Raw genomic sequence first — 101,490 nt, 5'->3', positions numbered from 1 at the left:
CCGGGGGGGGGGGGGGCGCCCGGCGGGGGGGCCCGCCCGCGCGCCCCCCCCCGCCGGCGCGGGGGGTCAGGAGGCCGAGCCGCCGCTGCGGCGGCGCAGGCCGAGGACGCCGACGGCGGTGCCGATCACGCCGACCACGATGCCCACCACGCCGAGGGTACGGGCGGTGGAGTCGCTGCTGTTGTGGTCGGCGTCGGCGGCCTCGGCCTTGTCGGCGCTGTCGCCGTGGTTGTGGCCGTCGGCGGCCGGGGCGGCGGTGGCGGTGGCGCCGCCGTGGCTGTCGCCGTGGCCGTCACCGGCGGCGGCCTTGGTGAGCTTCAGGACGGGCGCGGGCTTGGCCGGCTCGGGCTGGCCCTCCTTGGACTCGTCGATCCAGCGGACCACGTCGCCGTTGTCGTAGCTCTGCAGGGCCTTGAAGACCAGGCTGTCGGTGTCGGTCGGCAGCGGGCCGAGCGAGACCCGGAACTCCTGGAACTGGCCGGGGGCGATCTTGGTGCCGGCGTCGGCGGTCCAGGTGATCTTGGAGACGGCCTCGTTGACGTCGTTGCCGTGCACCTTGATCGGCTTGTCGAGCTTCGCCTTCTCGACGGTGGCGGTCCAGCCCGGCATCGGCAGGGTGCGGACGGAGGCCAGCGGGTGGTCCAGCGGGAGGTTGACCTCCAGCTTCACGGTGCTCGCGGTGTCGCTCTCGTTCGGCACCCGGAAGTCGACGGCCGTGTAGCCGCCCTGCGAGGCCGCGCCCGGGTTCACGGTGACGTGCGCGAACGCGGGACCGGCCAGCACCACCACGGAGGTGGCGGCGGCGAGAGCGGCGGCGGCGATGCGGCGGGTGGGAAGGGAACGCATGATGCGGGGTCTCCGTTCGGAGCTCGGCGGACCGGCCCGCTCCCGGGCGACGGGGAGAACCGTGCCTCGGTGGGGCCGCGCGTGGGGCGTGTGTGGGCCACGTCCGTGGGGACGCGTGCGGGACGCGTCCGTGGGGATGTGTGTGGGGCGGAACCAGGGGCCGCCGGCGCCTCGGAGAGCGCGGGCACGGCCCGGACGCCGCGCACGACCCGCGACCCGGCACGAACGACGGCACCAGGTGGGGATCAGTACGCGAAGGCCCCGCGCGGCGGCCCGCGCCGCACCACGCTGTGCCGCAGCGCGGCCCCCACCGGCAGCGGGCACTCCCCGCTCCGGACGCCGAACCGGCGGGCCGGACCGGCCGCGCCGAACAGGCCGCGCAGCAGCGCGGCCGCCAGGGCGAACGCCGACCGCAGCGGCGCCGCCCAGTGCTCCCGGGCCGCCGACGCGGCCACCCGCACCAGCCGCCACAGCGCGGCCTCGCCGCGCCGCAGCCACCAGCCCGCCACCAGCGCGGCCACCAGGTGGCCCGCCAGCATCGACGGCGTCATCCCGAACAGGCCGCCCTGCCACCACGGCGCGACGGCGTACGCCCGCGGGTCCAGGCCCGCCGAGGAGACCAGCTGCTCGGCGGACGGACCGCCGGACAGCCCGGTCAGGCTGCCGGGGTGGGCTTCGTTGCAGATCAGCCGGCCGGCCACCTGCGACAGGGTCAGCGGACCGGAGCCGCCGTGGCCCGTCCCGGTCATCCCGGGCATGCCGGCCATCCCCGCCGGGTGCCCGGCGAAGGAGTGGAACAGGCAGTGCAGCCCCAGCTGGCCCGCGGCCAGCGCCCCGGCGATGGCCGTCAGCGAACGTTCCCGTCCGCCGCACGCCGCCGCGAGCACCAGCACCGCCGTGAAGCCCGCCGCCAGCGCGTACGGTCCGACGTCCCCGCCACCGGCCAGGGCGTGCCCGGCGGCCGCGATCAGGGTGCAGACCAGCGCGAACGGGACGGCCCGGGCAAGCCGGAGATCCCAGGCGGCGACCCCCACCGGCCGGGCCGGGGCGGGGGCGCCCGGGAACGGGGCGGCGGGGAGGGCAGTCATGGCCGGGACATCATCTCACCGCCTACCACGGCGACACGGGCAGGGTCGGAAATCCCTACGAATGCCCCGTTCGGCCGCGGCGTGCACGCCCCCCTGTGCGCCGCTTGGCACAGTCCACGGCCCCAGTCCATCCGCCGAACGGGCGGTAGCCGCCCCCGGGCACGGTTCACCGCCGGATCGCCCGGAGATACCTAGTTGTATGTGGAGCCGCAGCCAGGAGGGACCTCCCGTGGACATCTGGTGGACTCTGCACCTCAAGCGCGACCCGGCCAGCGTGCCGCTGGCCCGGCGCATCCTGCTCGGTGCCATGGCGACGGCCGGCGTCGACCCGCAGATCGCCCACGACCTCGGCGTCGCCCTCAGCGAGGCCTGCGCCAACGCGGTCGAACACGGCGCCGCCGGCCGGCCCGAGGACGGCTTCCAGGTCAGCGCCTCGATCAGCGGCGACCGGCTGCGGATCGAGGTCACCGACTCCGGCCCCGGCCTGCCCGCCCCGGCGCCCCCGCGGGCCGACCGCCGCCGACCCGCCGCCCCGCCGACGCACACCGTCCCGCACCGCCGCCCCCGCCGCGGCCGCGCCACCGTCCCGGCCCGCGTCCTCGCCGCCCACCGCCCCCGCCGCGACGGCCACCCCTACGACACCCACGTGCTGCCCGGCCGCCCCCCGGCCCCCACCCTCCGCCCGGTCGACCTCGACACCCTCCCCGACCTCACCGCCGAATCCGGCCGCGGCCTCTTCCTCATCCACGCCCTCACCGACCACGTCCAGCTCCGCAACCACCCCCTCCGGGGCGCCATCGTGAGCTTCGACAAGATCCTCAAGTGGCAGGACGGCGCACTGTTGCGGGCGGCCTCCTGACCCCGCGGCGGGTACATGCGGACGGGCCCGCTCCACAGAGGTGGAGCGGGCCCGTCGTGCGTCGATCAGCGGGTCAGCTGTGCGAGCCCGCCTTGCGGCGGCGCAGCACGAGCAGGGTGCCGGCACCGGCGGCCAGCACCGCGGCACCGCCGAGGGCGATCGGCAGGGTGTTGGAGCTGGCACCGGTCTCGGCCAGGTGCGGGCCCGCCGACGGGGAGGCGGAGGCGGCGGGGGTGACGGCGCCCGCGGTGGTGGCCGGGGTGCTCGCGGTGGTGGCGGCGCCGGCCTCGGCGACCTGGAACTCGCCCTCGTAGTTGCCGTAGAACTGGGTGCAGCCGTGCGCCTTGGTGTTGGCCGGGGTGGGCACCTTGTCGTTGTCGAAGACGTCCGAGCCGATGTCGACGATGTTGCCGTGGTACTTCCCGGCGGGGGCCTTGGCGGTGGCGGCGATCCGGACGTGCAGGGTGGTCTTCTCGCCCTTGGCGAGCTTGAGGTCGTCGAGCACGATGACGCGCTCCTTGCCCTGCACGGTCTTCCAGCCGGAGCCGCTGTTCACCTGGATGCTGAAGTTCTCGGGGTTCCACGCGGCCCCGGTGGGGTTCTCCATCTCGGTGACGTAGACGGAGTCGTGGAGCGCGGGCAGGTCGATGCCGCTGTTGTTCTCCAGGGCCACGGTGATCTCGGCGGCGGGGCCGCCCTTGACCAGGGTGGTGCCGTACAGGCCGCTGGCGGTGACCTTGAGCAGCGAGCTCTGGTAGACGCCGTCGCTGCACCGGCCGGGGGCCGGCGGCGTGGCCGTCGGCAGCGGCGTGAAGGTGGGGGTGGGGTGCGGCGGCCGCTCGGTGGGCGCCGTCGCGGTGGCGCTCGGAGTGGCGGTGGCCGTCGTGGTGGCCGTCGCGGTCGCGGTCGCGGTGGGGGTCGGGGTGACCCCGACGGCGCCGGCGGTGGCGGCGCCGACCGTGACGCCGAGCGAGAGCGCTACCAGCGTGGACGCGGCCAGAAGGCGGGAAGAGCGCACGATCAATGCTCCAGCTCTGGTGGGAATCGGGTCTGCCTGTGGGCGACTTGGGGCTTCGGCGGGGGCGCCGGCGGCCGTCGCGCCCGCGCACCCTATCGAGCCGTGGTGGCCGGCCCTCGGCCGGGGTGGTCGCTGGTTCGACCCTCGTCGTCACAGCGCCGTGGCCGGGCTTCCGACCTGCGGGTTTGCCCCGGTTGCCGGGGGCGGGCGGCGGTCGGACGATGGGGGGATGATGCACCAGATGCGAGCCGAGTACGGTGCCGAGGGCGCGTCCGCCGGGGTCCGGCTGTGGCACATGGTCCGGGGCGCGGAGAACGTCGCGATGTGCGGGCGGGAGCTCGCCCCGGATGCGGCGGTCCGGGAGCCGGTGGACTGGGGGAAGACCCCCGAACTGTGCTGCCACACCTGCGGGGCGTACTACCTGCGCGAGACGCCGTACCTGGCGGCCGAGCACCCGTGAGCGGCAGTCCGTACGGACTACCGTGATCGGCATGGAGGAACCCCTGGTCCGGCCGCGGTCCCTGACCCGTGAGGCCGCCGAGTTGAGGTCCGGCGTGCCGGTCCTGTCCGAGCACGTCGACCGGTTCTGCGCCCGGCTCGACCGGGTGGACCCGCTGCTCCACGCGTTCGTCCCCGAGCCCGGGCGGCACGACCGGCTGCACGCCGAGGCCCGGGCGCTGGCCGCCCGCCACCCGGAGCCGGCCGGGCGGCCGCCGCTGTACGGGGTGGCGGTCGGGATCAAGGACATCGTGCACGTGGACGGGCTGCCCACGCACGGCGGTTCGGCGCTGCCGCCGGGGGTGTTGGCGGGGCCGCAGGCCGTGGTGGTGGACCGGCTGCGGGCCGCGGGGGCGCTGGTCGCGGGCAAGACGGCGACCGCCGAGTTCGCGGCGAGCGCCCCCGGCCCGACCCGCAACCCGCACCACCCGGGGCACACCCCGGGCGGGTCCAGCAGCGGTTCGGCGGCGGCGGTCGCGGCGGGGCTGGTGCCGCTGGCGGTCGGCACCCAGACGGTGGGCTCGGTGATCCGGCCCGCCGCGTACTGCGGGGTGGTGGGTTTCCGGCCGACGTACGGGCGGATCCCGATGGCCGGGGTGATCCCGAACGCGCCGAGCTTCGACACCCTGGGCGTGTTCGCCGCCGACCTGGCCGGGGCGGCGCTGGCGGCGGCGCTGCTGTGCGACGACTGGCGGGGCAGCGAGCCGGCGGGCGCTCCGGTGCTCGGGGTGCCGGACGGCCCCTACCTGGAGCGGGCCGAGCCGGCCGCGCTGCGGGCCTTCGAGGAGCAGCTGGACCGCCTGGCGGAGGCCGGGTTGACGGTCCGTCGGGTCGCGCTGTTCCCGGACTTCGAGGAGGTCGTCCGCCAGTTGCAGACCGTCAACCGCTTCGAGCTGGCCCGCAGTCACGCCGACTGGTTCGCCCGGTTCGGCGGCCTGTACCGGCCTGAGACGGTGGCGAGCATCCGGGCCGGCCAGGGCGTCGCGGCCGAGGACCGGGTGGCCGCGCTGGCGGCCCGGGAGCGGCTGCGCGAGCGGGTGGCCGGGGTGACGGCCGGGCACGGGGTGGACCTGTGGCTGGCGCCGTCCGCGCCGGGCGGCGCCCCGGAGGGGCTGCACAGCACCGGTGACGCGGTGATGTCGCTGCCGTGGAGCTACCTCGGTCGGCCCGCCGTCAGCCTGCCCGCCGGGCGGACGGCGGACGGGCTGCCGCTGGGCCTCCAGGTGGTCGGCGCGCCGGGCGGCGACGAACGCCTGCTGGCCCAGGCCGCCCGGCTGGAACGGGTGTTGAGCGGGGCTTAGGACTTGTCGGCAGCCAGCGCCGGGTCGCCCGGGTCGGTGGCCTCGGCGCGCAGCAGGCGCAGCAGCAGGCGGCCGGCCCGCTCGTACGGGGCGGTCTCGTCGTGCAGGACGGCCTGCGCGTTGGCGGTCTCCAGGACGGCGACGAGGGCGAAGGCCAGGTCGGCGAGGTCGGTGTCGGCGCGCAGGGCACCGGCGTCGCGGGCCTGGGTGAGCGCTTCGGTGAGCACCTGGTGCCACTCCCGGGCGGTGGCGGCGAGGGCGTCCCGGACGGCGCCGGGGCGGGCGTCGAACTCGGCGGTGACCTCGTAGAAGAAGCAGCCGCCGGGGAAGACCCGGGCCCGTGAGTAGGCGAGCCAGTTCTCGCCGAGCGCGCGCGCCCGGGCGAGGCCGGGCAGGGCGTCGGCGGCGGGGGCGACGACGGCGTCGGCGAAGATCCGGCGGGCCGCGCGGACGGTGGCGAGCTGCAGTTCCTCCTTGGAGCCGAAGCCGGCGAACACGCCGCTCTTGCTGAGCCCGAGGTCGGTGGCGAGCCGGCCGATGGAGAGCGCGTCGAGGCCTTCGACGGAGGCGATCTCGACCGAGCGGCGCAGGACGGCCCGGCGGGTCTCCTCGCCGCGCAGGACCCGTCCGTCCGTGGTCGACCCGGCCACCGTTCACCTCGGTTCTCGTCGCAGTGCAGTGTCGCCAGGGTAGTGCGTGTGCCACGGCGGGCCCAGAGAACTGACGGGAAAACTGTACGAACGGTCGTGCTAATATCGCCCACCTGGCACGCACGAGCACCGCACCGAGCACGGCCCCACCCCAGGAACCCCGTCGACAGGGAGACCCGATGGACCCGGCCCAGGCACTGATCCGCACCACCCTCAACCCCGCCGCGCGGCTCTCCCCCGGCCTGGCCGGTCGGGCCGCGTTCGAGCTGTTCCAGCGGCCGCTGCGCCGCAGCCGGGTGCGCCCGGCGGAACAGGAGGTCCACCGGCAGGCCGCCGTCGAGCGGCTGGCCGTGAACGGCAAGCCCGTCGTCGGCTACCGCTGGGGCAGCGGCGAGCGGCCCGTCCTGCTGCTGCACGGCTGGCGCTCCCGGGCCTCCCGGTTCGCGCCGTACGTGCCCCGGCTGCGGGAGCTCGGCCTGAGTGCCGTCGCCTTTGACGCACCGGGCCACGGCGACTCCGGCGGGCGGGCCACCAGCGTGCTGGAGTTCCGCCACCTCGCGCTCCAACTCCAGGACCGCTACGGCCCGTTCGAGGCCGTCGTCGCCCACTCGATGGGCGTCTGCGCCGCCTTCGGCGCGCTGGCCGACGGGCTGCGGGCCGACCGGCTGGCGGCGGTCTCCGGGGTGTCCGAGGTCGACTTCTTCCCGGCCGCCTTCTGTGCCGTGCTGGGGCTGGACGCCACCGTCGAACGCGCGCTGCGCCGGCGCATCGAGCACGGCCTGTTCGGCGGCGACGCCGGGGCCTGGGAGCGGTACGACGCCGCCCGTCGGCCTGTGGCGGTCGACCTGCCGGTCCTGGTGCTGCACGACGAGGGCGACGACGTCGTCCCGCTGAGCCAGGCGCACCGGCTGAAGGAGGCCTACGGGGACCGGCTCGACCTGGTGGTCACCCAGGGGCTCGGCCACCGCCGGATCATCGCGGAACCGGCCGTCGTTGATCAGGTGATCGGATTCCTGTCCGCCGACCTGGAGGTCGCCGCCGCATGAGGCTCATCGAACTGCACGCGCAATCACTGGAGTTGGCCGCCGAGGTGGTGGACGCCGTCCGCCCGGAGCAGCTGGACCTGCCCACCCCCTGCGCGGGCTGGACGCTGCGCCGGCTGCTGGAGCACGTGGTCGGCCAGCACCAGGGCTTCGCCGCGGCCGCCCGCGGCGCCGGGCCCGACCTCGCGCTCTTCGCGGACGCCCCGGTCGGCGAGGACCCGGCCGGCGCCTTCCGCCGGACGGGCGCGGAGCTGACCGCGGCCTTCCACGAGGCCGCGGCGGCCGGCCGCGGGCTCTGGCTCCCCGAGATCCAGGGCGCCGAGCCCTTCCCGCTGCCCCGGGCCGTCGGCTTCCACCTGCTCGACACCCTGGTGCACGGCTGGGACGTCGCGGCCGCGCTCGGCGACGCCGCGGGCCTGGTCGCGGCCGTCGACGGCGACGATGAGCTCGCCGCCGCGCTGCTGGCGGTCACCGAGGCCGTCCCGGCGGCCCCGGAGAACCGGGTGCCGGGCAAGGCCTTCCGCCCGCCGCTCGACCCGGGTGCGGACGGCGGCCGGTTCGACCGGGCGCTGGCCCTGCTGGGCCGCGACCCGGCCTGGAAGGCCTAGGCGCGCGTCCTGGGCACGCGTCCTAGGCGCTCGTCCGGGCACTCGTCCCGGACTCGTCGCCGGGCTGCTCGTCCGGGAACCGGGGGCCGCCGATCAGGAAGAGCAGCGCGGCGGTCGGAAAGCCGAGCGAGGCGGCGCACAGCACGATGAACTGCCAGAACATGTCCTGCTCCTCGTCAGTCCCGGGCTGCCCGGACACCCGAAGGTGATCCCAAACCTGACAGGCCCTGATTGGCCGAATTGTCCAGTCGTTATCCGACGGTATGGCCGGATTGCCCCGGCTGCCACCCGGCGGCGGGCACCGGCCCGCGCCACACCGGCGCACGGGTCTGGGCGCGGGCCGGGGGCGGCGGCCACACTGTCGGGATGCAGCTACAGCTCGCAGGGGAAGCACGGCGGCCGGGCCGCGAGAGCGAGGACTTCGCGGCGGCCTCGCCGGAGGCGCTGGTACTGCTGGACGGTGCGAGTTCGCCGACCGGCCTGGAGTCCGGGTGCCGGCACGGGACCGCCTGGTACGTCCGCCGGCTGGGCGTGCACCTGCTCGCCCGGCTCACCGACCGGGCGGACCGCTCGATCGCCGAGTGCCTGTCCGACGCCATCGTGGAGACGGCCGCGCTGCACGGCGGCCGCTGCGACCTCGCCCATCCGAACACGCCCGCCGCGATGGTGGTCGCGGCCCGGCGGCACGGCGAGTCGCTGGAGTACCTGGTGCTCGGCGACTCGCTGCTGGTGCTGGAGTACAAGGACGGCCCGCCGAAGGTGATCGGGGACAACCAGCGCTTCCCCGGCGGGGAGGGGCTGCGCCGGCAGATCTGGGCGACCGTCCCCGGCTCGGCCGAGCGGGCCGCCCTGCACCTGGAGTACGCGCTGGCCGTCCGGGCCGCCCGCAACCGGGGCAACGGCCCGTGGATCGCCGCCGCCAGTCCGAGGGCCGCCGGGCACGCCGAGACCGGCTTCGTCCGGCTGGAGCGGCTGCACGCCCTGGCCGCCCTCACCGACGGCGCCTCGCGCTACACCGAGCGCTTCGGGCTGGGCAGTTGGGCGGACGTGCTGCGGCTGCTCGCCGAGTCCGGGCCGGGTGAACTGATCGCCCAGGTCCGCGAGGTCGAACGGGCGGACGCCGCCTGCGAGCGCTGGCCGCGCGGCAAGCGGCACGACGACGCCTCGGCCGTCTACGCGCTGCTGTAGGGCAGCGGCGGGACGGCCGAGGCGTCGCCGGGTGGTGCGGGTCAGTCGATCGGGTGGCCGAACCTGCCGGACTGGAAGTCCCGCATGGCCTGCTCCAGTTCGCGGTGGCTGTTCATCACGAACGGCCCGTACCAGGCGACCGGCTCACGGATCGGCTGCCCGCCGAGCAGGATGACGTCCAGGTTGGGGTGCCGGGAGTCCTGCTTGGTGTCGGCGGAGACGGTGATGGTGTCGCCCTCGCCGAACACCGCCGCCTGCCCGGTGTGGATCGGCCGGCCCTCGGCGCCGATGGTGCCGTCGCCGTTGAGGACGTAGGCGAGCGCGTTGAAGTCGGGCCGCCACGGGAGGGTGACCTGCGCGCCCGGGGTGATGCTGGCGTGCAGCAGGGTGATCGGGGTGTGGGTGACGCCCGGGCCCTGGTGGCCGTCCAGCTCGCCCGCGATCAGCCGCAGGACCGCGCCGCCGTCCGGGGTGGAGAGCAGCTTGACGTGGCCGCCGTGGATGTCCTGGTAGCGCGGGGTGGTCATCTTGTCCGAGGCCGGGAGGTTGACCCAGAGCTGGATGCCGTGGAACAGGCCGCCGGTCATGACCAGCGACTCCGGCGGGGTCTCGATGTGCAGGATGCCCGAGCCGGCCGTCATCCACTGGGTGTCGCCGCCGCCGAGGTGGCCGCCGCCGCCGTGCGAGTCCTTGTGGATGAACTCGCCGTCGATCAGGTAGGTGACCGTCTCGAAGCCGCGGTGCGGGTGCCAGGGCGTGCCCTTGGGCTCGCCGGCGGCGTACTCCACCTCGCCCATCTGGTCCATCATGATGAACGGGTCGAGGTACTTGGTGTTGATCTTGGCGAAGGCGCGGCGGACGGGGAAGCCCTCGCCCTCGAAGCCCTCGGGCGCGGTGACCACGGTGAGGACCGGGCGGGCGCTCGTGACGGCGGGGTCCGGGGTGGCGACGCGGGGCAGGGTCAGCGGGTTTTCGACGGTCACGGCGGGCATGTCGGCCTCCTTCGGGGGTTCCTCTGGCCTACGTCCACGAGATTAGTTCAATCCTCAACAAGAAGCAAGTTGAAAATTGAACTATGTCGTGACGGAGGAACCAGGGCTCCTCTCCAGGGTGGGCTAGCCGTCTGCGAAGCAATGGCTGGCGGCCGCGAAGCGGTCGCTAGCCATACATCCGGCGCATGGTGAAGTCGACCATCTGCTCGACCGCCTTGGCGTCGAACACCATCCGGTGCTCGCCCTCCATGTCGAGCGCGAAGCCGTAGCCGGTCGGCAGCAGGTCCAGGACCTCGGCGCCGGTGACGGTGAAGTGCTTGGAGTCCTTGCCGGCGTAGCGGCGCAGTTCCTTCAGCGAGCTGAACATCGGGATCACCGGCGTCGGCGTGTTGTGCAGCGCCAGGAAGCCCGGGCGGTCGCCGCGCGGGCAGTGCACCTTCGAGGTGATGAAGATGGCCTGGAAGTCCTCGACCGCCATCGAGCCGGTGGTGAAGGCCCGGACGGCGTCCGCGAGGGACGGCGGGGAGGGCTCGGGGTAGAGGGACTGCTGGTTCGCCTGCGACTGCGCGCCGTAGGCGTCGGCGCCGGGCATGCCGTTCATGCCCGGCTGCGGACCCGCCTGCTGCTGGTAGGGGTCACCCGGGTATGCGTTCTGGTCATATCCGTACACACGGACAGGCTAGCGGGAGCGCAGCCGCCCGCGCTGGCGCCGATCCTGACAAGGAGTGGTCGTCCCGGCTTGTGGGACGTGACCACGTTCATAGCGGATTCACCGCCAGGGGCTTGCCCAAGTTACCGCTGGGTAGCATCATGATGCCTACTGGTGGGTACGGGACGCCCGAACGCGGCGGTCTCCCGGAAGCGACGAACCGGAGAAAACGGCCATGGGTCACTACAAGTCCAACCTGCGGGACGTGGAGTTCAACCTCTTCGAGGTGTTCGGCCGCGAGCAGGTCTACGGCACCGGACCGTTCGCGGACATGGACGTCGAGACCGCGAAGAACATCCTGAGCGAGATCGCGCGCCTCGCCGAGAACGACCTCGCCGCCTCCTTCGCCGACACCGACCGCAACCCGCCGGTCTTCGACCCGGAGACCAACACCGCGCCGATCCCGGCCACCTTCAAGAAGAGCTACCAGACCTTCATGGACGCCGAGTGGTGGCGTCTGGGCATCCCGGAGTCCATCGGTGGCCAGGTCACCCCGAACTCCCTGATCTGGGCCTTCGCCGAGCAGATCCTCGGCTCGAACCCGGCCATCTGGATGTACTCCTCCGGCCCGGCCTTCGCCGGCGTCATCGCCGAGGAGGGCACCCCGGAGCAGCTGGAGGTCGCCAAGCGGATGACCGACCGCCTCTGGGGCTCCACCATGGTCCTGACCGAGCCGGACGCCGGTTCGGACGTGGGCGCCGGCCGCACCAAGGCGATCAAGCAGGAGGACGGCTCCTGGCACATCGAGGGTGTGAAGCGCTTCATCACCTCGGGCGAGCACGACATGTCCGAGAACATCATCCACATGGTGCTGGCCCGCCCCGAGGGCGGTAAGCCGGGCACCAAGGGCCTCGGCCTCTTCATCGTGCCGAAGTTCGACTTCGACTGGGAGACCGGCGAGCTCGGCGAGCGCAACGGCGTCTACGCCACCAACGTCGAGCACAAGATGGGCCTCAAGGCCTCCAACACCTGCGAGATGACCTTCGGCGCCAAGCACCCGGCCAAGGGCTGGCTGCTCGGCGAGACCGTCGACGGCATCCGCCAGATGTTCAAGATCATCGAGTTCGCCCGGATGATGGTCGGTACGAAGGCCATCGCCACCCTCTCCACCGGCTACCTGAACGCCCTGGAGTACGCCAAGGAGCGCGTGCAGGGTGCCGACATCTCGCAGTTCCTGGACAAGACCGCCCCGCGCGTCACCATCACCCACCACCCCGACGTGCGCCGCTCGCTGCTGACCCAGAAGGCCTACGCCGAGGGCATGCGCGCGCTGGTCCTGTTCACCGCGTCCACCCAGGACGACATGCTGGCCGCCAAGCTGCGCGGCGAGCGCGACGAGGCCGCCGAGCGCCTGAACGACCTGCTGCTGCCGATCGTCAAGGGCTACGGCTCGGAGAAGTCCTACGAGCAGCTCGCCCAGTCCCTGCAGACCTTCGGTGGCTCCGGCTACCTGCAGGAGTACCCGATCGAGCAGTACATCCGCGACGCCAAGATCGACACCCTGTACGAGGGCACCACCGCCATCCAGGGCCAGGACTTCTTCTTCCGCAAGATCGTCAAGGACGGCGGCCAGGCGCTGACCGCGCTGTCCGAGCAGATCCAGAAGTTCATCGCCTCCGCCGCCGGCGGCGACGCCCTGGCCGCCGAGCGCGAGCTGCTCGCCAAGGCCGCGGGTGACCTGGAGGCCATCATCGGCAAGCTGCTGGCCGACCTGTCCTCGGTCGAGCAGGACGTCAAGAACATGTACAAGGTGGGCCTCAACACCACCCGCCTGCTGATGGTCTCCGGCGACGTCGTGGTCGGCTGGCTGCTGCTGCGCCAGGCCGCGGTGGCCCTGGCCAAGCTGGAGGCCGGCGCCTCGGAGAAGGACGTGCCGTTCTACCAGGGCAAGGTCGCGGCGGCCCGCTTCTTCGCCAAGAACGTGCTGCCGACCGTCGCCCCGCAGCGACTGATCGCCGAGGGCATCGACAACGAGATCATGGAGCTGGCGGAGGAGGCCTTCTAGGCCCCTGCACCCCCGACTGCCTGACACCACCCTCAACCGAAGGGCCCGGCTTCCTGCCGGGCCCTTCGGCGTTCCAGTCCACGGGGCCTCAGGTGCTGCGGAGGGCCTTCAGGGGGTCGGTGCGGGCGGCGCGGAGGGCGGGGTAGAGGCCGGCCAGCAGGCCGACGACGGTGCCGATCAGCGGGGCGGGCAGGGTGGCGGCCGGCTGGAGGACGGCCGTCCAGTCGCGGGCCGCCGCCACCCCGACCACGGTGACCACGCCGAGGCCGGTGCCGATCAGGCCGCCGAGGGTGCCCAGGGCCGTCGACTCGGTCAGGAACTGGGCCGCGATGTGCCCGGTGCGGGCGCCCAGCGAGCGGCGCAGGCCGATCTCCCCGGTCCGCTCCAGGACGGCGACCAGCGTGGTGTTGGCGATGCCCACCGCGCCCACCAGCAGGCAGATCCCGGCCAGCGCCAGGAACAGGCCGGTCAGGTCGGAGGTCACCTGGTCCTGGAGGCTGTGCGGATCCGGCGGCGGGACGACGGTGAACGCGTCCGGGGCGTCCGGCCGCAGCGCGAGCGGGATCTGCGCGGCCACCACCGGGGCGGCGCCGACCCGGGTGGCGACCAGGCCCTGGGCGCCCCGCTCCGGCTCCGGGGCCGGGTTGCCGTACCGCTCCAGCGCCGTACTGGCCGGGATCAGCAGGCCGAGCAGGGCGCCCGGCTGGCGCCGGACGTCCGAGTAGATCCCGATCACCGAGTACGGGACGCCGTCGAGGAAGACGGCCGGCTGGGCGTCCAGGCGGCTCACCCCGAGGCGCTTGGCGGCGGCCTCGCTCAGCAGCACCACGGGCTGCGCGGTGCGCTGGACGAAGGCGTCCATGGTGACCCCGGCGGCCAGGGTCGGCTCCATCGCGGACACCGCGCCCGGGGTGGCGGCCAGCACCGTCAGACCGGTGCCCTCGTCGGGGCCGTTCGGGCGGCTGGAGATCACCGGGGCGGTGGGGACCGGCCACCAGACGCCGCCCGCCCGGACGCCGTCGATCGCGGCGAGCCGGCGGTCGGCGTCCGCGGGGAAGTTGCTCGGCGGGTTGGCGCCGGGGGCGACGCCGTCGGGGCGTGGACGGTCGGTCACGGTGACCGTGGTGGCCTTGGTGAGGCTGAACTGTTCGCCGATCTGGCCGGAGGCGGTCGCGGTCAGGCCGAGGACGGCGACGAACGCGCCGATGCCCAGCACGGTGCCGAGCATGGTCAGCACCGAGCGGCCGGGGCGTTGCAGGAGGCCGGAGAGGGCCTCGGAGAGCAGGTCGCGCAGGCCCAGGCGGGCGGACGGCCCGGGGAGCGCGGAACGGGCGCTGCGGACCTTGCGGGGGCTGCGGGCGGGGCGGCTCACCGGGCGGGCACCTCGGCCTCGCTGGGCAGGCCCTCGCGCTCGCTCAGCACGCCGTCGCGGATCGCCACCCGGCGCCCGGCCCGGGCGGCCACCGCGGGGTCGTGGGTGATGACGACGAGGGTGAAGCCCTGGGCGTGGAGGTCGTCGAACCGGGCGAGGACGGCGTCGGCGTTGGCCGAGTCCAGGTTGCCGGTCGGCTCGTCGCACAGCAGCAGGCTCGGCCGGTTCACCAGGGCCCGGGCGATCGCCACCCGCTGGCGCTCCCCGCCGGACAGGGTGCTCGGCAGCGCGTCGGTGCGGTGGCCGAGCCCGACCAGGCGCAGCGCCGCCAGGGCGGCCGCCCGGCGGGCCCGGGCCGGGGTGCGGTTGTAGACCTGGGCGAGGACGACGTTCTCCTCGGCGGTGCGGTGCGGCAGCAGGTGGAAGGACTGGAAGACGAAGCCGATCCGGCGCCCGCGCAGGGTCGCGCGGTCCCGGTCGCGCAGGCTCGCAGTGTCGATGCCGTCCAGCTCGTAGCGGCCGGTGGTGGGGGTGTCGAGCAGGCCGAGCAGGTGCAGCAGGGTGGACTTGCCGGAGCCGGACGGGCCGGTGACGGCCAGGTACTCGCCGCGGTGGACGGTCAGGTCGGTCGGCCGTAGCGCCACCACGGGCGGCTGTCCAGGGTGGGTGCGGCCCACTCCGTCCAGCCGGATGACCGGGGGCGTCCCGGTCGTCACGTGACTCGCGTGCCCCTCTTGCCTCTCTGGCCTCTCGTGCCTCACTTGCCTCACTTGCCGACCACCACCTGGTCGCCGGGGTGCAGTTCGGCGCCGGCGGCCGGGGCGACGGCGACCAGTCCGTCGGCGCTGACCCCGGTGGTGACCGGGACGGTGGTCCGGGTGCCGGTGGCGTCGACCTTGGTGACGGAGGTCAGGCCGGCCGCGTTGGTGGAGATCGCGGCCACCGGGACGGCGGTCACCGGGGCGCCCGCCTTGTCCTTCAGCACGGTGAGCCGGACGTTGCGGCCGTTCAGCGCGGCCGGCAGCGGGGTGCTCGGGGTGATCGCCACCGGGACGTAACCGGGGCCTCCCGCTTGGCCGTTGGGCGCTCCGGCGGCGGGCGCACCGGGCTGTCCGGGGGCCGATGCGCCGCCGCCGGCCGCGGCCGGGCCGCCGAGGGTGATCACCTTGCCGGCCGGGGGTGCGGTGGTCGGGGCGCCGACCTCGGCGACGGTGCCGGTGACGGTGGTTCCGGTGTCCTCGGCCAGGATCTCGACGGCCATGCCCGGCTTGACCCCAGCGGCCTGGCCCGGCGTCAGCTGTCCGGTGACGCTGAGGCCGCCGCTGGTCAGCGAGAGCAGCGGGCCGGTGGCGGGCGAGCCCACCGCGCCGTTGACGGCGGTGACGGTGGCCGGGAGCGTCGGCAGGAACACCGCGTGGGCGGCGGGGACCATCGGGCCGTTCACCGCCCGGGCCTTGGCCAGGGCGGCCTGGTCGGCGGCCAGCTGTTTCCTGGCGGCGGAGATCTGCTGGTCGAGGTCGGGGCCGGGGCCGGCAGCGGGCGGCGGGGCCTCGGTGGGGGCTGTGGTCGGGGCTGTGGTCGGTGCGGGGGCGGTCGGCCGGGTGGCGCCGGACTTCTGCTGGGCGAGGAGCCCGTCCAGCGACTGCCGGTCGGTGTCCACCGCCTTCTGTGCCGCGTCCACCGCCTGCTGGGTGGCCGCGCCGGTGGTCGGCACCGGGTAGCCGAGCCTGCGGTAGAACGCCGTCACCGCCTGCGCCGTCCCCGGGCCGAACACGCCCTTGTCGTCCTCCCCGACCGCGAGGCCCAATCCCCCCAGGGCGTCCTGGAGTTCGGCGACGTCCGGGCCGGTGCCGCCCGGCTTGATGTCCCGGTACGCGGGCACCGGGCCCGGCAGCGCGAACAGCGGCTGCCCGGACACCTCGGCGAGCAACTGCCCGGCGGTGACGGCGTCCCCCGGCTTGACCCCCAGTTTCGACACGAACAGCTGGGTGATGTCGGCCGCGGCCGGGGCGGGCACCACGTTGTACTGGGCCGGCGGGTACACCACCGCCCGCGCCGCCACCGACTTCGTCAGCACCTGGCTGACCACCGGCGCGGTGATCAGACTGTTCGGCGGCGGCGCCGCCTGCGCCGCCCGCTCGGCCGGCGACTTCACCAGGGTCGCCGCCCCCACCCCGCCGACCGCCACCAGCGCGGCGGCCAGCGCCACCCCCGCCAGGGCCCGTCTGCGCCGCGCCGCCCGCGACCGGGTGGCGGCGGGCGGCGGCTCGACGGCCGTTTCGTCGGTTGTGCCCGTTGTGGTCAACACGCTTTTCTCCCCGGGGACTTCACTGTGACGAGTGTTATCACCCGGCTGTCGGGCAGTGGTGTGAAACGGCGGGATTCCCGGTGCCCGTCGGCAGCGCGGCGGGACCCGCCGAGCTCGCCGGCCGGTGCCGAGCTCGCCTGACGAGGGGTCATCCGGCGGATTCACCGGACTGCGGCGCGGCGGCGGGATGACCGTCCGCGACCAGGGCGGATCTCTGGGTGTACGACGTCCGGCGGGGCGTCACTTCACGGTTGTGTCCGTGTTCTGCATCCGTTGCGACGATGCGAGTGCCCTGTCCGTGTACGGGCATATGCTCAAGGTGCGAAGCCGACTCCCCATCCGGCTTCGGCCCTCCCTCGACCCAGGAGCAGTATGTCGACCGCCGCCCGCCAGGCATTCTTCGACCGGACGCACAGCGACGATCTGATCGCGTTCCTCGGCACCTCGCCGTCCCCGTACCACGCGGTCGCGAGCGCCGCCGAGCGGCTGGAGAAGGCGGGCTTTCGGCAGGTCGCCGAGACGGACGCCTGGGACGCCGCGGCCGGGGGTCGCTACCTGATCCGCGGCGGCGCGCTGATCGCCTGGTACCTGCCGGAGGGGGCCGGGCCCGAGACGCCGTTCCGGGTGGTCGGCACGCACACCGACTCGCCGAACCTGCGGGTCAAGCCGCTGCCGGACACCGGCTCGGCGGGCTGGCGCCAGATCGCCGTGGAGATCTACGGCGGGGTGCCGCTGAACACCTGGCTCGACCGCGACCTCGGTCTCTCGGGCCGCCTGGCTCTGAAGGACGGCAGCTGGCGGCTGGTGCAGCTGGACGAGCCGCTGCTGCGGGTGCCGCAGCTGGCGATCCACCTGGACCGTCAGGTCAACGACGGCATGAAGCTCGACAAGCAGCGCCACCTCACCCCGATCTGGGGCCTCGGCCCGGTCGACGAGGGCGCACTGATCTCCTACGTCGCCCAGCGGGCCGGGCTCGACGCCGCCGACGTGGCCGGCTGGGACCTCATGACGCACGACGTCCAGCCCCCCTCCTACCTGGGCCGGGACCGCGAGCTGCTGGCCGGCCCGCGCCTGGACAACCTGCTGTCCGTCCACGCGGCCACCGCCGCGCTCGCCGCCGTCGCCACGGCCGAGGGCGCCGCCCAGCTGCCGTACATCCCGGTGCTGGCCGCCTTCGACCACGAGGAGACCGGCAGCGAGTCCGACACCGGCGCGCAGAGCCCGCTGCTCGGCAACGTCCTCGACCGGACGGTCCACGCGCGCGGCGGCACCCCGGAGGACCGCGCCCGGGCGCTCGCCGGGACGGTCTGTCTCTCCTCGGACATGGGCCACGCCGTCCACCCGAACTACACCGAGCGGCACGAGCCGGGCCACCACCCGATGCCGAACGGCGGGCCGATCCTCAAGGTCAACGTCAACAACCGCTACGCGACCGACGGCATCGGCCGGGCCGTGTTCGCCGCCGCCTGCGAGAAGGCGGGCGTGCCGTGGCAGACCTTCGTCTCCAACAACGCCATGCCCTGCGGCACCACCATCGGCCCGATCACGGCCGCCCGCCTGGGCATCAAGACGGTGGACTGCGGCATTGCGGCGCTGTCCATGCACTCGGCGCGCGAGCTGTGCGGGGCTGAGGACCCGTACCTGCTGGCCAGCGCCATCAAGGCGTTCCTGGAGGGCTGAGCCCCCACGTGCGAGGGGCCCGGCGGAGCGCACTCCGCCGGGCCCCTCGCACGTGTGCCTACTCCATCCCGGCGAGCACCAGGGGGAGGCGGCGGGCGCCGTCGGCGGTCAGCTTCACCGGCACGCCCCAGTCCTGCTGGTGGACGTGGCAGGCCGGGAACTCGATCTCCGGGTCGTCGTCGCAGGAGGCCGCCATCGCGGAGACGTGCAGCACGCCCTCGGCGACCTCGTCCGAGAGCACCAGCTCCCGGGACAGGTCGGAGTCCGCGCCCGCGCCCGAGACCAGCAGCTCCGGCGGGGTCGCGCTGACCAGCAGCCGGGTGGACGGGCCGTACCGCTCGTCCAGCTTCTGGCCGCTCGGCGCCGAGAACACCACGTCCAGCCGGAACGCGCCCGGCGCGACCTCGGTGGCCGCCCGCTGGGTGCGGTGCGCGACCGACTCGACCCGCACCGCCTCCTCGGGCAGCCGCAGCCTGGTCAGCCGGTGCCGGGCCGACTCGACCACCACGATGTCGCCGTCCACCAGCACTGCCCCGGAGGGCTCGCGCAGGTCGGTGGCCAGGGTCGAGACCTCGCCGCTCGCCGGGTCGAAGCGGCGCAGCGCGTGGTTGTAGGTGTCGCTGATCGCCACCGAGCCGTCCGGCAGCACGGTGACGCCCAGCGGGTGCTGGAGGAGGGCCTGCTCGGCCGCGCCGTCGCGGTGGCCGAAGTCGAACAGGCCGGTGCCGACGGCGGTGTGGACGGTCTTCGTTTCACGTGAAACCCAGCGCACGGCCGAGGTCTCGGAGTCGGCCACCCAGAGCCGCTCGCCGTCCGCGGAGACGGCCAGGCCGGACGGCTGGGCGAACCAGGCCTCGGCGGCGGGCCCGTCCACCAGGCCCTCGTTGGTGGTGCCGGCCGCGACGCCGACCGTGCCGGCCGCCGGGTCGTACGCCCACAGCTGGTGCACGCCGGCCATGGCGATCCACACCCGGCCGTCGAACCACGCGACGTCCCACGGGGAGGAGAGGTCCACCTCGCGGGCCGGACCCTCGGTCGCCGAGCCCTGCCACCACTGGCGGCCGGTGCCGGCCAGGGTGGTCACGGTGCCGTCCGACAGCCGCACCCCGCGCAGGGCGTGGTTGACGGTGTCGGCGACCACCACGTCGTAGTCCAGGCCGTGGCCCTCGGGCAGCAGCACCAGGCCCTGCGGCTCGCTGAACCGGGGGTCGGCGCCGTCCACCAGACCGCGCTGCCCGTCGCCGATCCGGCGGACCACCGTCTCGCCGTCCTCGGCCAGCTCCACCAGCGAGTGGTGGCCGGAGTCGGCGACCAGGAAGTGGCCGTTCGGGAGGCGGACCGCCTTGCCGGGGAACTTCAGGTCCCCCGCGGTCGGCTCCGGCGCCACGTACGGGCCGTCGCCGCGGCGCAGCGTGCCCTTCGCGGCGTGCTCCGCCTCCAGCTCCTCCACCAGCCGGGCGATCGCGTGCGCGTGGCCCTCGCCCGCGTGCTGCGCGACCACGTAGCCCTCCGGGTCGATCACCACCAGCGTCGGCCAGGCGCGCACCGCGTACTGCTTCCAGGTGGCCAGCGCCGGATCGTCCAGCACCGGGTGGTGCACCTCGTACCGGGCGACGGCGTCCACCACGGCCTGGTGGTCGGCCTCGTGCACGAACTTGGGGGAGTGCACGCCGACGATCACCACGGTGTCGCGGTGCTTCTCCTCCAGCTCCCGCAGCTCGTCCAGGACGTGCAGGCAGTTGATGCAGCAGAAGGTCCAGAAGTCCAGGACGGTGATCTTGCCCCGGAAGTCGGCGAGGGTGAGGTCCTTGCCGCCGGTGTTCAGCCAACCGCCTGCCCCGACCAGCTCGGGGGCGCGTACACGTGCACGAGATGCCATGCCCGTATCCAACCCCATCGGGTGGCGGGCGCATTCCGGGTGGGGTGGGGGCGGCCGCCGGGGGGTGATCACGGCGGGGGGTGTCTAGCGTGGGAGGTGAGCCGAGGATGCGGAGGCGATGACGATGTCCGTGGTGATGAGCATGCGGTGGCCCGGGATCACGCCCGAGCTGTACGAGGCTGCGCGGGCCGAGGTGGGGTGGGAGGAGCGCGCGCCGGACGGCGGGTACCTGCACGTGGCGTGGTTCGACGCGGACGGGCTGCGGGTGACCGATGTGTGGGCGTCGCCGGAGCACTTCCAGCGGTTCGGGGAAGAGCGGCTGCTGCCGGTGGTGAAGGGCAAGCTGGGCGTCACCAGTGAGCCGGTGGTGACGTTCACGCCGCTGCACCGGCGGTTCGTGGCGCCCGGGATCAGCGGGGCGGCCTCCAGCTGAGCTGCCAGCGGGTCTCGCCGTCCTGGTTCTCGGGGGTGGGGGCGAGGCCGAGGGCCCGGGCGACGGCGGCGGAGGCGTGGTGTTCGGGGTGGATGTGGGCGATCACGGTGCTGACGCCGGCGCCGGTGAGGTGGGCGAGGAGGGCTCGGGCGGCCTCGACGGCCAGGCCGCGGCCCTGCCAGGGGGTGCCGACCACCCAGGCCAGCTCGGTGGCCTCCGGGCCGACGGTGGCCTGGACGTAGCCGACCAGGCGGCCTTCGGCGCGTAGCCGCAGTGCCCAGTTGCCCCAGGCCTCGGCGGGGTCGGGGGAGCCGGCGGCGAGGCGGGCGTAGCGGGTGCGCAGTGCGTCGGCGGTGGCCGGGGCGCCGCCGGTGAAGGCGTGCAGCGCCGGGTCGGCGAGGGCGGCGGCCATCTCCTCGGCGTGTTCGGGCCCGAGCGGGAGGAGGTCCAGGCGGTCGCTGCGCAGCGGGGTGGTGGTGTCGGGTCGCATGGCGGTATTGAAGCGGGTGTGTGGCGGTGCTTCCCGGCGGGTGGGGGGATCCGGTCGAATGGGGCCGCACGTCAACGGACGTCGGGACGTCGACACGGAGGAGAACGCTGTGGTGCGGTACATGGTGCGGGAGAAGCTGTTCGCGGTCGGCGACGACTACTGGATCGAGGACGACCGGGGGGAGAAGGCCTACCTGGTCGACGGCAAGGTGCTGCGGCTGCGGCACACCTTCGAGCTGAAGGACGCGCACGGCCGGGTCGTCGCGGTGGTGCGGGAGAAGATGCTCACCGTCCGGGACGCGATGCGGATCGAGGACGCCGACGGCGAGGAGCTGGCGACCGTCCGGGAGAAGCTGTTCACCCCGTTCCGCGACAAGTACCGGGTGGAGCTGGCCTCCGGCGGCGAGCTGAAGATCACCGGGAACCTGATCGACAAGGACTACCGGATCGAGGACGAGCACGGCGACGAGCTCGCCCGGATCTCCCGCAAGTGGTTCCGGATCCGCGACACCTACGGCGTGGAGATCGCCGACGGCGCGGAGCCCGGCCTGCTGCTCGCGATCGCCGCCTGCGTCGACCACCTCGCGGAGGAGGAGGACTGAGCCGTCCCGGGTTTCCGGCTACCCGGCCCGCGGCTCACCCGGGTGGGGTATCTTTTGCCAGCCCTTGACCGGGGAGGTCGGGGATCGGCGAGCGGACCGGGAGCTGGAACCCATGAACGACATCCTGCACGGGCTCGGCGCGGCGGCGGCCTACGGCGCCGTCGGCGTGGTGCTGCTGCTCCTCGGCGTCGGTCTGGTGGACCTGCTGACGCCCGGGAAGCTGGGCCACCAGATCTGGATCGAACGCAACCGCAACGCCGCCGTCCTGCTCAGCTCCGCGCTGCTCGGCATCGGCGGCATCGTCTTCACCGCGATCATGTACACCTACGAGGACTTCGCCAAGGGCCTGGTCTCGACGGCGTGTTACGGCGTGCTCGGGCTGGTGCTGATGACCGTCGCGTTCTGGGCGGTGGACCTGCTGACGCCCGGGAAGCTGGGCGCGATCCTGGTCGAGCCGGAGCCGCACCCGGCGGTCTGGGTGTCCGCCAGCTGCAACATCGCGGTGGCGGCGGTGGTGTCGGCCGCGATCGCCTGAGGGCTCGGTGATCCCCGGCACCAGCCGGCGCAGCTCGCCGAACCGGCAGTCCGGGTGCTCGTCCAGGGCCCAGAGGATCAGCACCTTCCACTTGCCGCCGATGACGTCCATCGCGGCGTCGATCCCGCAGACGTACGCCCCCGGCCTCGGCACGGTCGCCATGCCCACCCCTCCTCGCCCCGTTCTTCCGGTTGATGGAGCGACGGCTGGAGATCGGCAGCGGCGAGGAGGACTTGACCGGGGTCGTCGACCTGCTGCGGGGGTGAGGCCCGGCCGGTAACGTACCGGCATGGCTGACCTTGAAGAACGCGCCAATGTCGTCGCGTCCGGTTCACGGCGGGCCGGGTCCGGGGTGTCCGTACGACGGCGCCGCCCCGCCGACCTCGCCGACTGTGTCCGGGTGCTCGGCGACGTCCACCGCACCGACGGCTACCCCGCCGACTGGCCCGACCGGCCCGCCGCCTGGCTGACCCCCGGCGGCCTGCTCGCCGCCTGGATCGCCTCGGCGGCCGAACCCGACGGCTCGGAGGGTGGACTGGCCGGGCACGTCGGGCTCGCGCGCAGCGCCCCCGGGGACGTCGCCCCCGGCCTGTGGAGCACCCGCACCGGCGGCCGGCCGGAGCTCACCGCCGTGATCGGCCGGCTCTACGTCGCCCCGGCGGCGCGCGGCCACCGGATCGGCGCCCGGCTGATGGCGAGCGCCGTGGCGCACGCGCGGGCGCTCGGGCTGCACCCCGTCCTCGACGTCCTGGCCGCCGACACCCCGGCAGTGGCCTTCTACCGCCGCCTCGGATGGACCTGGCTCGGCAGCGGCGACCAGCTGTGGCCCGCCGGCCGCACCGTCGTCGTGCACTCCTTCGCCGCCCCACGGGAGTAGCCGCCCCGGCAGGTCTCGAGGGCCGGGAGGAAGCGGCGGACCGGCGCCAACGTGGTTTCGAGGAGCCCGCGTCGGCGTCGGCCGCTCGGTCACCCGCGCTCCCACGGGTCGATGTCGCCGACCCGGTCCTCGTCGCCGTAGCCGTCGGAGTCGGCGCGTTCTGCCCCCTGCGCTGGAGCGCCTCGACGGGGTCTGCGGGTCAGCGGGCCGGGCGGTCGGGGGTGGGGCGGCGGCGGAGGGCGGGGGTGGTGAGGGACGGGGGCTGCCAGACGCCGTCGGGGTGGTAGACGTTGGTGCCGGGCGGGACGATCGCGTCGATGCGGTCGAGGGCGGCGTCGTCGAGGACGAGGTCGGCGCCCTTCAGGGCGGCCTCCAGCTGGTCGAGGGTGCGCGGGCCGATGATCACCGAGGTGACGGCGGGGTGGGCCAGCGGGAAGGCCAGGGCCAGTTCGGGGAGGGTGCGGCCGAGGTCATCGGCGAGGGCGGTGAACGCCTCGACCGCCTCCAGCTTGGCGGTCGTGGTGGGCAGTGCCGGGTCGAAGCGGGCCGGGTGCAGGGCGGCCCGGCCGGTGCCGAGGTCGAACGGACGGTCCTTGCGGTACCGGCCGGTGAGGAAGCCGGAGGCCAGCGGGGACCAGGTCAGCGCGCCCATGCCGAGCCGCTGGACCACCGGCAGCACATGGGCCTCCACCCCGCGCGCGAGCAGCGAGTACGGCGGCTGTTCGGTGCGCAGACGCGGCAGGGCGCGGCGCTCGGCCACGTGGTGCGCCTCGACGAGCTGATCGGCGGGGAAGGTGGAGCTGCCGAAGGCGAGGATCTTGCCGGCCCGGACGAGGTCGCCGAGGACGGCCAGGGTCTCCTCGATGTCGGTGGTGTGGTCCGGCCGGTGCACCTGGTAGAGGTCGATCCGGTCGGTGCGCAGCCGCCGCAGGCTGTCCTCGACGGCCCGGGTGATCCACCGCCGGGAGTTGCCGCTGCGGTTGCGGCCCTCGCCCATCGGGAAGTGCACCTTGGTGGCGAGCACGACGTCGTCCCGGTCGCCGCGGGCGGCCAGCGCCTTGCCGACGATCTCCTCGGACTCGCCGGCCGAGTACATGTCGGCGGTGTCCACGAAGTTGATCCCCCGGTCGAGGGCGGTGTGGATGATCCGGGCGCAGTCGTCGTGGTCGGGGTTGCCGATCGCGCCGAACATCATGGTGCCCAGGCAGTAGGCGCTCACCTCGATGCCGGTGCCGCCGAGGACGCGGTAGCGCATGGTGGGGTCTCCCTGAGGGGTGGGTGAAGGGCGGCTCCGAGGTTAGGAGTTGGAGTGCACTCCAACGCAAGGTCGGTGGGATCCCTCGGGCGGGGGAGCGGGTTCGTCTCGGAGGCGGAGGCCGGGGTCCCGCCGGGCGGGCGAGCCTGGGGCCATGGCGAACAGCGGGTCGGTGAAGAGCAGGTGGGTACGGGGTCGTTGGGCACTGGGTCGTTGGGCACAGGGTCGTTGGGTGGCGAGCGGCCGGGCGGTGGCCGGGTGGGGCGTCGGGTACGGCGGGTTCGGGCTGGGGTGCGCGCTGAGCGGGACGGCGCTGTTCGGCGCCTCCTGGCTGGGCTGGGTGGTCGCCGGCGTGGGTGTGGCGGCGGCGTCGGCCGGGGTGGCGGTGGCCCGGCGGGGACGGACACCGGCGCTGCGCCGGGTGCTGTGGGCGCTGTGCGGGCTGGCCGGGGCGGCGGCCTTCAGCCTGCTGATGGACGTGGTGCAGCTGGCGTTCGGGGGCGGGGTGGACAGCGTCCCGGACACGGCGCACCGGGCGCTGGCGGCCACCGGCGCCCTGCTGCTGGCCGCGACCGCGCGGGTCGGCCGCCGGGACACCGGGTGGTCGGTGGCGCCTTCGGCGGCCCCGGCGGTCGTCCAACTCGCGGCTTGGGCCGGGACGTTGGCCTTCCTTCCGTACATCGTGATGAAGCTGGTCTGGGCCTTCGGCGGCACCTTCGCCGAGATCGACGGGGCCGAGATGCGGGCCTCGGACGAGCGCAACGGGGCCTCCGGGCTCTGGCTGACCCTGAAGGACTGGGGGATCGACGGCACCGCGCTGCTGGCGGCGCTCGGGGTGTTCCTGCTCTGGGGGCTGGTCCGGCCGTGGGGGCAGGTCTTCCCGCGCTGGACGCTGCCGCTGCGCGGCCGCCGTGTCCCGCGCTGGCTGCCGCTGACCCCCGCGCTGCTGGGCGCGGCCACGCTGGCGCCGTACGGGGTGCTCGGGACCGGCTACCTGCTGCTCTGCACGACGGGGGTGACCACGATCCGGCAGGGCGAACTCCCCAGCCCGGAGAGTGCCTTGCAGGTGGCCTGGGTGGGGATGGGCGCGTTCTCGGTGTACGGGGTGGCGCTGGCGGTGGCCGCCCGGTCGTACTGGCGGCGGACCGGCGGGTGATCGGCTGTGCGGGTGAGCGGCTTTTGCTGAGACGGCAAGAAGGCTTGCCGGTGTGGTGGGGGTGGTCGCAGCCTGGCGACGGAGGCTATCGCCCTGACGACAAGGATGAAGACATGTCCGACCAACGGCACCGGCACGGCCACGACCATGGGCACGGCCATCAGCACGGCCAGGTTCCCGCCGCCGACTTCGACTGGGACGCCCTCGCCCACCACCTGGAACGGGAGGCCGAACTGCGCGCCCCCGCCGTGACCGAGGCCGCGCGGTGGCTGCGGTCGCTGACCGGGGACGGCGGTGCCGTCCGGCGGGTGCTCGACGTGGGCAGCGGGCCCGGGGTGATCGCCGGGCTGCTCGCGGACGCCTTCCCGGCCGCCGAGGTGGTCGCCGTCGATCAGTCGGCCGCCCTGCTGGAGCGCGCCCGGGCCCGCTCCGGTGGCCGGCTGAGCGTCCAACAGGCCGACCTGCCCGAGGACTTCGGGAAGCTCGGCGAGGCCGACCTGATCTGGTCCGGCAATGCGATCCACCACCTCGGCGACCAGCAGGCCGCGTTGACCGCACTCGCCGGCACGCTCCGGCCCGGCGGTCTGCTGGCCGTCGCCGAACGCGGGCTGCCGCTGCGGTACCTGCCGCGGGACTTCGGGCTCGGCCGGCCCGGCTTCCAGGCCCGGATCGACGCGGCGCACGAGGACGGCTTCGCCACCATGCGGGCCGAACTCCCGGGCGCCACCGAGGAGGTGGAGGACTGGCAGGCCATGCTCACCCGGGCCGGACTCACCCCCTGCGGCACCCGGACCTTCCTGGTCGACCACCCGGCCCCGCTCGCCCGCCCCGCCCGCGAGCACCTGCACGCTCAGCTCACCCGGCTGCGCGGGCAACTCGCCGACCACCTCGATGCCGGGGACCGCGCCACCCTGGACGCCCTGCTGGACGAGCACGCCACCACCGGCGTCCTGCACCGCCCGGACGCGTTCTACCTCTCGGCGATGACGGTCCACACGGCCCGGGTGGTGTGAACGCGGGGCGCGAGGGGCCGTCGGCCGAGGCGGTGAAGGCGGGCCCCGGGCGTGCGCCCGGGCGGTGGCGTCCCGACGGCCGTAGTAGAGCGGGGCCATGGCGTCGAGGTCGACGGTCCCCGCGAAGGCGGCGCGGACGGCCTCCCACGCGGCCGGGAACCACTCCTCGCCGCCGCAGCCCCGGGCGGTCGCGGCGGCCCGGTACTGCTCCTCGGTGGCGGCCGTGCCGAACGCCCGCCGGGCGGGGTGGTTCAGGCGCCGGCCGCCAGCTTGAGGGTGACCGCTCCGGCGATGATCGCGGCGAAGGAGAGCAGCTTGGGGAGGGTGAGCCGCTCCCGGTAGAAGACCGCGCCGAAGACGACCGTGCCGATCGAGCCGAGCCCGGTCCAGATGGTGTAGCCGACGCCGACGTCGAGGGTGCGCAGCGCCTGGCTGAGGCTGTAGACGCCCGCGGCGGCGACGAGCAGGGTGAAGACGGACGGCCAGAGCTTGGTGAAGCCCTTGGTGGCGTTGGTGCCGAGGGCGAAGGCGATCTCGAAGACGACGGCGATCGCGAGGTAGGTCCAGGCCATGACGGGTGCTGCTCCTGTTCTCCGGTGGGGGGCGATCAGTGCGCGGGCTGCGGGCCGGGGCGGTCGGCGAGCTTGAGGCCGAGGACGCCGCCGATGATCAGGACGAAGGCGACGACCTTGCCGGCGTTGAGCGACTCGTGGAACAGCACCGTGCCGAGGGCGACCGTGCCGACCGAGCCGATGCCGGTCCAGACGGTGTAGCCGACGCCGACGTCGAGGGTGCGCAGGGCGAGGCTGAGGAAGAAGATCCCGCCGGCGGCGGCCGCCGCCGCGAGCAGGGACGGGCCGAGGACGGTGAAGCCGTGGGTCGCGTTGGTGGCGAGGGCGAAGACGACCTCGAAGACGGAGGCGATGAGCAGGTGGATCCAGGCCATCGGAGGAGACTCCCGGGGATCGAGACGGGGATCGGAACGGGGTTCGGTCGGACATGTTGTTGCATGTATGTGCAAGCTCTTCGACTGGCAAGAGCATGCATGCACAAGTAACGTTGTGTCAATCCGTTCACAGGAGGCACCATGACCGACCCGCAGCCCGCCGACGGCGCCGCCGACGCCCGGATGTGGAGCCGGCTGAACGCCCTGCACGCCCAGGTCGAGAGCCGGCTGGCCACCGCCCTGCAACGCCGGCACGGGCTGGGCCTGTCCGAGTACCGCGCGCTCGGCTTCCTCGCCGAGGCCGCCAGGGGCGAGCTGCGGATGCAGGACCTCGCCTCCGGCCTCGGGCTCAACCAGAGCTCGGTCACCCGGCTGGTCGCCCGGCTCAACGAGGCCGGGTACACCTACCGGGACCTCTGTCCGGACGACCGGCGCGGGGTCTACACGGTGATCACCGAGGAGGGCCGGACCAGGCGGCGCGAGGCCCGTGCCACGTACGAGGAGACGCTGACCGCCGCCCTGGAGGAGGCCGCCGGGGCCACCCCGGCGCTCGGCGCGCTGATCGCCGGCGCCCGCCGCAGCCTCGGCTGACGGCCCAGCCGGCCCCACCGGCTGAGCCGCGCCTGGGGGTACCGTCGCCGTATGGCAGCAACCGAACAGCGCCTCGTCGTGGTCACCACCACCCACGAGGGCGAGGAGCAGGCCCGCGCCCTGGCGTCCGCCGCCGTGGGCGAACGGCTGGCCGCGTGCGCCCAGGTGTACCCCGTCCGTTCCGTCTACTGGTGGGACGGCGCGGTGCAGGACGCCGAGGAGTGGCGGATCGACCTCAAGACCAGGGCCGAACTCGCCGACCGGCTGGGCGCGTTCATCGTCGCCCGGCACGACTACCAGACGCCCGAGGTGATCGCCGTCCCGGTGGTGGCGGCCGGCTCCGGCTACCTGGCCTGGGTGGTCGAGGAGACCGGAGCGGCCGACGGCGCCGCCACCGAGGAGAACTAGGTCAGGGCGCGACCTCCAGGAAGGCCAGCACCGCCAGCACCCGGCGGTGGTCCTCCTCGGAGGGCGGCAGGTCGAGCTTGAGGAAGATGTTGGCGGTGTGCTTCTTGATCGCCCGCTCGGTGATCACCATCCGCTCGGCGATCGCCGCGTTGGAGCGGCCCTCGGCCATCAGCTCCAGCACCTCGCGCTCACGGGGCGTCAGGCGGTCCAGCGGCTTGGTGCGTTCGGTGTTGCTGACCAGCATGGCGATGACCTGCGGGTCCAGCGCGGTGCCGCCGGCGGCCACCCGGTGGACCGTCGCCACGAACTCGTCGGGGTCGAAGACCCGGTCCTTCAGCAGGTAGCCGATCGCCCCGCTGCCGTCGGCCAACAGCTCCTTGGCGTAGAGCTGTTCGACGTACTGGGAGAGCACCAGGACCGGCAGTCCGGGGATCTGCCGGCGGGCCTCCAGAGCCGCCTGAAGGCCCTCGTCGGTGAACGTCGGGGGCAGTCGTACGTCGACGACGGCCACGTCCGGGCGTTCGGTGAGGAGGGCCTTCAGGAGGTCCGGTCCGGTGTCCACGGCGGCGACGACCTCGAAGTCGTACGCCTCCAGCATCCGGATCAGACCATCCCTCAGGAGGAAGAGGTCCTCGGCGAGTACAACTCGCACGGCAGCTCCATCGTCAGGGTCGTGGGGCCGCCGAGCGGGCTGCGGACGGCCAGGACTCCGTCGAAGGTAGCAAGCCGGCGCTCCAGGCCGCGCAGGCCGGTGCCGCGCGAGGGGTCGGCGCCGCCGGTGCCGTCGTCCGTCACCTGGGCCTTCAGCTTGCCGTTCTCGTACCAGAGTTGCACGTCGACGTGGGTGGCGCCGGAGTGCTTGGCGGCGTTGGTCAGGGCCTCCGAGACGCCGAAGTAGAGGGCGGACTCGACGGGTGCCTCGGGGCGGCCGGGCAGGTCGGCGGTGACGGTCACGTTGAGCGGGCTGTCCATGCCCAGGGCCCGGACGGCGTCGGCGAGTCCACGGTCGGCCAGCACCGGCGGGTGGATGCCGCGGACCAGGTCGCGCAGCTCGTTGAGGGCCGAGGCGGAGGCCTGGCGGGTCTCGGCGAGCAGCTGCTTGGCGGCCTCCGGGTCGCGCTCGACCAGCCGCTCGGCGACGCCCAGGTTCATGCCCATCGCGACCAGCCGGGCCTGCGCGCCGTCGTGCAGGTCGCGCTCGATCCGGCGCAGCTCGGCGGCCTGGGTGGTGAGCGCGTCGCGCCGGGTCTCGGTGAGGTGCTGGACCTTGCGCTCGGCGGCCAGCGCCTCGGCCCGGGCGGTCGGGCCCAGCAGCGACTTGGCGAGCGCGGTGTGGGCGCGCAGCGCGCCGGGGGCCAGCGCCAGGCCGGCCAGCATGGTCGGCACGGCGAGCAGGGCGGCGGTGCGGGCGCTGTCGGCGTCGGTGACGTGGATCATCAGGTACCAGGTGTTGCCGCCGCCCGAGGCGATCGGCTCCCAGAGCCACGGCAGCAGCAGGCCGAAGACGCCCCAGGCGACCAGCGCCAGCGGGAGCACGGCCAGGGTGAAGCCGACGATCGGGTCGACGGTCAGCCAGAGCAGGTCCCGCCAGGTGGCCGGGTCGCCCAGCATCCGCTGGCAGCGCTGCCAGGCGCCCTTGAAGCCCGTCGCGGTCTCCTCCGGCAGCGGCAGGTAGGGCTCGCGGATCTCGGTGCCGGACCAGCGGGCGGCCAGCCGGCGGCGCAGGTTGGCCAGGCCGCGGACGGCCAGCAGGGTGGGCGGGACCAGCAGCACGCCGACCCCGAGACCCAGCAGGCACGCGGTGACCGTGGCCGCCGTGAGGAGCAGGAGCTGCGGCACCGCGAGCGCCGCCAGGGCCGGTCCGCGCAGGGCCGAGCGGACCGCGTGCCCGAGCCACCCGAGCGGGCCCCGGCCGCCGGTGCGGCCCCTGGTGCTGTCGATGTTCTGCACAGTGTTCACAACTCCCGTGGTGATGCTGCTGGTCATGACCGCTCGGCCCCTTCCGTGACGGCCTCGCGGCCGGTATGCCTACCCGTTGTTCTGCGACGACACCCAGACTGCCGCGCGTTCGTGCCGCGATCACTGGGCCCTGGACCCCTGTTGGTGGTACCTGGGTACACCCCCCGATCGACGCCCAAAGGCCCTGTGCCGGCCCGGGGCGTCCGGCCTACCGTTTGGAGTGTCGGGAAGCGCCCCGCCGAGGAACCGGCGGCCTTCCACAATTCCCTTGCCCCGAACGGGAGTTCACCATGAGCAACCGCACCTCCGAACGTCGTCCGCTGGTCCGTCGCCCGCTGGTCCGCCTGGTGCTGGTGCTGGCCGCGATCGGCCTCTTCCTGTACGGTCTCACGCCGGCCCGCGCCGAGGCCGCGACCGCGGGTGCGAACGCCGCTCCGGGGGCCGTCGCGGCGGCCGCCGCCACCCCGCCCGATCCACACGACCCGGGCCAGGTGCAGGAGTTGCTCGACAAGCTCGTCCCGCAGCTGCTGGCCGACCATCAGATCCCCGGCGCCGCCGTGACGGTGGTGGCCGGCGGCCGTGAGGTGTACCGCGGCGGCTACGGAGTCTCGGACGTGAAGACCCGCAAGCCGGTCGACCCGGCGAGGACCGCGTTCTTCATGGGCTCCGACGCCAAGGTCTTCACCGCGATCGCCGTCCTCCAGCAGGTCCGGGCCGGGAAGCTGGAGCTCGGGGCGGACGTCAACCGCTACCTCTCCACCTTCAAGATCCGGGACAGCTACCCCGGCCACCCGGTCACCGTGGAGAACCTGCTGACCCACACCGGCGGCTTCGACGACAGCTTCATGGGCCTCGCCGTCGCCGACCCGCAGCACGTCGAGACGCTCGGCGCCTCGCTCGCCGCCCACCAGCCCGACCGGGTGCGCGCCCCGGGCACCGCCGCCGCGTACGACAACTACGGTGTGGCGCTCGCCGGTTACCTGGTCGAGACGGTCTCCGGACAGCCCTTCGACCAGTATCTCGCCCAGCACGTCATGCAGCCGCTCGGGATGGACCGCACCAGCTTCGCCCAGCCGCACCCGGCCGCCGTCGACGCCGAACTCGCCCACGGCTACCGCCCCGACGGCAGCGGCCAGACCGAGACCAAGGGCCTCTACGGCCCGTGGACCCCGACCGGCGCCGCCGCCGTCACCACCGTCGGCGACATGGCCCGGCTGCTGCTCGCCCAGCTCCAGAACGGCAGCGTCGACGGCAAGCAGATCCTCGACCCGACCGGCACCGCGCAGCTGCTCGACCGCCACTTCGGCCCCGACCCGCGCCTGCCCGGCATGGCCTACCTGCTCGAACAGCGCAACCGCAACGGCCAGCAGCTGCTGGTCAAGGACGGCGACGTGCCCGGCTTCCACAGCAACCTGGCCCTGCTGCCGCAGCGCGGCGTCGGCCTCTACGTGACCTTCAACGGCGACGGCCTCGACGCCACCGGCGGCTGGGCCACCCAGCAGGTCCTGAACGCCTTCGTCGACCACTTCTACCCCGCCCCGGCCACCGCCGCCCCGACCGCGCCGAGCACCGCCCCGACCGCGCTCACCACCGGCCTCGGCAAGTACACCGGCGACTACCGCTCCACCCGGTTCAGCCACTCCAACCTCACCAAGGCCGCCGCGCTGATGGGCTCGGTGCACGTCACGGCGGCCGACGGCCGGCTGACCATCAGCGGCCCGGTCAGCCGCGACCCGCAGGTGACCGAGACGCACTGGACGCAGATCCAGCCCGGCCTGTTCCAGGAGGTCGGCGGGACGGCCCAGGTCGCCTTCCAGACCGACCGGGACGGCGACGTGGTCGCCCTGCTGACCGACAGCGACCCGACCATCGCCTACCAGCCGCTGGCCTGGTACCAGGCGCCCGGCCTGCACCAGAAGCTCGCCCTCGGCAGCCTGGCCGTGCTGGCGCTCACCGTGCTCGGCTGGATGATCGGCGCGGTGCTGCGGCGGCTCCGCCACAAGGGCCCGGCCGGCCACCCGGTGGTGCGGCTGCTCGGCTGGTGCACCGGCGCGCTGCTGGTCGCCGCGACCGCCTGCTTCGCGCTGCTGACCGCGGACTCCAACGCGCTCAACCAGACCCTCTTCCTCGGCGACTCGCCGCTGCTGACGGTGGTCCCGGCGCTGACCGCGGTCGCCCTGCTGCTCACCCTCGCGATGGTGGTCTGCGCGGTCCGCGCCTGGCAGAAGCGCTGGTGGGGGGTGTTCGGCCGACTGCACTACACCGGCCTGACGCTGGCCTCGCTGCTCTTCCTGGTGCTGGCCGGGGCGTACAACCTGATCGGGACGTACCACGTGACGAGCTCCCTGGACCTGATCGGCTGACGGGGGTGCGGAACGGCGGAGCGGGCGCAGGGCCCGGGGCGATCGCCCCGGGCCCTGCGGCGTGTCGGGGGAGCGGGGGTGCCGGGGCCGGGCGGCGGTGGGTGCGGGGGAGGCCTTGCGGGCAGCGGCGGGGGTGGGCGTGGTCATGCGACGACCTGCCAGGAGCGGCTGGGGGCCGCGGGCCGGCGGGAGAGGTCGTACCAGCTGACCGTGCGGCGGAGGGGCTGCGCCGGGGCCGGGGCGCCGGCTGCGGCTCTGGCCGCGGCGGCGCGGCGGAGGACCAGGACGGTCAGGGCGGCGATCTCCTCGGGGGTGAGGTCCTCCCGGTCGGTGCGGAACAGGACGGGAGCGGGTGCAGCGGCAGCGGTGGTGTCGGTCATCGGGTCCTCCCGGTGGGTGCGGGCGTGGGTGCGGGCGTGGGGTGGGGGCGGCGTGGGTGCGGCGGACGGGCCGGGCCGTGAACCCCGACGGCCCCGACGCGGGGGCGTCGGGGCCGTCGGGGTGGGGTGGTGCGGTGGTGCGGTGGCGCGGCTGTGGGTCAGGCACGCTTGACCAGCATCAGCCGGTGCATCGGGGTGTCCAGGAGGGCGACGCGCCGCAGGCCGGCGTCGGCGAGCCACTGGTCGTAGTCGTGGACGGTGAAGGCGTCGCCGCCGCCGGTGGCCAGCATGGAGGCCGCGAAGAGCCTGAAGAAACGGTTCTGCGTGGAGCCGTCGCCGCCCTCCTCGTCGACGATGTGGTCGGCGATCGCGATCACGCCGTCCTCGGTCAGCGCCTTGGCCGAGCGCAGCAACAGCTCCCGGGCCGACTCGGGGGTCTGGAGGTGGAAGATGTTGACGAAGAGCGCCAGGTCGACGCCGGTGCCCCAGTCGTCCGCCCAGAAGTCGGCGATCTCCGGGCGGAAGCGCTCGGCCACGCCGAGCCGGTCCGCCTGCGCGGTGGCGATCGGGACGATCCGCTCGGCGTCCAGGCCGCGGGCGGTCAGGCCGCTGAACTCCTGGAGCAGCAGCTGGCTGTAGATGCCGGTGCCGCAGCCGATGTCGAGCAGGGTGCGGCCGGCGCCGTCGCCCCAGCCCTGCTCGCGCAGCGCGCGGGCCAGGGTGGCGGTGATCGGCGGGGCCCAGAAGTTGATCCCGCGGACCAGCGAGGTGTAGTCCTCCTCGGAGATCTGGTTGAGCTGCTGCGAGCCCTCGGCATTCCGGTCGCCGCCGCGGACGGCGGTGCCGAGGTTGCGCCAGGCGTTCCAGGCGACGTTGCGGTCGTGCCGGATCTTCCCGACCAGGCTGTAGAGGCCTTCCGGGGCGAAGACGTCGTGCATCTCCGGCGGCAGGGTGTAGACCGCCTGGCCGTCCGCGGCGCGGCTGCGCTCGACCACGTCGTAGGCGGCGAGGCCGTCCAGCAGCACCCGGGTGGCCCGCAGGTCGGTGCCGAGCAGGGTGGACAGCTCGCCGGCGGTGGCCGGGGCGCTGATCAGCGCGGTGAAGGCGCCGAGGTCGTGGGCGGCCTCGATGACGCCGGTGGCCCAGATGCCGATCAGGTGCTCGTACATCCGGTGTGCGGCGTTGACGCCGTTGCCACGGCCGGGCAGCAGCTCGGTGTCGACCAGCGGGGTGTGGTTGTCGAAGGTGCGGACGGCAGGGATGGTCATGACGTTGTCTCCTCGTGGGTAAGGGAACTGGCGGCGCGTCTGGAACGCTGGGCGGGGCCGGCGGGGGTCACAGCACGATGCCGCCGTCGATCTGGAGGACGGAGCCGGTCAGGTAGCCGGACTGCGGGCCGGCCAGGAAGGCGACCGAGTCGGCGACCTCCTCGGCGGTGCCGAACCGGCCGAGCGGGATGTGCTTGAGCGCGTCGCCGCGCTGGTCCTCGGTCAGCACCGCGGTCATGTCGGTCTCGATCATGCCGGGGGCGACCGCGTTCACCCGGACCCCGTAGCGGCCGACCTCCTTGGCCAGCGCGCGGGTCAGCGCGATGATGCCGGCCTTGGAGGCCGCGTAGTTGCTCTGCCCCGGGTTGCCGTAGACGCCGGAGACCGAGGAGAGCGTGATGATCGAGCCGGACCTGCGCTTGACCATCGGGAAGGCCACCGCGCGGCAGAGGTTGGCGGTGCCGGTCAGGTTGGTGTCGGTGACCTGCTGCCAGTCCTGGTCGGACATCAGCAGCAGCGGCTTGTCCCGGGTGATGCCGGCGCTGGCCACCGCGACGGTGACCGGGCCGAGCTCCTGCTCGGTGCGGGTCACCCAGGCCCGGACGGCGGCGGCGTCGGTGACGTCCACGCGCTCGGCCAGCGAGGCGACACCGAGGTCGTCGAGCTCCTTGGTGAGCAGCTCGGCGGCCTGCTGGTCGGACTGGTAGCAGAAGCTCACCGGGTGGCCCTCGGCCGCCAGGCGCAGCGCCGCGGCCCGTCCGATGCCCCGCGAGCCGCCGCTGATCAGCACGACGCCGGGGGTGGTCGGGGCGCTCATCGGGCACCGCCGGTCAGTCGCAGGACGGCGCAGGCGGCGAGCCCGTGTTCGTCCAGGGAGGTGATCACGGCGAGCCGGCCGGCCGCGGACGGGTCGCCCTCGGCCAGGGCCAGGGCGGTGGTCAGCGAGAAGACCGTGGCGGCCGAGGCGGTGTCGCCGACCAGGTCGGCGGCGGTGATCCGGCTCAGTGCCTCGGCGCCGACGACGGCGGCGAGGGCTGCCCGGGCCCGCCGCCCGTCCGGTCCGGTCACCCCGCTGACGTCCGCCGCCCAGACCTCTGCGGCCTCGGCCCCGGCCTGGCCGAGGGCCTCGCGGACCACGGCGGTCAGGGTGGCCGCCGGGTCGTCCTCGACGTCCAGCCGGACGTCCAGGGCGAGCAGTTCGGCCAGCACCCGGCGGCCGGGCGGGAGGGTGCGGGCGGTCTCCAGCAGCAGGACCGCGCCGCCCTCGCCCGGGACGGTGTCCGGGGTGTCGCCGGCCAGCCAGGTGCGGGTGGGCGAGTGCTCCTCCACCGCGCCCACCAGGGCCCGTTCGGCGCGGCCGGCGGCCAGCAGGCGGCGGGCGTAGCCGAGGGCGAGCAGGCCGCCGGCCGGGCCGCCGGCCAGCGTGGTGTTGGGCCCCCGGAGGTCGAAGCGGATGGCGGTGGCCGCGGCCGGGCCGTTCATCAGCACGTTCGGCATCAGCTGGGCGGGCACGTCGTACGGCTTGTCGCCCTCGAACGAGGCCCGGCTGAACTCGGCGGCGCTGTGCGCGCTGCCGAGCGTGGTGCCGAGGACCAGCGCGGTGCCGGTGCCGGTGGGGACGGGGCACTGGTCGGCCTCGGCCTCGCCGAGCAGTTCGCGGACGGCGGTGACGGCCAGGCCGGTGGCCCGGTCGAAGGTCCGGGTGCCGGCCTTGCCGAGCACCGTGCGGACCTCGAAGTCGGGGACCAGCCGGACCGGTCGGCCGTCGGCCGGGGCCGGCCGGGCCCCGCCGGCCCCGGCCGCGAACGCGTCGCGACCGATGCCGAACGGGGAGACGGCGGACCAGGCGGTGATCAGCGGACGGTCCCGGTGGATCTCGGTACGGCTCATGCGCCGGGCTCCTTCCCGTGTGCGGGGACCCCGTGGGCCGGGGCCGGGTGGGCTTCGTGCCGCCCGAGGACGACGGAGGCGTTGTTGCCGCCGAAGGCCAGGCCGTTGTTGACCACCACGCGCAGGTCCGCCGGGACGGAGTGGTTGGGCACGCAGTCGATCTGGCACTCGGGGTCGGTGGCACGGTGGTTGACGGTGGGCGGGACGAAGCCGTGGGCCAGCGCGAGCGCGGAGGCGGCCGCGCCGAGCGCACTGGCCGCGCCCATCGAGTGGCCGAGCATCGCCTTCAGGGCGACGGTGCGCGGCGGGGTGTCGCCGAAGACCTCGCGGATCGCCCGGGTCTCGGTGATGTCGTTGGTGCGGGTGCCGGTGCCGTGCGCGGAGACCAGGTCCACCTCGTCCGCCTTGACCCCGGCGTCGGAGAGCGCCAGCTCCATGCAGCGGGTGACGCTCGCCTGGTCGGGCGCGGTCGGGTGGTGGGCGTCGCAGTTGAGCCCGTAGCCGAGCAGTTCGGCGTAGATCCGGGCGCCCCGGCGCTCGGCGGACTCCAGCGTCTCCAGGACCAGCACGCCGGCCCCCTCGGCGGTGAGCAGCCCCTCGCGCTCGCTGTCGAACGGACGGCAGCGGTCGGGGGCGACCAGCCCGAGCCGGCTGAAGCCGGCGAAGGTGCGGCGGCAGATCGCGTCCGCGCCGCCGACGACGGCGAAGTCCGCCTCGCCGGTGCGGACGGCGTCGAAGCCGTCGCCGATCGCGTAGTTGCCCGCCGCGCAGGCGGTGCCGAGCACGGCCGGGGTCACCCGGGGCAGCCGCAGCTCCCGGGCGATCGCCAGGGCCAGCTGGTGGGCCGGCAGTCGGCCGGCGACCACCCGGTCCGCCGGGTGCTCCGGCCCCCGGGCCACCGACTCGGCCATCAGACCGTCCAGTTCGCCGGCCTCGCCGTCGGTGGTGCCGACGGCGACGTGGGCGCGCAGCGCGGCGAGCTCCTGCTCGTCGAGGCCGGCGTCCCGGACGGCCATCCGGGCCGCGGCGATCGCGAACCGGGTGGCCCGGCCGAGCTCCTCGACCGGCAGCCGGTGGATCCACTGCTCCGGCTCGAAGCCGGCCACCTCGTGGCCGAAGGTCCGGGGGAAGCCGGTGGTGTCGAAGCCGGTGATCGGGCCGGCGCCGCAGCGCCCCTCGCGCAGGGCCGAGGTGAACTCCTCGACCCCGTTGCCGATGCTCGACAGGACGCCGATGCCGGTCACCACCACGCGGTGCGGCCGCGCGGCCGCCGGGTCGGGGGTGCGGGCGCTCATCGCGCGGTGGCCCGGGACAGGACGTCCAGCACGGCCTCCAGGTTGACCATGTTGGACAGCTCCTCCTGCGCGATGGTGACGCTGAACTCCTTCTCCAGCCGCGCGAGGACCTCGATGGCGTTCAGCGAGTCGGCGCCGTAGTGGTCGATGAACAGGTCGGTCAGGGTCAGCTCGTCCACTTCGAGGTCGAGGCAGTCGGCGACGATCTCGCGGACCTTGGCCTGGTCGATGGCGACGGTGCTCATGGGGTACTCCTGGTGGTCTGGGACGGTGTGTGCGGTGTTGGTGTGCGGACGGGGCCGGGCTGGTCAGGCGGCGGCGTCGATCAGGCTCTGCGGGCGCAGGTCGGTCCAGGTGCGCTCGATGTGGTCCAGCGCCTCCTGCCGGCCGCACTCGCCCTTGACGGTCCGCCAGCCCGCCGGGATCTCGGCGAAGGCGGGCCAGAGGCTGTGCTGGTTCTCGTGGTTGGCCAGGACGAGGAAGACGCCCTGCTCGTCGTCGAAGGGGTTGCTCATGTGAGTCCAAGGTCCTCTCGGAATTCCTGGGGAATTCGTCGGAATTGTTCGTGCGATGGGCGCAGGAATCCCGTGGCGGGATTTCCCGGGGTATTTCTCAGGAAGCGTCGAGGGGGTGTGCCGGGTCAGTCCAGGGCGGCCGAGAGGATCCTCCCGACGACCGCGGCCGGCTCGGGTTCGAGCATCGAGTCGTGGTCGCTGTCCACCGGGTGCCGGACGATTCGGCCGGTCACGTGGTCCTGCCAGGACTCCGCGCCGGGGGCGCCGGGGGCGGTGCCGCGGGTGGCGGTGAAGAGCAGCAGGTCGCCCTGGTAGCGGCCGGGGCGGTGCGCGTCACCCAGGGTGCTGTGGGTGCGGATCACCTGGAGCAGCCGGCCCAGCTGGGTCTCGTCCAGCTCCGCGAGCGGGTTGCCGGCCTGGGCCAGCAGCCGCCGGACGGTGGCCGGGTCGAGCGGGCCGGCGTCGGGGCCGGGGATCCCGGCCCGCTCCAGCAGCTCGGCCAGCAGGGCCTGGTCGTCCGGCTCCTGGGCCGGGGCCGGCTCGCCGGAGCCGGGGAAGCCGTCCAGGTTGGCGAGCAGTTCGACCTGCTCGCCGCGGGCCTGCAACCGGACCGCCAGCTCGTGGGCGACGAGCCCTCCGAACGACCAGCCGAGAACACGATAAGGGCCCTGCGGCTGGATTTCCAGCATTCTCCCGAGATATTTTTCGGCGATTTCCCGGACGGACTCCGGAGCCTTTTCCGGCGTGCGCACGCCACCCGCCTGAAAGGCATATACGGGAATGTCCGCGTCAATTTCCGCGGCGAGCCCCAGGAAAGGCCAGCCGAGCCCGACCCCGCCGTGCACGCAGAACAGCGGTCGGCGCTCGCCGGTGGGCCGGACGGCCAGGACGGGCGCGAAGGCGTCCGCGGGCAGCCCGGGGTCGTCCGGCCCGGCCTCGTCGGCCGCGGTCTCCACCGCCACCAGGGCGAGGCCGGCCACCGTGCGGTGCGCGAAGACGTCCGCCGGGGTGATCGCCAGCCCGGCCGCGCGGGCCCGGCTGACCAGCTGGATCGACCGGAGACTGTCGCCGCCGAGCTCGAAGAAGCCGTCCTCGGCCCCGACCCGTGCCAGGCCGAGCACCTCGGCGAAGGCCCGGGCCAGCGCCAGTTCCGTCGCCCCCTCCGGCGGCCGACCGGTCGAGGCCGTACCCGCCCGGTCGGTGTCCGCGGGCGCGGGCAGCACCTTGCGGTCCACCTTCCCGTTCGGGGTGAGCGGCAGCGCGTCCAGCGGGACGAAGGCCGCCGGGATCATGTACTCGGGCAGCGCGGCCGCCACGTGGGCGCGCAGCAGGGCCGGTTCGGGCCGCTGCGGGCCGGCGGGCACCAGGTAGGCGACCAGCCGGCGCTCGCCCGGGGCGTCCTCGCGGTCGACCACGGCGGCGCGTTCCACCAGCGGATGATCGGTCAGCACGGCCTCGATCTCGCCGAGTTCGATCCGGAAGCCGCGGATCTTCACCTGGTGGTCGACCCGGCCGAGGTAGTCGACCGAGCCGTCCGGCCGCCAGCGGGCCAGGTCCCCGGTGCGGTACATCCGGGTGCCGGGCGGCCCGTACGGGTCGGCGGTGAAGCGTTCGGCGGTCAGGCCGGGCCGGTCCAGGTAGCCCCGGGCGACCCCGGCGCCCGCCAGGTACAGCTCGCCGACCACCCCGGCCGGGACCGGGCGCAGCGCGGCGTCCAGCAGCCGTGCCTGGGTGCCGGCCAGCGGGCGGCCGATCGGCGGCGGGCCGGCCTGGCCGGGCGTGAGCTCGGCGGCCAGCGACCAGATGGTGGTCTCGGTCGGGCCGTACAGGTTGGTCACCCGGGCGGCGTGGGCGGTCAGCGCCTCGGCCAGGGCCGGGCCGATCGCCTCGCCGCCGGTCAGCACGTGCAGTCCGGCGAGCGCCTGCGGGTGCTCGGCGGCCAGTGCGTGCCACAGCGTCGGGGTGGCCTGGAGGACGGTCGCCCCACTGGCCCGGATCAGTTCGGCGAGCGCGGCCGGGTCGCGCACCGTCTCCAGCGGGGCGACGACCAGCCGGGCGCCGCTGAGCAGCGGGGCCAGCAGCTCCAGGTTGGCGATGTCGAAGCCGAAGGTGGTGACCGCGAGCAGGGTCCGGCCGGGGGCCAGGCCGAGACGGCCGGCGAGGTCGAGCAGGTGGTTGACCAGCGCGCCGCGCGGCACCACGACGCCCTTGGGGCGGCCGGTGGAGCCCGAGGTGTAGATGACGTAGGCGGCGTGCTCCGGGCGGACCGGGGCGGCCAGCTCGGCGGGGCGCAGGTCGGCGGCGTCCTGCCGGTCGACCAGCTCCCGGGTGGCCGGGTCGTCCAGCAGCAGGAGCCGGCCGGCGTCCAGGTCGGGGACGGTCGCGGCCACCCCGGCCAGGGTGACGGTCAGCACCGGCCGGGCGTCCTTGGCCATCGCGCCGATCCGGTCCGCCGGGTAGGACGGGTCGATCGGCAGGTAGGCGGCACCGGACTTGAGCACCGCGAGCGCCGCCACCACCAGGTCGACGGAGCGCGGCAGGGCGATCGCCACCACCCGGTCGGGGGCCGCGCCCTGGGCGACCAGGGCCCGGGCGAGCCGGTTGGCCCGGCCGTGCAGCTCGGCGAAGTCGAGCCGCTCGCCGGCGAATTCGAGCGCCGGGGCGTCCGGACGGGCGGCGGCCGCGGCCGCCAGCAGCCCGGCCAGACCCGGCTCGGCGGTCAGCGCCGGGGTGCCTTCGCCGGCCGCCAGCAGCTGCTCCCGCTCGCCGGGCAGCAGCACCGGGGCCTCGGTGATCGGCCGGTCGGGCTGCTCGACCAGGATGCCGAGCAGGTGCACCAGGCGGTCCGCGAGCCGCTGGGCGCCGGCCGCCGTGAACAGGTCGGCGCTGTACTCCAGCCGGCCCGCCAGACCGCCGAGTTCGGCGTCCTCGGCCAGCTCGAAGGCGAGGTCGAGCCGGGCCGTGCCCAGTTCGGCCGCGCCCGCCTCGGCGGTGACGCCCGGCAGGTCGAGCCGGGCGGCGGCGTTGTTGTGCAGCGCCAGCAGGGTCTGGAAGAGCGGGTTGCGGGCCTGGGCGCGCTCGGGGTTGAGCGCGTCGACGAGCTTCTCGAACGGCAGGTCCTGGTGGGCGAAGGCGGCCAGGTCGACGGCCTTGACCCGGTCCAGCAGCTCGCGGAAGGTCGGGGCGCCGGACAGGTCGGTGCGCAGCACCAGGGTGTTGACGAAGCAGCCGACCAGGTCGTCGAGCGCGTCGTCGGTGCGGCCGGCGACCGGGGTGCCGAGCGGGATGTCCTCGCCCGCGCCGAGCCCGCCGAGCAGGGTGGCCAGTGCGGCCTGGAGCACCATGAACAGGCTCGCGCCGCTCTCCCGGGCCAGCGCGAGCGCCGCGCGGTGCGTTCCGGCCGGGACGGCGAAGCGGACGCCGCCGCCGCGGTAGCCGGTGACGGCCCGCCGGGGGGCTTCCGTCGGCAGTTGCAGCTCCTCCGGGAGCCCGGCCAACTGCTGCTTCCAGTAGTCGAGTTGCCGGGCGGCCAGGCTCTCCGGGTCGGTCTCCGTGCCGAGCAGGCCGCGCTGCCAGAGTGCGTAGTCGGCGTACTGCACCGGCAGCGGCGCCCAGGCGGGCGTGCGGCCGGCGAGCCGGGCGGCGTACGCGGTGGAGAGGTCCCGGGCCAGCGGCCCGTTGGACCAGCCGTCCCCGGCGATGTGGTGGATCACCACGACCAGCAGGTGGTCCTCGGGCCCGGCCGCGAACAGCGTGGCGCGGATCGGCGGCCGGGCCGCGAGGTCGAAGCCGATCGCGGCGAACTCGGCGGCGACGGCGTCGAGTTCATCGATGCCGGCGGCGCGCACCGGCAGTGTGACGGCGGCCTCCGCGGTGCTCAGCACCCGCTGGTACGGGTGGCCGTCGCGGTCCGGGAAGACGGTGCGCAGGCTCTCGTGCCGGTCGACCACGTCGGTCAGCGCGGCGCTCAGCGCGGCGACGTCCAGCGGGCCGCGCAGGCGCAGCGTCCACGGCAGGTGGTAGGTCGCGGACGGGCCCTCCAGCCGGTCCAGGAACCAGAGCCGCTGCTGGGCGTAGGACAGCGGCGGCCGCTCCGGCCGCTCGCCGGCGGTCAGCGCGGGGCGGACGGCGTCCCGGGTCAGCCGCCCGGCCAGCGCGGCCGCCGTGGGGGCCTCGAAGACCGCCCGCAGCGGCAGTTCGGCGCCGAGCAGGGTGCGGACCCGGCTGACCAGCCGGGTGGCCAGCAGCGAGTGCCCGCCGAGCTGGAAGAAGTCCTCGTCGACACCGACCCGGGGCAGGCCCAGCACCTCGGCGAAGGCGGCGCAGAGCACCTCCTCCTGCGGGGTGCGCGGCGCCCGCCCGCCGGTCGAGCCGAGCTCGGCCTCGGGCAGCGCCTTGCGGTCCACCTTGCCGTTGGGGGTCAGTGGCAGGGCGTCGAGCACCACCAGGGCGGACGGCACCATGTACTCGGGCAGCAGCGCGCCGGCCGCGGCCCGCACCCGGGCCGGGTCGACCGGGCCGGTGACGTAGCCGACCAGCCGGGCGTCGCCGCCACCGCCGCGGCGGACCACCACGACGGCGTCGCCGACCTGCTCGATCGAGCGCAGCACGGCCTCGACCTCGCCGGGCTCGATCCGGTGGCCGCGGATCTTGACCTGGTGGTCGACCCGCTCCAGGAACTCCAACTGGCCGTCCGGGCGCCGGATCACCCGGTCGCCGGTGCGGTACATCCGCGCGCCCGGCAGCGGGCTGAACGGGTCCGCGGTGAACACCGCGGCGGTGCGGCCGGGCTGGTCCAGGTAGCCGCGGCCGACGCCGCGCCCGCCGACGTACAGCTCGCCGGGCACACCGTCCGGCACCGGGCGCAGCGCGCCGTCCAGGACGTACAGCCCGGTCCCGCGCACGGCCCGGCCGATCGGGGCGCGCACCGAGTCCAGCTCCTGCGGGGCGGCGATCAGCGCGTGGGTGACGTCGTCCGAGCACTCGGTCGGCCCGTAGGCGTTGACCAGCGGGATCCCCGGGAAGCGGTCGAACCAGCGGCGGGCCAGGTCGGCGGGCAGCGCCTCGCCGGTGACCACCAGGTGGCGCAGGCCGGCGAGGTCGGGCAGCGCGGCGCCGGCGTCCCAGCTGTCGAGGGCGGCCCGCAGCAGTGAGGGGACCACCTCCAGGACGGTCACGCCCTCGGGGGCGACCAGGCCGAACAGGGCCTGCGGGTCGGCGGCCAGCTCGCGGCCGGTCACCCGCAGCCGCCCGCCGACGACCAGTGCGGCGAGCATCTGCCAGACCGAGATGTCGAAGGTGACCGGGGCGTTGTGGACCAGCACGGCGTGCTGGTCCAGCGCCAGGTCGGCGACCTTCGCCAGCAGGTGGTTGACCATGCCGGCCCGGTGCACCATGGCGCCCTTGGGGCGGCCGGTGGAGCCGGAGGTGAAGATGACGTACGCCAGGTCGTCGGCGGCCCCGCGCGGGGCCGCCGGGGCAGCGTCCGAGCGGCCGTCGAGGACCAGCACCGGTACGTCCAGCCCGGCCTCGGCCAGCAGTTCGGCGGCCAGTGCCCGCTCGCCGGGCCCGGCCACCAGGGCGCTCACGCCCGCCTCGGCGGCCAGCACCGCGCCGCGCGCCAGCGGCGCGGCGACGTCCAGCGGCAGCCAGGCCGCGCCCGCGCCGAGCACGCCGAGGACGGCGGTGACGAAGCCGCAGCCGGGCGGGGCGAGCACGGCGACCCGCCCGGTGGCGGCGCCGGCCTCGGTGAGGGCCCGGCTGAGCGCCCCGGCCCGGCCGGCCAGCTCGCGGTAGTCGAGTCGCTCGACGCCGTCGGAGACCGCGATCGCCTCCGGGGTGGTGCGGGCGAACTCCTGGACCCGGGCGACCACGTCGGTCCACGGGTCGGCCTCGGCCGGTTCCCGCGCGGGGGCGGCGAGTTCGGCGCGCTCGCCGGGCAGCAGCAGGTCCAGCTGCCCGAACGGGCGGTCCGGCTCGGCCTGGGCGGTGCGCAGCACGTGCCGCAGCCGCTCGGCGATCCGGGCGGCCTCCGCGGCGGTGAACTTCGCCGTGTCGTAGCCGATCTGGAGCCGCAGCCGCTCCCCGGGCAGCGCCATCAGGCTGAGCGGGTAGTGGTTGGCGTCGCCGGCCCGCAGCCCGGTCAGCCGCAGCCCGGCGGCCTCGCCGGCCAGGGCCTCCGGGTCGAGCGGGTAGTTCTCGAAGACCAGCACGCTGTCGAAGAGTTCGCCGACGCCGGCCAGGCGCTGGATGGTGTTCAGGCCGAGGTGCTGGTGCGGCAGCAGGGCGCCCTGGCGCTCCTGGAGGGCGGTCAGCAGCTCGGTGAAGCTGCGGGCCGGGTCCAGGTCGACCCGGACCGGCAGGGTGTTGATGAAGAGGCCGACCATGGCCTCCACCCCGGGCAGCTCCGGCGGGCGGCCGGAGACGGTGCCGCCGAAGACGACGTCGCGCAGCCCGGTCAGGGTGCCCAGGACGGTCGCCCAGGCGCCCTGCACCACGGTGTTCACGGTCAGGCCGCGGCTGCGGGCCCAGCCGGTGAGCGCGGCGAACTCACGCTCGTCCAGTTCGACGGCGTGCTCGCCGGGCATCCCGCGCCCGGTCGTCTCCCGCCCGGCGGCGCCGGTCAGCCGGGCCGGCTCGGTGAAGCCGGCCAGCTCGTGCGCCCAGGCGGCCTCGGCGGCCGGGCGGTCCTGGCGGGCCAGGTGGGCCAGGTAGGCCTTGTACGGGGTGACCCGTGGCAGCTGTGCGCCGCCGTCCGCGTAGCAGGCGAAGAGCTCGCGCACCACGATCGGCATCGACCAGCCGTCGAAGAGGATCTGATGAGCCGTCAGGAGGAGGCGGGAGCGCCCGCCGGACAGCCGCAGCAGGCTGAAGCGCAGCAGCGGCGGCCGGGCCAGGTCGAAGGGGCGCAGCCGGTCGCGCCGGGCCCGCTCCTCGGTCTCCTCGTCCTGCGCCTCGGCCGACAGCGGCCGCAGGTCGATCTCCTGCCAGTCCAGCGGGACGCTGCGCGGGACGACCTGTACCGGATCGCCGTTCTTGCGGTAGCGGAACGCGGCCCGCAGGTTGGGGTGGCGGTCCAGCAGGGCGGTGACGGCCGCGCGCAGCCGTCCGGCGTCCAGGTCGCCGGCCAGGTCCAGCACCAACTGCACGGTGTAGACGTCCAGTTCCTCGCGGTGGTAGCCCGCGTGGAACATCAGCCCCTCCTGTAGCGGGGCCACCGGCAGGATGTCGCTCAGATTGGAGCGCCGCCCGGTGCGCCGCTCGGCCGTGGTCACAGCTCGTCCCCCCAGTCGTCCAGGTCGTTCATGTCGTCCATCTCGTCCGCGAAGTCGTCGATCTCGTCCTGGCTGAGTGCCACCAGGTCGAGGTCGGACGGGGTGTAGCCGCCGGCGCCCGGCGCCCTGGTGTGCTGCACCAGGGCCCGCAGTGCGCGGAACCAGCCCTCGGCCAGCTCCTCGGCGTCGGCCTGCGGCAGGGCCAGGCCCGCCCAGGTCCAGCGGGCGCTCAGCCGCGGGCCGGCCGGGCCGTCCTCGGTGACCGCGTTGACGTCCAGGACGTGCGGCAGCGGCATCCCCGGGTCGGCCCCGGCAGCGAGCGCGGCGGCCTCCTCGGTCAGTGACCAGTCCTCGCCGGTCGGCGCGGGCAGTCGGCCCAGGTAGTTGAAGCCGAGCTCCGGCCGGGCGGCGCCGGCCAGTCGTGCGGCGCCCTCCTCGTCGAGGTGGCGCAGCAGGCCCCAGCCGAGCCCGTGCCCGGGCACCATCCGCAGGTGCTCCTTGACCAGCTTGAGGCTGTGGCCGGCGGACGGACCCCCGGCCAGCGCCTCGTCCAGGTCCACCGGGCCCGGGTCCAGCCGCAGCGGGTAGGCGGTGGTGAACCAGCCGACGGTGCGGGACAGGTCCACGCCCGGCGCGAACTCCTCCCGGCCGTGGCCCTCCAGTTCGACCAGGGCGGGCTCGGCCGGTCGCCCGGTGCGCCGCCGCCAGTCGGCCACGGCCAGCGCGAGGCCGGTCAGCAGCACGTCGTTCACCTCGGCGTGGAAGGCGCTGGTGACCTCGGTGAGCAGGGCCGCGGTGGTGTCCTCGTCCAGCGTGCGGTGCAGGGTGCGGGCGGTGGCGACGGTGTCCACGGCCGGGTCGGCGGGCCGGGTGCCCAGCGGGCCGCCGGGGGCCTGCGACTCCTGCCGCCACCAGTCCAGTTGGGCCCGGACGCCGGGCGTGCCCGCCGTCCTGGCCAGCAGGCCGGACCAGTGCCGCAGCGAGGTGCCGACGGGCTCCGGCCGGACCGGCTCGCCGGCCGTGATGCCCTCGTGGGCGCGGGCCAGGTCGGGCAGCAGCACCCGCCAGGAGACGCCGTCCACCACCAGGTGGTGCAGGGTCAGCAGCAGTTCGCCGCGCCGCCCGGCGCCGCCGTCGCGCCAGACCGCCTGGACCATGACGCCCTCGCGCGGGGCCAGCCGCTCGCGGGCCTCGACGGCGGTGCGCGGCCAGTCCGCGGCCCGGTCGTCCAGGACCCGCAGCAGCGGGCCGGCCGCCACCGTGCCGGGCGGGGTGATCCGCAGCGACCAGTCCTCCTGGAGTCGCATCCGCAGGCCGTCGTGGTGGTCCAACAGCGCCTGGAGGGCCGCGGTCAGCGACTCCCGGGTGGCGCCGGCCGGGGTGCGGACCAGGACCGCCTGGTGGAAGCCGTCCACCGGGCCGCCGAGTTCGCGCAGCCAGTGCCCGATCGGCAGCTGGCCCAGCTCGCCGACGCCGTCCTCGGTGCCGACCACGGCGACCGCGGACTCCCCCTCGCCCGCCCGGGCCGCCACCGCGAGCGCGGCCGGGGTCCGGTGGGTGAAGACGTCCTGTGCGGTGACCACCAGGCCTGCCGCGCGAGCCCGGCTGACCAGCTGGATCGAGATGATGCTGTCGCCGCCGAGGTCGAAGAAGCCGTCGTCGGCGCCGACCTCGGCCAGGCCCAGCACCTCGGCGAAGATCGCGCAGAACGCGGCCTCCCGCTCGGTGGCCGGGGCCCGCCCGGTGGAGGCGGCGGCGAAGTCCGGCGCGGGCAGCGCCCGGCGGTCCAGCTTGCCGTTGCCGGTCAGCGGCAGGGTGTCCAGCGGGACGAACGCGGAGGGCACCAGGTAGTCGGGCAGTTCCGCCGCCAGGGCCGCGCGCAGCGCGCCGACCGGGAGGTCGGCCGGGGTCACGTAGGCGACCAGCCGGCGCTCGCCCGGGCGGTCCTCGCGGACCACCGCGGCGGCCTGCTCGACGCCGTCCAGGGCCAGCAGCGCGGTCTCGATCTCGCCGAGCTCGATCCGGAAGCCGCGCAGCTTGACCTGCTCGTCGGCCCGGCCGACGTAGTCCAGCTGGCCGTCGGCGGTCCACTTCACCAGGTCGCCGGTGCGGTACATGCGCCCTCCTTGCCCGCCATCGGGCAGGAGGGGCCCACGTTCGCGCCAGCCGTACGGGTCGGCGAGGAAGCGCTGCGCGGTCAGCTCCGGCCGGTGCAGGTAGCCGAGCGCCACCCCGGCGCCGGCCACGTACAGCTCGCCGACGACGCCCGGCGGGACCGGCCGCAGCGCCTCGTCCAGCACGTACACCCGGGTGCCGGCCAGCGGCAGGCCGATCGGCGGCTTGACCGCGCCGGCCAGCGGATCGCTGACGGTGGCGCAGACCGTGGTCTCGGTCGGGCCGTACGCGTTGAGCATCCGCCGGCCGCGCGACCAGCGCTCGACCAGCTCGGGCGGGCAGGCCTCGCCGGCCGTGATCAGGGTCAGCCCCTCGGGCATCGGCAGCCGGGCCGGCCAGGCGGAGAGCACCGTCGGCGGGATGCAGAGCACCTCGATCCCGGCCTCGGCGACCAGCTCGGCCAGCGGCTCGCCGGGCGCCCGGTCGGCCTCGGCGGCCAGCACCAGGACGGCGCCGCACAGCAGCGCGGTGAGCAGCTCCCAGGCGGCGGCGTCGAAGCTGAACGAGGCGAACTGAAGCACCCGGGTGCCCGGCCCGACGCCGAACCGGCCGTGCTCGGCGGCCAGCGCGGCCACCGACCGGTGCGGCACCAGCACGCCCTTGGGGCGGCCGGTGGAGCCGGAGGTGTAGATCACGTAGGCCGGGTGGCCCGGCTCCAGCGGGGCGAGGCGGTCGGCGTCGGCCGGGTCGTGGGCCGGGCAGCGGCCGATCGCGGCGGCCGTGCCGGGGTCGTCCAGCAGCAGCACCGGGCCGGCGCCGGCCGGCAGCCGGTCGGCCACCGAGCCGTGGCTGAGCACCACCAGCGGGTCGGCGTCCTCCAGCAGGTAGGCGATCCGCTCGCGCGGGTACGCCGGGTCGACCGGCAGGTAGGCCGCGCCGGACTTCAGGACCGCGAGCACCGCGACGACCGCGTCGACCGTGCGCGGCAGCGCCAGGGCGACGATCCGTCCGGGGCCCGCGCCCAGGGCGATCAGGTGGTGGGCGAGCCGGTTGGCGCGCTCGTTCAGCTCGCCGTAGCCGACGTCGAAGCGCACCTCGCCGCCCTCGAACCAGCGCAGCGCGGGTCGTTCCGGCGCCCGCCGGGCCTGCGCCTCGAACAGCGCCGGCAGCGGTTCGGTCCCGGCGGTGGTGGGGGTGCCGGCCCCGCTCCAGCTGCCGAGCAGCCGCTCGCGCTCCGCGGGCAGCAAGGCGTCCAGGCCGCTCAGCGGCCGGTCGGGCGCGGCCGCCAGCTCGCCGATCAGGTGGACCAGGCGCTCCGCGAGGCCGCGGGCGGTCCGCTCGGTGAACAGGTCGGTGCTGTACTCGAGGGTGCCGGTGATGCCGTCCGGTGCGCCCCCGGCGGTGTGCCGTTCGGCCAGCTCGAAGGCCAGGTCGAACTTGGCGGTGCCGGTGCCGACCGGGGTCACCTCGGCGCTCAGGCCGGGCAGGTCGAGCTCGGCGGCGGCGTTGTTCTGGAAGGCGAGCATCACCTGGAAGAGCGGCTGGCGGGCCAGCGAGCGACCGGTGCCGAGCCGGTCGACCAGCTTCTCGAACGGCACGTCCTGGTGGGCCAGGGCGGCCAGCACGGTCTCCCGGGCCCGGCCGACCAGGGTGCGGAAGGTCGGGTCGCCGCCGAGGTCGGTGCGCAGCACCAGGGTGTTGACGAAGAAGCCGACCAGGCCGTCCAGGGCCTGCGCGGTGCGCCCGGCCACCGGGGTGCCGAGCGGGATGTCCTGGCCGGCGCCGAGCTTGCCCAGCAGGGTGGCGAGGGCGGCCTGCACCACCATGAACAGGCTCGCGCCGCTCTCCCGGGCGAGGTCGGCGAGCACCCGGTGGGTGTCCGCGTCCAGGTGCAGCGGCACGGTCGCGCCCCGGTAGCCGGGCACGGCCGGGCGGGGGAAGTCGACCGGCAGCGCCAGCTCCTCCGGCAGGTCGGCCAACTGGCGGGTCCAGTAGTCGAGCTGGCGGGAGACCAGGCTCTCCGGGTCGCTCTCGGCGCCGAGCAGCCGGCGCTGCCAGAGCGTGTAGTCGGCGTACTGGACTGGCAGTTCGGCCCAGCCCGGGGCCCGGCGGGCCAGCCGGGCCCGGTACGCGGTCTGCAGGTCGTCGACCAGCGGGCGCACCGACCAGCCGTCGGCGGCGATGTGGTGCTGGACCAGCAGCAGCACGTGCTCCTCGACGCCGGTCTCGAACAGCACGGCGCGCAGCGGCAGTTCGGCGGCCAGGTCGAAGGGGGCGGCGGCCCGGGCGGCCAGTTCGGCGGCCAGCTCGTCGGCGGGCCGCCCGGTGAACGGCAGCACCGGCAGCTCCGGGCTGGCCTGGTCGACCGGCAGCACCCGCTGGTGCGGCCGCCCGTCCACCGCCGGGAAGACGGTGCGCAGGCTCTCGTGCCGGGCGACCACGTCGGCCAGCGCCTCGGCCAGCGCGGGCCGGTCCAGCGGGCCGGTCAGCCGGACGGCGTGCGAGAGGTGGTAGACGGCGCCGGCGCCGTCCAGCTGGGAGAGGAACCAGAGCCGCTGCTGCCCGGGGGAGAGCGGTACCGGCTCCGGCCGCGGGCCGGCGACCAGCGCCTCCCGGGCCGGCGCGGCGCCGTCCAGGGCGCGGGCCAGGGTGAGCGGGGTGGGCGCGTCGAACAGGGTGCGGATCGCCACCTCGACGCCCAGCCGGGCGCGCAGCCGGGAGATCACCCGGCCGGCCAGCAGCGAGTGCCCGCCGAGCGCGAAGAAGTCGTCGTCGATGCCGACCTCGTCGACCTCCAGCACCTCGGCGAAGACCGCGCACAGCGCCGCCTCGCGCTCGGTGCGCGGGGCCCGGCGCTCGCCGCGCAGCGCGGCGAAGTCCGGGGCGGGCAGCGCCTTGCGGTCCACCTTGCCGTTGGGGGTCAGCGGCAGCGCCGCCAGCGGGACCAGGGCGGCCGGGACCATGTAGTCGGGCAGCATCCGGGCGAGCTCGGCGCGGACCTCGGCCGGGTCGACGCCACCGGTCAGGTGGCCGACCAGCCGGGCGCCGCCGGACGGGTCCTGCGCCACCGTCACCACGGCGTCGACCACCCCGGGGACGGCGCGCAGCGCGGCCTCGACCTCGCCGGGCTCGATCCGGTGGCCGCGGATCTTGACCTGGTGGTCGACCCGCTCCAGGAACTCCAGCTGGCCGTCCGGCCGGTGCACCACCCGGTCGCCGGTGCGGTACATCCGGGCGCCGGGCTCCGCCGCGTACGGGTCGGGCAGGAAGACGGCGGCGGTGCGCCGCGGGTCGTCGAGGTAGCCGCGGCCGACGCCACGCCCGCCGACGTACAGCTCGCCGGGCCGGCCGGCCGGGACGGGCTGCAACGAGTCGCCGAGGACGTACAGCCGGGTGTCGCGGACCGGGCGGCCGATCGGGGCGCGCACCGAGTCCAGGTCGGCGGTGGAGCCGATCAGCGCGTGGGTGACGTCGTCCGAGCACTCGGTCGGGCCGAAGGCGTTGACCAGTGGGATGCCGGGCCGCAGGGCGAACCAGCGGCGGGCCAGGTCGGCGGGCAGCGCCTCGCCGGTGACCACCAGGCGCCGCAGCGCGGGCAGTTCGGGCGCCTCGGTGCCGGACTCCCAGGCGTCCAGCGCGGCGCGCAGCAGCGAGGGGACCACCTCCAGGACGGTCACGCCCTCGGCGGCGGCCAGCGCGAACAGGCCGGTCGGGTCGGTGGCCTGCTCGCGGGTGACCACGCGCAGCCGCCCGCCGGCCAGCAGCGGGCTGAGCATCTGCCAGACCGAGATGTCGAAGGTGACCGGGGCGTTGTGCACCACGGTGTCGGCCTCGGACAGCTCCAGGTCCTCGTGCTTGGCGAGCAGGTGGTTGACCATGCCGTCGCGGTGCACCATGGCGCCCTTGGGGCGGCCGGTGGAGCCCGAGGTGTAGATCACGTACGCGAGGTCGGCGGGGCCGCCGGCGGCCGGGAACGGCTCCTCGTCGCGGGCGCCGTCCAGCCGGACCACGGCCGGGACGGCCGGGAGCGCGGCCAGCAGCTCCGCGGCGTACGCCTGCTCGCCGGGGCCGGCCACCAGGACGGCCGCGTCGGCGGCCTCGACCAGGGCGGCGCCGCGGGCGGTCGGGGCGTGCACGTCCAGCGGCAGCCAGGCGGCGCCGGCGCCGAGCACCCCGAGGACGGCGGTGACGAAGCCGGCGCCGGGGGCGGCGGCGATCGCCACCAGCCGGTCGGGGCCGGCGCCGGCGTCGACCAGCCGGCGGGAGAGCGCGCTGCTGCGCGCGACCAGTTCGGCGTAGTCGAGCCGTTCGGTGTCGTCCTGGACGGCGACGGCGTCCGGCCGGGCGAGGGCCAGCGCGCGGATCCGGGGCAGCACGTCGGTGAAGGCGGCGTCCTGCTCGCCGAAGGTGTTCCACTCGACCAGGACGCGCTCGCGCTCGGCCGCCGGCAGCGCGGTGATCCGGCCGACCGGCAGCTCGGTGGAGACGGTCGCGAACTCGGCGAGGTAGCCGAGCAGCGCGTCGCGGTAGAGGTCCAGCCGCTCCTGCGGGTAGCGGTCGGCGTCGCCGTCCACGCGCAGCACGCAGCCGTCCTCGGCGCTGTCCAGGAACAGGATCTGGAGGTCCGGGACGGGGCCGGTGGACAGGTTGTGCACCCGCACCCGGCAGTCGCTGAGGCGGAACCCGGCGCCGGTCTGGAGCACGTTGACGGCCGGGCCGAAGGTGCGGCCGGCGTCGCCGGTCAGACCGAGCTCGCGGCGGATCTCCTCGTGCCGGTGGCGCTGGTGGCGCAGCGCGCCGCGCAGCCCGGCGGTGACCTGCTCCAGCAGGCCGCCGCGGCCGAGCGCGGGGTGGGCGTCGACGGGCAGCGGCAGGAAGTTGGCCCGCATGCCGGGGACGGCCTGGGCGAGCGGGGTGGTCCGGGCGGCGACCGGCAGGGTCAGCACCACCCGGTCGGTGCCGGCGAGTTGGGCCAGGCAGCCGGCGGTGGCGCCGATCAGCAGGGTCTGCCAGGTGACCCGCTCGGCCCAGGCGGCGTCCTGGAGCCGGGTGACGGTCTCGGCGGGGATCAGCCCGGTGCTGCGCCGGGTGGCGCGGGCCGGGGCGCCGAGGTGGGCGGACAGCACGGTCGGCTCGAGGCCGTCGGCCAGTCGCTCGGCCCAGTACGCGCGGTCGCGCCGGTGCGCCTCGGACTCCAGGTAGTCCTGCTCGTCGGCGAGGAGCTCGGCCAGCGCGGGACCGGCGGTGGCGGCGTCGGTGGCGTCGGCAGGGGCGGCGTCCGGCGCCTCGTACTCCTCGGCCAGCCGCTGGTACACCAGGGAGCGGCTGTAGCCGTCCATCACGATGTGGTTGGCGCGCAGGTGGAGCCAGGCGTGCTCGGGGCCGAGCTGGAGGAAGGTGGCGCTGAGCGCGTCGGGGCCGAGTGTGGAGGGGCGCTGCTCCTCCGCTGCCAGAAACGTTTCAGCAGCCGCGAGCGGGTCCGGCTCCGCGGTCAGGTCGAGGACCGGGACCGGCCGCTCGCGCGGGGGCTCCACGATCTGCACCGGCCGGCCGTCCCGCTCGGCGAAGCGGACCCGCAGGCTCTCGGTGCGCGCGAGCACCCGCTGCCAGGCGGCCAGCAGCCGGTCGCGGTCCAGCGGACCGGTCAGCTCCAGGTAGTCCGCCATGGTGAACACCGGGTTGCCCGGGTCGAGTTGCTGTGCGAACCACATCTCGCGCTGGGCGGCGGAGAGTGGCAGTTCGGAATAGTTTTCATGACGCATCGTCATCTGACCCCCGTGGCAATGGCGGTGGGCGGCGCGGGCTGGTCCAGGGCGTCGAGGGCGTCGGCGCCGTAGATGTCGCGCACCCAGGCGCTCTGGTAGATGGTGTCGAGGTAGCGGTCGCCCAGGTCGGGCGAGACGGCGGCCGCGACGACGTCCTCGCCGGGGCGGTGCCGGGCCAGCCAGGACGCGGCGCCGCTCACCACCGTCCCGGTGGAGCCGCCGAACAGGAAGCCGCCGCGGGCGAGCCGGTGGCAGGTGCGGACGGTGTCGATCTCGGCCACGTGCACGACGTCGTCCACGTAGGACTCGTCGAGCAGGGCCGGCCGGACGCCGGCGCCGAGGCCGGGGATCATCCGCGGGGCGGACTCGCCGCCGAAGGTGACGGAGCCGACGCTGTCCACCGCGACGACGAGGGTGGACGGGCGGTGCTCCTTGAAGTAGCGCGCGCAGCCCATCAGCGTCCCGGTGGTCCCGGCGCCGACGAACAGCACTTCCAGGTCCGGGAACTGACGGTGGATCGACGGCGCGGTGGTGCGGTAGTGGGCGCGCCAGTTGTCGGGGTTGGCGTGCTGGTTCAGCCAGACGTGGCGCGGGTCGGAGGCGCACAACTCGCGGACGTAGTCGAGCCGGGCGCCCAGGAAGCCGCCGCCCGGCGTCGGCTCGGTGACCATGTGAACCTGGCCGCCCAGTGTTTCGATGAGCTGCCGGGTGGAAAGATTGGTGCGTGGGTCGACCACGCAGATGAACCGGTAACCCCGGACGGACGCGATCATGCTCAGGGCCATCCCGAGGTTGCCCGAGGAGGACTCCACCAGGATCGAGTCGCGGCGCAGCCGCCCGGAGCGCTCGGCCGCGTCGACCATGCTCAGGGCCGCCTTGAGCTTGACCGAGCCGGCGAAGTTGAAGCCCTCGCACTTGAGATACAGCGGGTATCCGAACATCGTCCGCAGGTCGACGAAGAGCTCGTCCTCGTTGAACTCCTGCGGGGTGCTGATGATGGGCACAGGCCCGTCCCCCTTCGGCTTCGCGTGACGGGACGTCAGTCCCAGATGATGTCGTCGCGGTGCGCCTTGCCGTGGCCGGCGCCCTGCGCGGCGGAGAGGTCGGCACCGGCCGCGGCGACGGAGGTCGTGGGGGTGGCGGCGGTGGCGGTGGTCGACACGGTCAGGGCCAGGCCGGCGGCCACCAGGCCCAGCACGGCGGCGGTGCGGCCGGCGGCCTCCAGACCGAACGCGGCGACGGTGCGACCGGCGAAAATGTTGATGCTGCGCATGAGAAACCCCCGGGTTCCAAAGTCGCCGCGGTCCGCAATAAGGCGGCGGCGAAACGACTGAACGGATGAGTACCAGTCAGGGTTCAATGTGTGCGGAGATTGTCCGGTGAACCCCGTGCTCGAATCCTGCGGAAGGCGGCTCCCTCAGCCCCTTCCGACAACACCAGTCTGTCTCGCACAGGCGTTCCGTGCCATGGCATCGACTGTCAGGGTCCTGCGATGGCAACACCCTGCAAACCGGCCGACCCGTACGTCACTCCCCCAACAATGGCAGCCGGTCGTCGCTGAATTCGGCGGCCAGCCGCCAACCCCGCAGATCAGGGCTCTGCCGGAGACAGCGCCGGGTGATCCGCCGGGCAGCGGAATCAAACTCTCCGGATTCCATCGGGCCGAGGAAGAAGACCAGATCCGCGCCGAGCGGGTCGATCTCGACGTAGACGTGCTCCAAGCCCTCGTCCGGTTCCGCCGCCTGCCGGATCAATTCGGCGAGTTTGTCGGGCGTGACCGGATTCGGCCCGACAACCCCCCGGACCAGACGGCCGACGGTGATATACATGGCAAATCCTCTCGTGGGGAAACCGCACGCCACGCCGTAAGGCGGGCTTAACGCGATCGACAGGCACCCCTGGGCCGCATGTCGTAGCATGCCCGAGATCCGGCAAGTGACGTGTCGGCATCAGGAGTTTGGGGTTATTCGGGGGGCAGGCGGTGCTGTCAGTGTTAGGACTGGATCCCGACGCCGAGGCCGTGTACCGGACGGTGCTCATCCATCCGGAGCTCGGGATCGCGGGCGTGGCGCAGGAACTCTCATGGCCGGAACAGCGGGTCCGGGACGCCTTGGACGCCCTGGCGAGGCTCACCCTGATCCGGCACTCGGAGCTGGAACCCGGGCACCTGCTCCTGGTGAACCCGGAGGTCAGCCTGGCCATGCTGATCGGTCGGCAGGAGGCCGAACTCGCCGAACGGCAACGGCAGATCGCGTACAGCCGGCAGGAGGCGGCCAAGCTCATCGCGCAGTACGCGGAGCACCGGAAGGGCGAACGCGGGCTCGGCGTCGAGCAGTTGGAAGGGGTCGACCAGATCCGGCTCCGGCTGGAGGAGCTCTCGCACTCGTGCACCTCCGAGATCATGGGCTTCGCGACCGGGGGCGGGCAGTCCCCGGCGGCCCGGAAGGCGAGCCAGGCCGCGGACCGCGCAGTCTTCGAACGCGGCGTGCAGATGCGCAGCGTCTATCTGGAGAGCGCCGCCAACGACGGCGGGACCATCGCGCATCTGGAGTGGCTGGTGGAGATGGGCGGCCGGGTGCGGATCGCCCCGTCGCTGCCGATGCGGCTGGTGATCTTCGACCGCAAGGCCGCGGTGGTGCCCACCGACCCGGACGACAGCAGCGTGGGGGCGCTGGTGCTGAGCGGGCCCGGCCTGGTCTCGGCGCTCTGCGCGCTCTTCGAGCACGTCTGGGAGAGCGCCACCCCGTTCGGGGCGGAGACGGCGGGTGGTCGGGAGGGGCTGAACTCGCAGGCCAGAGCGGTGCTCAGCCTGCTCGCCCAGGGCCACACCGACGAGGTGGTGGCCCGCAAGCTCGGCGTCTCCGTCCGCACCTCGCGCCGGATCACCGCCGAGCTGATGTCCTGGCTCGGCGGCCGCAGTCGCTTCCAGGCCGGCGTGATCGCCGGTGAGCGCGGACTGCTGAGGGGCGGCGCGGCGGAGCCGGGCGAGGGCTGAGCGCCCGGCCCGGGCCGCACGACGCGGGGCCGGCCGGTACGGGCGGAGCGTGCCGCGCCCCGCCCGTACCGGACCGTCCCGGGCTCCATCAGCGCACCACCGCCGTGCGGTAGACGCGCAGGTTCACCGGGACCAGCACGGCGAGCAGGGCCGCCACCACCAGCACCGCGAGCAGCACCGGGTGCTGGTCGGGCAGGCTGTCGCCGGTCACCGTCGGGGCGTTGCCCCACAGCTCGCGGCAGGCGCCGGCCACCAGGCTCACCGGGTTCCACTCGGCCACCGCCCGCAGCCAGGCGGGCAGCCCGGTGAGCGGCATGAACGAGTTGGACAGGAACGACAGGACGACCAGGAACAGCGCCGAAATCCCGTTGATCGCCTCGGCGTTGCTCATCAGCATGCCGAACAGCGCGCCCAGCCAGAGCATCGCGTAGGCGAAGGCGAGGACCAGCACGAAGCCCAGCGCGGCGGACCCCAGGTCGTGGTGGATCCGCCAGCCGACGCCGAGGCCGGCCAGGGTGACCGCGAACACCGCGGTCGCGGCGGTCACCAGGTCGGCCGCGGTGTGGCTGACCAGCACGGTGGAGCGGCCCATCGGCAGCGAACGGAACCGGTCGATCAGGCCGGTCCGCAGGTCGGCGGCGACGCCCAGCGCGGCCACGCCGACACAGGTCAGACCGACCTGGGCGAACACCCCGGCCATCACGTAGTCGTGGTACTCGCCCGAGCCGGTGACGGTCACCACGCTGGCGAACAGGTAGCCGAGCACGACCACCATGGTCACCGGGGTCAGGGTGACCGCGATGATCTTCTCGGGGGTGCGCCGCAGGTGCCGCAGGTGCCGGCCGATCAGCGCGGCGGTGTCGCCGAAGGCCGTCCCGATGCCGGCGGCGGCACCGGCGTTGCTGGTGCTCACTGGTCGTCCCCCGCTCCACCGGCGGCCGCCGCGACCGGCACCCGCTCCTCGTCCCGGTCCTGCCCCGGCTGTTCCTGCGCGGCCCCGCCCTGCTCCGGGGCCCGGCCGACCTGGGCGCCACGCCCGGTCAGGTGGAAGAAGACGTCGTCCAGCGACGGGCGGCGCAGCGCGAAGTCCGTCACCGGCAGCCCGGCGCGCTCCAGGGCGACGGCCGCGGCGGCGATCGTCCCGATGCCGTCCGCGAGTTGGACCGAGATCCGCCGCCCGGCGCGGTCCACCTCGGGCTTGGCGGCGGCCACCGGGGTGAGCAGCGCGACGGCCTCGGGCAGCGCCGCCTCGGTGGCGACGCCCACTTCCAGCCACTCCTCGCCGACCTTGCGCTTGAGCTCGTCCGGGGTGCCCTCGGCGATCACCCGGCCGGTGTCGATCACCAGGATCCGGTCGGCCAGGAAGTCGGCCTCCTCCAGGTACTGGGTGGTCAGCAGCACCGTCACCCCCTGGGCGACCTGCTCGCGGACCATCTCCCAGAGCACCAGCCGGCTGGCCGGATCCAGGCCGGTGGTCGGCTCGTCCAGGAACAGCACGTCGGGCCGGCCGATCAGCGCGGCGGCCAGGTCGAGGCGGCGGCGCATCCCGCCGGAGTACGTCTGGGCGGGCTTGCCGGCGGCGTCCTCCAGCTCGAACCGGGCGAGCAGTTCGGACGCCCGCTCGCGGGCGCCCTTGCGGCCCAGGTGCAGCAGCCGGCCGAGGAGTTCGAGGTTCTCGCGGCCGGTGAGCAGGCTGTCCACGGCGGCGTACTGGCCGGCCAGGCCGATCCGGCGGCGCACCTGGCGCTGCTGGCGGACCACGTCGAAGCCGGCCACCTCGGCCCGCCCCTGGTCCGGCTCCAGCAGGGTCGCGAGCAGCCGGACGGTGGTGGTCTTGCCCGCGCCGTTCGGCCCGAGCAGGCCGAGCACGGTGCCGGCCCTCACCTCCAGGTCGACGCCTCTCAGCGCGTGGTGATCGCCGTATCTCTTGCCGAGTCCGGCCGCCCGAATGGCGATGTCCATCAGTCCCCCTTTCTGCGAAGGTCTGGTTGATCGTTCGGAGGAAACGTCAGTAGAACGCTGACGCGAAATTCAGCGGAATCACGTGATGATCGAATGTGTCGAACGCGGTCACCGGTTCGATTTCACCGGCGCCGCTCGAAGTCCATCGAATGGATCGAATGGGCGTGTGTCCCTCAACGGGAACCGACCGTAGCACCGGGGAATCGGGCCCTGTAAGGGCTGCCGGCCCGGCTCGGCTGGCAGCAGCTTGCCATCGCAGGATGCTGCACCTCCCAACGGCCCCGCGGCCCTCCAACAGGCCCTAACGTCATGGGTATTCCTCCGGTCAACCCTCATGCCGGTACGGACACATCCATCCCACTGTCGCCACCGCGGCTTGATCACTGCCGCCTATCGCAGGAGAGGTAATGGCACGTCACAGCAATTTCGCGGCCCGGCTGGGCGAATGGAGTGCCCAGCACCGCAAGACCGCCGTCTTCGGATGGCTCGTTCTGGTCGTCCTGGTCACCGTCATCGGCGGCATGGCCGGACAGAAGAACCTGACCCAGGCCGACTACGGCACCGGGGAGTCCGGACGGGCAGCCAGGATTCTCAACGACGCCGGAATCAAGGATCCGGTCAACGAGCTGGTCCTGGTCCACAGCGACACCCTGACCAGCGACTCCGCGGACTTCCGCGGCGCGGTCCAGGCCGCCGTCCAGGCGGTCAACGGGACCGGCCTCGTCGAGGACCTCCACGACCCGTACACCACCCAGGCCTTCTCGGCCGACAAGCACTCGGCGCTGATCACCTTCAGCGTCACCGGCGACCCGGACACCGTGGCCGACCGGATCGACCCGCTGATCGCCGCGGTCAAGGACACCGCCAAGGCGCACCCGCAGGTCACCCTCGGCGAGTTCGGCGGCGCGACCGCCCTCAAGGGCATCGACGACAGCCTCGGCGACGACTTCGCCCGGGCCGAACTCACCGCCCTGCCGGTCGCGTTGGGCATCCTGCTGGTGGTCTTCGGGGCCTTCGTGGCCGCCGTGCTGCCGGTCGCCCTGGCCGTCACCGCCTGCATCGGCGCGCTCGGCCTGCTCTCGCTCAGCAGCCAGCTGGTGCCGGTCGACGGCATGACCAACTCGGTGATGTTCCTGATGGGCCTCGCCGTCGGCGTCGACTACTGCCTGTTCTACCTGCGCCGCGAGCGCGAGGAGCGGGCACTCGGCCGCGACAAGGCCGACGCGCTGCGGATCGCCGCCCACACCTCGGGCCACTCGGTGCTGGTCTCCGGCCTGACCGTCATGGTGGCCATGGCCGGCATGTTCCTCTCCGGCCTGACCGTCTTCGAGGGCTTCGCGGTCGCCACCATCGAGGTCGTCGCGGTCGCCGTGGTCGGCTCGATGACCGTCCTGCCGGCCCTGATGGCGATGCTCGGCGACAAGGTCGCCGCCGGCCGCATCCCGTGGATCAGCAAGCGCCGCCAGGCCGCCGCGCTGAACAACAAGCCGGCCAACGCGCTGCTGCGCGGGGTGCTCGCCCGGCCCGGCGTCTTCGCCGCGCTGGCCGCCGCCGTCCTGCTGGTGCTGGCCGCCCCGGCGCTCGGCATGAAGACCGAGAAGCTCGGCATGGACAAGCTGCTGCCCTCGGACGACCCGCTGGTCGCGGTCTCGAAGCAGATCGACCGCGAGTTCCCCGGCTCGCCCTCGCCCGCCTTCGTGGTGGTCAAGGCCGACGACATCTCCTCGCCGCAGCTGACCAAGGGCATCGACGCCTTCAAGCAGGCCGCGCTGGCCTCCGGCAAGACCGGAAACCAGATCGACGTGCGGTACTGGAAGGACAAGAACATCGCGCAGATCAGCGTCCCGCTGGCCGGCAACGGCACCGACGCCACCTCCAAGGCGGCGCTCGCGACGCTGCGCGAGACGATCGTCCCGCAGACCCTGAAGTCGGTGCCCGGCACCACCGCGCTGGTCGCCGGCGACCTCGCCTTCTCGGTCGACTACAACGACCAGCTGGACAGCAGCATCGTGCCGGTCTTCGCCTTCGTCATGGGCGTCACCTTCCTGCTGATGCTCTTCTCCTTCCGCTCGCTGGCCATCTCGATCACCTCGATCCTGCTCAACCTGCTCTCGGTGGCGGCCGCGTACGGCGTCATGACGGCGGTGTTCCAGCACGGCTGGGGCGCCTCGCTGGTCGGCACCGAGGCGCCGGGGGCGATCGAGTCCTGGATGCCGCTGTTCGTCTTCGTGGTCCTGTTCGGCCTCTCGATGGACTACCACGTGTTCGTGGTCTCCCGGATCCGCGAGGCGCACCTGGAAGGGGCCTCCAGCCGCGAGGCGGTGGGCCAGGGCATCCGCAACACCGCCGGGGTGGTCACCAGCGCCGGCCTGATCATGGTCGCGGTCTTCGCGGTCTTCGGCACCCTCGGCATGCAGGACTTCAAGCAGCTGGGCATCGGCCTCGCGGTCGCCGTCCTGCTGGACGCCACCATCGTCCGCGCGGTGCTGCTGCCGGCCGTGATGGCCCTGCTCGGCGACCGCAACTGGTACCTGCCGCGCTGGCTGGGCGGCGGCCGCACCCAGGCCGCGCACGCCCACCGTCCGGTCCCGCAGGGCGCCTCGGCCGGTTCCTCCGGGGACCGGCACGAGACCGCCGGCACCGCGTACGCCGGCTGACCCGCTCCCGATCCGCCCACCTTCCCGCCGCCGCCCCCGCCCGGGCGGCCAGACCGGAGCCACCACCGTGTTCGAGTTCAGCGTCATCGACGGCACCACCGCCCGCGACATCATCACCGCCTCCCGGCCGCAGATCGTCCAGGCCGTCCGGGAGACCTACCTGGCGCACGGCGCCGGCCAGTCGGTGAACCCCGACAGCTACTTCCTGCGCTTCCCCGAGAAGCCCGACGCCCGGATCATCGCCCTGCCGGCCTACCTCGGCGGCGGCGTCGGGGTGGCCGGCCTCAAGTGGATCAGCAGCTTCCCGGCCAACATCGAGCGCGGCTTCCCGCGCGCCTCGGCGGCCCTGCTGCTCAACGACTACGAGACCGGATACCCCTTCGCCGTCCTGGAGGCCTCGCAGATCAGCGCCGCACGGACCGCCGCCTCCGCCGTCCTCGCCGCCGAGGTGCTCGCCGGCGGGCGGCGGGCCGGCCGGCTCGCGGTGGTCGGCGCCGGCATCATCGCCCGCAACATCCTGGAGTTCTTCGGCGCCCAGCAGTGGGAGATCGACGAGCTGGTGGTCCACGACCAGCAGCCCCGGTACGCCCGGGCGCTCGCCGACCACGCCGACGCCGAACTCGGCTACCCGGCCAAGCCGGAGGACGACCTGGCCGCCGCACTGACCGGCGCGGACGTGGTGGTGCTGGCCACCACCGCGGGCGAGCCGTACATCCTCGACCCCGACACCTTCGCCCCCGGGCAGCTGGTGCTCAACATCTCGCTGCGCGACCTCGCCCCCGAGATCATCGGCGGCGCGTACAACGTGCTCGACGACGTGGAGCACTGCCTGAAGGCCAACACCTCCCCGCACCTGGCCGAACAGCACTACGGGAACCGGGAGTTCGTCACCGGCACGCTCGCCGACGTGATCGAGGGTCGGGCCGCCGTGGGCACCGACCGCCCGGTGGTCTTCTCGCCCTTCGGCCTCGGCGTGCTCGACCTCGCGGTCGGCGCGCTGGTGCACGGCGAGGCGGTGGCCTCCGGCCGGGCGACCGGCATCCCGGGCTTCTTCGCCGAGACGACCCGCTGGTGACCGCCGGCTGGTGGCTCGGCGACTGGTGACCGCCCGCTGATCCCCCCACCGGCCGCCCGCCCCACCGGGCCGGCCACCACCGACGAGGGCCCCGACCGTTGCGACGGCCGGGGCCCTCGTGGCTTCCCGGTGCTGCGCGCGGCGCCACCCGCTGCTCACCCCGGCGCCACCGCTGCTCATGCCGGCGCTCAGGGAGCGCCGAAGTCGCCGTACCGGTCGAACTCCCCGGCCTTCACACCACGGACGAACGCCGCCCACTTGCGCGGAGTGGTCCGGACCACCACGTCCGCGCGGTCCGACTCGCGGATCTCCACCAGGCCGTCGGCGGCCCGGATCTCCACGCACTCGTTGGCCTCGCCGCTGGACGACGACTTCTGCCACCTGCTGCTCATGAGAGGTTTTCCAGTATCGCCCGGATGAAGTCCCGGGACTCGACCGGGTCGAGCGCGATCGCCTCGGTCTCGGTCTTGATCTCGCGGTACGTCTGCAAATCGACATCGGTGTGCACGAACTTCGGCCCCTGGGAGAGATCGATCTGGACGGTGTCGAGCTCCGGAACCGGCCCGCAGGCCAGATAGAGGCTCTCCCCGGACCCCGGAAAGGTGTCCACGCTGAACGGGATCGTCCGGATCTCCACGCCGGGCCGCTCGGAATCCCGGAGCAGGCTGCGCAACTGCTCGCGCAGCACCACCGGACCGCCGAACTGCATCCGCAGCGCGGATTCGTGGATGAAAGCGGTGTACGGCTTCGGGCGCTCGGTGAACAGCCGCTGGCGCTGAATCCGGAATGCCGTTCGCGCCTCCGCCTCCGGCCCCGGCAACGCCGGCCGCAGCCGGGCGAACACCGCGGAGGCGTACGCCGGGGTCTGCAACAGGCCGGGGATGAAGCTGGTGTGCAGGATCGTCAACGACTCCGCGTGGTGCTCCATCTCCGCGATGTCGATGATGCCGCTGGGCAGCCGACCGCGGTAGCCGTCCCACCAGTACTTCCGCCGGTCCTGCGTCATCGCCAGCAGCGCGTCGAGATAGGGGCCCTCGATGCGGCCGCAGGTGCGCGCCCAGACCCGCAGCCGCTCGGCGCTGATGCCGGACTTGCCGTTCTCCATCTGGGAGATCTTGGGCAGGTCGGTGCCGATGGTGGCGGCCAGGGTCTTGGGCGTCACGCCCACGTGTTCACGCATCTTGCGCAGCTCGATGCCAAGGCGCTGCTGGCGCACGGTCGGCGACAAGCGGGGTGGCATGACTCTCTTCTCCGGATCGCGGGGTCGGTCGATGCTTCCGGTGAAGTGTGCCGCCTGCACCCGGCCATGGCGACTGAAATGGGGGATACCCCACGATGGAGTGAACGTTCACTCTCTCGGTAGCAAGTCTTGCACCTCGACCCTAAGGTCGGTGCCGCGTCCGCGACTTGTCAGTCACTGACTTGTCGCCGTCAATCCACCGCAGCCGATCCACCGCAGCCGATCCACCGCAGCCGATCCACCGCAACCAATCCGCCGCGGCCAATTGGAGACAGCCATGCCGCTTCCACCGCCATTCCCCGCCACCAGGTGAACGCCCTCCTGGTCGCCGGATTGTCCGCCCTCCTGCTCGCCGTGCTATTCGTCGGCTGGCTGGTCTGGCTGGTCAACGTCCAGCCCCGCGCAGCGCGTTCGGTAAAGCGCGAGTTCGCCGCCCGCCATTCGTCCGGCGGGGAGGAGAAATAGCGCCGGCCCCTGCCCGTACACCGCCGTCCCCCGCCCCTGCACCGCCATCCCGCCCCGCCCGGGAGAAGCGACGATCCGCTGTCGTACGATCACCCGGCAACGCCGACAGATGAATCCGTACGGGGGCGAGATGGAGCCGCTGCACAGCACCGACCCGGAGTCGGTCGGGCCCTACCGGCTGTTCGCCCGCCTCGGCGCGGGCGGCACCGGGCAGGCCTACCTCGCCCGCTCCACCGACGGACGCACGGTCGCGGTCAAGGTGGTCCGGCCCGAACTGGCCCGGGACCCCGACCTCCGGGCCCGTCTGCGGGGTGAGCTCGCCGCCGCGCGGGCCGTGACCGGCGCCCAGACGGTGCCCGTCACCGACTCCGACCTCGACGCGCCCGCCCCCTGGCTCGCCACCACCCACGTGCTCGGCCTCTCCCTGGCCGACGTCGTCCGGGACCACGGCCCGTTGCCCGAGGCCTCCGTCCGCGCCCTCGGCACCCGGCTCGCCGAGGCCCTGGAGGCGATCCACCGCGCCGGACAGGTGCACCGCGACCTCAAGCCGTCCACCGTCCTGCTCACCGCCGACGGGCCGCGCCTGCTCGACGGCGGCATCGCCCGGGCCGTCGACGGCGACCCCACGGGCCGGACCGCCGGCTCGCTCGGCTACCTGCCGCCGGAACGGACCCCCGACCGCGCCCCCGGCGCCCGCGGCGACGTCTACTCGCTCGCCTGCGTGCTCGTCCACGCCGCCACCGGCCACGGCCCGTTCGACCACCGCGGCCACGGCGAGCCCGACCTCACCGGCGTCCCGGCCGCGCTGCGCGACGTCCTCGAACACTGTCTGCGCACGGACCCCGTGCTGCGGCCGGCCGCCGCCCAACTGCGCGCCTGGCTCGCCGTCGACGCCCCCACCGGCAGCGGGCTCCCCACCCCGGTGGTGGCCGCCCTCGCCCGGCACGCGGCCGCGGTGACGGACCTGAACACCCCGCTGCGCGCCGCTGCGGCCACCCCCGCGCCGCTCGCTCCCGCACCGGCGCTGCCGTACACCCCGCCGGAGCCCCGGCCCGCGCGGCCCGCCCCGGCCCCCAGCCCCGAGTACCCGGCCACGCCGGCCGCGTCCTCCGCCCCCCGCCGCAGCTCCGGCCTCTCCCGCCGCCGGCTGCTCCTGGGCGGTGGCAGCGTCGCCGCCGCGGCCGCGATCGGCGGCACCGCCTGGTCCCTCACCCGCCCCAAGCCCGCGCCCCACCCCCAGACGCCGGTCGCCCACGCCACGGCCGGCGCGACCCCGAGCGGCCGGCCCACCCCGGGCAGCGCCCCGGCCGCGGTCTGGAAGTACACCACCGACGCCAAGCTGTCCGGCCCGCACCCGGCCCTCGTCCTCGGCGACCGCGTCTACACCGACGCCACCCAGCTCACCGCCCTCGACGCGGCCACCGGCAACGTCCTCTGGAAGCGCAAGAACGAGAACACCCCGCAGTACGCGGCCGCCGCCGGTGACCTCCTCTGCGCCACCGGCACCCAGCTCCAGCGGGTCGCCCCCGCCGACGGCTCCACCGCCGCCGGCACCTCCCCGGACTACACCGGGGGCAAGAAGCTCCGCGCCGAGACCTTCGTCGCCGCCACCGACCAGGCCGTCTTCGCCAAGGTCACCATCGCCCGGGCCGACTCCAGCGGCGCCACCAGGGGCCTGATGGCCTTCCGCCGAGGCCTCACCGGCCAGCTCTGGTACCAGGAGGACGCCGACGTCGCCGACCTCAAGACCCCCGGCGCGGTCTCCGGCAGCACCCTCCTGCACCTCAACAACGCCAACGCCGTCGTCGCCCGCAACACCGCCGACGGCAAGCGGCTCTGGAAGGTCGAGACCGGCGGCAAGACCGCCGGGCCCGTCTGGTGCGACGACCAGCGCGCCTACTGCGCCGCCGACGGCGACGGCCTCCAGGCGGTCGGCCTCACCGACGGCAAGCCGGTCTGGCACCTCACCCCCTCGGCGGGCGGCCGCGTCGGCGCCGTCCTGGTCGCCGGCGGCACCCTCTACCTCAGCGACGGCTCCGCCACCGTCTCCGCCCACGACGCCGCCACCGGGAAGGTCCGCTGGACCTGCCCGCTGCCGCACACCCCCGACCCGGCGGTCGCCCCGGTCCTCGTCGGTACCACCCTCTTCGTCGCGGGCTCCGTCGCGGGCTCCGTCACCGGCTCCGTCGCCGGTCAGACCCCCGCCGTCGGCGTCCACGCCGTCGACACCACCACCGGCCGCCTCAAGTGGACCTACACCGATCCCGCCGCTCCGGCCGCCAACCCGTCCACCGACCACTGGTACCTCAGCACCAACGGCAAGCTGGCCTTCGCCTGGCTCGGAACCACCCTGCACGCCCTCCCCGCCGACTGAGCCTCCCTCATCCGGCCTGCGTCATCCGGCCTCCGCCCGCTGTCATACGATCACCCGGCAACACCGATCGACGATTTCGCCCGGGGGGCCGCGCGATGGAGCCGTTGAACAGCACCGATCCAGAGGCGGTCGGGCCCTACCGGCTGATCGCCCGCCTCGGCGCCGGCGGCATGGGCCAGGTGTACCTCGCCCGCTCGACCGGCGGGCGCACCGTCGCGGTCAAGGTGGTGCGGCCCGAACTCGCCCAGGACGCCGAGTTCCGCGCCCGGTTCCGCCGCGAGGTCGCCGCCGCCCAGGCCGTCGACGGCGCCTACACCGCGCCCGTCACCGACGCCGACCCGGACGCGCCCGCCCCCTGGCTCGCCACCGCCTACGTCCTCGGCCCCTCCCTCACCGACGCCGTCCGGGACCACGGCCCGCTGCCCGAGGCCTCCGTCCGCGCCCTCGGCACCCGGCTCGCCGAGGCCCTGGAGGCGATCCACCGCGCCGGGCTCGTCCACCGCGACCTCAAGCCCTCCAACGTCCTGCTCGCCGCCGACGGGCCGCGCGTCATCGACTTCGGCATCGCCCGGGCCATGGACGGCGACTCGATGACCCAGACCGGCGCGGTGGTCGGCTCACCCGGCTTCATGTCCCCCGAACAGGCCTCCGGCCGGCCCACCGGCGCGCCCGGCGACGTCTTCTCGCTCGCCTCCGTCCTGATCTACGCGGCCACCGGCCACGGCCCGTTCGACAGCGCCTCCGGCATCGCCGCCCAGCTCTACAAGGTCGTCCACGAGGACGCCGACCTCGGCGACGTCCCGCCCGCACTGCGCGCCGTCCTGGAACCCTGCCTCCGCAAGGACCCCGCCCTGCGGCCGACCCCCACCGAGCTGCGGGCCCGGCTCGCCACCGGCGCGGCCCTCGGCGAATGGCACCCCGGCCCGGTCGCGGCCGTCCTCGCCCGGCACGCGGCGGCGGTGATGGACCTGGAGACCCCGCTGCGCGACGGACCGCCCGCCCCGGCCGCGGTGCCGTACACCCCGACCCAGGTCGCGGGCCCGGCCTCTCCCGCCGGTCCCGCCGGCGCCTTCGGGCCTCCCCTTCCCTCCGTCCCCGCCCCTGTTACCCGCTTTACCCCCGGCCTCTCCCGCCGCCGCCTCCTCCTCAGCGGTGGCAGCCTCGCCGCCATCGCCGGCGTCACCTGGGCCCTCACCCGCCCCAAGGACGTCCCGAACGGCCCCACCCCGGGCGCCACACCCTCCGCGACCCGGACCCTGCGGCCCGCCCCGAAGCCCGTCTGGACCTACACCACCGGGGGCGTCGACCCGGCCCTCCGCCCGGCCCTCGCCCTCGGCGACCAGGTCTACACCGACGCCGACCAGCTCACCGCCCTCGACGCGGCCACCGGCAGCGTCGTCTGGCAGCGCAAGAACAGCAGCATCGACGTCTACTCCGTCGCGGCCGGTGACCTCTACTGCACCGAGGTCACCCAGATGCAGCGGATCGCCCCCGCCGACGGCTCGGTCAGCTACAGCACCGCCCCGGACTACCCCGGCGGCAACAAGCTCCACGTCGAGACCTTCGTCGCCGCCACCGACCAGGCCGTCTTCGCCAAGGTCACCATCGCCCGCAACGACTACAGCGGCGGGAACCCCGGCATGATGGCCCTCCGCCGCGGCCTCGCCGGCCAGCTCTGGTACCAGGAGGACGCCGACGTCGCCGACCTCAAGGCCCCGGGTACCGTCTCCGGCACCACCCTCCTGCACCTCAACAACGCCAACGCCGTCGTCGCCCGCAACACCGCCGACGGCAAGCGCCTCTGGAAGGTCGAAACCGGCAGCCGCGCCGACTGGCCCGTCTGGGCCGACGACCAGCGCGCCTACTGCGCCGCCGACGGCTTCGGCCTCCAGGCCGTCGCCCTCACCGACGGCAAGCCCGTCTGGCGCATCGACCCCCCTGAGGGCGGCCGCGTCGGTGCCCTCCTCGTCGCCGACGGCACCCTCTACCTCAGCGCCGGCAACGAGTCCTTCTCCGCCGTCGACGCCACCACCGGCAAGCCCCACTGGACCTGCGCCCTCGACCGCGTCCCCGACTTCCGCGAACCCCCCGTCCTCATCGCCACCACCCTCTTCGTCGCCGGCCAGACCGGCGACAACGGCACCCCCTGCGTCCACGCCATCGACACCACCACCGGCCGTCTCAAGTGGACCTTCACCGACCCCAAGTACAACGAGGCGGAACGCATCAGCGAGACCTTCCACCTCAGCACCAACGGCAAACTCGCCTACGCCTGGCTCAAGCACAATCTCTCGGCCCTACCGACGGATTGAGCCTCAGCGCTCAGTGAGACGGACAACTGAGCGCTGACCATGCCTTGTTGGGACAGGCAACGACGTAGTGCCCCGCCCAGCGGCTGTCGGAGACCCATCCTGCCCACACGACGTCGTCGCCGTTCCCCAACTGCGTTACCGCATACCCACTCCGCCTCATCGTCGGGCACCACACCTCCCCACCCGGCGTGTGCGCTTCGAATCTCCGCACCAACCACGCGACCGCCTCCGTGGCCTCTCTCCACGTCCCCTGCACCTGCGCCGCCGGCCGTAGCAGCCACCACCCGGTCATCACCGGCGGCAGCTCGGAGGCCCTGAACCCGCTCCCCTCCACCGGCCGCCGCTCCGCCTCCCGCCCCAACAGCCGCCCGTCCCCGGCCCATTCGTATCCGTGGAAGTGCATCGCGCGTCCCCTTCCCCGGCCGTCCGCAGCCACCGCTGCGGACGACCGGGAACCAATCGGCCCCTCTCGCCAGACTCAGAGGTTCCATCGCGTCGAGGAGCCGTCCGGAACTGTGTAGCCGACGGACTGGCCCTCTGGCCCGGCCTCGATGGTGAGCCACTCGCGCCGAGGACGGTTGTGGCGGAGCCAGCTGTCGTGTGCTTCCTCGATGACCCGCCACAGGTCGCGGGGCCCGCCACGGCCACGGTGGACGAACCGTCGGGGTGGTGCTGCGCGCGGGCGGCCGAGCCGCCCGCGCGGTCGTGGAGCGTGGCGCCTCGCCGATCGACCGTGGGGCCGAGATGGAGGCCGGCCCAGAAGGAGAAGCCGTAGTCGTCCAGGACGCGGGCACCGGTCTTCGTGCTGCGGCCGGTGATTGGTTCGGGTGTCTCCGGCCGCCGAACGTCGCCCCCGGAACGCAACGGCATGAAGGCGGCGGGTCGCTGGAGGAACCGGCCGACGGCACGGCCGCCCGGCAGCTTGGTGAGACGGGCCACCGCGCCCCCGTCCAGGGCGCCCTGGACGGGGGCGACGATCAGGCCACCCGGTGCGCACTGGTCGAGCCAGGCCTGCGGGATCCGGCGGACGGAGCAGGTGGCGATGATCCGGTCGAACGGCGCCCCGCCCGGATACCCGTCTGCCCCGTCGGCACGCTGGACAACCGCCTCGAACCCCGCCATGTGCAGACGGGATCGCCCTGCGGACACCAACTGCTCGGTGCAGTCGACCGTGGTGACACGAGCTGCGCCGGCCAGGTGGCAGAGCAGGGCCGCGTTGTAGCCGGTACCGGTACCGACCTCCAGGACGCGATCCCCGGGCCGGACGTCGAGGGCGTCGAGCATGTCGGCCATCAGGCTCGGGAGGGTGGAGGAGGACGTCGCCGCCCCACTCTGCCCGTCCGGCTTCGCCTCCTCCGCCTGCACGCCGTCGACCTCGGTGACCAGTACCTGGTCCGCGTACACGTGCCGCAGCCAGTCGGCGCCGTCCGGGCCGGTGGCCCGCCAGGGGCGGTGGACATCGCCGTCATGCCGGTAGAAGGCCGGTACGAAGACATGACGGGGAACGTTGAGAAAGGCCTCGACCACCCGCGAGGAGAGCAGCGTGCCGCTCCGCTCGATCGCCGAGGCCAGACCGATGCGGGCGGCCAGGAGCTGTTGTGCATCGTCGAGAACGGTGGTCATGCCCGGCCGGTCCCTTCCAAGTAGTCGCAGATGGCAGCAGTGATGGGCAGACCGGTCGCCTGCTCGATGAACCCGTACTGCCCGTTGGGATTCACCTCGAGGAACGTCCATTCCCCCGACGGCGATACGACGAAGTCGAACGCGCCGTAGGGAAGGCCGAGTTGGCCGATCATCCGACGCGCCCCCTGCGCCACGGCAACCGGCGGCTCGCACACCTGGTAGCTCAAGCTGTCGTAGTCACTCCGCCAATCAACCCGCGCTGCGTCGGAGTTCGCATGGATCTCGGCGGCGAACAGCCGCCCGCCGACTGCGGTGAGCCGGACCTCATGTGCCTTGGGGACCCATTCCTGGAACAGGTGAGCAGTGCTGGCGATCGATGGGTGGCCGATGTCGTCATGCGCCAGGAGGCTCGCGTACACCGCGACCGACCGGTGATCGAGGGCCCCCGGATCGGAGTGAAGGGCTTGTAGACCACGGAGGCCCCGATGCTGCCTGCGAACTGTCGTGCAGCCTCCGGACAGTTGGTGATCAACGTCCTCGGGACCCGCAGCCCCGACTCGGCCGCCACACGGATCTGAAGCGGCTTGTACTCGGCGTCTGCCGCCCGCCCGGGCGGGGGAAGCCAACGACAAGGCAGCGCCGAGAGCAGGCCGCCGAAGCCACGCCGGGCTTCGGCGGCAGCCACCGTACGAGCCTCGGACGACACCGACTCCGGGAACTCCGGTGGAGTCGGCCGACGGTAGTAGACGGCGCGCACAGCCGAGAGGTCCAGCACCCGCCGCTCGGTGGCAAGGGTCCCGCACCAACTGGCCGCCCCGTCGAGGCTGGCGGCCAGCGCCAGCCTCGACGGGAACCAGGCCGTATCGGCGCGGAAGACTGCGGTCCCGCGCCGGTTGAGTTCCTCGATCACGAGATCGGCGGTCGGATCGAAGGTCCCCGTGAGCACGAGGACGGCATCAGCGCCCGCCATCTCAGTCGTTACTGCTTCCGGGGTCGTCCGGCGCGTCCATCTGCCCGGTCGGTTCGGTCGGCCCGTACGTCTTCGGCGGGCTGCTCGTCATGTAGACCCCGGGCGGGAGGCCCTGGTACGTGCAGGTCTGGGTGTCCTCGTCGTAGCCGATGTCGGCCGGGATGATCCCCCCGGCACCGGTGACCGGCACGAGGAACCGGAACGCGAACGGACTCCCCGGCTCGCCCTCCCCGTCCAACACGGGCAGGGTCGTCACCCGGCGGTGCTCAACGGCAGCCGAGCCTCGGGCCGGTCGAAGACCGAGACACCCCGCGGTCGTTTCCCAACGATGGTGGACATGTGTACCTCCTGTTGTCTGTCGTTGGCAGGCAGGCCGTGCGCTACCCGCGTGCGGCCTGCCAGTCGAAGAACCCACCCGGAGCGTCATCCGGCGGCACCAGCTCGCCGAGCCGAACGACCCGCTCGCGCCCACCCCTCAACGGCCGCACATAGACGCCCTCTTGCCCGACATCCATCACTTCGACGGCCGCCCCGGACTTGCGCTCGTACACCCGCTGCCCGGCCTGCGGCTTCCACACCTCGCGGTACACGCTCACCCCCACAACCCGATGCGCGTGGTGAGCTGATCAGCCGGCACCCACCAGGTCGCCCCATTCGGCTCGAACAACAGCCGTACCAAAGCCCCGCCGCCATCGGCCTCCACGATCTCCACGAGGCGCCCGGTCGAAAGGTCCTTCCGAACCGGATTCCTCTCAACCCGATCCAGCAACTCCCGCAACGTCCGCCGCCGTCGCGGCGGCATGTCGGCGTTCGTTGGTACAGGCCCCGTGACTGCCATGCTCTGCTCCCCGTGCACTCGGCTCCGTTGGGCGGGACACCAAATTAGGGCCGGTATTCCCCGAGTCGCTAGCGGCTTTCCTGTTCGCGCAAGAATTCGTCGCGGATTCCTTCTGCAACGATGCGCATATCATGGCCGTAGACGGCCGCCGAGGAAAATCGGTCGAATGTTTCTACGTATGTCCTGATGTCTCTCGGGTCTCGAGTGGTGATCTCCGAGTGGAAGGTCTCCACGATCACCAAGCGATCGTCATGGAGGCTGAAGCAGGTCATCGGGAAGTCCGGCATCCGGGTGTTTTGTGAAAGGATGCCAATTGTCACATTCGGGAGTCGCGATGCTGAGGCAAGCCGGTCCAGTTGCATTGCCATGATGCTGGGATCGCAGATTCTCCATCGGAGAACGTGTTCGCAAACAAGAAAGTGGAATGACCTGCTGCGGTCATGGAGCGCTTGTTGTCGTGCTAGTCGTGCCGCAATGCCTCTGGCCCGACTCTCCTCGGAGAGTCCGGGAATGAGTTCGAAGATGGCGGCCACATATTCCGGCGTCTGTAGAAGTCCGGGGATGAGTTGCCCCTGAAACAGTCTCAGTCGCTCGGTGTGCTCTTCGATGGCCTGGATTGCTTGTTGATGCTTCCAGAGGCCAGTGCGGTGTATGAGCCTCCAGGCGGTTTCCTCGGTGGCCGCGGCTCGGGCTTGTTCGAGGAACTGGGCCTTCACTGCCTCCGAGACGCCGAGTGCCGTGAGAATCAGGTCGGTATCCACGACGCTGGGAAGCACCTTGCCGTGCTCGATCTTGCTGAGTTTTCCTGGAGACATGGAGGCCCTACGGGCTACTGTCTCCCCGGTAAGGCCCGAGGCACCACGCAGTGCCCGCAGGGCCTTGCCGAGATCTCCAGAAACTTCACTCAACGGTTGAGCCGCTCCCAGTATTCTGCGAAGGGCACGGCGTGAATCGTCGCCACCTCTTGGTATCGGCGGTATTGAGGCGTCATATTCGGGGGGAGCTTCTCGGCCCCTGTGAATCTTCCATCCGGCGTGTAATGCATTCGGTAGACGTCGATGTCATCGAAGAGCCAGAAGTCGTGATTCGGCAGTCCGAATACATTCTGCTGGGCAAGGTCGATGATCCCGATGGACTCGCCCGCAGTGATGTTTCCGGGGTAGGCGGACAGCTCGTAGCGAAGGTAGTCCGTCAACGGTGACTTCAGCACATGGACGCGTGATACCGACTTTCCAAGGCGGGTCATCGACCGGACCCATGGATTGTCGCTCCACTCCGGTGGCATGGGCTTGCCTTCGAGGAATGCCTCGAACTCTTCTCGCTCGTCCTCGATGTCATACAGGTCGAGCGTCTCCAGTCGGAATGCCGTTCGCTCGAATGTTTCGAACAGTCGACCGAATTCAGTTCCGTTGAGCACGGAAGTAGTCCTCCAGAACGTTTGCGGGGACTCGAACGACGGTTTCTCCCGGAGGGAGTCCGATCTGAGCAAGCTGGTCAGGGTCGGTGACCACGAACCCCTGCACCAGGTAGGTCGTTTCGTCTTCGGTGCTCCACAGCGTCGGGCACGTGCCGTTCTTGCAGTCCGAGTCGCCGGACAGTTTGCGCAGTGCCACTGGTCCTCCTCGTTCCGTAGTCGCCTACGTTGATGGTCGCTGCCTCGTCCGGGCCAGGTCAACTGCGTCAGCTTTCCACAACAGGAAAGCTTGGTAGGACTGTTGGGCGCGTTCCTAGCCGGCGGCCCCTTGCGAGGAGCAAGGGGCCGCCGGAACGACTACGTGGCGTCGGCGACGAAGTGGTCGAACTCGCCGGCCTGGACGCCGAGGAGGAAGGCTTCCCACTTCTTGGGGGTGGTGCGGACGATGACCTCGTCGCTGTCGGACTCGCGGATCTCGACCATGCCGTTGATGGTCCGGACTTCCAGGCACTCGTTGGACTCGCCGCTCATGGACGGCCGCTGCCATTCGCTCATCGGGGCTCCTCGGGTCGGCTGGCTAGGGATGCTGTCAGACGGTGAACTCCCCGTTGGCGATGCCGGCGAGGAGGTCCTTCCACTCCTGGTGGGTGAAGCGGACGGTTTGCGCGTCGGGGGTGAGGCGGCTTCGGACGAAGACCGAGTCTGCTGTGATCGCCACCTCGGGGCAGTTGTTGCCCGCGCCGAAGCTGCTCGGCGTGTGCCAGTCGAGATCTTCCATGGTGCCCCTGCCTGGCTACGCGTCGCCGAAGTGGTCGAACTCGCCGCGCTTGACGCCTTCGATCCAGAGGGCGAACTTGAGGGGGGTGGTGACGATGGTCGAGTCCGGACTGGCGGACTCGCGGACCTCGATCAGCCCCTGGTCATTGACGGACACCTCCACCGAGTTGCCGCCGTCTTGGGAGCTGCTGGTCGACTTCTGCCACTGTGGGGACATGGCTACCTCTCCAATTCCAGTCCGTGCTTGATGTGTTGGATGACGCCCCAGGAGTCCCGCGCCGAATAGGGATCGGATGATGTCGCCGCGCTTCCGGGGTTCAGCGCGAGTCGGCTGAGGTCGTCGAATCGGTCCCTGAACTTCTGTACGGTTTCGGGCAGGTCGTGGAAGGCCGGTTCACCAGGGCTGTCGATGACGACGGTCGACAGCTCGGCCGATGCCGGCTCGGTGATGAGAAAGGGACCGCTGTAGGGCGGCGTCGCCCTGGCGCTGAACGGGAAGACCTGGATGGTCACATTCGGTTTCTCCGCCGCGGAGAGCAAATGGGCGAGCTGGCGGCGCATGACATTGCTGCCTGCGAAGGACATCAGCAGGGCTGCTTCGTGGATGACGAAGTGGAACTCGCCTGGCCCGTGGAGAATTTGCTGCCGGTCGAGGCGGAAGCGCAGCGTGTCGTCGAGCTGTCGGGCGGAGAGTGTCGCCTCGCTGGTCCCGAAGAGCTGGCGCATGTACTCCTCGGTCTGGAGCATCCCGGGGATGAGGAACGTCTCGTAGTTGAGGTAGGCCCGGCTCGACCAGTGCTCGAGTTCGGCGAGGTCCAGGGCGAAGTCCGGCACGCGTCGCTTGTGGGCGTTCCACCAGCCCTTGCCGTCGCTGGCCCCGAGGGCGGCGAGTGTGGCCAGGTACTCCTCATCCGTGCAGCCGTAGAGGGCTGCCAGGGCGCGCATCCTGGTCTCGTCGAGGCCGGTGCGTGCGGCCTCGATGTGGTTGAGCTGGGGGCCGCGCATGCCGACGTGGGCTGCGGCGGCCTGCACTGCGACGTCGGCGTTCAGGCGGAGCCGGCGCACTTCGGCGCCGTATCGCCGCTGGCGTTCGCTGATGTGCGCTCGCAGAGCCAAAGTCCCGTCCCTTCGCGTGGCACCGGAAGTGTCGCGCGTGAGTGTCACACAGCGCCACCCGCCCAGGGACTCACCGTAGCGTCACCCGTGTGAGTGGTTGCATGAATGAGGGGGTTGGTTCTACCTTGAGTATCCGATCGACTACTGATGGTTGATCAGAGCCCAAAGTGCACCCCGGGTTCGGGGCAGGCCACGGGTGACGTTCTCTCGTGTGGGTACATTCCTCTCAACTCAGGGCTGGAGACAGTCATGTGCCTTCCATCGTTCCGCCCCTCGCAGGCCGCCCTCATCTCCGACTTCCGGCTCGACCTCGTGCCGCCCGCCCTCCCGGGCATGGTCGGGCCGATCCGCCGACTCCTGCGGGACATCCTCGACGCCATCGGGCTCGACCCCGACTCGGCGTGCCTGATCCTCTCGGAACTCGTCACCAACGCGCTGATCCACGGGGAGGGGCGGCCCGCGATCCTCCTCGAACTCCGGGACGGCAGGCTGCACATGACCGTCTCCGACGCCTCCCGCACCCCCGTTCAGCGACAGGCCCCGGACGACTCGCGGGCGAGCGGCCGGGGCCTGGACATCGTCGACGCGCTCGCCGAAGCGTGGGGCGTCGAACCAACTGGCCCGCACGGCAAGGCGGTCTGGGCCGTGACGAAGGTGGGGCACACGTGATCGGATTGGTCTCGTTGCTGATCGCGCTCGTCTTTGCCGGATGGGTGGCGTGGCGGGCGAGCAATCAGCCGCGCGAAGGACGCTCCACCAAAAGGGACTTGACCTCGGGCCGCTCCTCCGCCGGCAGCGAGAAGTAGACGCAGTCCCGACACGTCCGTGGCGGGCGGGCTGTCATCCGGCCGCCAGCCGCTCGACCAGCCGAGCCTTCGCGGCCGGCCACTCCTCCGCCAGCATCGAGAAGTACGCCGTGTCCCGCCAGACCCCGTTGTCGCGCCGCTTCTCCCGCCGGTGGACCCCCTCGAACTGCGCGCCGAGCCGCAGGATCGCGTTGCGCGAGCGCTCGTTGAGGGCGTCGGTCTTCCAGAACACCCTCCCCATGCCCAGCTCCTCGAAGGCGTACGTGAGCAGCATCAGCTTGGACTCGGTGTTGAGCCCCGTCCGCCACGCCGACCGGGCGTTCCAGGTGCCGCCGATCTCGACCAGCTCGTCGGCGGCGCTGAAGCCGTAGAACCCGGTGATGCCGACGGCCTTCCCGCTCGCGAGGTCGATGGCGGCGAACTTCACGGCCGTCCCCTTCGCCACCTCGGCGAGCCGGATGTCGAGGATCGCGCCGAGCTCCTCCTCGCTCTGCGGAGCGATGAAGGGGATCCAGCGCCAGACGTCCGGGTCGGAGCCGATGGCGGCCCACAGCTCGGGCAGGTGGTCGCGGGTCAGCGGCTCCAGGCGAACGTGGCGGCCGGTGAGGGTGACGGGGGTGGGCAGCTTCGCGGTCATGATCCGAAAGGTAGCGCCGTTATGCACTAGAGGCAAGAGTGTTATGAACTAGTGCAATCGCAAGCAGGCAAAGCGAAGGGCCCTGCGGGAACGCATCCCGCACGGCCCTTCGGAGCAGCCGAAGCGCTCAGTCTCAGATGAACGAGTTGATCTGGATCGTCTCGTCCCGGCCCGGACCGACGCCGATCGCCGAGATCGGCGCGCCGGACATCTCCTCCAGCGCCTTCACGTACGCCTGCGCGTTCTTCGGCAGGTCGGCGAAGGTCTTCGCCTTGCTGATGTCCTCGTTCCAGCCCGGCAGCGTCTCGTAGATCGGCTTGGCGTGGTGGAAGTCCGACTGGTTGTAGGGGAGCTCCTCGACCCGCTGCCCGTCGATCTCGTACGCGACGCAGACCGGGATCTGCTCCCAGCCGGTGAGCACGTCGAGCTTGGTGAGGAAGAAGTCGGTGAGGCCGTTGACCCGGGTCGCGTAGCGCGCGATGACGGCGTCGAACCAGCCGCAGCGGCGGTCACGGCCGGTGGTGACGCCGCGCTCGCCGCCGATGCGGCGCAGCGCCTCGCCGTCCGCGTCGAGCAGCTCGGTCGGGAACGGGCCCGAGCCGACGCGGGTGGTGTAGGCCTTCAGGATGCCGATGACCCGGTCGATCTTGGTGGGGCCGATGCCGGCGCCGGTGCAGGCGCCGCCCGCGGTCGGGTTGCTGGAGGTCACGAAGGGGTACGTGCCGTGGTCGACGTCGAGCAGGGTGCCCTGGCCGCCCTCCAGCAGGACGACCTTGTTCGCCTTCAGCGCCTCGTCCAGCACCAGGGTGGTGTCGGCGAGGAAGGGCTTGATCTTGTCCGCGTAGCCGAGGTACTCCTCGACGACCAGCTCGGCCGGGATGGCGCGGCGGTTGTACAGCTTGACCAGGATCTGGTTCTTGTCGTGCAGCGCCGCCTCGATCTTCTGGCGCAGGATCGACTCGTCGAACAGGTCCTGGACCCGGATGCCGACGCGGTTGATCTTGTCCGCGTAGGTCGGGCCGATGCCGCGGCCGGTGGTGCCGATGCGGCGCTTGCCGAGGAAGCGCTCGGTGACCTTGTCGAGGGTGCGGTGGTACGGCGTGATCAGGTGGGCGTTGCCCGAGATCAGCAGCTTGGAGGTGTCGATGCCGCGCTCGTTGAGACCGCTGAGCTCGGAGAGCAGCACGCCCGGGTCGATGACGACGCCGTTGCCGATGACCGGCGTCACGTTCGGGCTGAGGATGCCGGAAGGGAGCAGGTGCAGGGCATACTTCTGGTCGCCGATGACCACCGTGTGACCGGCGTTGTTGCCGCCCTGGTAGCGGACGACGTAGTCGACGGAGCCGCCGAGGAGGTCGGTGGCCTTCCCCTTGCCCTCGTCTCCCCACTGAGCGCCAACGAGCACGAGTGCCGGCACAGGCGTACACCCCTTCCGGTTGGGGCATCCTGCGTAGGCCGCAGTCTGCCCCGAGATAGACGAAGCCCCTGGCGCAGTAGCGCAAGGGGCTCTTGCACCGAGAGATTACCTGAGGAAGGACCGGTCGTGTCGTCCCTGTCCACGCCCGCAACCGGCGGCCCCGAGCCGCTCCTGCTACTCCTCGACCCGGCGGCCCGGCAGACCGACGGCGAGTCGGTGCGGATCGCGAAGGACGTGCTCTGCGGAGGCGCGGACGCCAAGGTGGTGTACCCGGAGAGTCCGTCCGAGCTCGACCGGGTGCTTTCGCACCGGGGCCGCCGCCGACCGGTGGTGATCGGTTCCGATCTCGCCGTGCAGCGGGTGCTCCAGGCCCTCCATCGGCAGCGTGAGCTGGGAACGGATCCGGTGGGCGTGATTCCGGTCGGCCGGTCGGAGGAGGTGGCGGCGGCCCGTGCGCTCGGCGTGCCGGGGGAGCCGGTCCGGGCGGCGCGGGCGGTGCTGTCGGGCGCCCCGCGCAAGCTGGACCTGCTGGTGGACGACGGTGGCGGGGTGGCGCTGGCCGGGGTACGGATCTCCGGCGGCGGGGCGTGGCGGCTGGTCGGCCGTACGGGCGGCTGGCGTTCGCTATGGGCGAAACTGGCTGCGGCCGAGCAGGGGAACGCACTCACCTCGGACGGCCCCGAGCACAGCCCCCGGATCCGGGTGGAGGCCGACGGCCGGCTGCTCGCGGACGTGCACCGGCCGGTCCGGCTGGTCCAGGTCATGCTGCCGACCGGCGAGTCCGACGGGACGGGCGTGATGGAGATCGTGGTCCGCGCGCCCGGTGCACTCGTGCGGGCCAGGGCGGCGAGCGTCTCGGTGGTCGGCCGGGGCTTCGGCTACGAGGCGGACGGTCACCCGGTCGGCCCCGTCCGGGCCCGGACCTGGACGGTGCACCCGGGCGCCTGGGGCCTCCTCCTTCCGGCGGCCTGACCGCACGGCGCGATTACCGGAGGCGACACCGCCACGCGATTACCGGAGGCGACACCGCCGCGCGACCACGCCGCGTGACCGCCTGGATCGACCGTGCAGTCCCACGCGGCCGTGAAGCCCGCGTGAACGCCGGGTGAGCAGGCTCACGTTCGCTGCCGCCCGCCAGCGCGCCCGTCGCCGTACGCTCCGCACACGGAACACCCCAACAGGCGCGAACCACAAGGCCAACCGCCACCCGCCGGAATTCCCCCCACCTGAAATCCCCACCCCGTAAGGGGTTTTGTCTACGCGCGTTACTGGTCGATCGCCCGACAATCCCGGCATCCCTGGTTCCGGAAGCCTGTGCCAACTGCCCTAGACTCGAAGGCGTGCCACGTGGTGACGGAAGACTCAACCACGATCTTCTTCCCGGCGAGAAAGGCCCCCAGGACGCTTGCGGCGTCTTCGGTGTCTGGGCTCCCGGCGAGGAGGTCGCCAAGCTCACGTTCTTTGGCCTTTACGCCCTGCAGCACCGCGGTCAGGAATCCGCGGGCATCGCAGTGAGCAACGGCTCCCAGATTCTCGTCTTCAAGGACATGGGACTCGTCTCCCAGGTCTTCGACGAGGCCTCGCTGGGGTCGTTGCACGGGCATATCGCCGTCGGACACGCCCGCTACTCGACCACCGGTTCCTCGGTCTGGGAGAACGCCCAGCCGACTTTCCGGGCGACCGTGCACGGTTCGCTGGCCCTCGGGCACAACGGAAACCTGGTGAACACCGCCGAACTGGCGGCCATGGTCGCCGAACTGCCCGGTGAGGAGCACGTCTCCCGCTCGGGCCGGACCGCCGCGACCAACGACACCGACCTGGTGACCGCGCTGCTCGCCGGCCACCCGGACCTCTCCATCGAGGAGACGGCCAAGGTCGTGCTGCCCAAGGTCAAGGGCGCGTTCTCGCTCGTCTTCATGGACGAGCACACGCTCTACGCCGCCCGCGACCCGCAGGGCATCCGCCCGCTGGTGCTGGGCCGGCTGGAGCGCGGCTGGGTGGTCGCCTCCGAGACCGCGGCGCTGGACATCTGCGGCGCCTCGTTCATCCGTGAGGTCGAGCCCGGCGAGCTCATCGCCATCGACGAGAACGGCATGCGCACCTCCCGCTTCGCCGAGGCGAAGCCCAAGGGCTGCGTCTTCGAGTACGTCTACCTGGCCCGCCCCGACACCTCCATCGCCGGCCGCAACGTGCACCTCTCCCGCGTGGAGATGGGCCGCCGCCTGGCGAAGGAGGCCCCCGTCGAGGCCGACCTGGTGATAGCGACGCCGGAGTCCGGTACGCCGGCCGCGATCGGCTACGCCGAGGCCAGCGGGATCCCGTACGGCTCCGGCCTGGTGAAGAACGCCTACGTGGGCCGCACCTTCATCCAGCCCAGCCAGACCATCCGCCAGCTCGGCATCCGGCTCAAGCTCAACCCGCTGCGCGAGGTCATCCAGGGCAAGCGCCTGGTGGTCGTGGACGACTCGATCGTCCGCGGCAACACCCAGCGCGCGCTGGTGAAGATGCTGCGCGAGGCCGGCGCGGCCGAGGTCCACATCCGGATCTCCTCGCCGCCGGTGAAGTGGCCGTGCTTCTTCGGCATCGACTTCGCCACCCGCGCGGAGCTGATCGCCAACGGCATGACCATCGAGGAGATCGGCCGCACGCTCGGCGCGGACTCGCTCGCCTACATCTCGATCGACGGCATGATCGAGGCCACCAAGCAGCCGAAGGAGCGGCTCTGCCGGGCCTGCTTCGACGGTGAGTACCCGATGGAGCTGCCGGACCCGGCGCTGCTCGGCAAGCTCCTGCTGGAGGCCGAGATCAAGGGCGGCCAGCAGCAGCCGGCCGTCCGCGGCAAGCCGACCAGCGGCAGCGACCTGGACGGCGTCCAGTCGCTGCTCGGCGGGGCGGGCGCGGCCGACGCGCTGCGCCGCCCGTAACGAACCCACGGTGGGGTCCCGCAATCCGGGACCCCACCGCTGTTCCGACCCCCACCCCAGACCCGAAAGGGCCGCACCGCAGTGACCAGCAACCAGAACGGCGCCACCTACGCCGCCGCCGGTGTCGACATCGAGGCGGGCGACCGCGCCGTCGAGCTCATGAAGCAGTGGGTGAAGAAGGCCAACCGCCCCGAGGTGGTCGGCGGTCTCGGCGGCTTCGCCGGGCTCTTCGACGCGTCCGCCTTCAAGCGCTACGAGCGGCCGCTGCTGGCCTCGGCCACCGACGGCGTGGGGACCAAGGTGGCCATCGCGGCCGCCATGGACAAGCACGACACCATCGGCCACGACCTGGTCGGCATGGTCGTCGACGACCTGGTGGTCTGCGGCGCCGAGCCGCTGTTCATGACCGACTACATCTGCGTCGGCAAGGTCGTGCCGGAGCGGGTCGCGTCGATCGTCAAGGGCATCGCCGAGGGCTGCGCGCTGGCCGGCTGCGCCCTGGTCGGCGGCGAGACCGCCGAGCACCCGGGCCTGCTGGGCCCGGACGAGTACGACGTGGCGGGCGCCGGCACCGGTGTCGTCGAGGCCGACGCGCTGCTCGGCGCGGACCGCGTGCGGGCCGGCGACGTGGTGATCGCGATGGCCGCCTCCGGCCTGCACTCCAACGGCTACTCGCTGGTCCGCCACGTGCTGCTGAACCAGGCCGGCTGGAAGCTGGACCGCAAGGTCGAGGAGTTCGGCCGCACCCTCGGCGAGGAGCTGCTGGAGCCGACCCGGATCTACTCGCTGGACTGCCTGGCGCTCACCCGGGCCACCGAGGTCCACGCGTTCTCGCACGTGACCGGCGGCGGCCTGGCGGCCAACCTGGCCCGGGTCATCCCGGACGGCCTGCACGCCCGCCTGGACCGCGGCACCTGGACCCCGCTGCCGGTCTTCCGGACCGTCGCCGAGGTCGGCAAGGTGGCCACCCTGGAGATCGAGAAGACGCTCAACATGGGCGTCGGCATGGTCGCGGTCGTCCCGCCGTCCTCGGTGGACGTCGTGCTGTCGATCCTGGAGGACCGCGGCGTCGAGGCGTGGCTGCTGGGTGACATCGTCGAGCGTACCGACGAGCACGAGGGCGGCGCTGCCCTCTACAACGCCTACGAGGGCTTCACGGCGGGCTGATCAGGGCCTGAGCGGGTCCGACCCGCCCCATGACGTCAAGAGGGCCCCTCCGGTACGCCGGAGGGGCCCTCTCGTGTTCCTGGCAGCCCGGGCGCCCGGCGCCGCCCCCGACCGCGCGCGGGAACGCCGAAAACCGGCCCGGCGCCTGGGCGCCCGGACCGGTCCGGCGGAACTGCGGTTACGAGCGGCGGCGGGCCTGCGACGGCCCGGTGCCCGGCTCGGTGTCGTCCTCGTCGTCGAGGTCGGCGTAGCGGGCGGCGTACTCCGCGTACGGGTCGTCGTCCTCCTCCTCCTCGATCGGCTCGGGCTCGATCGAAGCGGTGGACGGCGATACGCCCAGCTCGTGGGACAGACGGTTAGCGTCGAACCCGCCGCTGTTGTACTTCAGCTCGCGGGCGACCTTCGTCTGCTTGGCCTTGGCCCGGCCGCGCCCCATGGGTCGACCCCCTCAACGATGGGGCTCACGGCCCCGAGTCTGACACGTGTTCATGATCAGGACCGGCCTGCCCGAATGGGAGGACCGTCCCTTGGAGCATTAACGGTACCTGTTTCCGCCGCTGGACGGTACGTCGTCGGTGTGACGTGGCGCGCACCGACCGCACCCGAGACCAGGTCTTCCCAGGTCAGGGGAGGTTTTGCGGCGTTTTGCACGCTGTCCGGAGGTGTCTTGGGTCCGTCGTTCCAGGACCGATTATCCCCCCTAGGGGGGCCTCGGATCACCCGATCGGGCGCAGAAGTGAGAATCCGGTTCCACATCGTGATGCGCGGGGGACGGACCTCGTCCGTCCCCCGCGCACCACGGGCCCGGATCAGGCGCGGCGGGCACCCGGCAGCAGGACCGTGCGCAGCGCGCTGATCTCGCGCATCCGCTTCTCGGCGAGGCGGTCGGCGGCGACCGCCGGCGGGACGCCGTCGGCGGCGGCCCGGGTGAAGATCTCCAGGGTGGTGTCGAAGATCTTCGTGGCCTTGTTCTTGGCGCGCTCGAAGTTGAAGCCGTCGATCTCGTCGGCGACCTGGATCACGCCGCCGGAGTTCACCAGGTAGTCGGGCGCGTAGAGGATGCCGCGGTCGGCCAGGTCCTTCTCGACGCCCGCGTGGGCGAGCTGGTTGTTGGCCGCGCCGCAGACGATCGAGGTGCCGAACTCGCCGAGCGCGGCGACGACGTCGTCGGTCAGCGCGCCACCGAGGGCGCAGGGGGCGTAGACGTCCAGCTTGGCCTGGAGCAGGGCGGTGGTGTCGGCGACGACCTCCACCTCCGGGTGGGCCGCGCGGACACGGTTCACGGCGGCCTCGAAGGGGTCGGTGACGACGACGGTGGCGCCGTCCGCGACGAGGTGGCCGACCAGGTAGTGGCCGACCTTGCCGACGCCCGCGACGCCGACCCGCTTGCCGCGCAGGGTCGGCTGGCCCCAGCGGGCCTGGGCGGTGGCGCGCATGCCCTGGAACACGCCGAAGGCGGTCAGGATGGACGAGTCGCCGGCGCCGCCGTGCTCGGGGGAGCGGCCGGTGACGAACGAGGTCTCGCGCGCGATGACGTCCATGTCCTGGACGTAGGTGCCCACGTCACAGGCGGTGATGTAGCGGCCGCGCAGGGACTCGACGAAGCGGCCGTAGGCCCGGAGCATCGCCTCGTTCTTGTCCTTGTTCGGGTCGCCGATGATGACGGCCTTGCCGCCGCCGAGGTCGAGCCCGGCCAGCGCGTTCTTGTAGGACATCCCGCGGGACAGGTTGAGCGCGTCCTCCAGGGCCGCCTCCTCGGAGGCGTACGGGAAGAAGCGGGTGCCGCCGAGGGCCGGGCCCAGCGCGGTGGAGTGGATGGCGATGATCGCCTTGAGTCCGGAGCTGCGGTCGTGGCAGAGGACGACCTGCTCGTGGCCGTCGCCGGGGGCGCCGTCCTGCTCGGTACGGAAGATCCGGCTGAGCACACCGGGTGCGGGGTGCGTGGCGGAGGTCTGTACGTCGGTCACTGTGGTGACTCCAGTATCGAAGGCCCGCTGCTGTGGTGCGGGCGCCTAAGGCGAAGCGTAGTCGCGGCCGGGCCCCCGATCCGCCCTCTTGTCCGAGCTTGTGCCGGTTGTCCGAGGGCTGAGACGGGAGGGGGTCCTCGGTGCGGGCGCGAATCGTTCGGGGACGCGCCCTCCCGGGTCGGGGCGGTGCGTGCGACGATGCAGAACGTGACCGTCGTGCGCACCTCGGTACTGCCGCCCTACGCCGCCCACCTGCGGGTCTACGAGCCGCTGGCCGCCTACCCGGAGCCCGAGCGGGCGCGCTGGCAGGCCTACGCGGCGGAGCACGGGCCGGACGCCGTGGCGGCCGGGCAGCCGGTGGCCGCGGCGGTGCTGGAGGAGCAGCGCGAGGCCCTCGCGGAGCTGGCCGCCCGTACCCCGCGGGCACTGCCGGAGCGGGAGAGCGAACGGGCCTACGTGCGGCTCGTGGACGGGGTGCTGTACGTCTGCCCGTGGGCGACCCGGCTGCGCAGCTGGCAGGCGCTGGAGGAGCTGCGGGCGGGGGCGCCGGTGGCGCTGCTGGACACCGCGCTGCCGCCGGCGACCCGGGCGGCCGCCGAGGCGGACCTGGAGCGCTGGCGGGCCGACCACCCGGACGCCCGGCCGTGGATCCTGACCAGCCGCTGGGAGGTGCCGGTGCGCTGGTTCCTGCCGTTCGGGGACGAGGACCGCTGCTTCGTACCGGGGGGCGGGCCGGAGGGGCTGCCGGGGGCTGGGGGAGAATTCCCGGTGGGGGAGGAAGGGGAACAGGGCGGGCGGGCGCCGGCGCTGTTCTACCTGACGCCGATGGCGCAGGCGCGCCGGCGGGTGGCCCGGGCCTACCGGGCGCTGCGCGAGGCGGTGCCGGAGGGGGAGCTGGTGCGGGGGGCGGAGCAGGTCGGGCGGTGGCTGGAGGAGTTCCATCCGCGGTCGCTGGTGGAGCTGGACTACGGGGGGCTGGTGCATCTGTTGGGGGAGGAACGGTTGCTGGCGGACCGTTCGGCGGGGGAGCTGGAGGAGGGGCTGCGCGCGCTGCGGGCGGGGGACGCCGAGGAGGCGCTGCGGGCGTACGGGGAACTGACGGTGCGCTGGCGCCGGGTGCTGGCGCTGCGGCACGCGAACTGACGTCCGACCCTGCGGGTATGACTGGAAGGGTCCTTCGGCCCGACCGGCATGACCAAGGTCCTGGTTCGGGTCAATACCTGCCGAACGTGACACTACTCACCGTTGACGCGAACTTACCCCTATGTGCAAAAATGGGACAACCAGCCCAACTTCACGTGAGCGTGCCCACTTTTGGGTGGTTCTGGAGTCGATGCGTGCTTTGCGGGGAAACGGAGGGTCTGGTCCCCTCGTAACCGGATGTTACTGCCGAGTGACTGTCCGTTATGGGGTGGTCCATCGCCATCCGTCGGCCTTGAACCCGTGAGGGGTCAATTTTGGCGGTTTGGTCGATAGGGCTGGACGGATGGTGTAGTTGTAGACACCAGGACAAGCCGTTCGTCCTATAACCGACTCGGCCCGTCTATGCCATTTCGGGCATCGCGGGCCAAGGTGCAGAATTTGAAGGATAGAACCGCCCTGGTTCGGTTCTCCCGAGGAGGCCGCTCATGACCGCTCGTACCCCTGATGCTGAGCCGCTGCTGACGCCGGCAGAGGTTGCCACCATGTTCCGCGTTGACCCGAAGACGGTCACCCGCTGGGCCAAGGCGGGCAAGCTGACGTCGATTCGCACGCTCGGTGGTCACCGCCGTTATCGCGAGGCGGAGGTGCGTGCTCTGCTGGCCGGGATTCCCGCCCAGCGCACCGAGGCCTGATGGGCCAAAGGCTCTTTAAAGGGGCTGCTTACCGGACTCCGCCGGGTCCGGTAAGCAGCCCCTTTGTCGTGCCCGCCGACGGTCGTCCGACCGGTCGGAATGCTGAACTCCGGATAACGATTTGGTGTTCGTGTGGCGGGGGGGATTTACAGTTAATGGCTGTGCAATTTTACATATTAAATTAGTGGGGTCTTCACGAGGTCCTCACGGGGCGGGTCTCGGGAAAGGGCGGGTGACGACCATCACACGGTCCGTCACTTGTGGTCCGTACCGGCGGAGGGGTAAGCGCGGCGCGCTGGAAAATGCGAGAGGCCCGGAACCTGACGGTTCCGGGCCTCTCGCACTGCGGCGATCCCGACGGGACTTGAACCCGCGACCTCCACCTTGACAGGGTGGCGAGCTAACCAACTGCTCCACGGGACCAGAGTTTTCTGATCTCGTTCACTTCGCTTGCCGCGCTGCGAACAAGACAGACTGTAGCCCATGATGGGCCCCCAGGTCGAACTGGCTCCTGAGGGCCCGTCCCAGCTCAGAGCGCCGCCCGGGCCGCCTCCATCGCCTTGGTGATCCGCTTCTCCGAGATCGGGGCCGGCGTGCCCAGCGACTGGGCGAAGAAACTGACCCGCAGCTCCTCGATCATCCAGCGGATGGCCCGCACCTCCGCGGATGGCTGGCGCCCCGCCGGAACGGCCGCCAGCAGCTCCCCGTAGGCCTGCTGGACCTGCTGGACCTTCAGCAGGTTCTGGGCGTCCCGCTGGGGGTGGTTGGGCAGCGCCTCCAGGCGGCGGTCCACCGCCAGCAGGTAGCGCTTGAGGTCCGGCAGCCGCTGCCAGCCGGTGTTCGTCACGAAGCCCGGGTGCACCAGCGAGGCCAGGTGCAGCCGGATGTCGTTCACCGCGTTCAGCAGCACCGGGCTGCTCACCGACTTCAGCCGGGTCGAGGCCTTGTGGAAGGCGATCAGCGCGGTGGCCGTCTTCAGTGTGGTGTCCGCCGACAGGTCGTACAGGTCCGCCCGCACCTTGTCGTGCAGCGTGCCGAAGGCCGCCTCGTCCCAGGCCGGGCCGCCGCCCAGGGTCATCAGCCGGTCCGTCGCACAGGCCACCACGTCCTCGAACAGCGCGGTGATCGAGCCGTGCGGGTTGTGCGACAGCGCCAGCTTCGCCTGGTTGCCCAGCCGGCCCTGGATCGACTTGGCCGGGGAGGTGGTGGTCAGCATCAGCAGCCGGCGGGTGCCCTCCCACATCGCCTGCGCCTGCGCCTCCGGGGTGTCGAAGAGCTTCACCCCGACCGACCCGCCCTCGTCCACCAGGGCCGGGTAGGCGCGCAGCGAGTGGCCGCGGGAGCGCTGCTCGAAGGTGCGCTGGAGCACCGGCAGCCCGGCCGGCCAGGCGGTCAGCCCGCCCTGCTCGATGCCCTGGCCGGAGGCCGCCGAGGACAGCGTCTCCTTGAGCTTCGGCTTGAGCCGCAGTCGCAGCTCCTCCAGGTCCTTGGACTCGGCGAGCTTGCGCCGCCCGTCCACCACCCGGAAGGTCACCTTGAGGTGCTCCGGCACCCGGTCGTCGTCCCAGGCCTCCGGCGGCACGGTGACGGCCGTCAGCCGCTTCAGGGCGTGCTCCAGGGCCGGCAGCAGCGGCTCCTGGCGGTCCCTCGCCTCGCGCAGCGCCGCCTTGGCGAAGTCCGGCGCCGGCACGAAGTTGCGCCGGATCGCCTTCGGCAGCGACTTGATGTACGCGGTGACCAACTCCTCGCGCAGGCCCGGGATCTGCCAGTCGAAGCCCTCCCCGGTGACCTGGTTGAGCACCGGCAGCGGGATGTGGACGGTCACGCCGTCCGCGTCGCTGCCCGGTTCGAACTGGTAGGTCAGCTTGAAGCGCAGCTTGCCCTGCTGCCAGTGGTCCGGGTAGTCGGCCTCGGTGACGCCGTCCGCGGCGTCGTTGATCAGCATCGACTTCTCGAAGTTGAGCAGGTCGGGCTGGTCGTGCCGGGCCTTCTTCCACCAGGCGTCGAAGTGCCGGGTGGAGACGACGTCCTCCGGCAGCCGGGCGTCGTAGAAGTCGAACAGGGTCTGGTCGTCGACCAGGATGTCGCGGCGGCGGGCCCGGTTCTCCAGCTCCTCGACCTCGCCCAGCAGCTTCCGGTTCTCGGCGAAGAACCGGTGGTGGGTCTCCCAGTCGCCCTCGACCAGCGCGTTGCGGATGAACAGCTCGCGGCAGAGCTCCGGGTCGATCCGGCCGTAGTTGACCTTGCGCTGGGCGACGACCGGCATCCCGTACAGGGTCACCTTCTCGTACGCCAGGACGGCCCCGGCCTTCTTCTCCCAGTGCGGCTCGCTGTAGCTGCGCTTGATCAGGTGGCCGGCCAGCGGCTCCACCCACTCCGGCTCGATCTTCGCGTTGATCCGCGCCCACAGCCGGGACGTCTCGACCAGCTCGGCCGACATCACCCAGCGCGGCGGCTTCTTGAACAGGCCGGAGCCCGGGAAGACCGCGAAGCGGGCGCCGCGCGCGCCGCCGTACTCGCGCTTCTCCACGTCGAACAGGCCGATGTGGGAGAGCAGGCCGGCCAGCAGCGACTGGTGGATCCGGTCGGCGTCCGGCTCGGCGTCGGGATGCGGCTCCTCGATCGTCACGCCCAACTGCTTGGCCACGGTGCGCAGCTGGGTGTAGATGTCCTGCCACTCCCGTATCCGCAGGTAGTTGAGGAACTCGGCCTTGCACATCCGGCGGAACGCGGAGGAGGAGAGCTCCTTCTGCTGCTCCCGGACGTAGCGCCACATCGCCAGGTAGGAGAGGAAGTCGGAGGTCTCCGAGTTGAACCGCTTGTGCCGCTCGTCGGCGGCCTGACGCTTCTCGGCGGGGCGCTCGCGCGGGTCCTGGATGGAGAGCGCGGCGGCGATCACCATGACGTCGCGCACGCAGCCGTTCTTGTCCGCCTCCAGGACCATCCGGGCCATCCGGGGGTCCACCGGCAGCTGGGCCAGCTGGCGGCCGAGCGCGGTGAGGCGCTTGCGCGGGTCCTTCTCGTCCGGGTCCAGCGCGCCCAGCTCGTGCAGCAGGTGCACGCCGTCCTTGATGTTGCGCGAGTCCGGCGGGTCCAGGAACGGGAAGGCGGCGATGTCGCCGAGACCGGCGGCCGTCATCTGGAGGATCACCGAGGCCAGGTTGGTGCGCAGGATCTCGGCGTCGGTGAACTCGGGGCGGGCGAGGAAGTCCTCCTCCGAGTACAGCCGGATGCAGATGCCGTCCGAGGTGCGGCCGCAGCGGCCCTTGCGCTGGTTGGCGCTGGCCTGGCTGACCGCCTCGATCGGCAGCCGCTGCACCTTGGTGCGGTGGCTGTAGCGGGAGATGCGGGCGGTGCCCGGGTCGATCACGTACTTGATGCCCGGGACGGTCAGCGAGGTCTCGGCCACGTTGGTGGCCAGTACGATCCGGCGGCTGCTGGAGCGCTGGAACACCCGGTGCTGCTCGGCCGAGCTCAGCCGGGCGTACAGCGGCAGGACCTCGGTGGACTTCAGCTTCAGCCGGTTGAGGGCGTCGGCGGTGTCGCGGATCTCGCGCTCGCCGGAGAGGAAGACCAGGATGTCGCCGGGGCCCTCGGCCTGGAGCTCCTGGGCGGCTTCGCAGATCGCCTGGACCTGGTCCCGGTCGCGGTCGACGTCGGTGGTGTCGTCGTCGCCCTCGTCCGTCTCGTCGAAGATCGGCCGGTACCGGACCTCCACCGGGTAGGTGCGGCCGGACACCTCGATGATCGGGGCGTCGTCGAAGTGCCGGGCGAAGCGCTCCGGGTCGATGGTCGCGGAGGTGATCACGACCTTGAGGTCCGGGCGGCGGGGCAGCAGCTGCTTGACGTAGCCGAGGATGAAGTCGATGTTGAGGCTGCGTTCGTGCGCCTCGTCGATGATCAGGGTGTCGTACTGGCTCAGCTCGCGGTCGGTCTGGATCTCGGCGAGCAGGATGCCGTCCGTCATCAGCTTGACCAGGGTGTCCTGGCCGACCTGGTCGGTGAACCGGACCTTCCAGCCGACCGCCTCGCCGAGCGGGCTGTCCAGCTCCTCGGCGACCCGCTCGGCGACCGTACGGGCCGCGATCCGGCGGGGCTGGGTGTGCCCGACCAGACCGCGCACGCCCCGGCCGAGCTCCAGGCAGATCTTCGGGATCTGGGTGGTCTTGCCGGAGCCCGTCTCACCCGCGACGATCACCACCTGGTGGTCGCGGATGGCCGCCAGGATCTCGTCCTTCTTCTGGCTGACCGGCAGCTCGGCGGGATAGCGGATCTCCGGGACGGCGGCCCGGCGGCGCTCGACCAGCAGCTCGGCGCGGTCGATGTCGGCGGCGATCTCGGTCGCGATCTTCTGGCGGGCCTCGGGCTTGCGGACCCGTCGGGCCCCCTCCAGCCGGCGCCCGATCCGCACCTGGTCGCGGAGGGTCAGCTCGGGCAGGCGGGCGGCCAGCTCACCGATGCCGGGACCCTCGGCGGGTGCGGGGGCGGACTGGACTGCGGGAGAACTCACTGCGGGCATCCCTCTAGGTTCGCAAGGAGGCACGGCGGCGCGCACCTCGGTTTTCGAGCCCCTCCAGTGTCACAGTCGCCGGTGGCGAATCGCGAACGGCGGGTCGGGTCGGGGCGCGGTGGTCGCCGGGACCGCCGCCGGGGCGGTCGTCGGACGGTCGTCGGGCGGGCGTTGGATGGTCGGGGCAACGGTTCGGGGCAGGTCCGGGCTCTGGGGGGTGGAGGAGGTGCTCATGGGAGCCCAGAAGGCCGCGCGGGACGACGAGTTCCGCGCCTTCACCGGCAGCGCGTGGACGCGGCTGCTCAGGACGGCGTACCTGCTCGCGGGAGACCGGCACAGTGCCGAGGACCTGGTCCAGCAGGCCCTGGAACGGGCGTACGTCGCCTGGGGCCGGGTTCGGGCGGCCGACGACCCGTACGCCTACGTGCGCCGGATCCTGATCAACGAGCACGCCCGGCGGTTCCGGCGCAGACCGGCCGAACAGCTGGTCACCGCCGTCCCCGAGTCGGCCGGGCCGGACGGCGTCGACGGCTACGCCCGGCTCGACGAGCGGGCCGTGCTGCTGGCCGCCCTCGGCGCGCTGCCGCCCCGGCAGCGGCAGGCCGTCGTGCTGCGGTACTGGGAGGACCTCAGCGAGTCCCAGGCCGCGGCCGCGATGGGCTGCTCGGTCGGGACGGTGAAGAGCCAGGCGTCGAAGGGGCTCGCCAAGTTGCGCGGCTCCTCCTCACTCACTGGGCTGACGAGCATCGGAGGCAGGAGATGAGCAACGAGGACACGACCGGGGCGGAGGCCGCGGCGTTGCGGGGGCTGAGCGAGCTGGCCGAGAGCATTGAGGCCGGGGCGGTCCCGTACGACCGGGTGGTCGCCGGGGGCCGCCGCCGGCTGCGGCGCCGGCGGATGCTGACCACCGGGGCGGTCGCCCTGGCGGTCCTGGCGGTGGTCGGCGGCGGGACGGCGCTCGGCGGGCTCGGGCGGGGAGCCGGGGCCGTGAGTGCCGCGGCCGGGCCGACCGGGACGGCGACCCCGAGTTCTGCGGCCACGCCGAGTGCCGCGACCACGCCGACGGCCACCCCCAGTGCTGCTGCCGCCTCGACGGCTTCGGCCGCTCCGTCCGGGACCGCGCGGGACCCGTTCACCCCGATCCGGGTCAAGGTCCGCGAGGGCACCTCGAACGGCCACGCCCTGGAGGCCTGGGTCGCCCTGTGGCCGGCGGCCCCCACCGCGGAGGACGGCCTCAAGCAGGGGCAGCTGATCTGGGCGGAGCGGCACGCCGTCGACCCGAACGTGTCGCCGGACCTCCCGCAGGGCACCGACGCGGCCTGGAACCCGCACAAGGACCGGGTGGACGTCTACCTGGTCGCGGACGGCAAGCGGCAGCCCGGCGACTACGTGGGGTCGACCACCGGCCCGGGCGGGACGGGGAAGGAGGGCCAGGAGACCTTCATCAACGGCGTGGTGCTCAACCGCGTGAGCGGGCAGGTGGGCATCCCGGAGATGGTGGTCGTCCGGGTCGGACCCGAGGTCGCGAAGGTCGTCGTCGACTGGAAGGCCGGCGGCTCCACCGAGGCGGTGCCGGTCGCGGTCGGGGACTCCCCGGTCCGCTGGTACGCCGTCGTCCGCAAGCCGGGTGCCATGGACAACACCGCCACCTCCTATGCCGCGGACGGGTCGGTGCTGCGGACCCAGACCACCTGGTGGTGATCCGGTGATCCGGCGTCAGGTCACGGGCTGAGCGCGGCCTGGTCGGCGTCCGGCAGCCAGTCGCGGGCCGGGTCGTACTCCAGCCACCGGCTGCGCCGCGCCCGCTCCGCGAACGCCCGGAGCAGCGCCTCCAGTCGGGGGTGCGGGTCGGCGCCCGCCGGTCCGCCGCGCCAGACCAGCGACCAGGCGTAGAGCGGGGTCGGACCGGCCAGCGGCACCGTCCGCACCCCCGGCCGACCGGGGGCGGCCGGGGCGACCGGCAGCGGGCAGTCGGCGGGGACGAGGGAGAAGCAGCTCGGGTCCGTGCGGACCCGGTCGACGAAGTGCTCCAGCCCCAGGTTGGTCGAACCGACCCGCTCGGTGATGCCGAACCGGGTGGCGAAACGGGTCAGGAAATCCAGCCGGTCCACCGCTGCCGGGAAGCGCAGCACGCTCCCGCGCAGCTCCGCCGGGCTGAGCACGTCCCGGCCCGCCAGCGGGTGGTCGGTGCTCAGCAGCACGTCCACCGGCTCCAGCCGCACCAGCCGGTGCGTCAGTCCGGCGTCGGCGCCGTCCGGCAGCGCGTGCACCCGGCCGAACCCGGCGTCCGACTCCCCGCGCAGCAGCGCCGCCGCCACCGAGGGCAGGTCCCGCCCCGGCACCGGCTCCACCTCCAGCTCCGGTACCCCGTCCACCGCCAGCGCCACCGTCCGCATCGGTGCGTACAGGTGCCCCCACACGTCGATCCGCAACGGACGCCGGGCACAGCCCACCGCCGCCACCGCGCGGTCCCCCTGCTCCAGCACCCGCCGGGCCGGCCCCAGGAACCGCCGGCCCGCCTCGGCCAGCTCCACCCCGCGCGAGTCCCGCTCCAGCAGCCGCACCCCGAGCACGCCCTCCAACCGGGCCACCCGCTTCGACAGGGCCTGCTGGCTGATCCCCAACCGCCCCGCCGCCCGCCCGAAATGCAGCTCCTCGGCGGCCACCACGAACGCCCGCACCTGCGCGAGATCAAGATCCATGGCCGCCCACCCTAGGGCCTGGCCGCCGTCGGACCTCCCCGTCCCGTGGCCACAACCGGTGGTTGTCGGCGCTCCGCCCCGGTTGTTGGACCGGCCGTGGCGGCGCGCGGTGAGGTGGGTGGGCGCCGACCGGAGGGGCCGGGGCGCGGAGGAGGGCGAGCGGGATGCGGGCGCTGGTGGGGACGGGGCAGGCGGCGGCACCGGTCGGGTTCGCCGAGGTGGCGCAGCCGCAGCCGGGGCCGGGGGAGGCGCTGGTGAAGGTCGAGGCGTTCTCGGTGAACCGGGGCGAGACCTTCCAGCTGGAGGCGCCCCGGCCCGGCTGGCGGCCGGGCAAGGACGTCGCCGGGCTGGTCGTGCAGGCCGCCGCCGACGGGTCGGGGCCGGCCGTGTGCCGACGGGTGGTCGGCCACCCGCCGGCCGGGGGCTGGGCCGAGTACGTGTGCGTGCCCACCTCCTCGCTCGCCGAGCTGCCCGACACCCTCGACACCGTCCGCGCCGCCGCGCTGCCGCTCGCGGGCCTCACCGCGCTGCGCCTGCTCCGCACCGCCGGGGCGGTGGCCGGCCGCCGGGTGCTGCTCACCGGGGCCTCCGGCGGGGTCGGGCACTACGTCACCGAGCTGGCCTCCGCCGCCGGGGCCGAACTGACCGTGGTCACCGCCTCCCCGGAGCGCGGCCGCCGGCTGGCCGAGCTGGGCGCGGCCGAGGTCGTCCACGACCTCGCCGAGGCGCGCGGCCCGTACGACCTGGTGCTGGAGTCCACCGGCGGCGCCGCCCTGCCGCTCGCGCTGGCCCGGCTGGCCCGGCGCGGCACCCTGATCTGGTTCGGCCAGGCCTCCCGGACACCCGCCACCCTGAACTTCTTCGACTTCTTCGCCGGTCCGGAGTCCGCCACCCTGCGGCACTTCCACTACGCCGACTCCGACGTGCCGGACGGCGCGGACCTGGCCACCCTGGTCCGCCTGGCGGCGGGGGGCCGGCTGACCCCGGAGCTCGGCCGGGTCGCCCCCTGGACCGAGACCGCGACCGTCCTCACCGACCTGCGCGAGCGCCGGATCCGCGGCAAGGCCGTGCTGACCGTCTCCTGATCAGCGCTTCTCCCTGATCAGTCGTCCCTGACCACCCGTTTCCTGATCGCCCGTCGACCCGCCCGGAGAGGGAGCCCGCGATGCCCGACACCCCCGACCTGTCCTTCCTGGACATCCCCGGCCTGCTGCCCGCCTTCGTCGCGGAGAACCGCCCCCGCGCCCACGGCGCCGGCCTCGACCCCTACGAGTACGTCCGGGTCACCGCCCCGCTGACCTCGCTGCACGACTGGCCCGCCGCCTGCCGTGCCGCCGGCCGGCGGCACGACGAGGCGGCCGACCGCGCCGCCGCCGAGGGCCGGACGGTCACCGCCGGCGCCGCGTACCGGACGGCCGCCCGCTGGTTCCACCTCGCCGGGCTGCTCCCGCACCCCGACCGGGCGGCCGCCGCCCGGGTCGCGGCCGAGGCCGACGAGGCGATGCGGCGGGCGCTGGCGCACCTCGACCCGGGCGCCGAACGGGTCGAGGGGGAGGGCTTCGCGGGCTGGCTGCGCCGCCCGTCGGCCGCGCCCGCCGGCCCCGTCCCGGTGGTGGTCGTGGTGCCCGGGCTGGACTCGGGCAAGGAGGAGTTCCACGCCGTCGTCGAGGCGCTGCTGGCCCGCGGTCTGGCCGTCCTGGCCATCGACGGCCCCGGCCAGGGCGTGCTGGCCGCCGTCAGCGTGCCCGAGCCGGACTACCACCGGGTGGTCGGCCGCGCCCTGGACGCCCTCGCCCACCGCGGGGAGGGGCTGGACCTCGCCCGCACCGCCGTCATCGGCCTCAGCCTGGGCGGGTACTACGCCGCCGAGACCGCCGCCCACGAGCCGAGGATCCGCGCCGCCGCCCTGGTCAGCGGCCCCTACCGGCTGGACTGGGACGAGCTGGTCCCGTTCGTCACCGCGACCCTCGCCCAGCGCTGCGGCGGCGCCGAGGCTGCCCGCGCCTTCGTCCGCCGCGTCGACCTGACCGCCCTCGCCCCGGCGATCACCACCCCGCTGCTGGTCGTCGAGGGCGGCGAGGACCGCATCCCGGGCGTCGTCAACGCCACCGCGCTGGCCGACCGCGCCCCGGACGCCGAACTCCTCCTCGTCCCGCACGGCAACCACCTGCTCGGCACCGCCCTGCCCGACTGGCTCCCCGCCACCGCCGACTGGCTCACCGCCCGGCTGGGCTAAATGGCGGCACTGTGCAGCCAGTGCAGCTAAAATGCAGGCATGACTGCGATCACGATTCGTGAAGTCCCGGACCCGGTGTTGAACACCCTCAAGCTCAAGGCCGCGCAGACCGGCAAGAGCCTCCAGTCGTACCTGCTCGACCTGGTGACCCGCGAAGCCGCCACACCCTCGCTCGCCGAGATGATGGCCCGGCTCGACCGGGAGACCCGGGACGAGGTGAGCACTGCCGACATCCTCTCCGCGATCGACGATGGCAGGGAGCGCCGGTGACTTCGATCGCCGTCGTGGACTGCTCGGCCCTAGTCCGCGTGCTGACCGACCATGGATCCACCGGCAGGGCGGCCCGGGACCGACTCCGCGGCCTGGACACGCTCTCCGCACCGGGCCTGCTCGACTACGAACTCGTCTCCGCCCTCTTCGGGATGGTCCGCGGGGGCAAGCTCGCCGAAAAGGAGGCCGCCAAGGCGATCGCCGACTACCAGGCTCTCCCGGTCACCCGGCACGAGACGCTGGTCCTTTGGCAGCGGGTCCGGGAGCTGAACCACAGCCTCAGCGCCTATGACGCCCAGTACGTGGCGCTGGCCGAGACCCTCGGTGTGCCGCTCATCACCAGCGACGCCCGCATCCAACGCAGCGGTGCGGCCAGGTGTGCCATCGAGGTCTTCGGCTGACCGGAGCCGGTCAGTACGGCAGCAGGTTCCCGGTGGCCAGCTCGAAGTCGAACGGCTCCGGGATGCGCAGGGTCTCGCCGAAGGCGATGTCCTCGCGCCGGTGGTACCTGGTGCCGTCCGGTCGGCTGAACAGGGTCACGGTCTTCTCCCGCGCGTCGACCAGGAGGTACAGCGGGATCCCCATCAGCGGGTAGTCCCGCACCTTCCCGATCCAGTCGTTCTCGGGGTTGGAGGGCGAGACCAGCTCGACCGCGATCGCGGCCAGATCGGCCGGCACCTGGTTGTCGGTGGTCGCCAGAGCCTCGTCCGGAACGTACGTCAGGTCGGGGTTGCGGCTCTTCCCGACGTTGGGCGAGATCAGGTCGGTGTTCTCGCTCGGCAGCAGCCCGGCCGGCGTGTGGGCGTCGAACTGCCGGCGCACCACGAGCAGGTTGAGCGTGAACCTCCCGAACCGAATTCGCCGGTGCCCGACACCCAGCGTAGCCGCGGGCCCGCTCCGGGAACGGCGAAGGCCCCCGCAGCGACATTCGCTGCGGGGGCCTCCTGGCTGTGGCCAGGGCCGGGGTCGAACCGGCGACCTTCCGCTTTTCAGGCGGACGCTCGTACCAACTGAGCTACCTGGCCGTACTGCCTCGTCTCTGGTGAGACGAGCGATCCCGACGGGACTTGAACCCGCGACCTCCACCTTGACAGGGTGGCGAGCTAACCAACTGCTCCACGGGACCTTAGGTGGCTGGTGGGCCACCAGGTCTTGCGGCACTGCACTTTACTACGGTACTGCCTGTGTACTGCGTGCCCCCAACGGGATTCGAACCCGTGCTACCGCCTTGAAAGGGCGGCGTCCTGGGCCACTAGACGATGAGGGCTTGCGGCCTGTCCCGCTGTTTCCAGCGTTCGGGGACGTCGAGAAGCATATGGGATGCCGGGCGGATCGCCAAAACGGGTTTCGGCCGAGCGGGTGGGCGGGGTGCTGGCGGGGGCTCGGGCGGGGTCAGGACCAGCCGAGTTCGTCGAGCTCGTGGTCGTCGAAGCCGAAGTGGTGGGCGACCTCGTGGATCACCGTGGTGCGGACCTCCTCGACGACCTGCTCGCGGGACTCGCAGTGCCGGAGGGTGGGGCCGACGTAGATGATGATCCGGTCGGGCAGGACGCCCGCGTACCACTCGCCGCGTTCGGTGAGCGGGGTGCCCTCGTAGAGGCCGAGGAGTTCCGGGTCGGCGGGGTCGGGCTCGTCCTCGACGAAGACGGCGACGTTGTCCATCATGGCCGCGAGCTGCGGGGGGATCTGGTCGAGGGCGTCGCCGACCAGCGTCTCGAACTCTTCCCGGGTCATCTCCACCGGATCATTGTCGGGTCCGGGGTGACGGTGTGCCAGGTGGCGGGAGCCGGTGTTTGATGGGCCTCATGGCGACCTCGGACGGCACGGTGGACGGCCCGGCGCGGGCCCGGCCCGGCGGTGGTGCGCCGGTGGTGCGGCGGCGCCCGCCGGTGCTGCGGGGGCAGGGGCGGGCCGTGGCGGTGGTCGCGGTCGGCGGGGCGATCGGTGCGATGGCCCGGTACGGGGCGGGGCTGGCCTGGACGGACGGGCCGTCGGCGTTCCCGTGGACGACGCTGCTGGTCAACGTGACGGGCTGCGCGGTGATCGGGGTGTTCCTGGTGGTGGTCACCGAGGGGCGGCCGGTGCATCCGCTGCTGCGGCCGTTCTTCGGCACCGGGGTGCTGGGCGGGTTCACCACGTTCTCGACGTACGCGGTGGACGTCCGGCGGCTGGTGGAGCACGGGCGGCCGGGGCCGGGGCTGGCGTACCTGGGGCTGACGCTGCTGGGGGCGCTGGCCGCGGTGTGGGCGGCAGCCGGGCTGACGCGCCGTCTGATCGCCGCCGCCGAGCGGGGCTCGCGGTGACCGGCCCGGCGCGGCCGGCGCTGCGGCTGACCGTGCTGGTCGGGGAGAGCGACCAGTGGCACCACCGGCCGCTGTACAGCGAGATCGTGCACCGGGCGAGGGCCGCCGGGCTGGCCGGGGCGAGCGTCTTCCGGGGGATCGAGGGGTTCGGGGCCTCGTCGCTGGTGCACACGGCGCGGCTGCTGTCGCTGAGCGAGGACCTGCCGGTGGCGGTGGTGATCGTGGACGAGGAGGAGCGGGTGCGGGCGTTCCTGCCGCAGCTGGACGGGCTGGTGACGGAGGGCCTGGTGACGCTCGACCGCTGCGAGGTGGTGCGGTCGGCGTCGGGCCCGGACGGCCGCGCGCCGGGGGAGGGCGGGCCGGCGTGAACTGGCTGCTGGTGGTCGCGGGGGCCGTGGTCGGCGCGCCGCTGCGGTACCTGACCGACCGGGCGGTGCAGGCCCGGCACGACTCGGTGTTCCCGTGGGGGACGTTCACCGTGAACGTGGTCGGCTGCCTGGTGCTCGGGCTGGTGACCGGCGCGGTGGCGGCGGGTGCCGCCTCGGCGCGGGTGCAGTTGCTGCTGGGGACGGGGCTGTGCGGGGCGCTGACCACGTACTCGACCTTCTCGTACGAGACGCTGCGGCTGGCCGAGTCGGGGGCCGGGCGGTACGCCGTGGCGAACGTGGTCGGCAGCGTGGGGGCGGGGCTGGCCGCGGTGTACGCGGGGGCGGGGCTGGCCTCGGCGCTCTGGGGCTGAGGGCGGGCGCTTCCGCGTGGCGAGCGCTTCCTGACGCGCCGCCCGTGTCCCGCGGGGGCGGGCGCGCGTTGGGCACCGAAAAGCGGTCGCCCGGCGGCGGGTGGCCCGGGTGGGGCGGTAGAGAGGGATCTCGGTGGCTTCGGTGCGGTCGGTGCGGTCGGTGCGCGCGCTTCGGGCGGTGCGGTCGGCGCGGTCGGTTCGGACGGTGGGCGCGGTGGTGCGGGGCCTGCCGCCGCGGGAGGTGGTGGTGCGGCGGGCCCGGCCGCGGTCGGTGGCCCTGCGCTCGGGCGCGGTGCGGGCGGTGGCGGTGCTGGCGGTGGCCGGGTTCGGGCTGACGGGGTGCATGTCGGTCGGTCCGGCGGCGGAGGAGAAGCACGGGGGCGGCGTGGCGCCGGTGGGGCAGGCCGGGCCGGTCGGGAAGCCGGGGGTGACGGGCGGGCCGTCCGCCTCGCCGGGCGCCGGGCACCCGGGGGGCGGGTCGGGGCGCCCGGAGCGTTCGGGGAGCCCGCAGGCCGAGAACGCGCCGGGTGGCGCGACGGCCACGGTGGCGGGCGAGGTGGCGCCCGGCGCGAACGGCGCGCCCGCCGGTGTGGTCCCGGTGCCGGGGGCGGCCGTGCCCGATCCCGCGCCGGGCGCGGGTGGTGCGGGCGCCGCGCCGGGCGGGAGCGCGAGCCCCGCGCCCCATCCGGGCGGCGGTACGTCCGGGACGTCGGCGGGCGCGGGTGGTACGGCCGGTACGGGGGGCGCCGGCGGTACGGCCGGGACCGGTGGCGCGGGGACGGCCGGCGGCACCGGCGACGGGCGCTCCGGCGGCGGGACGGCGGGGACGCCCTCGGCCACGCCGAGCAGCCGCCCGTCGACCTCCCCCGAGCCGGACCACACCTCACCGGCCGCAACCGCCCCACCGGCCCCGGATCCCTCGGCCGGCAGCTCCGGTTCCTCGGCCCCCAGCCCCCACGCGGGCGGGCATTAGGGGGCTGGCCAGGGCATTTGCCTCTGATCCCGAGGTTCCTCTATGGTGGTAGATCGTTCGTTTGATCCATTTGACTGGCGCCCTAATCCCATCTGGCGCCCTTGGCGCGTTCCGGCGATCCGTGGCTGACCGCATAGAGGCGGTTGTGAAACAGAACCCCGGACTTTGGCGCGTGCCACTTCCGGAAGGTTTTGCATGTCTCTCGTTGACGACGCCCGCTTCGCCATGCCCGCGAGCGAGTCCGCCGCCGATGTCACCGACGCCCCCACCACCGCCGACACCACCGTCGCCACCGCCGACGCCGGGTCGGACACCGAGCTCGTCGAGGCCGCCGAGGCCGTCGCCGAGGAGGCCGCGCAGGCCGTCGAGGAGGCCGAGGAGGCCGCCGAGCCGACCGTGACCTTCGGCGACCTGGGCCTGCCGGACGAGGTCGTCCGCGCCCTCGCCAAGCGCGGCGTCACCACCCCGTTCCCGATCCAGGCCGCGACCATCCCGGACGCCCTGGCCGGCAAGGACGTGCTGGGCCGCGGCCGCACCGGCTCCGGCAAGACCCTCAGCTTCGGCCTGCCGCTGCTGACCCGCCTGGCCGACGGCGAGCGCACCCGCGCCAAGCACCCGCGCGGCCTGATCCTGGTGCCGACCCGCGAGCTGGCCATGCAGGTCGCCGACGCCCTGGAGCCGTTCGGCTCGGTGCTCGGCCTGCGCCTCAAGGTGGTCTGCGGCGGCACCTCGATGTCGAACCAGATCTACGCGCTGGAGCGCGGCGTCGACGTCCTGGTCGCCACCCCGGGCCGCCTGCGCGACCTGATCAACCGCGGTTCCGCGCAGCTCGCCGACGTCCAGGTCGCCGTCCTCGACGAGGCCGACCAGATGGCCGACATGGGCTTCCTGCCCGAGGTCACCGAGATCCTCGACCAGGTGCCGGCCGGCGGCCAGCGCCTGCTGTTCTCCGCCACCCTGGAGAACGAGATCGACACCCTGGTGAAGCGCTACCTGAACAGCCCGGTCACCCACGAGGTCGACCCGTCGGCCGGCGCCGTCACCACCATGACCCACCACATCCTCGTGGTGAAGCCCAAGGACAAGGCGCCGATCACCAACGCGATCGCCGCCCGCAAGGGCCGCACGATCATCTTCGTCCGCACCCAGATGGGCGCCGACCGCGTCGCCGAGCAGCTGATCGAGGCCGGCGTGAAGGCCGACGCGCTGCACGGCGGCATGACCCAGGGCGCCCGCACCCGCGTCCTCGGCGACTTCAAGGACGGCTACGTCAACGTCGTCGTCGCCACCGACGTGGCCGCCCGCGGCATCCACGTCGACGGCATCGACCTGGTCCTCAACGTGGACCCGGCCGGCGACCACAAGGACTACCTGCACCGCTCCGGCCGCACCGCGCGCGCCGGCCGCTCCGGCACCGTCGTCACCCTGGTGCTGCCGCACCAGCGCCGCGGCGTGTTCCGCCTGATGGAGGACGCCGGCGTCGACGCCAGCCGCCACATCCTGGACCACGCCTTCGACGCGGAGGTCGCCCGGATCACCGGCGCCCGCTCGCTGACCGAGGTGCAGGCCGAGAGCGCCGCCAACATCGCCGGTGCCGCCGAGCGCGAGCTCGCCGACATGACCCGCCAGCTGGAGCGCGCGCAGCGCCGCGCCACCGAGCTGCGCGAGGAGGCCGACCGCCTGGCCGCCCGTGCGGCGCGCGAGCGGGCCGACCTGGGCATCGAGGACGAGGCCCCGGCCGCCGAGGCGGGCGAGACCGCCGCCGAGACCGCGGAGGCCCCGGCCGCCGCTCCGGCCGCCGCCGCCCCGGCGGGCGAGGAGCGCACCCCGTCGTACCGCGAGGCGCGCACCGAGCGTCCGGCGTTCACCCGCGACCGGGACCGGGACGACCGCCGCTCGGGCGGCTTCGGCCGGGACCGGGACGACCGCGGCTTCGGCCGCGACCGGGACCGCGACCGGGACGACCGCCGTTCCGGTGGCTTCAACAACCGCGACGACCGTGGCGCCCGCTCC

92 protein-coding genes, 4 tRNA genes and 2 pseudogenes are annotated in these 101,490 nt (G+C 73.4%); 40 read left to right on the top strand and 58 right to left on the bottom strand.

The window, feature by feature from the left end; genetic code table 11:
* Nucleotides 1-66: 66 nt before the first annotated feature.
* Nucleotides 67-846, bottom strand: a complete 780-nt coding sequence (locus ABTY15_RS06020) for a YcnI family copper-binding membrane protein (protein WP_350576730.1) — start codon at nucleotides 844-846, stop codon at nucleotides 67-69.
* Nucleotides 847-1,091: 245 nt separating this feature from the next.
* Nucleotides 1,092-1,934 carry a hypothetical protein gene (locus tag ABTY15_RS06015; RefSeq protein ID WP_350576728.1) on the bottom strand — a complete coding sequence of 281 codons (843 nt, stop codon included), beginning with the start codon at nucleotides 1,932-1,934 and terminating at the stop codon, nucleotides 1,092-1,094.
* Nucleotides 1,935-2,163: 229 nt separating this feature from the next.
* Between ABTY15_RS06015 and ABTY15_RS06010 the strand changes: the two genes are divergently transcribed.
* Nucleotides 2,164-2,793: an ATP-binding protein gene (locus ABTY15_RS06010; RefSeq protein ID WP_350576726.1), complete on the top strand. Its 630-nt coding sequence runs from the start codon at nucleotides 2,164-2,166 to the stop codon at nucleotides 2,791-2,793.
* Between the two features lie 73 nt (nucleotides 2,794-2,866).
* Here ABTY15_RS06010 and ABTY15_RS06005 read toward each other — a convergent pair whose 3' ends face one another.
* Entirely contained in the window at nucleotides 2,867-3,811 is a 945-nt protein-coding gene (locus ABTY15_RS06005; RefSeq protein ID WP_350576724.1) for an LAETG motif-containing sortase-dependent surface protein, read from the bottom strand.
* A 241-nt stretch (nucleotides 3,812-4,052) separates the two neighbouring features.
* Between ABTY15_RS06005 and ABTY15_RS06000 the strand changes: the two genes are divergently transcribed.
* Together ABTY15_RS06000 and ABTY15_RS05995 are read left to right on the top strand one after the other, a co-directional pair.
* Nucleotides 4,053-4,271: a hypothetical protein gene (locus ABTY15_RS06000; RefSeq protein ID WP_502893426.1), complete on the top strand. Its 219-nt coding sequence runs from the start codon at nucleotides 4,053-4,055 to the stop codon at nucleotides 4,269-4,271.
* A 31-nt stretch (nucleotides 4,272-4,302) separates the two neighbouring features.
* A complete protein-coding gene (locus tag ABTY15_RS05995) occupies nucleotides 4,303-5,610 on the top strand; it encodes an amidase (RefSeq protein ID WP_350576721.1) in 1,308 nt (435 codons plus the stop codon).
* Here the strand turns inward: ABTY15_RS05995 and ABTY15_RS05990 are convergent.
* Nucleotides 5,607-6,260 (bottom strand): TetR/AcrR family transcriptional regulator, encoded by a 654-nt coding sequence (locus tag ABTY15_RS05990; RefSeq protein ID WP_350576717.1) that lies wholly within the window; start codon nucleotides 6,258-6,260, stop codon nucleotides 5,607-5,609. The genes ABTY15_RS05995 and ABTY15_RS05990 overlap by 4 nt on opposite strands.
* A 179-nt stretch (nucleotides 6,261-6,439) precedes the next feature.
* On the opposite strand from ABTY15_RS05990, the gene ABTY15_RS05985 reads away from it, so the two are divergent.
* Nucleotides 6,440-7,306, top strand: a complete 867-nt coding sequence (locus ABTY15_RS05985) for an alpha/beta hydrolase (RefSeq protein ID WP_350576713.1) — start codon at nucleotides 6,440-6,442, stop codon at nucleotides 7,304-7,306.
* Nucleotides 7,303-7,911, top strand: a complete 609-nt coding sequence (locus ABTY15_RS05980) for a TIGR03086 family metal-binding protein (protein WP_350576711.1) — start codon at nucleotides 7,303-7,305, stop codon at nucleotides 7,909-7,911. The genes ABTY15_RS05985 and ABTY15_RS05980 overlap by 4 nt, the downstream gene beginning before the upstream one ends.
* Before the next feature lie 22 nt (nucleotides 7,912-7,933).
* Here the strand turns inward: ABTY15_RS05980 and ABTY15_RS05975 are convergent, their stop codons facing one another.
* The gene (locus ABTY15_RS05975) at nucleotides 7,934-8,074 is read right to left on the bottom strand and encodes a hypothetical protein (protein ID WP_350576708.1); all 141 of its coding nucleotides are present in this window, start codon (nucleotides 8,072-8,074) and stop codon (nucleotides 7,934-7,936) included.
* A 203-nt stretch (nucleotides 8,075-8,277) separates the two neighbouring features.
* On the opposite strand from ABTY15_RS05975, the gene ABTY15_RS05970 reads away from it, so the two are divergent.
* Nucleotides 8,278-9,099, top strand: a complete 822-nt coding sequence (locus ABTY15_RS05970) for a protein phosphatase 2C domain-containing protein (RefSeq protein ID WP_350576705.1) — start codon at nucleotides 8,278-8,280, stop codon at nucleotides 9,097-9,099.
* Between the two features lie 41 nt (nucleotides 9,100-9,140).
* Here the strand turns inward: ABTY15_RS05970 and ABTY15_RS05965 are convergent, their stop codons facing one another.
* Both ABTY15_RS05965 and ABTY15_RS05960 read right to left on the bottom strand, forming a co-directional pair.
* Nucleotides 9,141-10,091: a pirin family protein gene (locus ABTY15_RS05965; RefSeq protein ID WP_350576703.1), complete on the bottom strand. Its 951-nt coding sequence runs from the start codon at nucleotides 10,089-10,091 to the stop codon at nucleotides 9,141-9,143.
* A 166-nt stretch (nucleotides 10,092-10,257) separates the two neighbouring features.
* Nucleotides 10,258-10,761 (bottom strand): SseB family protein, encoded by a 504-nt coding sequence (locus ABTY15_RS05960; protein WP_374106673.1) that lies wholly within the window; start codon nucleotides 10,759-10,761, stop codon nucleotides 10,258-10,260.
* 214 nt (nucleotides 10,762-10,975) lie between these two features.
* On the opposite strand from ABTY15_RS05960, the gene ABTY15_RS05955 reads away from it, so the two are divergent.
* Nucleotides 10,976-12,805: an acyl-CoA dehydrogenase gene (locus ABTY15_RS05955; RefSeq protein WP_350576701.1), complete on the top strand. Its 1,830-nt coding sequence runs from the start codon at nucleotides 10,976-10,978 to the stop codon at nucleotides 12,803-12,805.
* A gap of 88 nt (nucleotides 12,806-12,893) precedes the next feature.
* Here ABTY15_RS05955 and ABTY15_RS05950 read toward each other — a convergent pair whose 3' ends face one another.
* Genes ABTY15_RS05950 through ABTY15_RS05940 form a run of 3 tightly spaced genes read right to left on the bottom strand, consistent with a single transcriptional unit; the run spans nucleotide 12,894 to nucleotide 16,485 of the window.
* The gene (locus tag ABTY15_RS05950; RefSeq protein WP_350576699.1) at nucleotides 12,894-14,177 is read right to left on the bottom strand and encodes an ABC transporter permease; all 1,284 of its coding nucleotides are present in this window, start codon (nucleotides 14,175-14,177) and stop codon (nucleotides 12,894-12,896) included.
* Nucleotides 14,174-14,893 (bottom strand): ABC transporter ATP-binding protein, encoded by a 720-nt coding sequence (locus tag ABTY15_RS05945; RefSeq protein WP_350576696.1) that lies wholly within the window; start codon nucleotides 14,891-14,893, stop codon nucleotides 14,174-14,176. Before ABTY15_RS05945 ends, ABTY15_RS05950 begins: the two co-directional genes overlap by 4 nt.
* Before the next feature lie 50 nt (nucleotides 14,894-14,943).
* Nucleotides 14,944-16,485, bottom strand: a complete 1,542-nt coding sequence (locus tag ABTY15_RS05940; RefSeq protein ID WP_350576694.1) for a peptidoglycan-binding domain-containing protein — start codon at nucleotides 16,483-16,485, stop codon at nucleotides 14,944-14,946.
* Between the two features lie 372 nt (nucleotides 16,486-16,857).
* Here ABTY15_RS05940 and ABTY15_RS05935 point away from each other — a divergent pair, with 372 nt between their 5' ends.
* Complete coding sequence (locus ABTY15_RS05935) at nucleotides 16,858-18,165, top strand: M18 family aminopeptidase (protein WP_350576692.1); 1,308 nt, start codon at nucleotides 16,858-16,860, stop codon at nucleotides 18,163-18,165.
* 58 nt (nucleotides 18,166-18,223) lie between these two features.
* Here the strand turns inward: ABTY15_RS05935 and ABTY15_RS05930 are convergent, their stop codons facing one another.
* Entirely contained in the window at nucleotides 18,224-20,044 is a 1,821-nt protein-coding gene (locus ABTY15_RS05930) for an NHL domain-containing thioredoxin family protein (protein ID WP_350576690.1), read from the bottom strand.
* Nucleotides 20,045-20,162: 118 nt separating this feature from the next.
* On the opposite strand from ABTY15_RS05930, the gene ABTY15_RS05925 reads away from it, so the two are divergent.
* Nucleotides 20,163-20,477 carry a hypothetical protein gene (locus tag ABTY15_RS05925; RefSeq protein ID WP_350576687.1) on the top strand — a complete coding sequence of 105 codons (315 nt, stop codon included), beginning with the start codon at nucleotides 20,163-20,165 and terminating at the stop codon, nucleotides 20,475-20,477.
* On the opposite strand, the gene ABTY15_RS05920 is transcribed toward ABTY15_RS05925, so the two are convergent.
* Nucleotides 20,455-20,967 (bottom strand): GNAT family N-acetyltransferase, encoded by a 513-nt coding sequence (locus ABTY15_RS05920; protein WP_350576685.1) that lies wholly within the window; start codon nucleotides 20,965-20,967, stop codon nucleotides 20,455-20,457. The two genes, ABTY15_RS05925 and ABTY15_RS05920, sit on opposite strands and share 23 nt — an antisense overlap.
* A gap of 112 nt (nucleotides 20,968-21,079) precedes the next feature.
* On the opposite strand from ABTY15_RS05920, the gene ABTY15_RS05915 reads away from it, so the two are divergent.
* Together ABTY15_RS05915 and ABTY15_RS05910 are read left to right on the top strand one after the other, a co-directional pair.
* A complete protein-coding gene (locus ABTY15_RS05915) occupies nucleotides 21,080-21,568 on the top strand; it encodes an LURP-one-related/scramblase family protein (protein ID WP_350576738.1) in 489 nt (162 codons plus the stop codon).
* Nucleotides 21,569-21,680: 112 nt separating this feature from the next.
* On the top strand, nucleotides 21,681-22,103 hold the full coding sequence (locus ABTY15_RS05910; protein WP_350576679.1) for a DUF350 domain-containing protein: 423 nt from the start codon (nucleotides 21,681-21,683) through the stop codon (nucleotides 22,101-22,103).
* A gap of 3 nt (nucleotides 22,104-22,106) precedes the next feature.
* On the opposite strand, the pseudogene ABTY15_RS05905 reads toward ABTY15_RS05910, so the two are convergent.
* A pseudogene (locus tag ABTY15_RS05905) lies at nucleotides 22,107-22,265 on the bottom strand (winged helix-turn-helix transcriptional regulator); the annotation flags it as partial.
* Between the two features lie 127 nt (nucleotides 22,266-22,392).
* Between ABTY15_RS05905 and ABTY15_RS05895 the strand changes: the two are divergent.
* On the top strand, nucleotides 22,393-22,980 hold the full coding sequence (locus tag ABTY15_RS05895; RefSeq protein WP_350576677.1) for a GNAT family N-acetyltransferase: 588 nt from the start codon (nucleotides 22,393-22,395) through the stop codon (nucleotides 22,978-22,980).
* A gap of 199 nt (nucleotides 22,981-23,179) precedes the next feature.
* Here ABTY15_RS05895 and ABTY15_RS05890 read toward each other — a convergent pair whose 3' ends face one another.
* Nucleotides 23,180-24,235 (bottom strand): aldo/keto reductase, encoded by a 1,056-nt coding sequence (locus ABTY15_RS05890; protein WP_350576674.1) that lies wholly within the window; start codon nucleotides 24,233-24,235, stop codon nucleotides 23,180-23,182.
* A gap of 232 nt (nucleotides 24,236-24,467) precedes the next feature.
* Here ABTY15_RS05890 and ABTY15_RS05885 point away from each other — a divergent pair, with 232 nt between their 5' ends.
* Nucleotides 24,468-25,391, top strand: coding sequence for a hypothetical protein (locus ABTY15_RS05885; protein WP_350576671.1), 924 nt, complete (start codon nucleotides 24,468-24,470; stop codon nucleotides 25,389-25,391).
* Nucleotides 25,392-25,504: 113 nt separating this feature from the next.
* Nucleotides 25,505-26,404 carry a class I SAM-dependent methyltransferase gene (locus ABTY15_RS05880; RefSeq protein ID WP_350576669.1) on the top strand — a complete coding sequence of 300 codons (900 nt, stop codon included), beginning with the start codon at nucleotides 25,505-25,507 and terminating at the stop codon, nucleotides 26,402-26,404.
* A gap of 251 nt (nucleotides 26,405-26,655) precedes the next feature.
* On the opposite strand, the gene ABTY15_RS05875 is transcribed toward ABTY15_RS05880, so the two are convergent.
* Nucleotides 26,656-26,976 carry a DMT family transporter gene (locus ABTY15_RS05875; protein WP_350576667.1) on the bottom strand — a complete coding sequence of 107 codons (321 nt, stop codon included), beginning with the start codon at nucleotides 26,974-26,976 and terminating at the stop codon, nucleotides 26,656-26,658.
* Between the two features lie 35 nt (nucleotides 26,977-27,011).
* Entirely contained in the window at nucleotides 27,012-27,350 is a 339-nt protein-coding gene (locus ABTY15_RS05870; RefSeq protein WP_350576664.1) for a DMT family transporter, read from the bottom strand.
* Between the two features lie 141 nt (nucleotides 27,351-27,491).
* Between ABTY15_RS05870 and ABTY15_RS05865 the strand changes: the two genes are divergently transcribed.
* Both ABTY15_RS05865 and cutA read left to right on the top strand, forming a co-directional pair.
* Nucleotides 27,492-27,941: a MarR family winged helix-turn-helix transcriptional regulator gene (locus ABTY15_RS05865; RefSeq protein WP_350576662.1), complete on the top strand. Its 450-nt coding sequence runs from the start codon at nucleotides 27,492-27,494 to the stop codon at nucleotides 27,939-27,941.
* 51 nt (nucleotides 27,942-27,992) lie between these two features.
* Nucleotides 27,993-28,349: a divalent-cation tolerance protein CutA gene (gene cutA, locus ABTY15_RS05860; protein WP_350576660.1), complete on the top strand. Its 357-nt coding sequence runs from the start codon at nucleotides 27,993-27,995 to the stop codon at nucleotides 28,347-28,349.
* A 1-nt stretch (nucleotide 28,350) separates the two neighbouring features.
* Here cutA and ABTY15_RS05855 read toward each other — a convergent pair whose 3' ends face one another.
* Together ABTY15_RS05855 and ABTY15_RS05850 are read right to left on the bottom strand one after the other, a co-directional pair.
* Entirely contained in the window at nucleotides 28,351-29,001 is a 651-nt protein-coding gene (locus tag ABTY15_RS05855; protein ID WP_350576657.1) for a LuxR C-terminal-related transcriptional regulator, read from the bottom strand.
* Nucleotides 28,965-30,335, bottom strand: a complete 1,371-nt coding sequence (locus ABTY15_RS05850) for a sensor histidine kinase (protein ID WP_350576655.1) — start codon at nucleotides 30,333-30,335, stop codon at nucleotides 28,965-28,967. Before ABTY15_RS05850 ends, ABTY15_RS05855 begins: the two co-directional genes overlap by 37 nt.
* 263 nt (nucleotides 30,336-30,598) lie before the next feature.
* Here ABTY15_RS05850 and ABTY15_RS05845 point away from each other — a divergent pair, with 263 nt between their 5' ends.
* Nucleotides 30,599-32,671: a serine hydrolase domain-containing protein gene (locus ABTY15_RS05845; RefSeq protein ID WP_350576653.1), complete on the top strand. Its 2,073-nt coding sequence runs from the start codon at nucleotides 30,599-30,601 to the stop codon at nucleotides 32,669-32,671.
* 143 nt (nucleotides 32,672-32,814) lie between these two features.
* Here ABTY15_RS05845 and ABTY15_RS05840 read toward each other — a convergent pair whose 3' ends face one another.
* The 12 genes from ABTY15_RS05840 to ABTY15_RS05785 form a co-directional block, all read right to left on the bottom strand.
* Nucleotides 32,815-33,051 carry an acyl-CoA carboxylase epsilon subunit gene (locus ABTY15_RS05840; RefSeq protein ID WP_350576651.1) on the bottom strand — a complete coding sequence of 79 codons (237 nt, stop codon included), beginning with the start codon at nucleotides 33,049-33,051 and terminating at the stop codon, nucleotides 32,815-32,817.
* 158 nt (nucleotides 33,052-33,209) lie between these two features.
* Entirely contained in the window at nucleotides 33,210-34,319 is a 1,110-nt protein-coding gene (locus ABTY15_RS05835) for a class I SAM-dependent methyltransferase (protein ID WP_350576648.1), read from the bottom strand.
* A gap of 67 nt (nucleotides 34,320-34,386) precedes the next feature.
* Nucleotides 34,387-35,136: a 3-oxoacyl-ACP reductase FabG gene (gene fabG / locus ABTY15_RS05830; RefSeq protein ID WP_350576646.1), complete on the bottom strand. Its 750-nt coding sequence runs from the start codon at nucleotides 35,134-35,136 to the stop codon at nucleotides 34,387-34,389.
* Entirely contained in the window at nucleotides 35,133-36,209 is a 1,077-nt protein-coding gene (locus ABTY15_RS05825) for a beta-ketoacyl synthase N-terminal-like domain-containing protein (RefSeq protein WP_350576643.1), read from the bottom strand. Before ABTY15_RS05825 ends, fabG begins: the two co-directional genes overlap by 4 nt.
* Nucleotides 36,206-37,504: a beta-ketoacyl-[acyl-carrier-protein] synthase family protein gene (locus ABTY15_RS05820; protein WP_350576641.1), complete on the bottom strand. Its 1,299-nt coding sequence runs from the start codon at nucleotides 37,502-37,504 to the stop codon at nucleotides 36,206-36,208. The genes ABTY15_RS05825 and ABTY15_RS05820 overlap by 4 nt, the downstream gene beginning before the upstream one ends.
* Complete coding sequence (locus ABTY15_RS05815; protein WP_350576638.1) at nucleotides 37,501-37,749, bottom strand: acyl carrier protein; 249 nt, start codon at nucleotides 37,747-37,749, stop codon at nucleotides 37,501-37,503. Before ABTY15_RS05815 ends, ABTY15_RS05820 begins: the two co-directional genes overlap by 4 nt.
* A gap of 63 nt (nucleotides 37,750-37,812) precedes the next feature.
* A complete protein-coding gene (locus tag ABTY15_RS05810) occupies nucleotides 37,813-38,019 on the bottom strand; it encodes an MbtH family protein (protein WP_350576635.1) in 207 nt (68 codons plus the stop codon).
* A 125-nt stretch (nucleotides 38,020-38,144) separates the two neighbouring features.
* On the bottom strand, nucleotides 38,145-45,293 hold the full coding sequence (locus ABTY15_RS05805; RefSeq protein ID WP_350576632.1) for a non-ribosomal peptide synthetase: 7,149 nt from the start codon (nucleotides 45,291-45,293) through the stop codon (nucleotides 38,145-38,147).
* Entirely contained in the window at nucleotides 45,290-53,176 is a 7,887-nt protein-coding gene (locus ABTY15_RS05800) for a non-ribosomal peptide synthetase (RefSeq protein ID WP_350576629.1), read from the bottom strand. Before ABTY15_RS05800 ends, ABTY15_RS05805 begins: the two co-directional genes overlap by 4 nt.
* Complete coding sequence (sbnA, locus tag ABTY15_RS05795; RefSeq protein ID WP_350576627.1) at nucleotides 53,173-54,177, bottom strand: 2,3-diaminopropionate biosynthesis protein SbnA; 1,005 nt, start codon at nucleotides 54,175-54,177, stop codon at nucleotides 53,173-53,175. Before sbnA ends, ABTY15_RS05800 begins: the two co-directional genes overlap by 4 nt.
* A 35-nt stretch (nucleotides 54,178-54,212) precedes the next feature.
* Nucleotides 54,213-54,446, bottom strand: coding sequence for a hypothetical protein (locus ABTY15_RS05790; RefSeq protein WP_350576619.1), 234 nt, complete (start codon nucleotides 54,444-54,446; stop codon nucleotides 54,213-54,215).
* Nucleotides 54,447-54,699: 253 nt separating this feature from the next.
* The gene (locus ABTY15_RS05785; RefSeq protein ID WP_350576616.1) at nucleotides 54,700-55,002 is read right to left on the bottom strand and encodes a hypothetical protein; all 303 of its coding nucleotides are present in this window, start codon (nucleotides 55,000-55,002) and stop codon (nucleotides 54,700-54,702) included.
* A 161-nt stretch (nucleotides 55,003-55,163) separates the two neighbouring features.
* Between ABTY15_RS05785 and ABTY15_RS05780 the strand changes: the two genes are divergently transcribed.
* A complete protein-coding gene (locus tag ABTY15_RS05780) occupies nucleotides 55,164-56,168 on the top strand; it encodes a LuxR family transcriptional regulator (RefSeq protein ID WP_350576613.1) in 1,005 nt (334 codons plus the stop codon).
* A gap of 88 nt (nucleotides 56,169-56,256) precedes the next feature.
* On the opposite strand, the gene ABTY15_RS05775 is transcribed toward ABTY15_RS05780, so the two are convergent.
* Nucleotides 56,257-57,081: an ABC transporter permease gene (locus ABTY15_RS05775; RefSeq protein WP_350576610.1), complete on the bottom strand. Its 825-nt coding sequence runs from the start codon at nucleotides 57,079-57,081 to the stop codon at nucleotides 56,257-56,259.
* The gene (locus ABTY15_RS05770) at nucleotides 57,078-58,130 is read right to left on the bottom strand and encodes an ATP-binding cassette domain-containing protein (protein ID WP_350576607.1); all 1,053 of its coding nucleotides are present in this window, start codon (nucleotides 58,128-58,130) and stop codon (nucleotides 57,078-57,080) included. Before ABTY15_RS05770 ends, ABTY15_RS05775 begins: the two co-directional genes overlap by 4 nt.
* Nucleotides 58,131-58,537: 407 nt before the next feature.
* Here ABTY15_RS05770 and ABTY15_RS05765 point away from each other — a divergent pair, with 407 nt between their 5' ends.
* Together ABTY15_RS05765 and sbnB are read left to right on the top strand one after the other, a co-directional pair.
* The gene (locus ABTY15_RS05765) at nucleotides 58,538-60,787 is read left to right on the top strand and encodes an MMPL family transporter (protein ID WP_350576604.1); all 2,250 of its coding nucleotides are present in this window, start codon (nucleotides 58,538-58,540) and stop codon (nucleotides 60,785-60,787) included.
* A 67-nt stretch (nucleotides 60,788-60,854) separates the two neighbouring features.
* Nucleotides 60,855-61,862, top strand: a complete 1,008-nt coding sequence (gene sbnB, locus ABTY15_RS05760) for a 2,3-diaminopropionate biosynthesis protein SbnB (RefSeq protein WP_350576602.1) — start codon at nucleotides 60,855-60,857, stop codon at nucleotides 61,860-61,862.
* A 188-nt stretch (nucleotides 61,863-62,050) separates the two neighbouring features.
* Here the strand turns inward: sbnB and ABTY15_RS05755 are convergent, their stop codons facing one another.
* Entirely contained in the window at nucleotides 62,051-62,254 is a 204-nt protein-coding gene (locus tag ABTY15_RS05755; protein WP_350576599.1) for a DUF397 domain-containing protein, read from the bottom strand.
* Complete coding sequence (locus ABTY15_RS05750) at nucleotides 62,251-63,162, bottom strand: helix-turn-helix domain-containing protein (protein ID WP_350576596.1); 912 nt, start codon at nucleotides 63,160-63,162, stop codon at nucleotides 62,251-62,253. The genes ABTY15_RS05755 and ABTY15_RS05750 overlap by 4 nt, the downstream gene beginning before the upstream one ends.
* Before the next feature lie 249 nt (nucleotides 63,163-63,411).
* Between ABTY15_RS05750 and ABTY15_RS05745 the strand changes: the two genes are divergently transcribed.
* The 3 genes from ABTY15_RS05745 to ABTY15_RS05735 all read left to right on the top strand — a co-directional run bounded on the left by ABTY15_RS05745 (nucleotide 63,412) and on the right by ABTY15_RS05735 (nucleotide 68,253).
* Nucleotides 63,412-63,567, top strand: coding sequence for a hypothetical protein (locus ABTY15_RS05745; RefSeq protein ID WP_350576594.1), 156 nt, complete (start codon nucleotides 63,412-63,414; stop codon nucleotides 63,565-63,567).
* Between the two features lie 109 nt (nucleotides 63,568-63,676).
* Nucleotides 63,677-65,941 (top strand): protein kinase domain-containing protein, encoded by a 2,265-nt coding sequence (locus ABTY15_RS05740; RefSeq protein ID WP_350576591.1) that lies wholly within the window; start codon nucleotides 63,677-63,679, stop codon nucleotides 65,939-65,941.
* A 95-nt stretch (nucleotides 65,942-66,036) separates the two neighbouring features.
* Complete coding sequence (locus tag ABTY15_RS05735; RefSeq protein WP_350576588.1) at nucleotides 66,037-68,253, top strand: protein kinase domain-containing protein; 2,217 nt, start codon at nucleotides 66,037-66,039, stop codon at nucleotides 68,251-68,253.
* Nucleotides 68,254-68,544: 291 nt separating this feature from the next.
* Here ABTY15_RS05735 and ABTY15_RS05730 read toward each other — a convergent pair whose 3' ends face one another.
* The 12 genes and pseudogenes from ABTY15_RS05730 to ABTY15_RS05675 form a co-directional block, all read right to left on the bottom strand.
* A complete protein-coding gene (locus ABTY15_RS05730; RefSeq protein WP_350576585.1) occupies nucleotides 68,545-69,876 on the bottom strand; it encodes a methyltransferase domain-containing protein in 1,332 nt (443 codons plus the stop codon).
* Complete coding sequence (locus ABTY15_RS05725; protein ID WP_350576741.1) at nucleotides 69,873-70,295, bottom strand: MvdC/MvdD family ATP grasp protein; 423 nt, start codon at nucleotides 70,293-70,295, stop codon at nucleotides 69,873-69,875. Before ABTY15_RS05725 ends, ABTY15_RS05730 begins: the two co-directional genes overlap by 4 nt.
* Nucleotides 70,296-70,552: 257 nt before the next feature.
* Nucleotides 70,553-70,846 (bottom strand): annotated as a pseudogene (locus tag ABTY15_RS05720) (MvdC/MvdD family ATP grasp protein); the annotation flags it as partial.
* A gap of 1 nt (nucleotide 70,847) precedes the next feature.
* Nucleotides 70,848-71,102: a hypothetical protein gene (locus ABTY15_RS05715; protein WP_350576582.1), complete on the bottom strand. Its 255-nt coding sequence runs from the start codon at nucleotides 71,100-71,102 to the stop codon at nucleotides 70,848-70,850.
* Between the two features lie 124 nt (nucleotides 71,103-71,226).
* Nucleotides 71,227-71,442: a hypothetical protein gene (locus ABTY15_RS05710; RefSeq protein WP_350576579.1), complete on the bottom strand. Its 216-nt coding sequence runs from the start codon at nucleotides 71,440-71,442 to the stop codon at nucleotides 71,227-71,229.
* A gap of 310 nt (nucleotides 71,443-71,752) precedes the next feature.
* On the bottom strand, nucleotides 71,753-72,592 hold the full coding sequence (locus ABTY15_RS05705; RefSeq protein WP_350576577.1) for a helix-turn-helix domain-containing protein: 840 nt from the start codon (nucleotides 72,590-72,592) through the stop codon (nucleotides 71,753-71,755).
* Nucleotides 72,589-73,101 (bottom strand): DUF6879 family protein, encoded by a 513-nt coding sequence (locus ABTY15_RS05700; protein ID WP_350576574.1) that lies wholly within the window; start codon nucleotides 73,099-73,101, stop codon nucleotides 72,589-72,591. Before ABTY15_RS05700 ends, ABTY15_RS05705 begins: the two co-directional genes overlap by 4 nt.
* Nucleotides 73,085-73,297: a hypothetical protein gene (locus tag ABTY15_RS05695; RefSeq protein WP_350576572.1), complete on the bottom strand. Its 213-nt coding sequence runs from the start codon at nucleotides 73,295-73,297 to the stop codon at nucleotides 73,085-73,087. Before ABTY15_RS05695 ends, ABTY15_RS05700 begins: the two co-directional genes overlap by 17 nt.
* A 158-nt stretch (nucleotides 73,298-73,455) precedes the next feature.
* Complete coding sequence (locus tag ABTY15_RS05690; protein ID WP_350576569.1) at nucleotides 73,456-73,653, bottom strand: DUF397 domain-containing protein; 198 nt, start codon at nucleotides 73,651-73,653, stop codon at nucleotides 73,456-73,458.
* Between the two features lie 34 nt (nucleotides 73,654-73,687).
* Nucleotides 73,688-73,876, bottom strand: coding sequence for a DUF397 domain-containing protein (locus ABTY15_RS05685; protein WP_350576566.1), 189 nt, complete (start codon nucleotides 73,874-73,876; stop codon nucleotides 73,688-73,690).
* A 15-nt stretch (nucleotides 73,877-73,891) separates the two neighbouring features.
* Nucleotides 73,892-74,092 (bottom strand): DUF397 domain-containing protein, encoded by a 201-nt coding sequence (locus ABTY15_RS05680; protein WP_350576563.1) that lies wholly within the window; start codon nucleotides 74,090-74,092, stop codon nucleotides 73,892-73,894.
* A 2-nt stretch (nucleotides 74,093-74,094) separates the two neighbouring features.
* Complete coding sequence (locus tag ABTY15_RS05675) at nucleotides 74,095-74,991, bottom strand: DUF5753 domain-containing protein (RefSeq protein ID WP_350576556.1); 897 nt, start codon at nucleotides 74,989-74,991, stop codon at nucleotides 74,095-74,097.
* Between the two features lie 249 nt (nucleotides 74,992-75,240).
* Between ABTY15_RS05675 and ABTY15_RS05670 the strand changes: the two genes are divergently transcribed.
* Nucleotides 75,241-75,660 carry an ATP-binding protein gene (locus ABTY15_RS05670; RefSeq protein ID WP_350576553.1) on the top strand — a complete coding sequence of 140 codons (420 nt, stop codon included), beginning with the start codon at nucleotides 75,241-75,243 and terminating at the stop codon, nucleotides 75,658-75,660.
* Nucleotides 75,661-75,831: 171 nt separating this feature from the next.
* Here the strand turns inward: ABTY15_RS05670 and ABTY15_RS05665 are convergent, their stop codons facing one another.
* Both ABTY15_RS05665 and ABTY15_RS05660 read right to left on the bottom strand, forming a co-directional pair.
* Nucleotides 75,832-76,434, bottom strand: coding sequence for a GNAT family N-acetyltransferase (locus tag ABTY15_RS05665; RefSeq protein ID WP_350576550.1), 603 nt, complete (start codon nucleotides 76,432-76,434; stop codon nucleotides 75,832-75,834).
* 133 nt (nucleotides 76,435-76,567) lie between these two features.
* On the bottom strand, nucleotides 76,568-77,851 hold the full coding sequence (locus ABTY15_RS05660; RefSeq protein WP_350576547.1) for an adenylosuccinate synthase: 1,284 nt from the start codon (nucleotides 77,849-77,851) through the stop codon (nucleotides 76,568-76,570).
* Between the two features lie 126 nt (nucleotides 77,852-77,977).
* Between ABTY15_RS05660 and ABTY15_RS05655 the strand changes: the two genes are divergently transcribed.
* From ABTY15_RS05655 to purM, 3 genes are all read left to right on the top strand, one after another.
* Nucleotides 77,978-78,823: a diacylglycerol kinase family protein gene (locus ABTY15_RS05655; RefSeq protein WP_350576544.1), complete on the top strand. Its 846-nt coding sequence runs from the start codon at nucleotides 77,978-77,980 to the stop codon at nucleotides 78,821-78,823.
* 368 nt (nucleotides 78,824-79,191) lie between these two features.
* Nucleotides 79,192-80,775, top strand: a complete 1,584-nt coding sequence (purF, locus tag ABTY15_RS05650; RefSeq protein WP_350576541.1) for an amidophosphoribosyltransferase — start codon at nucleotides 79,192-79,194, stop codon at nucleotides 80,773-80,775.
* Between the two features lie 81 nt (nucleotides 80,776-80,856).
* Nucleotides 80,857-81,942 carry a phosphoribosylformylglycinamidine cyclo-ligase gene (gene purM, locus ABTY15_RS05645; protein WP_350576538.1) on the top strand — a complete coding sequence of 362 codons (1,086 nt, stop codon included), beginning with the start codon at nucleotides 80,857-80,859 and terminating at the stop codon, nucleotides 81,940-81,942.
* Nucleotides 81,943-82,120: 178 nt separating this feature from the next.
* On the opposite strand, the gene ABTY15_RS05640 is transcribed toward purM, so the two are convergent.
* Nucleotides 82,121-82,378 carry a DUF3073 domain-containing protein gene (locus tag ABTY15_RS05640; protein WP_350576535.1) on the bottom strand — a complete coding sequence of 86 codons (258 nt, stop codon included), beginning with the start codon at nucleotides 82,376-82,378 and terminating at the stop codon, nucleotides 82,121-82,123.
* 373 nt (nucleotides 82,379-82,751) lie between these two features.
* A complete protein-coding gene (locus ABTY15_RS05635; protein ID WP_350576532.1) occupies nucleotides 82,752-83,909 on the bottom strand; it encodes a Glu/Leu/Phe/Val dehydrogenase dimerization domain-containing protein in 1,158 nt (385 codons plus the stop codon).
* A 207-nt stretch (nucleotides 83,910-84,116) separates the two neighbouring features.
* Here ABTY15_RS05635 and ABTY15_RS05630 point away from each other — a divergent pair, with 207 nt between their 5' ends.
* Nucleotides 84,117-85,052, top strand: coding sequence for a DUF8083 family protein (locus tag ABTY15_RS05630; RefSeq protein WP_350576529.1), 936 nt, complete (start codon nucleotides 84,117-84,119; stop codon nucleotides 85,050-85,052).
* 485 nt (nucleotides 85,053-85,537) lie between these two features.
* Nucleotides 85,538-85,744 carry a developmental transcriptional regulator BldC gene (bldC, locus tag ABTY15_RS05625; protein WP_014137253.1) on the top strand — a complete coding sequence of 69 codons (207 nt, stop codon included), beginning with the start codon at nucleotides 85,538-85,540 and terminating at the stop codon, nucleotides 85,742-85,744.
* A 349-nt stretch (nucleotides 85,745-86,093) separates the two neighbouring features.
* On the opposite strand, the gene ABTY15_RS05620 is transcribed toward bldC, so the two are convergent.
* Nucleotides 86,094-86,167 (bottom strand) — tRNA-Asp (locus ABTY15_RS05620).
* A 106-nt stretch (nucleotides 86,168-86,273) separates the two neighbouring features.
* Complete coding sequence (gene hrpA, locus ABTY15_RS05615) at nucleotides 86,274-90,263, bottom strand: ATP-dependent RNA helicase HrpA (protein WP_350576524.1); 3,990 nt, start codon at nucleotides 90,261-90,263, stop codon at nucleotides 86,274-86,276.
* Between the two features lie 223 nt (nucleotides 90,264-90,486).
* Between hrpA and ABTY15_RS05610 the strand changes: the two genes are divergently transcribed.
* Together ABTY15_RS05610 and ABTY15_RS05605 are read left to right on the top strand one after the other, a co-directional pair.
* Nucleotides 90,487-91,017 (top strand): SigE family RNA polymerase sigma factor, encoded by a 531-nt coding sequence (locus ABTY15_RS05610; RefSeq protein ID WP_350576515.1) that lies wholly within the window; start codon nucleotides 90,487-90,489, stop codon nucleotides 91,015-91,017.
* Nucleotides 91,014-91,955 carry a hypothetical protein gene (locus ABTY15_RS05605; protein ID WP_350576513.1) on the top strand — a complete coding sequence of 314 codons (942 nt, stop codon included), beginning with the start codon at nucleotides 91,014-91,016 and terminating at the stop codon, nucleotides 91,953-91,955. The genes ABTY15_RS05610 and ABTY15_RS05605 overlap by 4 nt, the downstream gene beginning before the upstream one ends.
* A gap of 20 nt (nucleotides 91,956-91,975) precedes the next feature.
* Here the strand turns inward: ABTY15_RS05605 and ABTY15_RS05600 are convergent, their stop codons facing one another.
* Nucleotides 91,976-92,956 (bottom strand): LysR family transcriptional regulator, encoded by a 981-nt coding sequence (locus tag ABTY15_RS05600; protein ID WP_350576510.1) that lies wholly within the window; start codon nucleotides 92,954-92,956, stop codon nucleotides 91,976-91,978.
* Nucleotides 92,957-93,120: 164 nt separating this feature from the next.
* On the opposite strand from ABTY15_RS05600, the gene ABTY15_RS05595 reads away from it, so the two are divergent.
* The 4 genes from ABTY15_RS05595 (at nucleotide 93,121) to ABTY15_RS05580 (ending at nucleotide 95,863) form a co-directional block, all read left to right on the top strand.
* Nucleotides 93,121-94,041 (top strand): zinc-binding dehydrogenase, encoded by a 921-nt coding sequence (locus ABTY15_RS05595; RefSeq protein ID WP_350576507.1) that lies wholly within the window; start codon nucleotides 93,121-93,123, stop codon nucleotides 94,039-94,041.
* Between the two features lie 80 nt (nucleotides 94,042-94,121).
* Entirely contained in the window at nucleotides 94,122-95,192 is a 1,071-nt protein-coding gene (locus tag ABTY15_RS05590; RefSeq protein WP_350576504.1) for an alpha/beta hydrolase family protein, read from the top strand.
* 39 nt (nucleotides 95,193-95,231) lie between these two features.
* Nucleotides 95,232-95,462 (top strand): FitA-like ribbon-helix-helix domain-containing protein, encoded by a 231-nt coding sequence (locus ABTY15_RS05585; protein ID WP_350576501.1) that lies wholly within the window; start codon nucleotides 95,232-95,234, stop codon nucleotides 95,460-95,462.
* Nucleotides 95,459-95,863, top strand: coding sequence for a type II toxin-antitoxin system VapC family toxin (locus ABTY15_RS05580; protein WP_350576498.1), 405 nt, complete (start codon nucleotides 95,459-95,461; stop codon nucleotides 95,861-95,863). Before ABTY15_RS05585 ends, ABTY15_RS05580 begins: the two co-directional genes overlap by 4 nt.
* A 10-nt stretch (nucleotides 95,864-95,873) precedes the next feature.
* On the opposite strand, the gene ABTY15_RS05575 is transcribed toward ABTY15_RS05580, so the two are convergent.
* The 5 genes from ABTY15_RS05575 to ABTY15_RS05555 form a co-directional block, all read right to left on the bottom strand.
* The gene (locus ABTY15_RS05575) at nucleotides 95,874-96,284 is read right to left on the bottom strand and encodes a Uma2 family endonuclease (RefSeq protein ID WP_350576495.1); all 411 of its coding nucleotides are present in this window, start codon (nucleotides 96,282-96,284) and stop codon (nucleotides 95,874-95,876) included.
* Nucleotides 96,285-96,413: 129 nt separating this feature from the next.
* A tRNA-Phe gene (locus tag ABTY15_RS05570) sits at nucleotides 96,414-96,487 on the bottom strand.
* A gap of 27 nt (nucleotides 96,488-96,514) precedes the next feature.
* Nucleotides 96,515-96,588: transfer RNA gene (locus ABTY15_RS05565), tRNA-Asp, on the bottom strand.
* A 68-nt stretch (nucleotides 96,589-96,656) separates the two neighbouring features.
* A tRNA-Glu gene (locus ABTY15_RS05560) sits at nucleotides 96,657-96,729 on the bottom strand.
* 125 nt (nucleotides 96,730-96,854) lie between these two features.
* Nucleotides 96,855-97,196: a metallopeptidase family protein gene (locus ABTY15_RS05555; protein ID WP_350576492.1), complete on the bottom strand. Its 342-nt coding sequence runs from the start codon at nucleotides 97,194-97,196 to the stop codon at nucleotides 96,855-96,857.
* Nucleotides 97,197-97,267: 71 nt separating this feature from the next.
* On the opposite strand from ABTY15_RS05555, the gene crcB (ABTY15_RS05550) reads away from it, so the two are divergent.
* From crcB (ABTY15_RS05550) to ABTY15_RS05530, 5 genes are all read left to right on the top strand, one after another.
* The gene (gene crcB, locus ABTY15_RS05550) at nucleotides 97,268-97,765 is read left to right on the top strand and encodes a fluoride efflux transporter CrcB (protein ID WP_350576489.1); all 498 of its coding nucleotides are present in this window, start codon (nucleotides 97,268-97,270) and stop codon (nucleotides 97,763-97,765) included.
* The gene (locus ABTY15_RS05545; RefSeq protein ID WP_350576486.1) at nucleotides 97,762-98,133 is read left to right on the top strand and encodes a DUF190 domain-containing protein; all 372 of its coding nucleotides are present in this window, start codon (nucleotides 97,762-97,764) and stop codon (nucleotides 98,131-98,133) included. The genes crcB (ABTY15_RS05550) and ABTY15_RS05545 overlap by 4 nt, the downstream gene beginning before the upstream one ends.
* Nucleotides 98,130-98,504, top strand: a complete 375-nt coding sequence (crcB, locus tag ABTY15_RS05540; protein ID WP_350576484.1) for a fluoride efflux transporter CrcB — start codon at nucleotides 98,130-98,132, stop codon at nucleotides 98,502-98,504. Before ABTY15_RS05545 ends, crcB (ABTY15_RS05540) begins: the two co-directional genes overlap by 4 nt.
* Nucleotides 98,505-98,718: 214 nt before the next feature.
* Nucleotides 98,719-99,477 (top strand): hypothetical protein, encoded by a 759-nt coding sequence (locus ABTY15_RS05535; protein ID WP_350576481.1) that lies wholly within the window; start codon nucleotides 98,719-98,721, stop codon nucleotides 99,475-99,477.
* Between the two features lie 195 nt (nucleotides 99,478-99,672).
* Nucleotides 99,673-101,490, top strand: a 1,818-nt coding sequence (locus ABTY15_RS05530) for a DEAD/DEAH box helicase (RefSeq protein WP_350576478.1), incomplete at its 3' end; no start/stop codon positions are given.

Source organism: Kitasatospora sp. NPDC097643 (assembly GCF_040302625.1).
GTDB lineage: Bacteria > Actinomycetota > Actinomycetes > Streptomycetales > Streptomycetaceae > Kitasatospora.
This window is presented reverse-complemented; position numbering and strand designations above follow the sequence as displayed.

Coding starts and splice junctions, on each gene's coding strand:
- ABTY15_RS06020 (WP_350576730.1), bottom strand. CDS start 846: ATGCGTTCCCTTCCCACCCGCCGCATCGCCGCCGCCGCTCTCGCCGCC.
- ABTY15_RS06015 (WP_350576728.1), bottom strand. CDS start 1,934: ATGACTGCCCTCCCCGCCGCCCCGTTCCCGGGCGCCCCCGCCCCGGCC.
- ABTY15_RS06000 (WP_502893426.1), top strand. CDS start 4,053: ATGCGAGCCGAGTACGGTGCCGAGGGCGCGTCCGCCGGGGTCCGGCTG.
- ABTY15_RS05995 (WP_350576721.1), top strand. CDS start 4,303: ATGGAGGAACCCCTGGTCCGGCCGCGGTCCCTGACCCGTGAGGCCGCC.
- ABTY15_RS05985 (WP_350576713.1), top strand. CDS start 6,440: ATGGACCCGGCCCAGGCACTGATCCGCACCACCCTCAACCCCGCCGCG.
- ABTY15_RS05980 (WP_350576711.1), top strand. CDS start 7,303: ATGAGGCTCATCGAACTGCACGCGCAATCACTGGAGTTGGCCGCCGAG.
- ABTY15_RS05975 (WP_350576708.1), bottom strand. CDS start 8,074: ATGTTCTGGCAGTTCATCGTGCTGTGCGCCGCCTCGCTCGGCTTTCCG.
- ABTY15_RS05970 (WP_350576705.1), top strand. CDS start 8,278: ATGCAGCTACAGCTCGCAGGGGAAGCACGGCGGCCGGGCCGCGAGAGC.
- ABTY15_RS05965 (WP_350576703.1), bottom strand. CDS start 10,091: ATGCCCGCCGTGACCGTCGAAAACCCGCTGACCCTGCCCCGCGTCGCC.
- ABTY15_RS05955 (WP_350576701.1), top strand. CDS start 10,976: ATGGGTCACTACAAGTCCAACCTGCGGGACGTGGAGTTCAACCTCTTC.
- ABTY15_RS05935 (WP_350576692.1), top strand. CDS start 16,858: ATGTCGACCGCCGCCCGCCAGGCATTCTTCGACCGGACGCACAGCGAC.
- ABTY15_RS05930 (WP_350576690.1), bottom strand. CDS start 20,044: ATGGCATCTCGTGCACGTGTACGCGCCCCCGAGCTGGTCGGGGCAGGC.
- ABTY15_RS05925 (WP_350576687.1), top strand. CDS start 20,163: ATGACGATGTCCGTGGTGATGAGCATGCGGTGGCCCGGGATCACGCCC.
- ABTY15_RS05920 (WP_350576685.1), bottom strand. CDS start 20,967: ATGCGACCCGACACCACCACCCCGCTGCGCAGCGACCGCCTGGACCTC.
- ABTY15_RS05910 (WP_350576679.1), top strand. CDS start 21,681: ATGAACGACATCCTGCACGGGCTCGGCGCGGCGGCGGCCTACGGCGCC.
- ABTY15_RS05895 (WP_350576677.1), top strand. CDS start 22,393: ATGGCTGACCTTGAAGAACGCGCCAATGTCGTCGCGTCCGGTTCACGG.
- ABTY15_RS05890 (WP_350576674.1), bottom strand. CDS start 24,235: ATGCGCTACCGCGTCCTCGGCGGCACCGGCATCGAGGTGAGCGCCTAC.
- ABTY15_RS05880 (WP_350576669.1), top strand. CDS start 25,505: ATGTCCGACCAACGGCACCGGCACGGCCACGACCATGGGCACGGCCAT.
- ABTY15_RS05875 (WP_350576667.1), bottom strand. CDS start 26,976: ATGGCCTGGACCTACCTCGCGATCGCCGTCGTCTTCGAGATCGCCTTC.
- ABTY15_RS05870 (WP_350576664.1), bottom strand. CDS start 27,350: ATGGCCTGGATCCACCTGCTCATCGCCTCCGTCTTCGAGGTCGTCTTC.
- ABTY15_RS05865 (WP_350576662.1), top strand. CDS start 27,492: ATGACCGACCCGCAGCCCGCCGACGGCGCCGCCGACGCCCGGATGTGG.
- cutA (WP_350576660.1), top strand. CDS start 27,993: ATGGCAGCAACCGAACAGCGCCTCGTCGTGGTCACCACCACCCACGAG.
- ABTY15_RS05850 (WP_350576655.1), bottom strand. CDS start 30,335: ATGACCAGCAGCATCACCACGGGAGTTGTGAACACTGTGCAGAACATC.
- ABTY15_RS05845 (WP_350576653.1), top strand. CDS start 30,599: ATGAGCAACCGCACCTCCGAACGTCGTCCGCTGGTCCGTCGCCCGCTG.
- ABTY15_RS05840 (WP_350576651.1), bottom strand. CDS start 33,051: ATGACCGACACCACCGCTGCCGCTGCACCCGCTCCCGTCCTGTTCCGC.
- ABTY15_RS05835 (WP_350576648.1), bottom strand. CDS start 34,319: ATGACCATCCCTGCCGTCCGCACCTTCGACAACCACACCCCGCTGGTC.
- fabG (WP_350576646.1), bottom strand. CDS start 35,136: ATGAGCGCCCCGACCACCCCCGGCGTCGTGCTGATCAGCGGCGGCTCG.
- ABTY15_RS05825 (WP_350576643.1), bottom strand. CDS start 36,209: ATGAGCCGTACCGAGATCCACCGGGACCGTCCGCTGATCACCGCCTGG.
- ABTY15_RS05820 (WP_350576641.1), bottom strand. CDS start 37,504: ATGAGCGCCCGCACCCCCGACCCGGCGGCCGCGCGGCCGCACCGCGTG.
- ABTY15_RS05815 (WP_350576638.1), bottom strand. CDS start 37,749: ATGAGCACCGTCGCCATCGACCAGGCCAAGGTCCGCGAGATCGTCGCC.
- ABTY15_RS05810 (WP_350576635.1), bottom strand. CDS start 38,019: ATGAGCAACCCCTTCGACGACGAGCAGGGCGTCTTCCTCGTCCTGGCC.
- ABTY15_RS05800 (WP_350576629.1), bottom strand. CDS start 53,176: ATGACGATGCGTCATGAAAACTATTCCGAACTGCCACTCTCCGCCGCC.
- ABTY15_RS05790 (WP_350576619.1), bottom strand. CDS start 54,446: ATGCGCAGCATCAACATTTTCGCCGGTCGCACCGTCGCCGCGTTCGGT.
- ABTY15_RS05785 (WP_350576616.1), bottom strand. CDS start 55,002: ATGTATATCACCGTCGGCCGTCTGGTCCGGGGGGTTGTCGGGCCGAAT.
- ABTY15_RS05770 (WP_350576607.1), bottom strand. CDS start 58,130: ATGGACATCGCCATTCGGGCGGCCGGACTCGGCAAGAGATACGGCGAT.
- ABTY15_RS05765 (WP_350576604.1), top strand. CDS start 58,538: ATGGCACGTCACAGCAATTTCGCGGCCCGGCTGGGCGAATGGAGTGCC.
- ABTY15_RS05755 (WP_350576599.1), bottom strand. CDS start 62,254: ATGAGCAGCAGGTGGCAGAAGTCGTCGTCCAGCGGCGAGGCCAACGAG.
- ABTY15_RS05740 (WP_350576591.1), top strand. CDS start 63,677: ATGAATCCGTACGGGGGCGAGATGGAGCCGCTGCACAGCACCGACCCG.
- ABTY15_RS05735 (WP_350576588.1), top strand. CDS start 66,037: ATGGAGCCGTTGAACAGCACCGATCCAGAGGCGGTCGGGCCCTACCGG.
- ABTY15_RS05730 (WP_350576585.1), bottom strand. CDS start 69,876: ATGACCACCGTTCTCGACGATGCACAACAGCTCCTGGCCGCCCGCATC.
- ABTY15_RS05690 (WP_350576569.1), bottom strand. CDS start 73,653: ATGAGCGAATGGCAGCGGCCGTCCATGAGCGGCGAGTCCAACGAGTGC.
- ABTY15_RS05685 (WP_350576566.1), bottom strand. CDS start 73,876: ATGGAAGATCTCGACTGGCACACGCCGAGCAGCTTCGGCGCGGGCAAC.
- ABTY15_RS05680 (WP_350576563.1), bottom strand. CDS start 74,092: ATGTCCCCACAGTGGCAGAAGTCGACCAGCAGCTCCCAAGACGGCGGC.
- ABTY15_RS05670 (WP_350576553.1), top strand. CDS start 75,241: ATGTGCCTTCCATCGTTCCGCCCCTCGCAGGCCGCCCTCATCTCCGAC.
- ABTY15_RS05665 (WP_350576550.1), bottom strand. CDS start 76,434: ATGACCGCGAAGCTGCCCACCCCCGTCACCCTCACCGGCCGCCACGTT.
- ABTY15_RS05640 (WP_350576535.1), bottom strand. CDS start 82,378: ATGGGGCGCGGCCGGGCCAAGGCCAAGCAGACGAAGGTCGCCCGCGAG.
- bldC (WP_014137253.1), top strand. CDS start 85,538: ATGACCGCTCGTACCCCTGATGCTGAGCCGCTGCTGACGCCGGCAGAG.
- hrpA (WP_350576524.1), bottom strand. CDS start 90,263: ATGCCCGCAGTGAGTTCTCCCGCAGTCCAGTCCGCCCCCGCACCCGCC.
- ABTY15_RS05610 (WP_350576515.1), top strand. CDS start 90,487: ATGGGAGCCCAGAAGGCCGCGCGGGACGACGAGTTCCGCGCCTTCACC.
- ABTY15_RS05605 (WP_350576513.1), top strand. CDS start 91,014: ATGAGCAACGAGGACACGACCGGGGCGGAGGCCGCGGCGTTGCGGGGG.
- ABTY15_RS05600 (WP_350576510.1), bottom strand. CDS start 92,956: ATGGATCTTGATCTCGCGCAGGTGCGGGCGTTCGTGGTGGCCGCCGAG.
- ABTY15_RS05595 (WP_350576507.1), top strand. CDS start 93,121: ATGCGGGCGCTGGTGGGGACGGGGCAGGCGGCGGCACCGGTCGGGTTC.
- ABTY15_RS05590 (WP_350576504.1), top strand. CDS start 94,122: ATGCCCGACACCCCCGACCTGTCCTTCCTGGACATCCCCGGCCTGCTG.
- ABTY15_RS05585 (WP_350576501.1), top strand. CDS start 95,232: ATGACTGCGATCACGATTCGTGAAGTCCCGGACCCGGTGTTGAACACC.
- ABTY15_RS05555 (WP_350576492.1), bottom strand. CDS start 97,196: ATGACCCGGGAAGAGTTCGAGACGCTGGTCGGCGACGCCCTCGACCAG.
- crcB (WP_350576489.1), top strand. CDS start 97,268: ATGGCGACCTCGGACGGCACGGTGGACGGCCCGGCGCGGGCCCGGCCC.